The organism is Paenibacillus paridis (genome assembly GCF_006345825.1).
Classification (GTDB): Bacteria; Bacillota; Bacilli; order Paenibacillales; family Paenibacillaceae; genus Pristimantibacillus; species Pristimantibacillus paridis.
In genome coordinates this window covers 1-115343 of sequence record NZ_VCIX01000075.1, presented here as the reverse complement: position 1 = coordinate 115343, position 115343 = coordinate 1, and the positions used below count along the sequence as shown (strand labels likewise).

At 50.0% G+C, this 115343-nt stretch carries 89 protein-coding genes, 1 pseudogene and 2 riboswitches (1 of these 92 running past the window's edge); of the genes and pseudogenes, 66 read left to right on the top strand and 24 right to left on the bottom strand.

The annotated features are described in order from the left end of the window. The 4 genes in view from FJQ58_RS06725 to FJQ58_RS06710 are tightly spaced (at most 26 nt apart) and all read left to right on the top strand, a layout consistent with a single transcriptional unit that may run on beyond the window. A protein-coding gene (locus FJQ58_RS06725; RefSeq protein WP_139991655.1) for a spore germination protein crosses the window boundary here: on the top strand, nucleotides 1-1408 show its 3' portion. The gene continues 101 nt to the left of window position 1, outside the view; 1408 of the gene's 1509 nt are visible here — the last part of the coding sequence; its start codon lies off the left edge, out of view; its stop codon occupies nucleotides 1406-1408. A 26-nt stretch (nucleotides 1409-1434) separates the two neighbouring features. Further along, nucleotides 1435-2643, top strand: coding sequence for a Ger(x)C family spore germination protein (locus FJQ58_RS06720; RefSeq protein ID WP_139991654.1), 1209 nt, complete (start codon nucleotides 1435-1437; stop codon nucleotides 2641-2643). Nucleotides 2644-2648: 5 nt separating this feature from the next. Continuing rightward, complete coding sequence (locus FJQ58_RS06715; RefSeq protein ID WP_139991653.1) at nucleotides 2649-2873, top strand: hypothetical protein; 225 nt, start codon at nucleotides 2649-2651, stop codon at nucleotides 2871-2873. A 22-nt stretch (nucleotides 2874-2895) separates the two neighbouring features. Beyond that, on the top strand, nucleotides 2896-4005 hold the full coding sequence (locus FJQ58_RS06710) for a GerAB/ArcD/ProY family transporter (RefSeq protein ID WP_139991652.1): 1110 nt from the start codon (nucleotides 2896-2898) through the stop codon (nucleotides 4003-4005). A 178-nt stretch (nucleotides 4006-4183) separates the two neighbouring features. Here FJQ58_RS06710 and FJQ58_RS06705 read toward each other — a convergent pair whose 3' ends face one another. From FJQ58_RS06705 to trxB, 9 genes are all read right to left on the bottom strand, one after another. Further along, nucleotides 4184-4963 carry a response regulator transcription factor gene (locus FJQ58_RS06705; protein WP_139991651.1) on the bottom strand — a complete coding sequence of 260 codons (780 nt, stop codon included), beginning with the start codon at nucleotides 4961-4963 and terminating at the stop codon, nucleotides 4184-4186. After that, on the bottom strand, nucleotides 4956-6656 hold the full coding sequence (locus FJQ58_RS06700; protein ID WP_139991650.1) for a sensor histidine kinase: 1701 nt from the start codon (nucleotides 6654-6656) through the stop codon (nucleotides 4956-4958). Before FJQ58_RS06700 ends, FJQ58_RS06705 begins: the two co-directional genes overlap by 8 nt. A 115-nt stretch (nucleotides 6657-6771) precedes the next feature. Continuing rightward, complete coding sequence (locus tag FJQ58_RS06695) at nucleotides 6772-8424, bottom strand: ABC transporter permease (protein WP_139991649.1); 1653 nt, start codon at nucleotides 8422-8424, stop codon at nucleotides 6772-6774. Then, the gene (locus FJQ58_RS06690) at nucleotides 8421-9527 is read right to left on the bottom strand and encodes an ABC transporter ATP-binding protein (RefSeq protein WP_139991648.1); all 1107 of its coding nucleotides are present in this window, start codon (nucleotides 9525-9527) and stop codon (nucleotides 8421-8423) included. Before FJQ58_RS06690 ends, FJQ58_RS06695 begins: the two co-directional genes overlap by 4 nt. A 24-nt stretch (nucleotides 9528-9551) precedes the next feature. Beyond that, entirely contained in the window at nucleotides 9552-10586 is a 1035-nt protein-coding gene (locus FJQ58_RS06685; protein ID WP_139991647.1) for an ABC transporter substrate-binding protein, read from the bottom strand. A gap of 151 nt (nucleotides 10587-10737) precedes the next feature. Beyond that, nucleotides 10738-12015, bottom strand: a complete 1278-nt coding sequence (locus FJQ58_RS06680; protein WP_162341353.1) for an MFS transporter — start codon at nucleotides 12013-12015, stop codon at nucleotides 10738-10740. Nucleotides 12016-12203: 188 nt separating this feature from the next. Continuing rightward, entirely contained in the window at nucleotides 12204-13103 is a 900-nt protein-coding gene (locus FJQ58_RS06675) for a LacI family DNA-binding transcriptional regulator (protein ID WP_274382320.1), read from the bottom strand. Nucleotides 13104-13336: 233 nt separating this feature from the next. Then, nucleotides 13337-15313 carry a glycoside hydrolase family 13 protein gene (locus FJQ58_RS06670; RefSeq protein WP_139991644.1) on the bottom strand — a complete coding sequence of 659 codons (1977 nt, stop codon included), beginning with the start codon at nucleotides 15311-15313 and terminating at the stop codon, nucleotides 13337-13339. A gap of 247 nt (nucleotides 15314-15560) precedes the next feature. Beyond that, complete coding sequence (trxB, locus tag FJQ58_RS06665) at nucleotides 15561-16505, bottom strand: thioredoxin-disulfide reductase (protein ID WP_139991643.1); 945 nt, start codon at nucleotides 16503-16505, stop codon at nucleotides 15561-15563. A gap of 157 nt (nucleotides 16506-16662) precedes the next feature. Between trxB and FJQ58_RS06660 the strand changes: the two genes are divergently transcribed. From FJQ58_RS06660 to FJQ58_RS06620, 9 genes are all read left to right on the top strand, one after another. Then, the gene (locus FJQ58_RS06660; protein ID WP_139991642.1) at nucleotides 16663-17337 is read left to right on the top strand and encodes a response regulator transcription factor; all 675 of its coding nucleotides are present in this window, start codon (nucleotides 16663-16665) and stop codon (nucleotides 17335-17337) included. Beyond that, a complete protein-coding gene (locus FJQ58_RS06655; RefSeq protein WP_139991641.1) occupies nucleotides 17334-18725 on the top strand; it encodes a HAMP domain-containing sensor histidine kinase in 1392 nt (463 codons plus the stop codon). Before FJQ58_RS06660 ends, FJQ58_RS06655 begins: the two co-directional genes overlap by 4 nt. 128 nt (nucleotides 18726-18853) lie before the next feature. Continuing rightward, nucleotides 18854-19732: a UTP--glucose-1-phosphate uridylyltransferase GalU gene (gene galU, locus FJQ58_RS06650; protein ID WP_139991640.1), complete on the top strand. Its 879-nt coding sequence runs from the start codon at nucleotides 18854-18856 to the stop codon at nucleotides 19730-19732. Between the two features lie 267 nt (nucleotides 19733-19999). After that, a complete protein-coding gene (locus FJQ58_RS06645; protein WP_139991639.1) occupies nucleotides 20000-21112 on the top strand; it encodes a GntR family transcriptional regulator in 1113 nt (370 codons plus the stop codon). Between the two features lie 270 nt (nucleotides 21113-21382). Further along, nucleotides 21383-22078: an L-ribulose-5-phosphate 4-epimerase gene (gene araD / locus FJQ58_RS06640; protein WP_139991638.1), complete on the top strand. Its 696-nt coding sequence runs from the start codon at nucleotides 21383-21385 to the stop codon at nucleotides 22076-22078. Between the two features lie 15 nt (nucleotides 22079-22093). After that, nucleotides 22094-23764 carry a ribulokinase gene (locus tag FJQ58_RS06635; protein WP_139991637.1) on the top strand — a complete coding sequence of 557 codons (1671 nt, stop codon included), beginning with the start codon at nucleotides 22094-22096 and terminating at the stop codon, nucleotides 23762-23764. A 1479-nt stretch (nucleotides 23765-25243) separates the two neighbouring features. Then, nucleotides 25244-31369 (top strand): S-layer homology domain-containing protein, encoded by a 6126-nt coding sequence (locus tag FJQ58_RS06630; protein WP_139991636.1) that lies wholly within the window; start codon nucleotides 25244-25246, stop codon nucleotides 31367-31369. A gap of 372 nt (nucleotides 31370-31741) precedes the next feature. Continuing rightward, the gene (locus FJQ58_RS06625; protein WP_139991635.1) at nucleotides 31742-32995 is read left to right on the top strand and encodes an FxLYD domain-containing protein; all 1254 of its coding nucleotides are present in this window, start codon (nucleotides 31742-31744) and stop codon (nucleotides 32993-32995) included. Between the two features lie 12 nt (nucleotides 32996-33007). Next, entirely contained in the window at nucleotides 33008-34126 is a 1119-nt protein-coding gene (locus FJQ58_RS06620) for a S1C family serine protease (protein WP_139991634.1), read from the top strand. Between the two features lie 93 nt (nucleotides 34127-34219). Here FJQ58_RS06620 and FJQ58_RS32555 read toward each other — a convergent pair whose 3' ends face one another. Next, the gene (locus tag FJQ58_RS32555) at nucleotides 34220-35011 is read right to left on the bottom strand and encodes a hypothetical protein (RefSeq protein WP_202915226.1); all 792 of its coding nucleotides are present in this window, start codon (nucleotides 35009-35011) and stop codon (nucleotides 34220-34222) included. A gap of 375 nt (nucleotides 35012-35386) precedes the next feature. Here FJQ58_RS32555 and FJQ58_RS33160 point away from each other — a divergent pair, with 375 nt between their 5' ends. Then, nucleotides 35387-35509: a hypothetical protein gene (locus tag FJQ58_RS33160; RefSeq protein ID WP_274382318.1), complete on the top strand. Its 123-nt coding sequence runs from the start codon at nucleotides 35387-35389 to the stop codon at nucleotides 35507-35509. A 128-nt stretch (nucleotides 35510-35637) separates the two neighbouring features. Here the strand turns inward: FJQ58_RS33160 and FJQ58_RS06610 are convergent, their stop codons facing one another. Then, nucleotides 35638-36249, bottom strand: coding sequence for a superoxide dismutase (locus FJQ58_RS06610; protein WP_139991633.1), 612 nt, complete (start codon nucleotides 36247-36249; stop codon nucleotides 35638-35640). A 365-nt stretch (nucleotides 36250-36614) separates the two neighbouring features. On the opposite strand from FJQ58_RS06610, the gene FJQ58_RS06605 reads away from it, so the two are divergent. The 7 genes from FJQ58_RS06605 to folE all read left to right on the top strand — a co-directional run bounded on the left by FJQ58_RS06605 (nucleotide 36615) and on the right by folE (nucleotide 41112). Further along, nucleotides 36615-37037 (top strand): GNAT family N-acetyltransferase, encoded by a 423-nt coding sequence (locus FJQ58_RS06605; protein ID WP_139991632.1) that lies wholly within the window; start codon nucleotides 36615-36617, stop codon nucleotides 37035-37037. Between the two features lie 110 nt (nucleotides 37038-37147). Then, nucleotides 37148-37705: a DUF402 domain-containing protein gene (locus tag FJQ58_RS06600; protein WP_139991631.1), complete on the top strand. Its 558-nt coding sequence runs from the start codon at nucleotides 37148-37150 to the stop codon at nucleotides 37703-37705. Then, on the top strand, nucleotides 37702-38328 hold the full coding sequence (lepB, locus tag FJQ58_RS06595; protein ID WP_202915225.1) for a signal peptidase I: 627 nt from the start codon (nucleotides 37702-37704) through the stop codon (nucleotides 38326-38328). The genes FJQ58_RS06600 and lepB overlap by 4 nt, the downstream gene beginning before the upstream one ends. A 98-nt stretch (nucleotides 38329-38426) precedes the next feature. Next, nucleotides 38427-38861 (top strand): ribonuclease HI, encoded by a 435-nt coding sequence (gene rnhA / locus FJQ58_RS06590; protein WP_139991630.1) that lies wholly within the window; start codon nucleotides 38427-38429, stop codon nucleotides 38859-38861. Nucleotides 38862-38863: 2 nt separating this feature from the next. Next, nucleotides 38864-40048 carry a tRNA epoxyqueuosine(34) reductase QueG gene (gene queG, locus FJQ58_RS06585; RefSeq protein WP_139991629.1) on the top strand — a complete coding sequence of 395 codons (1185 nt, stop codon included), beginning with the start codon at nucleotides 38864-38866 and terminating at the stop codon, nucleotides 40046-40048. A gap of 212 nt (nucleotides 40049-40260) precedes the next feature. Further along, nucleotides 40261-40482, top strand: coding sequence for a YneF family protein (locus FJQ58_RS06580; protein ID WP_138755827.1), 222 nt, complete (start codon nucleotides 40261-40263; stop codon nucleotides 40480-40482). 36 nt (nucleotides 40483-40518) lie between these two features. After that, nucleotides 40519-41112, top strand: a complete 594-nt coding sequence (folE, locus tag FJQ58_RS06575) for a GTP cyclohydrolase I FolE (protein WP_139991628.1) — start codon at nucleotides 40519-40521, stop codon at nucleotides 41110-41112. 126 nt (nucleotides 41113-41238) lie between these two features. On the opposite strand, the gene FJQ58_RS06570 is transcribed toward folE, so the two are convergent. Continuing rightward, nucleotides 41239-42324, bottom strand: a complete 1086-nt coding sequence (locus tag FJQ58_RS06570) for a Fe-Mn family superoxide dismutase (RefSeq protein ID WP_139991627.1) — start codon at nucleotides 42322-42324, stop codon at nucleotides 41239-41241. A gap of 81 nt (nucleotides 42325-42405) precedes the next feature. Next, entirely contained in the window at nucleotides 42406-43461 is a 1056-nt protein-coding gene (locus FJQ58_RS06565) for an alpha/beta hydrolase (RefSeq protein WP_139991626.1), read from the bottom strand. 253 nt (nucleotides 43462-43714) lie between these two features. Between FJQ58_RS06565 and FJQ58_RS06560 the strand changes: the two genes are divergently transcribed. Beyond that, on the top strand, nucleotides 43715-44458 hold the full coding sequence (locus FJQ58_RS06560) for an IclR family transcriptional regulator (protein WP_139991625.1): 744 nt from the start codon (nucleotides 43715-43717) through the stop codon (nucleotides 44456-44458). A 243-nt stretch (nucleotides 44459-44701) separates the two neighbouring features. On the opposite strand, the gene acnA is transcribed toward FJQ58_RS06560, so the two are convergent. Further along, nucleotides 44702-47425: an aconitate hydratase AcnA gene (gene acnA, locus FJQ58_RS06555; RefSeq protein WP_139991624.1), complete on the bottom strand. Its 2724-nt coding sequence runs from the start codon at nucleotides 47423-47425 to the stop codon at nucleotides 44702-44704. Between the two features lie 287 nt (nucleotides 47426-47712). On the opposite strand from acnA, the gene FJQ58_RS06550 reads away from it, so the two are divergent. The 7 genes from FJQ58_RS06550 (at nucleotide 47713) to FJQ58_RS06520 (ending at nucleotide 56033) form a co-directional block, all read left to right on the top strand. After that, on the top strand, nucleotides 47713-49026 hold the full coding sequence (locus FJQ58_RS06550; RefSeq protein ID WP_139991623.1) for an amidase domain-containing protein: 1314 nt from the start codon (nucleotides 47713-47715) through the stop codon (nucleotides 49024-49026). Between the two features lie 23 nt (nucleotides 49027-49049). Further along, complete coding sequence (locus FJQ58_RS06545) at nucleotides 49050-50180, top strand: D-alanine--D-alanine ligase (protein WP_139991622.1); 1131 nt, start codon at nucleotides 49050-49052, stop codon at nucleotides 50178-50180. Nucleotides 50181-51543: 1363 nt separating this feature from the next. Then, nucleotides 51544-51861, top strand: coding sequence for a hypothetical protein (locus FJQ58_RS06540; RefSeq protein WP_139991621.1), 318 nt, complete (start codon nucleotides 51544-51546; stop codon nucleotides 51859-51861). A gap of 3 nt (nucleotides 51862-51864) precedes the next feature. Further along, the gene (gene uvsE / locus FJQ58_RS06535; protein ID WP_139991620.1) at nucleotides 51865-52890 is read left to right on the top strand and encodes a UV DNA damage repair endonuclease UvsE; all 1026 of its coding nucleotides are present in this window, start codon (nucleotides 51865-51867) and stop codon (nucleotides 52888-52890) included. A gap of 107 nt (nucleotides 52891-52997) precedes the next feature. Beyond that, nucleotides 52998-53816, top strand: a complete 819-nt coding sequence (locus FJQ58_RS06530; RefSeq protein ID WP_139991619.1) for a sulfite exporter TauE/SafE family protein — start codon at nucleotides 52998-53000, stop codon at nucleotides 53814-53816. Nucleotides 53817-53925: 109 nt separating this feature from the next. Further along, nucleotides 53926-54780 carry an inositol monophosphatase family protein gene (locus FJQ58_RS06525; RefSeq protein ID WP_139991618.1) on the top strand — a complete coding sequence of 285 codons (855 nt, stop codon included), beginning with the start codon at nucleotides 53926-53928 and terminating at the stop codon, nucleotides 54778-54780. Nucleotides 54781-54872: 92 nt separating this feature from the next. Beyond that, entirely contained in the window at nucleotides 54873-56033 is a 1161-nt protein-coding gene (locus tag FJQ58_RS06520; RefSeq protein WP_238403859.1) for a PQQ-dependent sugar dehydrogenase, read from the top strand. Between the two features lie 113 nt (nucleotides 56034-56146). On the opposite strand, the gene FJQ58_RS06515 is transcribed toward FJQ58_RS06520, so the two are convergent. Both FJQ58_RS06515 and FJQ58_RS06510 read right to left on the bottom strand, forming a co-directional pair. Then, complete coding sequence (locus FJQ58_RS06515) at nucleotides 56147-57460, bottom strand: glutamate-1-semialdehyde 2,1-aminomutase (RefSeq protein ID WP_139991617.1); 1314 nt, start codon at nucleotides 57458-57460, stop codon at nucleotides 56147-56149. Between the two features lie 83 nt (nucleotides 57461-57543). Further along, nucleotides 57544-58623, bottom strand: a complete 1080-nt coding sequence (locus FJQ58_RS06510; RefSeq protein WP_139991616.1) for an LCP family protein — start codon at nucleotides 58621-58623, stop codon at nucleotides 57544-57546. 557 nt (nucleotides 58624-59180) lie between these two features. Between FJQ58_RS06510 and FJQ58_RS06505 the strand changes: the two are divergent. The 15 genes and pseudogenes from FJQ58_RS06505 (at nucleotide 59181) to FJQ58_RS06435 (ending at nucleotide 80379) form a co-directional block, all read left to right on the top strand. Further along, nucleotides 59181-60206: pseudogene (locus FJQ58_RS06505) on the top strand (ABC transporter ATP-binding protein). Further along, complete coding sequence (locus tag FJQ58_RS06500) at nucleotides 60203-60997, top strand: ABC transporter permease (RefSeq protein ID WP_139991615.1); 795 nt, start codon at nucleotides 60203-60205, stop codon at nucleotides 60995-60997. Before FJQ58_RS06505 ends, FJQ58_RS06500 begins: the two are co-directional and overlap by 4 nt. A gap of 5 nt (nucleotides 60998-61002) precedes the next feature. Next, nucleotides 61003-61794 (top strand): ABC transporter permease, encoded by a 792-nt coding sequence (locus FJQ58_RS06495; protein ID WP_139991614.1) that lies wholly within the window; start codon nucleotides 61003-61005, stop codon nucleotides 61792-61794. A 61-nt stretch (nucleotides 61795-61855) separates the two neighbouring features. Next, nucleotides 61856-62323 carry a thioredoxin-dependent thiol peroxidase gene (gene bcp / locus FJQ58_RS06490; RefSeq protein ID WP_139991613.1) on the top strand — a complete coding sequence of 156 codons (468 nt, stop codon included), beginning with the start codon at nucleotides 61856-61858 and terminating at the stop codon, nucleotides 62321-62323. 240 nt (nucleotides 62324-62563) lie between these two features. Beyond that, nucleotides 62564-65596, top strand: a complete 3033-nt coding sequence (locus FJQ58_RS06485) for an efflux RND transporter permease subunit (RefSeq protein WP_139991612.1) — start codon at nucleotides 62564-62566, stop codon at nucleotides 65594-65596. A 97-nt stretch (nucleotides 65597-65693) separates the two neighbouring features. Then, on the top strand, nucleotides 65694-66140 hold the full coding sequence (locus FJQ58_RS06480; protein WP_238403858.1) for a hypothetical protein: 447 nt from the start codon (nucleotides 65694-65696) through the stop codon (nucleotides 66138-66140). A gap of 94 nt (nucleotides 66141-66234) precedes the next feature. Beyond that, a complete protein-coding gene (locus FJQ58_RS06475; RefSeq protein WP_139991611.1) occupies nucleotides 66235-67368 on the top strand; it encodes a stalk domain-containing protein in 1134 nt (377 codons plus the stop codon). A 13-nt stretch (nucleotides 67369-67381) separates the two neighbouring features. After that, complete coding sequence (locus tag FJQ58_RS06470; protein WP_139991610.1) at nucleotides 67382-67927, top strand: RNA 2'-phosphotransferase; 546 nt, start codon at nucleotides 67382-67384, stop codon at nucleotides 67925-67927. A 198-nt stretch (nucleotides 67928-68125) separates the two neighbouring features. Beyond that, nucleotides 68126-69439, top strand: coding sequence for a polysaccharide deacetylase family protein (locus tag FJQ58_RS06465; protein WP_162341351.1), 1314 nt, complete (start codon nucleotides 68126-68128; stop codon nucleotides 69437-69439). An 88-nt stretch (nucleotides 69440-69527) separates the two neighbouring features. Next, nucleotides 69528-70547 (top strand): AAA family ATPase, encoded by a 1020-nt coding sequence (locus FJQ58_RS06460; protein ID WP_139991608.1) that lies wholly within the window; start codon nucleotides 69528-69530, stop codon nucleotides 70545-70547. Then, complete coding sequence (locus FJQ58_RS06455; protein WP_162341349.1) at nucleotides 70544-72040, top strand: DUF58 domain-containing protein; 1497 nt, start codon at nucleotides 70544-70546, stop codon at nucleotides 72038-72040. Before FJQ58_RS06460 ends, FJQ58_RS06455 begins: the two co-directional genes overlap by 4 nt. Next, nucleotides 72027-75071 (top strand): transglutaminase domain-containing protein, encoded by a 3045-nt coding sequence (locus tag FJQ58_RS32865; RefSeq protein ID WP_238403853.1) that lies wholly within the window; start codon nucleotides 72027-72029, stop codon nucleotides 75069-75071. Before FJQ58_RS06455 ends, FJQ58_RS32865 begins: the two co-directional genes overlap by 14 nt. 760 nt (nucleotides 75072-75831) lie before the next feature. Beyond that, on the top strand, nucleotides 75832-77370 hold the full coding sequence (guaA, locus tag FJQ58_RS06445; protein WP_139991606.1) for a glutamine-hydrolyzing GMP synthase: 1539 nt from the start codon (nucleotides 75832-75834) through the stop codon (nucleotides 77368-77370). 282 nt (nucleotides 77371-77652) lie between these two features. Further along, complete coding sequence (locus tag FJQ58_RS06440) at nucleotides 77653-78663, top strand: ABC transporter substrate-binding protein (RefSeq protein WP_139991605.1); 1011 nt, start codon at nucleotides 77653-77655, stop codon at nucleotides 78661-78663. Nucleotides 78664-78765: 102 nt separating this feature from the next. Further along, a complete protein-coding gene (locus FJQ58_RS06435; protein WP_139991604.1) occupies nucleotides 78766-80379 on the top strand; it encodes a helix-turn-helix domain-containing protein in 1614 nt (537 codons plus the stop codon). A 191-nt stretch (nucleotides 80380-80570) separates the two neighbouring features. On the opposite strand, the gene FJQ58_RS06430 is transcribed toward FJQ58_RS06435, so the two are convergent. From FJQ58_RS06430 to FJQ58_RS06420, 3 genes are all read right to left on the bottom strand, one after another. After that, complete coding sequence (locus tag FJQ58_RS06430) at nucleotides 80571-81323, bottom strand: CPBP family intramembrane glutamic endopeptidase (protein ID WP_139991603.1); 753 nt, start codon at nucleotides 81321-81323, stop codon at nucleotides 80571-80573. Beyond that, nucleotides 81324-81848, bottom strand: a complete 525-nt coding sequence (locus FJQ58_RS06425; RefSeq protein ID WP_139991602.1) for a PadR family transcriptional regulator — start codon at nucleotides 81846-81848, stop codon at nucleotides 81324-81326. Between the two features lie 234 nt (nucleotides 81849-82082). Then, entirely contained in the window at nucleotides 82083-82775 is a 693-nt protein-coding gene (locus FJQ58_RS06420) for a TetR/AcrR family transcriptional regulator (protein ID WP_238403852.1), read from the bottom strand. Nucleotides 82776-82926: 151 nt separating this feature from the next. On the opposite strand from FJQ58_RS06420, the gene FJQ58_RS06415 reads away from it, so the two are divergent. The 9 genes from FJQ58_RS06415 (at nucleotide 82927) to FJQ58_RS06375 (ending at nucleotide 93907) form a co-directional block, all read left to right on the top strand. After that, nucleotides 82927-83778 (top strand): AraC family transcriptional regulator, encoded by an 852-nt coding sequence (locus tag FJQ58_RS06415; protein WP_139991601.1) that lies wholly within the window; start codon nucleotides 82927-82929, stop codon nucleotides 83776-83778. Between the two features lie 96 nt (nucleotides 83779-83874). Beyond that, complete coding sequence (locus FJQ58_RS06410) at nucleotides 83875-84846, top strand: N-acetylglucosamine kinase (RefSeq protein WP_238403851.1); 972 nt, start codon at nucleotides 83875-83877, stop codon at nucleotides 84844-84846. An 18-nt stretch (nucleotides 84847-84864) separates the two neighbouring features. Next, nucleotides 84865-86169: a 6-phospho-beta-glucosidase gene (locus FJQ58_RS06405; protein WP_139991600.1), complete on the top strand. Its 1305-nt coding sequence runs from the start codon at nucleotides 84865-84867 to the stop codon at nucleotides 86167-86169. Nucleotides 86170-86430: 261 nt separating this feature from the next. Then, nucleotides 86431-87453 (top strand): ABC transporter substrate-binding protein, encoded by a 1023-nt coding sequence (locus FJQ58_RS06400; protein WP_139991599.1) that lies wholly within the window; start codon nucleotides 86431-86433, stop codon nucleotides 87451-87453. A gap of 8 nt (nucleotides 87454-87461) precedes the next feature. Continuing rightward, nucleotides 87462-89513, top strand: a complete 2052-nt coding sequence (locus FJQ58_RS06395; protein WP_139991598.1) for an iron ABC transporter permease — start codon at nucleotides 87462-87464, stop codon at nucleotides 89511-89513. A 109-nt stretch (nucleotides 89514-89622) separates the two neighbouring features. Then, nucleotides 89623-89723, top strand: a riboswitch (purine riboswitch). Between the two features lie 121 nt (nucleotides 89724-89844). Further along, the gene (locus FJQ58_RS06390) at nucleotides 89845-91230 is read left to right on the top strand and encodes an NCS2 family permease (protein ID WP_139991597.1); all 1386 of its coding nucleotides are present in this window, start codon (nucleotides 89845-89847) and stop codon (nucleotides 91228-91230) included. Between the two features lie 153 nt (nucleotides 91231-91383). Then, nucleotides 91384-92145: a LamB/YcsF family protein gene (locus tag FJQ58_RS06385; protein WP_139991718.1), complete on the top strand. Its 762-nt coding sequence runs from the start codon at nucleotides 91384-91386 to the stop codon at nucleotides 92143-92145. Continuing rightward, the gene (gene pxpB / locus FJQ58_RS06380) at nucleotides 92142-92906 is read left to right on the top strand and encodes a 5-oxoprolinase subunit PxpB (protein WP_238403850.1); all 765 of its coding nucleotides are present in this window, start codon (nucleotides 92142-92144) and stop codon (nucleotides 92904-92906) included. The genes FJQ58_RS06385 and pxpB overlap by 4 nt, the downstream gene beginning before the upstream one ends. Further along, complete coding sequence (locus tag FJQ58_RS06375; protein WP_139991596.1) at nucleotides 92903-93907, top strand: 5-oxoprolinase subunit C family protein; 1005 nt, start codon at nucleotides 92903-92905, stop codon at nucleotides 93905-93907. The genes pxpB and FJQ58_RS06375 overlap by 4 nt, the downstream gene beginning before the upstream one ends. Before the next feature lie 574 nt (nucleotides 93908-94481). On the opposite strand, the gene FJQ58_RS06370 is transcribed toward FJQ58_RS06375, so the two are convergent. The 3 genes from FJQ58_RS06370 to FJQ58_RS06360 all read right to left on the bottom strand — a co-directional run bounded on the left by FJQ58_RS06370 (nucleotide 94482) and on the right by FJQ58_RS06360 (nucleotide 97019). Further along, a complete protein-coding gene (locus tag FJQ58_RS06370; protein ID WP_139991595.1) occupies nucleotides 94482-95414 on the bottom strand; it encodes a proline dehydrogenase family protein in 933 nt (310 codons plus the stop codon). A 100-nt stretch (nucleotides 95415-95514) separates the two neighbouring features. Next, the gene (locus tag FJQ58_RS06365; protein ID WP_139991594.1) at nucleotides 95515-96591 is read right to left on the bottom strand and encodes a phosphodiester glycosidase family protein; all 1077 of its coding nucleotides are present in this window, start codon (nucleotides 96589-96591) and stop codon (nucleotides 95515-95517) included. Beyond that, the gene (locus FJQ58_RS06360; protein ID WP_139991593.1) at nucleotides 96588-97019 is read right to left on the bottom strand and encodes a hypothetical protein; all 432 of its coding nucleotides are present in this window, start codon (nucleotides 97017-97019) and stop codon (nucleotides 96588-96590) included. Before FJQ58_RS06360 ends, FJQ58_RS06365 begins: the two co-directional genes overlap by 4 nt. Nucleotides 97020-97285: 266 nt before the next feature. On the opposite strand from FJQ58_RS06360, the gene FJQ58_RS06355 reads away from it, so the two are divergent. The 3 genes from FJQ58_RS06355 (at nucleotide 97286) to FJQ58_RS06345 (ending at nucleotide 100765) form a co-directional block, all read left to right on the top strand. Further along, complete coding sequence (locus FJQ58_RS06355) at nucleotides 97286-99040, top strand: stalk domain-containing protein (protein ID WP_139991592.1); 1755 nt, start codon at nucleotides 97286-97288, stop codon at nucleotides 99038-99040. 174 nt (nucleotides 99041-99214) lie between these two features. Beyond that, a complete protein-coding gene (gene msrB, locus FJQ58_RS06350; protein ID WP_139991716.1) occupies nucleotides 99215-100147 on the top strand; it encodes a peptide-methionine (R)-S-oxide reductase MsrB in 933 nt (310 codons plus the stop codon). Nucleotides 100148-100195: 48 nt separating this feature from the next. Continuing rightward, nucleotides 100196-100765, top strand: coding sequence for a nitroreductase family protein (locus tag FJQ58_RS06345; RefSeq protein ID WP_139991591.1), 570 nt, complete (start codon nucleotides 100196-100198; stop codon nucleotides 100763-100765). An 85-nt stretch (nucleotides 100766-100850) separates the two neighbouring features. Here FJQ58_RS06345 and FJQ58_RS06340 read toward each other — a convergent pair whose 3' ends face one another. Next, complete coding sequence (locus FJQ58_RS06340; RefSeq protein ID WP_139991590.1) at nucleotides 100851-102128, bottom strand: glycoside hydrolase family 18 protein; 1278 nt, start codon at nucleotides 102126-102128, stop codon at nucleotides 100851-100853. Nucleotides 102129-102813: 685 nt separating this feature from the next. Beyond that, nucleotides 102814-102913: riboswitch (purine riboswitch) on the top strand. A 352-nt stretch (nucleotides 102914-103265) separates the two neighbouring features. Here FJQ58_RS06340 and purE point away from each other — a divergent pair. From purE to purN, 10 genes are all read left to right on the top strand, one after another. After that, nucleotides 103266-103751, top strand: a complete 486-nt coding sequence (gene purE, locus FJQ58_RS06335) for a 5-(carboxyamino)imidazole ribonucleotide mutase (RefSeq protein WP_114378329.1) — start codon at nucleotides 103266-103268, stop codon at nucleotides 103749-103751. Continuing rightward, entirely contained in the window at nucleotides 103748-104923 is a 1176-nt protein-coding gene (gene purK / locus FJQ58_RS06330; RefSeq protein ID WP_139991589.1) for a 5-(carboxyamino)imidazole ribonucleotide synthase, read from the top strand. Before purE ends, purK begins: the two co-directional genes overlap by 4 nt. A gap of 7 nt (nucleotides 104924-104930) precedes the next feature. Then, on the top strand, nucleotides 104931-106226 hold the full coding sequence (gene purB / locus FJQ58_RS06325) for an adenylosuccinate lyase (RefSeq protein WP_139991588.1): 1296 nt from the start codon (nucleotides 104931-104933) through the stop codon (nucleotides 106224-106226). Between the two features lie 15 nt (nucleotides 106227-106241). Then, complete coding sequence (locus FJQ58_RS06320) at nucleotides 106242-107138, top strand: phosphoribosylaminoimidazolesuccinocarboxamide synthase (RefSeq protein ID WP_139991587.1); 897 nt, start codon at nucleotides 106242-106244, stop codon at nucleotides 107136-107138. 1373 nt (nucleotides 107139-108511) lie between these two features. After that, the gene (gene purS, locus FJQ58_RS06315; protein ID WP_175598164.1) at nucleotides 108512-108757 is read left to right on the top strand and encodes a phosphoribosylformylglycinamidine synthase subunit PurS; all 246 of its coding nucleotides are present in this window, start codon (nucleotides 108512-108514) and stop codon (nucleotides 108755-108757) included. Nucleotides 108758-108761: 4 nt separating this feature from the next. After that, the gene (gene purQ / locus FJQ58_RS06310; protein ID WP_139991586.1) at nucleotides 108762-109457 is read left to right on the top strand and encodes a phosphoribosylformylglycinamidine synthase subunit PurQ; all 696 of its coding nucleotides are present in this window, start codon (nucleotides 108762-108764) and stop codon (nucleotides 109455-109457) included. After that, on the top strand, nucleotides 109435-111681 hold the full coding sequence (gene purL / locus FJQ58_RS06305; protein ID WP_139991585.1) for a phosphoribosylformylglycinamidine synthase subunit PurL: 2247 nt from the start codon (nucleotides 109435-109437) through the stop codon (nucleotides 111679-111681). Before purQ ends, purL begins: the two co-directional genes overlap by 23 nt. After that, entirely contained in the window at nucleotides 111663-113147 is a 1485-nt protein-coding gene (gene purF, locus FJQ58_RS06300) for an amidophosphoribosyltransferase (protein WP_139991584.1), read from the top strand. The genes purL and purF overlap by 19 nt, the downstream gene beginning before the upstream one ends. 64 nt (nucleotides 113148-113211) lie before the next feature. Continuing rightward, nucleotides 113212-114255: a phosphoribosylformylglycinamidine cyclo-ligase gene (gene purM / locus FJQ58_RS06295; protein WP_139991583.1), complete on the top strand. Its 1044-nt coding sequence runs from the start codon at nucleotides 113212-113214 to the stop codon at nucleotides 114253-114255. Beyond that, on the top strand, nucleotides 114255-114866 hold the full coding sequence (gene purN / locus FJQ58_RS06290) for a phosphoribosylglycinamide formyltransferase (protein ID WP_139991582.1): 612 nt from the start codon (nucleotides 114255-114257) through the stop codon (nucleotides 114864-114866). Before purM ends, purN begins: the two co-directional genes overlap by 1 nt. 57 nt (nucleotides 114867-114923) lie before the next feature. Here the strand turns inward: purN and FJQ58_RS32860 are convergent. After that, nucleotides 114924-115343: hypothetical protein (locus FJQ58_RS32860; RefSeq protein ID WP_238403849.1), on the bottom strand; the 420-nt coding region annotated here is incomplete at its 5' end.

Sequence of the window (115343 nt, the reverse complement as noted above, 5' to 3'; positions counted from 1 at the left end):
GACAGGCCTGCAAGGCTGGCACGGAGTGCTTGTTTATATAGACGGCTTAACGGACTCTACGATTATTCATCATTCGATTCTCGATTTTCTGATGTCGGAGAACCAGGCATCAGCGCGGAATTCGGTCATGTCTGGCAGCGATACCCTTCATTATATTAAAGAAACGGTGCTTGCCGCCGGTGAAGTCACTATTATTGAGGACTATGACAAGCTGTTTCTGAATCTGCTGTCGGGCGTGGCTATTCTCTTGCTGGAGGATTGCGAGGAATGCCTAGCAATCGCTGCGGAGGGCTGGAAGGATCGAAATGTCAGCGAACCAACCTCACAGGGAGTCGTGAGGGGGCCGATGGAAGCATTCACGGAAAATATTCGGACCAATACGGCACTGATTCGCAGGAAAATCAAGGACCCGCAGCTTTGGCTGGTAGGAAGAAGCATTGGAAGTGTGACGCAAACGAATGTAGCGGTCATGTACCTGAATGAAATCGCGGAGAAAAGCCTAGTCGACGAGGTGTTCCGCCGCTTGGACAAAATTAATATCGACGGCATTCTAGAGAGCGGCTACATTGAAGAGTTTATACAGGAAAGCTCCTATTCACCCTTTCCGACAGTATATAACACGGAGCGGCCGGATACGATTGCTGCTGGTCTGCTGGAAGGGAAGGTCGCAATTCTGGTAGACGGAACGCCGTTTGCCCTTCTTGTGCCAGCACTGTTTGTTCAATTCTTTCAATCGGCAGAGGATTACTATCAGAGAGCGGACGTAAGCACGCTGCTCCGTTTGCTTCGTTATGTCAGTTTTCTGATTACGATGCTTGCACCGTCGGTCTATATTGCGATTACTACCTTCCATCAGGAGATGCTGCCAACGGGTTTGCTGATCAATCTGGCAGCGCAGCGGGAGGGCGTGCCCTTTCCTGCTTTCGTAGAGGCCTTGCTAATGGAGGTCACCTTTGAAATTTTGCGCGAGGCAGGCGTGCGGATGCCAAAAACAGTAGGCCAAGCCGTCTCGATTGTCGGTACGCTTGTTATCGGCCAAGCGGCCGTCGATGCAGGGATCGTATCGGCTGTTATGGTCATTATCGTGTCGATTACGGCGATTTCCAGCTTCGTCATCCCGGCCGTGAACATTTCTATTTCTGTTCGGATGATTCGTTTCGGATTGATGGGGCTTGCCGCTTCCTTCGGCCTGTTCGGCATTTTGATGGGCGTTATTCTACTTGTTCTCCACCTGAATACGTTGAAATCGTTTGGCGTGCCCTACATGCAGTCGCTCGCTCCGTTCGTATGGGAAGACCAGAAGGATACGCTATTTCGTTTCTCGTGGAAAAATATGAGGACAAGGCCGCTTGCGACGGGCGTGCGCAATCTAGTCCGTCAGAAAAAGGCGACTGATCTGACTAAATAAATCGAACTGCCGCGAGGTGATGAACAATGGCCTTTCTGAGAAAAAGCTTGCACATATGCCTTGCTCTTGGGCTCGCCTCGCTGCTGTTATCCGGCTGTTGGAACCGCCGGGAGCTCGATGATCTGGCCATTCAGCTGGGGACCTCAATTGATAAGATCGGTAATCAATACCGGGTCGCCGTGCAGGTCGTTATTCCGGGTGAGGTTTCCGTTCGAACGAGCAGCAGCGGCATTTCGCCCGTCACGTTATACCATGCAACCGCGCCTACCGTATTTGAGGCATTCCGGAAGCTGACCGAGACGAGCTCAAGGAAAATATACTCCGCGCATATTAGGGTTCTTGTGCTGGGGGAGTCGCTTGCCAAGGAAGGCATTGGCGAGGTGCTCGACATGTTCTCGCGCAATCCGGAAGCGCGGACCGATTTTTATTTAATGGTAGCTCGCAATACTACGGCTATGCAGGTATTGAAGACGATTACGTCGCTAGAGAAAATTCCGGCCGAAAATTTATTTTACGCATTGGATACATCAGCCAAAACATGGGCTCCAACCACAACGGTATCGATTGAGAAGCTGATTGAGCAGTTGGTAACGGAAGGGCTAAGCCCGGTGCTAACTGGCGTGAAAGTCGTTGGCAATGCGGAGCGGGGAGAGGAACTGACCAATATTCAGGAAATTGATCCGGCGGCTCGAACCCGATTTGTCGGTTTGGCCGTATTTCGCAAGGATAAGCTGGTGGGCTGGCTAAATGAGGAACAAAGTAGAGGTTACAACTACATTATGAATAATGTGAAAAGCTCTGCCGGGCATTTAAAATGCCCAAAAGGCGGGTTGATTACACTGGAAACGATTCGCAATACGACGCATATAAAAGCCGACATCAAAGGAGGCAAGCCTGTAATTACGGTTAAGCTGAAAAATGTCAGCTCGGTCTCGGACGTAGAGTGCAGAATCGATCTGACTAAACCCGAAACCATTAAGAGACTGGAGAAGGCGGCAGAGGAAAGGTTTGTTGAATTGATGAGCTCTGCCGTCAAGCATGTGAAAGAGACGTACGGCTTTGATATATTCGGCTTTGGCCATCAGCTCTTTCAAGCGCATCCCCGGGCTTGGGAGCAGAGGAAAGACAAATGGGATGAGCAATTTGAGCAGCTTGAGGTCAAGTATGAGGTTGATGTACAAATTCATAAGATCGGAACGACAAGGGATTCCTTTCTTAATTATATAAAGGAGTAATGGTGATGTCGGCAACTCTGCTAATTGCTTTCCTTACAGTGACGGCCTTCGTTTGGGAGTTGATGCCACTGTTTAAGAAAGGCTTTATAAAGGACGCTATGCTTTACTTAGTCTTGTTAATGGTGGGCGTTTACCTTAGCGTATGTACGATTCTGTTATTCGACTTGCCAAGCCCGATGGCGTTGTTGAACATTATTTTCAAACCGCTGCTGAAAGGGTTTGCCCCGTAAGGGAAAGGAGAGGTTGCGCACGATGCAGGCCGAGCAACGGGTTAGCGTAAGACAGATGAAAGTGCTTCTGATCTTCTTTATTGTCGGTGACTTAATGTGGTATCTGCCCTCGTATACGGCAGGCGTAGCGGATCAAGATGCATGGATGGCCGCCTTGCTTGGGGTAGGGCTTGGCATCGGCGTGTCTTCTTTTATTTACTGGTTTGGGTCCCGATTTCCGGGGATGACGATTATCGACATTCACCGCCACGTCTTAGGCAAATTTGCTGGCGGAATTTTGTCCTTGCTGTTTCTTATACATTTAATGAGCAACGGAAGCGCTCAAATTCGGGTTATCGGTGATTTTATGACGACGCAGATGATGACGGAAACGCCGCTGCGCGTCGTGCTATTTCTGTTTGCGGCGGTAGTTCTCATTTCGGTGCGAATGGGATTGACGGTCATTGCCCGAACGGGACAGGTGTTTTTCATGATGTTCATGCTTCTGTTCACGATTCTGATTCTGCTGCTAATTCCGGAGTCGGAGCCAAGCAAAATATTGCCTATTGCCAGCCACAGCGCAGCGGACATCATCAGAGGCGGACTCTTTGTGGTGGCGTTTCCTTATTGCCAGATGACTGTGTTTCTCATGCTATTTCCGTTATTGGAGGAGGAACGTTTGTCCCTGAAGCAGTATATGATTCCTTTGATCATCGGTGGTGCGGTTATCATTATCGTAGTTACCTTGTCGATTTTGGTCCTGGGTGCTTATATGACCCAGCACCAGCTGTATTCTACCTATACGATGGCCAAAAAAATTAGCATCGGAAATTTTCTCCAGCGGCTTGAGGCGATTCTGGTCATCAATTATTTGCTGTCGACCTATTTCAAATGCGTCATCACGTTGTATGCGTTCTGCCGCGGTCTGACGCAATTGTTTGGCCTTCGAGATTATCGGGTGCTGACACTGCCTATATTTCTTTTCATCTTCGGCTATTCGTATGTGATTTCGACCAACGTAGTTTTTTTTAATAGTCTGGGCCCGGCCTGGGCCTTGTGGGAGATGAGCAACGTCATCTTTTTGCTTGGATTTGTTTATGTTGTTCATCTTCTCAAAGGCTTGATAAAGGGAAAGCCTCTTCATTCGTCATGAAGCGGTTTTTTGCGTGCTTGCCCAGCGTATACGATGCGAGTGGAACTTGCTGGCTCGCATCGCTTTCCCACTTAGCACTTTCCATACCTTGCGGTTACGGCTGCATTCCTGTTCGTGATTGTATGAAATATCCGGCGACCGGCCAGATCGTTATAAGGCTAACTTTAGGCGGACGGGATTATTTTTTGAAATGGTCCTGAAACTGGCTGGGGGTGCAGTTGGCATATTTTTTGAAGATGCTGATAAAGTACTTATAATCTTTAAAACCGACCTCGGTTGCGATGTTGTATACTTTGCCCGTACCTGCTTGCAACTGCTCCATGGCCTTCTGAACGCGGTAGCGATTCAAAAAATCGTTGAACGTATAGGAGGTCTCCGCTTTGAACTTTTGGTTCAAGTAGGTGGAGCTGATGCCTATTCGGGTGACGAGATCCTGGATGCTGATCTTCTCGGCATAATGCTGCTGGATATAGGCGATCATTTGCGAGACGTATTTGGAGGTTTGATTTGTGTTCTCCAGAATGCTTGCGCTGATCGTCTCGTCGATCTGGTGAGGTTGCTTCTTAAGAAGCTCATATTTCCGCTTAAGCTCAATCTGATTTTTGGCGCGATCAAGCGCGGCGAGGAGCTGGTCCTGCTCAAGCGGCTTCAGCAAATATTCGCTGACTCCCAGGTGAATCGCTTTTTTGGCCAAATGAAACTCGTCGTAGCCTGAAATGATAATGTAGCTGCATATCGCCTCATCGAGACTTTTCTCAATCATCGTAATGCCGTCCATCAAAGGCATATTCACGTCGGCAATGACAATATCGGGCTGTAATTGCTTGATCTTGGCGAGCCCTTCTTCTCCGTTGCAAGCCTCATCGATAATGACGCAATCGGACGCTAACCAATCGAAGGTAAATCGCAGCCCCTTGCGAATCATTTCCTCATCTTCCACCAGCAGAACTTTAAACATGCACATCACCCTTCTCGTAAGGCAGTCTAATTGTTACACATGTTCCTTCTCCTAAACGGCTCAGAAGCTGAATGCCATAACCTGGGCCATAGAGCAGCAGAAGCCTTCGGTGCACATTGCTCAGGCCAATATGCTTTGTCGGAATATCGGGATCATTCAGCAGCTGCCGGATTTGCTCCAGCCGCTCTTCGCTCATGCCGCTTCCGTCGTCTTCTACTTCAAGAATCAAGTCCGTTTCGTCCAAATAACCGCGAATGGATATCAATAAAGACTCTTGATGAAGATAGCCATACCGAATCGAGTTTTCGATAATCGCCTGCAGGAGAAGCTTGGGAACTAACGCATGCCGGCTCTGTTCGGAGAGCTGCATGTCATAGCTCAGCCGCTCGTTAAAGCGGATTTGCTGCAGACGCAGGTAATCCGTCGTATGATTCAGATCGTCGCTCAGCAGAACGGTCTGTCCATCGTTGCTGATGCTGTAGCGGAGCAGCCGGGACAATATCATGACGATGTCCTGCGCTTGCTTACTGTCTACGACAATCGCGTATCGAAGCGTTTCCAATACATTGAATATAAAATGAGGATGGAACTGCGATTGCAGATGCTTGACCTCGATTAGCCGCCTGAGGTTCGAGAGCTCCTCGTTCTTATGGAGCAGCTCATTCAAGCGAATAAGCATGATATTGTATTGGTCTGCCAAGGTTTCGAATTCATCTCCGGTATGGATGTCGACATAGGAAAGCGTGTTTCCTTGCTGCAGCTGATTGACGGCAAACAGCAGCTTATCGATGGATTGCGTATTCCGGGTCGACATTTTATTCGCCAAAAATTGAATGAGAAACCAGAGCAGCAGGCTGGTCACGACGATGAAGACGATCAAGGATACATAGACATACCGCTGAAGCTGACTGGAATTAAGCGTGAATACATTGATTTCGGTTAACGGAATGCTGGCTTGGCTCATATAGTACGAGCCGCCGTTAAGCTTCACGTTGCCTTTGGAATCAAAAATGGGAGCGAATTTATTCATGAGGCCCTTCGTTATATTGTTGGTCGTCGCAATAATGGTGTGATGGCGGTCGGTAACGACCGAGATCTCGTTATTTTGCACAAAGATGAGCTTTTGAATATCCTCCTCATACAGCTGGTACAAAATATATCCGATGACCTGTTTATCCTTGATGATGGCTTTGCCATAGGTATATACGGTGTAACGGTCGTGAGAATAACGGATTTTGTTCGCCTCGACAAGCGTGGCCTCCGGTGCTTTGGCAATGCGAGGGACAATCGTTCTGTAGATCATCTCCTGAATATCCGAATCGGAAGGGGCGGTCGACGCCAAATAAATGCCTTTCGTATCGATGATATAGAACACGCTTTTCACCGATTGATGGGTATTGAACTCGTAAAATTCCTCATATACGTTTTGGCTCTCCAGCCTTGTCGCGGCAAAATCGGATACGAGCGGCAAAGAGGCCATGCGGTTAATTTCATTATAGTAGTTAAAATAGACGTCGGAGAGGGATGCGCTGATGGCTTTGTTCGCTTCCTGTGATTTATTGGCTACAATGATCTTGGCATTGAACCCGGTAAACAGGAGGAAGAAGACAAATAAGACGATGATCGGCATGAAGGTGTACCGAAGGAATAGCAGACGGATGGATTCTTTGAAGTTGCTCGTATTTTCGGCCATTTCGCACCCCGCATCATGGTTTTGTCTAAACTACTATCCTGCCTTATTTTCGGCGCCAGCACAATAAGAACAAGCCAGAGCTTGCGCGAAGCAAGCTCTAGCTTTGAATAACGGGTTACATCGTAATTTCTTTTTTGCCTGACAGCTTGAAGAATAACAGGAGCGATAGGACGGTAATGATGGTAAGAATGGTGGAGAGTGCGGCGGCTACGCCATAATTGCCGCGGATAACCTCCGTATAAATCGCGACGGTCATCGTCTTGGTATTGCCGGTGTACAAAATAATCGACGTGCTCAGCTCGGTTATAATGCTGATCCAGCTGAGTATGGCGCCGGCCACCACGCCGGTAATCATCATCGGCAGCGTAATTTTGAAGAAGGTGCGCATACTTGAAGCTCCGAGACTGATCGAGGCCTCTTCTATACTGTCGTTAACCTGATGCAGCACCGCGGCACTGGAACGAATCGTATAAGGCAGCCGCCGGATAACGAAGGCTGCAATGATGATAAAGATCGTGCCGCTAAGCACCAGAGGCTTCTGGTTAAAGGTGACCAGCAAGGCGATACCCAGAATGGAACCTGGCACAATATAAGGGAACATAGTGAAAACATCGAGAACATTCGCTATTGCGCCTTTACGCTTGACCGTAATATAAGCAATTAGAACGGCGACAAATACGATGATAACAATCGAAATAGCTGCAAGCACAAAAGTGTTATAAATCGAATCGCCAATTTTGGAGAAGGCCGATCGGTAGCTGTCAAAGGAATAGCCTGGCACGAAGATGCGTCCTGACGTTTTCAGGAAGGACGTATACATCACGTACAGCTGCGGCATCAAGGCGATTGCTGTGTACACATAAACGCAAGCATGAGCCACGAAGTTCCACAGTCCGTTTGCTTTCTTTGGCTCGATGGGATTAAGGGCGCTCATCGTAAAGGATTTACGGTTGGAAATATACTTTTGCAGCAGGAAGACGGAAGTCGCAAAGAGGACGACGAGTACGCTGATCGCGGCAGCAAATCCGTCATCGCCGCCAACCTCACTTATAAATTCCGTAAAGATAAGGACAGGAATTGTCTTGTAGCCCTCGCCGATCAGCATCGGCGTACCGAAGTCAGCAAGCGCGCGCATGAATACGAGCAGGGCGCCAGCCAAGATGGTCGGGGTTACAAGCGGCACCAGCACCTTCCACATTTTGCGGAGCCCTGTATAATTCATGCTCTCGGCAGCTTCTATTAAAGAATGGTCTACATTTTTTAATGCTCCGGATACATACATGAACACAAGGGGAGAGAGCTGCAAAGTCAGGACGAGCAGAATCCCGGTGAATCCATAAATATCGGGCATGGCAATGCCGAACACCTTGCTTACGAAGTTAGTAATGACGCCGTTTCTGCCAAGCAGCAAGATCCAGGAGTAAGCGCCGATGAAAGGCGCGGACATGGAAGAAATCAGGATTAGGATCTGGATCCACTTGCCGCCTTTGATTTTTACCGTAGACATGATATAAGCGAGCGGGCCTGCGATCAGAACAGACAGCACGGTAACGCCGACCGTTACTTTAATGCTGTTAACCAATGCGTTCAAATAATATTTTTTGCTAAAAAACTTCTCGAAGTAAGCAAGTGAAAAGTCGCCAGTAGTGCCGTCCACGAAGCTCTTGATGAGCAGCGTGAACAAGGGATAAGCGAGAAACAGAAGATAAGAAGCAAAGATCAGCAGCGTGATGACCATCCAGACATCGAACTTTTTGCGAGAAGTCATGAACGCACGCTCCCCGTATAATTGACCTCCCCTTGCTCGTCATAAACATTTGCCTTTGCCATATTCGCTTTAAGCCAGACCGTCGTGCCCGGCTGCAAAATCTGGTCGGTCGTAGACTCTTGGGTAATTTCTATGCGCGGGCCGGTCTCCAGATCGACATAATAATGCGTATTTAGGCCAAGGAACACGCTGCTCACGATTTTCGCCCGCAACCCTTGCTGATCTTCAGCAATATAAAATTCCTCGGGGCGAACAGATATTTTTATCGGTGCGTTGCCGTGAATGCCCATGGCATGCTCATTGATGCCTTGGATGCTCTCTTGATAGCCCGCGCCAAATGATACGCTGTATTTGCCGCTCGCATACGTTATGGTTCCGTCGATAATATTCGTGCGTCCGATGAAGGTGGCTACGAATATGTTGGCAGGGCGCTGGTAAATTTCCTGCGGCGTTCCGACGTGCTGAATAATCCCTGATTTCATGACGGCGATTCTGTCGGAGACGGCCATCGCTTCTTCTTGATCATGCGTGACATAGACGGTTGTAATTCCGACCTCTCTCTGAATGTCTTTAATGGCATTGCGCATTTCAACCCGGAGCTTGGCATCCAAATTGGATAACGGCTCATCCATCAGAAGCACATCCGGCCGAATGACGATGGCTCTTGCGAGTGCTACGCGCTGCTGCTGGCCGCCGGAGAGGTTTTTGGGCATTCTGTCTTTATATTCCTCAATTTGCACGACTTTTAGTATATCTTCTACTTTGCGATGAATGTCATCCTTGTTGTTCTTGCGATTTTGCAAGCCGAAGGCGACATTGCCTTTGACCGTCAAATGCGGGAAGATCGCATAGTTTTGAAAGACCATGCCAATGTTTCTTTTGCCCGGCGCCACTTGATTGATAACGCGTTCATTAAATTGAATCGTTCCGTCCTCGATGCTGTTAAAGCCGGCAATCATTCGGAGCAGCGTTGTTTTGCCGCAGCCTGATGGGCCAAGCAGGGTGAAAAACTCACCCTGCTTGATGTCTAAGGACAGCTCGGGAATGACCTTGGTCGCCCCGTATTTTTTGACAACATCCCGGAAAGATATCGTTACACTCATTCTCGTCACCTCATCTTGGTTGTATTAATTTTGCAGGCTGGTAAACAAATCGGTGTAACGCTCGATAATTTCCGATTTATGCTCACGTACGTAATCATCGTCTTCCTCTACGACCTGGATCTCGTTCATAGGCTTCATGTGGCTGCCAAGCTTCGCATCCTTGAGGAGCGGGCGGTTCGTCAGCTCCAAGCCGAAGGCATCTTGTGCATCCTGAGAAATGATGAAATCGATAAATTTCATGGCGTTGTCTTCGTTTTTAGAGCCTTTTACGATACCCGCGACAGCATCCAGGAACACGGCGCCTTCGCTTGGGTAGACGATTTTGACAGGAGCGCCGCTTTTGATATAGCTAGCAGCCGGATCTTCATAAGTGAGGGCGACAACATACTCGCCGTCGGCTACGCTTTTGTGTGCCGCGCTTGATCCGCTTGCGATTTTTCCGTCCAGGTTTTTGATTAGCTCTCCGACATAGGACCAGCCCTGCTCCGAGGTATAATCGCCGCCTTTGGCTTTCAGCATATTTGTTAACTGGGCAAAAGCGGAGCTTGAGCTTGCCGGGTCTGCCGTAGCGATTTTGCCTTTCAGCTGCGGATTAAGCAAATCCTCATAGCTGTCAATTTTGATGTCGCCAGCAAGATTCGTATTAACTAGGAGCACGCTTGCGTCTGAGATATAAGAGGTCATGAAGCCTGCTTCATTGTGATGGCCATCCAGCAGGTTTTTGTCATTGGGGGAAACATAGGGCTCGAACAGCTCTTCGTTGCTCATGAATAGGGCATGTGAGCCGCCGAACATAACATCGGCATAGGGTTTCTCTTTTTCCGATTGCAGCCGTTTCAGCAATTCGCCAGTGCCTGCCGATACGAGCTCGACGGTAATACCGGTTTGCTTCTCAAACATAGGAATCAAGGTATTGATGATGTCTTCGCTGTTCGGCGTATAGACGACCAGCTTCGTGCTCGCTTTGTTACCGCCTTCATCTTTGCTTGTGCTTCCGCATGCTGCCAACAATCCTACAATCAACACTAGAGATGTTATTAAACCTAACGTTTTCTTCAATAGTTTCGCCCCCTAAGTGGAATATACGTTAATATTATCAGGTTTAAAAATGATGAAAATCCTATAATTCATAAATAACGTCTAAAATACACAACAATAAGTTGGTTATATCATGGAAATCACGTTTAAAGTAAGAAAATATAACGTTAAGTTAATTAAAATCACGTATCGTCTTCATTTTTCGGTAAGCTAGCATCCCGATCGTGAACATGGCGATGCCGCTTAAAGTGATGATGAGTGCGGGTCCGTAAAGGTCAGATAGAGTTGAGAAGATCGCGAGGCCAATCGGTGGCGTGACGCTGGTCAACGCGCCTATCAGCCCAAATACTCTTCCTTGTAAAGCTGGTTCGATGGCCACACGAAGGGCAATGAAAATAATTGTCGTGCTAAAGGAGAAGAGGAATCCGACCAGCAGGATGAGCGGTAATGCGATGGCGGCCGAAGGCATCTGGGCGATGGCAACGAAAGCGGGACCCATGAGCAATACGCTGCCCAATATCCATTTGCCACGGTGCTTCAATCGTTGGTCGAGCCGCATGATGAGTATAGAACCTATGACGTAGCCCATCGGAATACAAGCCTCCATGAGGCCGAAAATGATGGGCTTCGCCTCCCATACCTGAACGACCATGACCTGAATGAGCATAAAGGTGGACAGGAAGAAGAACATGACAAGCGGCAGCAAAAGGACGGCAGCTTTGGCGAAGGGATTGTTCCAGACATAACGGAAGCCATCGGTCAGGTCATGTTTAAAGCTCGCTTGCGGCTTGCTCGTATCCTTTGCTGCTGCATAAGGGAATATACCTGCGAATAGCAGCAATAGAGCGGATACGAGAAACGCAGCGGCATCGATGGCGATTGCAAATGCTCCGCCGAGGAATGCTACGGCGATACCGCCGAGCGCATAGCCCATAATACGGGTCATATTATCTGAGATGCTGATAGCGCCGACCGCTTGGGTGAGCTGTTCCTTGCCGACGATTTCGATCAGCGAGGCTTGAAAGGCGGGGCTGCGAAATACGCCGACAAAAGCGACAAGCCCGGATAGGAGAACGATATAGAAAAATGGAATATCAGGCAAATAAATAAGGACCGCCATAGCGCCTACGAGGAAAAAACGGACGATATCGGTTACCCACATCAGCTTGCGGCGATCCACACGATCGGCAATCGTGCCCGCGAATGAGCCGAATACCATATTAATAATTAACTGCGTAATAAGTACGGCCGACATGAGCTTAGCGCTGCCGGTCGTTTGCAGTACCCATAGATTGATGGCGATGCTGTGAAAGGTGTTTCCGAGCAAGGAGAGGCTGTAGCTGGAGAAGACGGCGAGAAAAGCGCGGTTGCGCCAAATGGACAGGCTCTTTGACGGTTGCTGCGCGAGAGCTGCTTGCTCTTCATTTGTTTTGTTGGCTAATTCAAGCATGTTGGATTCCTCCTGATTTTGGTTTGCCATTAGGAATATGGAAGGGCATAAGCTCAATCCATGGCTTGTTTTAAAGAATGGTACTTAAACGTTTAAGTTATCGTGGAAAATAGCAGAGATCACTCTGCTCATGTGTAGGACGATTCGATTAGATAAAGGAAGTGGCAGGTTGAATTGCTATTACGGCGTTACGATTGAGAGGGTTTGACATGCAGGTATTTGTTTTCGGGCCCTTGCATCGGATTCACAAGCAGCTGCAGCATGAGCTTGAAAGCTTCCTCCGCTTTGCCGGTTTGAAAGGCTATCCGTGCTGCTGATGGTGGGAGGATCTCGGGGCAGTCCGCTGTACAAATAACAGTGAACGCAGCGGGATCTGTGAATTTAGCTGCGGCAAGCGCAGCGAACTCACCCAGAATAATGCCAGGTCTATGATCATTTCGGCTAAGGAAAGCTTGAAGCTGCGATTCATTGGTTAAGATATGAATGGAACGTTGATCGATCCCTGAGCTGCTGCAAATATAGTCTACAAGCTCGGAGTTATTGAAGCTGTCGACAATGAGGTAGCCGTGCTGCAGTTCTGCCCTAGTAAATGCGTGCGTGAATACGGCGGAATAATCATAATTAACCTTATAAAATAAAGGGTCATCGATGATGCTGTCGATCACGATCAGTGGAACGCCTGAAGAAAAGTAGCTGGAAATCAGATGGAAATATTCCGTTTTGACATCTACGACAAAGACGCCATCCAGCTTGCGCTCGGATATGATGTCCAGCTTTGGATCGGAAGCATCGAGGCTAAACAGCACAACATGGTAGCCCTTCGTTGACAACAGCTTCTCCAACCGGCTGACAAATTGCGCATAACGGAGCTGCTGCCAGATGCTGTCATCCTCGTTTTTGTTGATGAGGATGCCAATCAAGCCGGATTTTTGTTTGACGAGTGATCGGGCGGCCAGGTTGGGCACGTAATTCAATTGTTTCGCAGCCTCAAGCACCCGGCATTTGGTCTCTTCCGGGATCGTTTGATTCGTCACATTGTTGAGCACGTAGCTCACTGTTGCGACAGAAACCTCGGCGGACTTCGCAATGTCCTTAAGCGTTGCTTTTTTGATGTGAAATCAGCTCCTTAGCCGCAGGAATGGATTCGTATAATTGTCACTTAATCGTTTAAGTTATTATGGCATGAAAAATTAGTTATTGTCTAGTGGTTTCTGGACTGAATTTTGTAATGATTCTGTTGTGTGGAGCTACTGTGCGGATACATACATGCTGGCATTAAGAAAAGGCAGTCCCAGTAGGACTGCCTGGCGGCAAATACTCGTTATGCGGTTGTTTGCTCCAAAATAATAAAGCCGTAAGCAGGGAGGCTGAGCTGAAGCAAGCCGTCTGAATGGCTGGAGATTAAGGTGCCTTCCGTTTTGTCACTGGTACTCGAAAGCAATACGCGCCATGAGGATTCATGGCTGATTTCTGTCTGTACAGCCGTTGCAGCCGGAGAACCGTCAAACGCGGCTTCAGCGTTCAAATCTTCGGTTGATTCTTCAGTAAGCGTGCTGACGGGTGCTTTTAACGCCTCGTCCGTCGCAGCGGTTGCTTCTTGCTTGGTGGCGAAGCCGGTGAATTCGACAACATATGGCGTTAAACCGTTCTCGGACGCCGCCGCTTCAATGGCAAAGCGAAGGTCTGCTGCTTCGGCGCGCGCGTTCATGGCAACAAGGATACGCTGCTTGCCTTCGCGTCTTTCATAAGCTAGCGTTCCTCCTGCTTGTCCAATATGAACGAAGCGGATATCCGTGCTGCGGAGTGCGGAGTAGCGGTGGCGGAGATGGATAGCCGCCTGATAAAACTTGAGCAGCTCGGCATCTTGCTCGGCAGGGTCCCAGACCATGCATTTGCGACAGCCGGGATCACCGGAGCCGTTCATGCCTACCTCATCCCCATAATAAATACATGGCGTGCCCGGATAGGTTAGTTGGAATAAGGAGGAAAGCTTCATGGCCCCGATGTTATCTCCGCAAATCGTAAGCAGTCGCGGCGTATCATGGCTATCGAGCAGGTTGAATGCCGTCTCCGTTACTTGCTGCGGGTAAGCGGCAAGCTGGGCGCCGATCGCATCTGTGAATGCTGTAGCATCAATGGTTTGGTAAGCGAAAAAGTCGAGCACAGCGTTCGTAAGCGGATAGTTCATGACTGCATCGAATTGATCGCCCTGCAGCCACATCATCGAATCATGCCAAATTTCGCCCAAAATATAAGCTTCGGAATTAACGGCCTTAACGGTCTGACGGAACTCGCGCCAAAACTGGTGATCCACCTCGTTGGCAACGTCCAGCCGCCAGCCGTCGATGCCAATTTCCTCGATCCAGTAACGTGCAACGTCAAAGAGATACTTCTTCACCTCGGGATGCTCGGTATTCAGCTTGGGCATTAGCGGCTCGAAGGCGAACGTTTCGTAGGAAGGAACGCCATTCACCACCTGCAGCGGCCATTCGCGCACGTAGAACCAATCCGCATATTTCGATTGCTGGCCATGCAGCTGCGCATCGACAAATGGCGGGAAGGTTTTGCCGGAGTGGTTGAATACCGCATCCAGCAGGACACGGATACCGCGAGCGTGGCAAGCATCAACTAGCTCCTTAAGCTTCTCGTTGGTGCCAAAATGCGGATCGACCTTCATATAATCCTGCGTATCGTATTTGTGATTCGTTGTCGCTTCAAATAGCGGCGTAAAATAAACCGCGTTAATGCCGAGCTCGGAGATATGGTCTAAATGGTCCAGCACACCCTGCAAGTCCCCGCCAAAAAAGTTTTGGGGAGTCGGCTCGCCGCCCCATGGCAGCACATTCGCAGGATTAAGCGAGGGATCGCCATTGGCGAATCGCTCCGGGAAAATTTGATAGAAGACAGCATCCTTTACCCATGCCGGCGGTTCAAACACATCAATCGGATTAATATAAGGGAAATCAAAAAACGTATTCGAATTATCTGGCAGCTCCGCCTCAAAGCCTTTGTCCGTCAAAATAACCGTTTCAGTGCCGCTTATTAAGCGAAACGCATAACGCAGCCTGCGAAAAGGGGGGATCACCGCAGTTTCCCAATAATCGAAGCGTGCGTCAGAGGACATGATCCGCATCGGAACGGTCGTTAAGGTTTGCTCCCAGGCATATTTATCGCCGACAACTGCTTCCACAAGCGTGGCGTCGTTTTTTTTCGTTCGCACACGGAGGTGCAGCGTTTTGCCGTCATAGGCGTAAGCCCAGTTTTGTTTTGGCCGGTGATAGACTGCTTCTAATAACATCAAGATCGCTCCTTCAAAGTAAGGGATAATAAAATAGAAAATAGAGGATGAAAACGCGAAAAAAGGTACAACCTCTGCTTATAAAAGCCGAGGTTGTACCTTTTTCCATAACACGTTCAGGCGCCGCTCACGCGAAGCATCATGCGAACATATGGTTTCGGTAGCATTGCCTTTCTATTGTAACTCTCAACACATTTATTATACATAAATTGCACGTATTGTACTAGACCGTTTTTGAAAAAAAAGTTTACGCAAGCACCGTTTCATGAGCTTGGGATTCCAAGTAGCGCTCGCAATCCAGAGCGGCCATACAGCCGCTTCCTGCAGCCGTAATCGCCTGGCGGTAATTGCGGTCCTGCACATCGCCACAGGCGTAAACGCCAGGGATGTTTGTCTCCGAAGTACCAGGCTTAACGATGATATAACCTTGATCGTCCGTATCGATTTGTCCGCCAAGGAAGGCGGTATTAGGCGTGTGCCCGATGGTAATAAATAAGCCGTCTGACTCAAGCAGCTCTTCCTCGCCCGTTTCATTGTTACGGACTTTAAGGCCCTGCAAGCCCATGCCTGTAGCAGCAACCTCAAGCGGTGTGCGATTCAAGCTCCAAACGATTTTTTCGTTGGCGCGTGCGCGGTCCTGCATAATTTTTGATGCGCGCAGGTCTTCCCGGCGATGCACGAGTCTTACTTCGGAAGCAAAGCGTGTAAGGAATACCGCTTCCTCCATTGCGGAGTCGCCGCCACCGACGACGATGATTTTTTTGCCGCGGAAGAAGAAGCCGTCACAGGTTGCGCAAGTGCTCACGCCGCGGCCAATGTTTTCTTGCTCGCCCGGTATGCCGAGGTACTTGGCCGAAGCGCCTGTGGAGATGATAATCGACTCGGCTTGCAGCTCGCCGATGCCTTCGACGTCAAGCGTGTAAGGACGTTTGCTGAAGTCAACGCTTTTCACGGAGCCGGTTTTGAATTTTGCGCCAAAACGCTGAGCTTGCTTTCTCATATTGGACATCAGCTCGCTGCCGAGAATGCCGTCAGGGAAGCCAGGGAAGTTTTCAACCTCCGTCGTCGTTGTCAACTGGCCGCCTGGCTGCCAGCCCTCAATCACAAGTGGCTCCATGTTCGCTCGTGCAAGGTAGATCGCTGAGGTAAGTCCGGCAGGGCCGGTACCGATAATAATCGTTTTGTATGTCATCTATGTTCTCCTCCATTCACAAATTCACTGAGATAATAAATACTACTTTAAAATTATTACAATCTAGATATAAAGTCAATATCGTTCATGTAACGTTCATGTTGGTGAGGTATGCTGATTAAATCGACTACATAAGCCAAACTGGAGGAAGCAGATTATGCCAAAAATTGTCGTTGCCGATGATGATCCGAACATTCGTGAACTGGTCAGTCTTTTTTTGAAAAGAGAAGGCTACCAGGTCGTTGAAGCCATAGATGGGGTAGACGCGTTAAGCAAGCTGGAGGCGGTGCGCGCCGATCTGGCGATTATTGATGTGATGATGCCGCGGATGGACGGCTGGGCGCTTTGCGCTGCCATGCGGGCAAGCTATGATATTCCACTGCTCATGCTGACAGCCAAAGGAGAGACTACGCAGAAGTTGAAGGGCTTTGAGCTTGGCGCGGATGATTATATGGTCAAGCCGTTCGATCCGCCGGAGTTGGTAGCGAGGGTAAAGGCGCTGCTCAAAAGATACCGGATTACCGCGTCGCAAACCGTAGAGTTCGGCGCAGTCGTCATGAACCAAACCGATTTTCAAATGACTGCCGGAGGGGAGGGAACTACCCTGCCGCCGAAGGAATTCGAGCTGCTCTTTAAGCTGGCGAGCTACCCTGGCAAAACCTTTGCGCGCGACCAATTGATCGAGCAGATTTGGGGCATGGCTTACGAGGGGGACGAGCGAACGGTTGATGTGCATATCAAAAGGCTGCGTGACCGTTTTCCCGAGGAACAGTACCGGTTCCGTATCGTCACGATTCGCGGGCTAGGCTACCGGCTGGAGGAATGGGCATGATTCGCAGCTTGTACGTCAGGATCACCGCTACCTTTCTTATTATTGTTCTCATTAGTATCGGCGTAGCTTTTTTATTTACGAATCAAATGTTCAAAAGGGATGCAAGGGGGCAACTGCCCAATCAGATGGATAAGTCGATCGATCGGATCGAACAGCTATATGCCGTGTCCAAGCCGTCATCCATGCAGGAGTTTCTGAATGAAATGTCCGCGTTGCAAGGGCAGTCCATTATAGCGATTAACAGTGTCAACCGACTGGTCGCAGTTGGTGATCGCAGCGAGCTGATGGTGGAGAGACTCACTTATGATCAGCTGGCGAGGGTATTTAGCGGCAGTACGGTGAGACTGGAAGTATTCAATAGAGAAGAAGGCGGACCGCCACTGCCGCCTGCTTACGGCAGGCTGGTTCAGTTTGGCAATGAGAAATGGGCGCTATTCGTCCAGATGGATCGCTTTCCGCAAAACAGCAACTTCATATGGACCGCTGTCACGCTGCTCGTTACGCTGCTCTTGGTCGGCAGCGTTCTAATTCTCGTGGCAGCCCGCTACTTGGTGCGGCCGCTGAAGATGATGACGAATGCGGCTACCCGGATGTCGGAAGGGGATTTCTCTGTCCGTCTGCCCGCGAGGCGCGGAGACGAGCTTGGCGAGCTTGCCGAGGGCATGAACAAAATGGCGCTTAGCCTCTCCCAGCTCGAGATGATGCGGCAGGATTTTGTATCTAATGTATCCCATGAGATTCAATCGCCGCTCACCTCAATCGGCGGCTTTGCGGAAGCGCTGCGGAGCGAGGAAGTCACAGAAGCAGAGCGGGAAAGGTACATCAACATCATTAAGCAAGAGAGCATGAGGCTGTCCCGTTTAAGCGAGAATTTGCTTAATTTGGCGTCGCTGGACTCCCAGCAGCATCCGTTTCATCCGCAAACCTACCGGCTGGATCGCCAGCTGCGCGATGTAGTTTTGGCCTGCGAGCCGCACTGGCTGGCTAAGCGCCAGACACTGGAGCTTTATATGGAAGAAACGGTCATCGTGGCTGATCAGGACCAGCTCAATCAGGTGTGGATGAACCTATTTTCCAACAGCATGAAGTTTACGCCAGAGGGCGGGAAAATTTTCTGTTCCTTGACCGAGCAGGACGGCTTTGCGGTCGTTCGCCTGACAGATACGGGTATTGGCATTAGCGAAGAAGACCGCGAGCGCGTGTTTGAACGCTTTTATAAGGGAGACGTATCCAGAGACCGCAGCCAAGGGGGAAGCGGACTCGGGTTATCGATTGCACAAACAATTGTATCCATTCATGGCGGAAGCATTGTGTTGGACCCGGATGCGGACCAGCTTGCGGGAGCAAGCTTTGTCATCCGCCTTCCCCTTGCGCCTCCTGCGAGTTAAATTCGGAATGAACTGATTTGGGAGCATGGCCTGCCATGGAAATAAGGAAAGATTGGATAATCAAGACCAGGTTCGTTATGATGGAAGGAGATAAGCATTTCATGTGGTGAATGAGGGGAGAAGCATAAATGGGGAAACGCATACGGAAGGCCATTATTCCTGCGGGGGGACTCGGGACAAGGTTTTTGCCGGCTACGAAGGCGCAGCCGAAGGAAATGCTTCCGATCATCGATAAGCCTGCCATTCAATACATTGTAGAAGAGGCCGTTCAATCGGGCATCGAAAGCATCATTATCGTCAGCGGACGGAACAAGCGGGCAATTGAGGATCATTTTGATAAGTCGGCTGAGCTGGAAATGGAGCTGGAGGCACGCCATAACGAGGAAATGCTCGAGATGGTCCGTAAAATATCACAGCTTGCAGATATCTATTATGTTCGTCAGCGGGAGCCGCTAGGGCTTGGGCATGCGGTGCTGTGCGCACGCCGCTTCGTTGCTAACGAGCCGTTCGCCGTGCTGCTTGGGGATGATATTTTGAAATCGGACCCGCCTTGCCTGCGCCAAATGATGGATGTGTACGAGCAGCAGCATTCCTCCGTCGTCGCGGTTATGGAGGTGCCTTGGGATCAGACGCACAAATATGGCATCGTTGATATCGAGAGCGACAAGCAGGTCGCGCGCGTTCGCGATATTATTGAGAAGCCAGCTCCGGGGCAAGCGCCGTCCAACTACGCGGTAGTCGGACGCTACGTATTGGACCCTGCGATTTTCGATTTACTGGAGAAAGCGACGCCAGGAAAGGGCGGGGAAATTCAGCTCACGGACAGCTTGCAGCAATTGAACCGGATCGCTCCGCTGTCGGCCTATCGTTTTGACGGCCGCAGGCATGATGTGGGGGACAAGCTAGGCTTCGTTCAGGCTACGATTGATTTTGCGCTGGAGCGGGCAGACTTGGGTGAAGAGGTTCGAAGATATATGCTGGAGCGACTTAAGGAAACGCATAGGTAGAGGATCATGGTGGAGAGACTCAAGGAAGAATCGCATAGGTTGACCATAAAGATGGAAGAATCGCTTTGGAGCGGTTCTTTTTTTGTTTTATAGAAGATGAACGAAAGAGATGAAGGGTAAATAAGCGAGAAGCGAGCTCTTTTGGTGTAGCAGGTCTGTTGTGAGGATGGTTGTTTTCTTGTTCTGTGATTAGGACAAGATCATGTACGTACAAGTTTCGCATATGCTATACTACTAGGCATACAACTAACGGAGCTGAGGTGTGAAGTGAAGGAACAGCAAACGCCTAAATATATGCAATTAAAGCAGCAAATTTTATCCTGGATCGTCACGGCGCAATTCAAGCCGCATGAGAAGCTGCCTTCCGAGAACGAGATTGGCAAGCAGTTCGAAATGAGCCGACAAACCGTTCGCCAGGCTTTGGGCGATTTGGAGCAGGAAGGCTGGCTTTACCGCGCTCAAGGCAAAGGGACCTTCGTATCCGATCAGTCGGCGCCAGAGCGCAGGAATTCGCCGCAAGGCATAACGATTGGCATGATAACGACCCATATCTCCGACTATATTTTTCCTACGATTGTCAGAGGCGTGGAATCCAGTCTGCGCGCGGTTGGGGCACGGCTGCTGCTGGCAAGCACCGACAATGAGAAGGACAAAGAAAAGGACAGCTTGGAGTCAATGCTGCGCGAACCACTGACTGGACTTATAATCGAGCCAACGAAAAGCGCGGAGGGAAATCCGAATTTTAATTACTTTTTGGCGCTTGATGCGCTCAAAATTCCTTATGTCATGCTCAATGAGCGGTATAGCGACGTCGATGCGCCGTGCCTGCGCGTGGACGACGAGTTGGGCGGCTATCGCGCTGCCGAGCATTTAATTGCGCAGGGACATACGCGTATTGCGGGATTTTTTAAGACGGATGATTTCCAAGGCGTGCATCGGATGCGCGGTTTTCTCCGGGCTCATCGGGAGCAGGGATTAACGGTTCCGCCGGACTTTCTTCTACGCTACACAACGGAGGAGAAGCAGGAGAAGCCGGTGCAGGCGCTGTTCGCCATGCTTCAGCGGGAAGCGGAGCAGCGGCCAACGGCCATCATTTGCTACAATGACGAATTAGCGGTCCGCATGCTCGATATTGTGCGCCAGATCGGGCTGGCTGTGCCGGAGGATCTATCGATTATCGGCTTTGATGACGCGAATCTGGCAACGGCAACCGAGGTGAAGCTAACGACGGTAGCCCACCCGAAAACCGAGATGGGGGCAGACGCTGTCGAGCTGCTGCTCGGCATGGTAGAGAAGCAGCGCCGCCAGACCGTGGACAAAATCTACGATCCAAAGCTTGTCATCCGTGAATCAACGCAAGCGCCGACGATACCAAGCTAGTGCTGTTTTGAAGCAGCACGGCTAGACCATGGACAAAATCTACGATCCAAAGCATTGTCATACGTGAATCAACGCCAGCGCCAGCGACACAAAACTAGGCCTGTCTTAATGCGCGGATTCCCGAAAGGTGTGCCTGGCACAACCAAAAAAATACGTGACACACTTGTACGTACAACTTATAATAAAATTAGAAGTATTCGATGTTAATGTCCGTATAAGTCAAGACGGGCACACATTGGGATGCAAGCTTGAAGGGAGCGAACGATTCTCATGTTGGAAGCGTTGAAGCATGCGGTTTGGGAAGCGAATATGGACCTTCCGAAATACGGTTTGGTCACTTTTACTTGGGGTAATGTAAGCGGCATCGATAGGGAATCCGGCTATGCGGTTATTAAACCGAGCGGCGTTCCTTACGAGGAGTTGAAAGCGGAGCAGATGGTTGTTGTGGATCTGGACGGCAACGTTGTTGAGGGTAACCTGCGTCCTTCCTCGGATACCGCAACGCATGTGTTATTGTATAAAGCATTTCCGAATATCGGAGGAATCGTGCATACGCATTCGCCATGGGCGACAAGCTGGGCACAGGCCGGACGCGCGATACCCGCGCTGGGTACTACGCATGGCGACTATTTTTACGGTGAAGTTCCTTGCACAAGGGCGATGACAGAAGCGGAAATTACCGGTGCTTATGAGCTTGAAACCGGCAATGTCATCGTGGAAACCTTTACGTCGAACGATATCGATCCTAATCAAGTGCCTTCGGTGCTTGTGAACAGCCATGCTCCGTTCTGTTGGGGCAAGGACCCGCATAATGCGGTTCATAATGCGGTTGTGCTGGAAGAGGTAGCCAAAATGGCGCTGCACACGTTCCAGCTTAACCCGAACGTACAGCCGATGGACCAAGCGCTGCTTGATCGCCACTACTTGCGCAAGCATGGTGTGAATGCCTATTACGGTCAAAAATAAGGAGGACTCGGATAAATGAGCAAAAAATATGCAATTGGCGTAGACTACGGTACGCAATCGGGCCGTGCTGTTCTTGTTGACTTGACGAACGGCGCTGAGGTTGCCGAGCACGTTACCCCTTATACACACCATGTTATCGATGAGAAGCTGCCGGTATCCGGCATTAAGCTAGAGTATGACTGGGCGCTTCAGCATCCGCTTGATTATATTGAAGTGCTGGAATTATCTGTTCCTGCCGTTATGAAGGAATCCGGCATTGATCCTGCTGATGTCATTGGTCTAGGCATCGACTTTACGGCATGTACGATGCTGCCAATCGATGCAGAGGGTCAGCCTCTTTGTGTGCAGGATGCTTACAAGGACAATCCGCATAGCTGGGTGAAGCTGTGGAAGCATCATGCCGCACAGGACGAGGCTAACCTGATCAACGAGATGGCTGCGCAGCGCGGAGAGAAATGGGTACCGCGTTATGGCGGCAAAATCTCCTCCGAGTGGATGATGGCCAAAGCTTGGCAGATTTTGAACGAAGCGCCAGAGATCTACGAGACGGCAGATAAATTCGTAGAAGCAACCGATTGGGTCATCGGACAGCTGACAGGCAATATCGTTCGCAACAGCTGTACGGCTGGTTACAAAGGCATGTGGCACAAGCAAGAAGGTTACCCGAGCAAGGAGTTCTTCAAAGCGCTTGATCCGCGCCTAGAGAATCTGACCGAAACAAAGCTGCGCGGAGAAGTTGTTCCGCTTGGCTCGAAGGCTGGCGACCTGCTGCCGGACATCGCTGCCCGTATTGGCCTAGCGCCAGGCACGGCAATTGCTGTTGGCAACGTTGACGCGCATGCGGCAGTGCCGGGCGTTGGCGTAGTAACGCCAGGCAAGCTGGTTATGGCGATGGGAACATCGATTTGCCATATGCTCCTCGGCACCGAGGAGAAGGAAGTCGAAGGCATGTGCGGCGTCGTTGAGGACGGCATTATCCCGGGTTACTTCGGCTACGAAGCAGGCCAATCGGCGGTTGGCGATATTTTCGAATGGTTTGTGGAGGAATCGGTTCCAGCATACGTGCTGGAGGATGCGGAGAAGGCCGGCGAGAACGTGCATGTGTATTTGACACGCAAAGCTAATGAGCTAAACGTAGGCGAATCCGGCCTGCTTGCGCTGGACTGGTGGAACGGCAACCGCTCCGTATTGGTCGATACGGACTTGACTGGCACGATCTTAGGCTTAACCCTGCTCACGAAACCTTGGGAGGTATACCGTGCCCTGCTTGAAGCAACAGCTTTTGGCACGCGCAAAATCGTCGATGCATTCCACAGTAACGGCGTGGAAGTGAATGAGCTGTACGCTTGCGGCGGCTTGCCTCAGAAGAACGCGCTGCTTATGCAAATCTACGCAGACGTTACGAATCGCGAAATCAAGGTAGCGGCATCCAAGCAGACACCTGCGCTTGGCGCAGCGATGTTCGGAGCGGTAGCGGCTGGCGCAGCGAAAGGCGGCTTCGACAACATCGTGGATGCGGCTCAGAAGATGGCTCGCGTACGCGAAGAAACGTTTAAGCCCATTCCGGCAAACGTTGCAGTGTACGAGAAGCTGTATGCCGAGTACAATCTGCTTCATGATTACTACGGCCGCGGCTCTAACGATGTAATGAAGCGCCTTAAGACAATCAAGGAAGAACAAGCGTAAGCTTGTTTCACAGGTGGGATGATTTCACTCGTGGATGTTCAATATGCAACTCTATTAATGATTGGTGATCTGGTGTAATCAGACTGACTGAGCCATGAATGAATACTTATCAACGGAGGGGATTGATGATATCTTCCGGATGAGTATTTCCTTCATGGCTTGTTTAATAGAGTTCATTATTGTGGACAAAGATATGAATTTAGTCTGGGAACGGGCCGAAAGCGAAGGAGTAGGCTTAATTATAGATCTAATCCAGCATATGGGCTTCAAACGGCCAGTAACTAACTAGCTCTGCGAGACATAGATCTAAAAAATAGATCTATTCCATACAAACTGACCGAAAATGAGGAAATAGATCTAAAAAATAGATCTAATCCGGCAGAGTGGCTCCAAACGGCCAGTAACTAGCTAGCTTCGCGAGACATAGATCTAAAAAATAGATCTATTCCATACAAACTGACCGAAAATGAGGAAATAGATCTAAAAAATAGATCTAATCCGGCAGAGTGGCTCCAAACGGCCAGTAACTAGCTAGCTTCGCGAGACATAGATCTAAAAAGTAGATCTATTCCATACAAACTGACCGAAAGAAGGGAATAGATCTAAAAAATAGATCTAATCCGGCAGATTGGCTCCAAACGGCCAGTAACTAGCTAGCTTCGCGAGACATAGATCTAAAAAATAGATCTATTCCATACAAACTGACCGAAAATGAGGAAATAGATCTAAAAAATAGATCTAATCCGGCAGAGTGGCTCCAAACGGCCAGTAACTAGCTAGCTTCGCGAGACATAGATCTAAAAAGTAGATCTATTCCATACAAACTGACCGAAAGAAGGGAATAGATCTAAAAAATAGATCTAATCCGGCAGATTGGCTCCAAACGGCCAGTAACTAGCTAGCTTCGCGAGACATAGATCTAAAAAATAGATCTATTCCATACAAACTGACCGAAAATGAGGAAATAGATCTAAAAAATAGATCTAATCCGGCAGAGTGGCTCCAAATGAGCAGAAAAAGGTAGTCGAGGTGAGAGATAGATCTAAAAAATAGATCTATTTCATGCAAACTGACCGAAAATAAGGAAATAGATCTAATAAATAGATCTAATCCGGCAGATTGGCTCCAAACTTCCAGTAATTAGCTAGCTATGCGAGAAAAAAATCTAAAAGTAAATCTAATCCGCTCGTTCCCCCACTTTGACTAAAACAATCCCAGCCATAAGCAGCAGCAGCATCCTCGGAAAGAAAAAATAGCTTAGCATAGAAAAGAGGCTTTGCAAACCAAATTTGGTATGCAAAGCCTCTTTTTACGTTCATCTTCCATAAATATTTGAAAAATGACAGATTTGTACAGAAAATGTACAGAATCGCTTGATAAAATAGGGACGATTGTCCTATTACGAAAGGAGGAGGGAAATGCAACTGATCGGGCACCAGTTGCGGTTAATGGCATTACATAATCAAGGAGGAAACAAGCTTGAAACACACGGGTCTGAAGAATGAACAAGACAACAAAAAAAGACGATGGGGTAGGCGTGCAGTTGCGCTGCTGTTAGCGGTTAATTTGCTATCAGGGAGCTTCCTGACAAGCCTTCCACAGGCAGCAGCGGCGTCTGAATCTTCCGGAGGGACGTATTTTACGGATACGGATAATTGGGGTGGAGGACTCGCAGGCACGGCGGCGGATGGCGATCTCGATATCGGTATCAAAAACCAAAACAAACAAACCGCTGACAACTACAGCAAATATCCAGTTGAATTCAAGATTGCGAATGTAGCTGCCCTTCCGACTAAGAGCGCTCATTTGCTGATTCGCGCGCTGGATGTGGATGAGTATGATACGGCGACAAGTACGGTAGGAAACGGCGAATGGGATCGAGTCTATTTCTCGTCAAATCCAGCTGATATTGCTTTCGGCCCGTCTTATACGACTTGGCCTACGACGAGCGCTTGGACGAACGCCATTGCCGGATCAGGCATCCCCACTAGCGGACAAGGATATAAGAAAGAACTTAACGAAGGCGCTTATCTAGGTACCTTATCAGGCAAGGATAGCGTATGGAATACGTCAGTATTGTCCTTTAAGCCAGAGGATTTTGACCGCATCTCATTAGGCGATAACTATGTGGGCGTCACGATTCATCATTTTTACAAGGATTTACGGAGCCTCAGCACAACGCCAAACACAAACTGGCAGATGACTGTCGATTGGGGACAATTAATCATTGACGGCGGTTCAAAAAGAACGGGCGAAATAACGGATGCCAGTGTGAAGGTGGAAAATGGAAAGGTAACGATCGACACGAGTTTTCTTCCTAAGCTGCCCAATAAAAACTACTCCATCGAAGTTAACGTGATTGAGAAGCGAACGGTAGATGGAGAAGTGGTCGAAAAAAACTTGGGATTGGAACAGAAATTGTTCACCACACCAGGTAACGGCGTTAAGACAGATTGGAAAGCGATCACCATATCGGATTCCACAATTAACCCAAACAAGGAATACACAGTGAACATCATCCTGTTTGATGATCGCGGAGAGGGCCGCAGCCAGGAGAAGTATACGAATGCAGGAGAGGCGCAGCATATTTATTCCTTCTCCACGTTTGATCCTACGGTAAAAGATATTGCGAAGCCAGGGCTTCAATATGAGCCAACGAGCTTCGCGGTAACGGATTTCACTAGCCAATTTTATCGGTTAACCGGTCAAGCGCAGTCGGAGAATCTTCAAAAAGTGAAGATCGTCACGCTTCCAGCCGGAGGAACACTTCAACTGTCAGGCGTTGACGTTCAAGCCGGAGACGAAATTGTGAAGGCAGACCTTGGCAACCTGGCATTTGTTCCTGCCGCTTCGGGCTTTACAGGAACGGCTTCGTTCGATTGGAACGGCTATGACGGCACAAAATATGCAGCGCTAGATGCTGTGGTGACGATCACAGCCAATGCCGCTCCAATTGTAACGGCAATCGTGAAAACCATTAACCAAGGTGCAACGCTTGCTTTTACAGCAGCGGATTTTACGAGCCATTATACAGATACAACGAGTCCGGCAGAGAATTTAAGCAAAGTAAAAATTATTTCATTGCCTAATGCGGAACGGGGCAAGCTGTGGTTCAAAAACGGCAACAACCCTGCCGTTGAGGTAGCGGCGGGCAACGAGTTCAATGCGGCTGATCTTGGCAAGCTGAGCTTTGTCCCCGAAGGCGATGCACTTGGACAAGTCACGTTCGAGTGGAACGGTTCAGACGGCAAACAGTATGCCAAAAACAATAACAGGGTAAACATCAACATCAATGCCGCGCCGATCGTAAGCGATATTTCGTTTGCAGCGATTGCGGGTACGGCAGTAGAGCTTAAGGCAAGCGATTTTGCTAATGCCGATGCTTATACCGATGAGGATGAAGATGCATTGTCACAGGTGCGGATTCAATTGCCTGCGAACTTTGCCGATAAGGGCAAACTGCTGTACACCTCTGGTGGCGTAGGCAAGCAGATCGCGTCTGGAACGCCCGCTCTACTCAGCTTGACCGAGCTAAACAGCTTGCGCTTTGTGCCTGATGAGGAATTGGCTGATGACAGCACAGTCGTATTTGATTGGTACGGGCATGACGGGCGTCAATTTTCATTCAGCCCGGCCAAAGTAACCATTACGTATACAAATGCTCCTGTGGTCAGCAATATCGCGAAAGCAGGGCTGCAATACGAACCGATCAGCTTTACGGCTGACGATTTCAAAACCCACTATTCGAAAGAAAACGGAGCTTCCCATGCAGAGGGACTGACAGCCGTGAAAATCGTTACCCTACCGAATGTTGCGGAAGGCTCTTTGCAGCTCGATGGAACAGCGGTTGCCGCTGGCGATGAAATCGATGTCGATAGCTTGGCCAAGCTTGCTTTTGTTCCCGCACCAGGCGGCTTCACAGGCATGGCGAACTTTGATTGGAATGGCTATGACGGTGTGAAATATGCTGCGCTTGATGCAGCGGTCACCATTACAGCCAATGCTGCGCCAGTCGTTGGCCCGATTAACAAATCCAGCTTGAAAGGCGAGACAGTGCCATTCGCTACGGCTGAATTTAACAGTGTTTACAGTGATTCGGATAACGAGAGCTTGACTAAAGTTAAGCTTGTATTGCTCCCGGCAGCGGAGAAGGGCAAGCTTGTTCTTCGCAATGGCGACGGATCGGTAATCGAGATTTCGAATGCGGGCTTTGAGATAGCCGCAAGCGACCTCGGCAAGTTGGCTTTCGTACCAGCGCCAGGCGTTACAGGCAGTGTAACCTTTGACTGGAATGGTTCGGATGGCCAGCAATATGCTAAGGATAGCCAGCAGGTTACGATTACGATTAATACACCGCCTGTAGTTGGCGATATTAACAAAGCAGGGAATTCCGGAATTAGCATAGGTTTTAAAGAGACAGATTTTAAAGAATCACCAAGGTTTACCGATGCGGACGGTGATTCGCTCAAAGCGGTATCGATTACGCTTCCCGTTGATTTTGATGCAAAAGGTACACTTTGGTATTCATCTTCTGTAGGGGAATCGGTATATGTTGCGCCAGGAAATACAACTACTATAGCGGCGCAAAACCTGGACACTCTGAAATTCCAGCCTTCGGCTTCATTGCCGCAAGGCGATACCGTAACGTTTGATTGGAAGGGAAGCGACGGCAAGCAATGGTCCGAAGCGCCTGCCAAAGTAAACATTGCTTACAACGGCAAGCCGGTGGCAGAGACTATTACGGTTAACGTTACGGAAGGCACAACCGATATTATTATTATTTTCAAAGGCACGGATCAAGAGAGCGTTACGGAAATTGTATATGGACTGGAGAGCAATCCGTCCAAAGGAACCATTGAACCGGCTGACTATGATGTTTCAGGAGATACTTGGATCTATAAACCGAATCCGAACTTCATTTCAGGACAGGACAGCTTTACTTATAATGTCACGGATGGAGACGGTCAGACTGGCGATATACCAGCTACCGTAACCATTAATATTCACAGGTCGCTGGACGGCTGGGTGGGAGACAAAGCACAGGGTGATCCTACCGTGAAAATCATCCCAGGCGAGCAGCTCGGGCTTGCAGCTGTGAGCTCATGGCTCGCAGAGGGGGTAACCGCAAATGTGAATGGCGTGATCGTTCCGCTGACGCTTGCCAACCCGGATACATTTATCACGGATGGCTACAAGAAGTGGATCAATACGACGTATTTGCTCCCGGCAGATACTGTCGGCAATCTATACACGGTTACTTTTGCCGCGGTTGATGGAGAGGAAAGGCCGTTAACGGGAGAGCTTTCGAGCAGGCTAACGGATAACCATTTTGAAGTGGTAAAAGCGAATCTGTCGTTATCCGCTAATCCAGATAAAATCCTAGGCGATGGCAAATCGACAACGGACCTTTCAGCGGTGTTGACGAATGCAGACGGTACTCCAATTAAAGACGTTACGGTCGTATTTACCGCGCCAGCAGGCAAAGGGGATTTTGTAGGCGGGAATACAGCTGTCACGAACGAGCAAGGCATAGCTGTGGTGACGTATAAATCTCTGCAAATCACTGGCGTTAGCGAGCAGCAGATCCCTATTCAAGCTAATGTGTACAATAAAGAGCATGGGCTTAAGGCTCAGGATGAAGTCATCATTACATTCCTGCCGGCGGCAGTGAAAGGCTTCATTACCAAAGGCGATACTAACACGCCGGTTGCGGCAGCAAACGTTAGGGTAACGCTAGATCTCAATGGCGACGGGATCATTACGCCAGGTGTGGATTTTGATGAAACGGTCATCACGGATGCAAGCGGCGCTTATTATGTCGTTGTGCCTAAAGGCGATGTTTCCTACGATTTGGAAGTATCACAAACGGTTGACGTAGGAGGCGTACCGACGCCGGTTACCTACAAACAGAAGGCACAGGTTGGCGAGGTTACGGGTGCAGGCGAAGAAAACTTCGACTCCGAGAAGACGGTTACCGGCATTGTGCTGCTTAAACAGCCAACGGGAGCCAGCTCGCTGTTCAGCGGCGACCTGCTTGCCAAGACTCATATTTATGTCAAAAAAGCCGATGGCACTTATGTGCTTGAAGGCGGCTCTCCAAAAGCGTTTGAGCTTAATGGCCAAGGCGTATTCCACGCTGACGGACTCGCTATTGGCGAGTATGAGCTGGAGATCGGATATGAGATCGAGCCAGGGAAGACGATCACTTTTAGCCGCGCTGCGGTGAGTGTAACGGCATCAGGAGAATTAAATATTTCCGAAGCGCTTGTCGATCCCTACGGCACGATTACCGATGCGGTCACGAAAGCCGTGATCGAGGGTGCGGAGGTTGAACTCCGTTATGCGGATACGGCGCGGAATAAAGGCAAGGGAGTCACTCCGGACGAGAAGGTCGTTCTACCGGCATTGGTAGGCTTCGCGCCTAACGATAATGCAAGTCCGCTGCAGCTTAGCGACGCGCATGGCTTCTATGCTTATATGGTATATCCGGAAACGGACTACTACTTGCTCGTAACGAAAAATGGCTATCAAAGCTACAGAAGCCCAGTTCTTTCGGTAGAGTGGGAGATCGTGAGGCATGATTTGGAGCTGACTCCATTCACAGCGTCTGCCCCTGCTGCGAACCCGGCGTTAACTCTTTCTGTAGATAAAAACAAAGTCAAAGAAGGAACCAAGACCACAGTAACGGTCGAATACAAAAACACGTCAAGCAGCACACTTGCCGCAGGCGAGATTAAAGTAACGATTCCAGCAGACGCAGTCATTATCGATGCTGCAGGCGGTACGGTTACTGGACAGACTATCGTATGGAAAGTTGCGAATGTGGCTGGCGGTCAAGGCGGAAGCTACAAAATTACGCTTGAATGGCCTCTGATGAAGGCAGCCGATACGGCTTTTGATATTTCAGGCGAGCTTCTCGCTAACGGCGTAACCATTAAGTCATCGGTAAAAATCAACGTGTTCTCCGAACGCTTTGGCGAGCTTACGCATTACCGCTATATTCTTGGCTATCCTGACAAGGAATTCAAGCCTGAGGGCTCATTAACCCGGGCTGAGCTGGCGGCAATTGTTGCAAGGTTGACTGAGAATGTGACTATCGATTCCACTTTACCATTCAACGATATTCGCGAAGGGCACTGGGCAACGAATTACATTAAAATTGCTGTAAAACACAACTATTTTAGCGGTTATGAAGACGGTACGTTCCGTCCGGACGCAGCCGTAACAAGAGGCGAGCTCGCTTCGGTTATGGCGCGTTTCCTGAAGCTTGAGGTTAGCGAGCCGGCAACGGCGCACTTCAAGGATACGAACGGGCACTGGGCGGCGAACACGATTGAAGCCTTGTATAACGGCAAGTTTTTGAACGGTTATCCAGATGGCAGCTTCAAGCCGAAAAATGCGATTATCCGCGTTGAGGCTGTTACGATGATTAACCGCATGCTATACCGTGGACCATTGCAGGGATTAGCTCCGTTATTCCCGGATATGCCAGCGAACCATTGGGGCTTCGGCGATGTACAGGAAGCGACGCTTTCCCATAAAGCGGAGCGGAATGCAGACGGAAGTGAAAAATGGCTGGAAACGGTCAGCGATAGCGTGAAATAAAATAGATTTAAATAAACAGTGTGATAAAATACTTTGAAAAACAGCCTGTTTTGGTCGATGACCGGAACGGGCTGTTTTTTTGTAAATGTAAGAACTTATAGGCTGTATGCGAAAACGTTTTATTTCATTTCATCGAGTAACGGATACAGTCCTTTTGCTGCGGAAGGGAAGCCATTTCTTTTTTGACTGTCAGTCTAATGTCCTCAGAATATGGTTCTTGTCATCGAGGACGATGGCGGCCTTAATAATCGCTATATACCCAAGAATAATGATTAGAAATTTTCCACTAATTAAAAATGGAGATCATTTACTTTTTAATATAGAATAGATAAAAGTACATAGAGAGATTTAGGAGCTGGGGGATGAACGAAAGTGTATTGCCATCATTGCGGGAAGAAACGCACAGACGATGCCATTTATTGCAGCCAGTGCGGCAGGCGTCTTTCGGCTGATCAAGATGCCGAAACGGCAGCACAGGCAGAGCATGCAGCGGCTATAAAGGAAGCTGGTGCCGCTATGGAGATAGGATTAGAAAGTTTGCCATCCATTATACCAACGACTACACGAAGGAAGGCTGCGAGAGGCTCTGTATGGGCATGGCTGATTCCGATTATGCTGACTCTCCTGACCGCTGCTTCCGTGTTTTGCTACTATATATATCAAACGGGAATTAATGATAGAGTAATCAGGCTTCAAGGCAAGGCAAGGGAAGAGGCGCTTGCGGGAAATTATACTGGAGCCAAGGCGCTGCTCAAGGAAGCAAGTGATGCGCGCCCGGGCTTTGCGGCGATTCAGAAGGATGCAGAAATTGTTGACCACGTCGATGAAATTTCGCTTAACGTCGCAGCCGCCGGCAAACGGTTGGAAGAGCGGAATCTGGCAGAAGCCGAGCAGCTGCTGGAGCAGGCCAAAGAGGAGCTAAAGGGGCATACGGAGCCGATTTACGATAAGATGAAGGTTCAGCTTGGCGAATTGATGATGAAGCTTGGCGTAATGAAGCTGACGGATGAGCTGGCAGACCTGAACTCGGTCGATGAGCTTGCTGCCAAGCTTAACGCCGCTAATCATTTAGAGGGTGAAGAAGCTGCAGCAGTGAAGGAGCAGATTGTTGCAAAAATCGTGGAGATCAGCTATAAGGAAGCAGAAACGCTGATGAAGAACAAAAGCTATACTGCCGCGCTCGAGATAACGGGCAAAGCACTTTCGCTTGCTAAGGATAATGAGAAGCTATTGAAGCTTGAGAAGCAAATTAACCAAGCACAGATTGATTTTGAACAGGCTGAGCAGCAGCGGTTGGAGCATGCGATGCAGCAAGCGGCAGCAGAGGATTTGAAAAACCAGACGGCAGCCGTAGAGGTTGTAAAAATCGACTCCACGCTGGATGAGTTTGGCGACTTGAATATGGAGGCTGAGCTGAAGAATGCAGCTACCCGTCCGATTTATTCCATAACGGTGAAATTCACCGTTTTTGATGCGGCGGGCCATGAGATCGGAACCGGAACAGCACAGGACAAGGAGGCATATGTGCAGCCTGGCGAGACCCTGCGCATGACCAGTACCGTTTATGGGGTGAATGATGAAAATACGACCATCGTCGTTGACCATGCGACTTGGTATTTAGACTAGGGAGACAGTGAGATGAGTAAAAGAGTGTGGTTCAGCGCCATCGTTTCAACCCTTGTCGTATGCGGCGGGATGGCTGCTGCGCTGGCGGTTCATGCCGAGGTGCCAAGCCAGCTTGCTGGCAAACCGCTCCTTGCGGTCGCGGAAGAGAAGAAATCGAAGTCGCTGAAGGATATTATTTTTGAGACACAGAAGCTGGTTGTTATGATTGAGACGGATAAGGGCGAGCAGGGCTCAGGTTTTCTTTATAATTTGGAGGGAGACTTGATTACAAACGCGCATGTCGTAGCCGGGGCTCGCATGGTAAAAATTAAAACAGCAGACGCGCGTGAAATGGAAGGCGAAGTCATTGGCATCAGTACAGAGACGGATGTCGCGGTTGTGCGTGTACCAGAATTGTCGGGGACGGAGCCCTTGCAGGTTGTACGAGATGAGAAGGCGGAGGTAGGCGACGAGGTACTGGCTGTCGGCAGTCCGTTAGGCTTTCAAAATACGGTCACGACAGGCATCATAAGCGGCCTGGGCAGAAGCTTTGAGATTGAGCCGTATTTGTATTCCGATTTATATCAAATTTCGGCGCCCATTGCTCCCGGCAACAGCGGCGGTCCTCTTGTAGATCAGAAAACGGGGGCGGTGCTGGGCATTAATTCCGCTGGTTACGAGCAAGGTTCGATTGGGTTTAGTATTCCGATTGCGAACGTGATTGAACTTGCGGAGCAGTGGTCCAATGAGCCGATGCAGGAGCTGCCCGAGATTGAAACCTCGGATGATAAAGACGGGCCTGAAGAGAACGCTTCCGTAGAAGAGTTTGCGGGCTATCTCGTTACCCACTTCTATGACAGCCTGAACAATGCCGATTATGTGTATGCATACTCGCTGCTCGGCGGCAATTGGAAGGAAGGCACGAGCTATGAGAAGTTTAGGGAAGGCTACTTAGGCACGCTTAATGTAGTGATCGATAATATGCATGTTAAGAACGGTAAAAAGGATAAAGCGGTCGTTATTGCGGTTATTTCCGTAGATGAGCGGGTGGATGGCAAGTATGTATTAAGCAAGTATCAGGTCACCTATGAGGTGGGCTACGAAAATGATCAATTAAAGCTGCTCAGCGGCAAAGGGAAAGCTATAAAATGACGAAAAAAGCTCGAAAAGGCCATCTGGGGTGACGGCATTTTCGAGTTTTTTGTCTTTACTGGGGATTTCATTAAACCCCTCTAGTGCTCTTCATTAATCGCTGTCAGCACTAATTTGGGCTGTGTTAGGGTCTTCCTCTCGAAAAATAGGATTGAAAATCAGTTCGATAGCAACGGAATCGTTGCGCTGAACAGGGAAGCTAAGCAAGGTGGACGGTATAATGCGTCCATTTAAGAGCAGTCTGTAGCTCGTATTGCCGCGGATCGGCACATTGCTGACCGATACAATTTGCCCGTTGAAATTAAAGCGGACGACTCCCGTTTCAGCAAGCGCCTGATAGATGCTCAGGCCTGGCCGGAACGGCACGCGATAGGCTTGCGTGATGCCTGGGTAGGCTGCTCCTCCATTGATGACGACCGTTACCGATGGACGGGGGCCGGGTGGGAAAGGCACCGGAAACGGAATTGGAAACGGGAACGGCCCCGGTCCTGGAGGGAACGGCCCTGGTCCTGGAGGGAACGGCCCTGGTCCAGGAGGGAACGGCCCTGGTCCTGGAGGGAACGGCCCTGGTCCTGGAGGGAACGGCCCTGGTCCAGGAGGGAACGGCCCTGGTCCAGGAGGGAACGGCCCTGGTCCGGGAGGGAACGGCCCTGGTCCAGGAGGGAACGGCCCCGGTCCAGGAGGGAACGGCCCCGGTCCAGGAGGGAACGGCCCCGGTCCTGGAGGGAACGGCCCTGGTCCAGGAGGGAACGGCCCTGGTCCTGGTCCGAAGCCAGGCTGAGGCATAATCATGCGGCGCGGTCCGCCGCAGCCGCAATTTCTGCCGGTTCTGGCTGGAGCAGGCCTTACAAGATATTGTTGCTCGTTAGCGTAAGTATACTCCATACAAGCACTCAAACTCCTTCATGAAACAGTATAGGCATTTATCCTACTGTATCGTATGCGGCATTTGCCTAGGTGGTGTTCACGAGCATAGTTGCAGCAAGCTTAGGAAGGTTTTCGTTTAAGGGGATTATATGGCTTTGTCGTAAAACCAGACTGCTGATGAGGCTATATTGTACATTTGCAGCAGTCCTCCTCTTTAGAACGTAAAAGACAAGTCTATCCTGCACGTATGCAGCAGAATGAGCAGAAATGGTGTTCGAAGGCAGGTAAATGATGAGCTATGTTGTACGGAATGCAGGCTAGCAGCTGCATCGGGCGAAATAGGGGCATTTATCCTGCGTGTGTACAACATAGCCAAGGGAAGTTGGTCTGGAGATGGCTGAAAGTTTGTCTGAAGCGGATCGAACGGTGTTATTGGAGATGGAGGGAAGTTGGTCTGAAGAGGAGCTAAGCTGGTCTGACAAGATAGATGAGAGTCTGGAGATGGTGGTGAACTGATCAATTGGCATTTTTCGAGAGAGGTGTGAAGGTCTATCCTGAATTAGTGAAATATCGGCTTATATCCGAAAAAAGGCGGCCCGTCAGCAGATAATTCTGCTGGGGGCCGCCTTTGGGTAAAGACGATATTATTTTACAGCTGCTTCGTAACGTTTGCCAACTTCATCCCAGTTTACTACATTCCAGAATGCCGCGATGTAGTCAGGGCGTTTGTTTTGGTAGTTTAGGTAGTAAGCATGCTCCCAAACATCAAGGCCAAGGATTGGCGTTTCGCCTTCCATGATCGGGCTGTCTTGGTTTGGCAAGCTGTATACTTTCAATTTACCGTTAGCTACTGCTAGGAATGCCCAGCCGCTGCCGAAACGAGTCGTTGCTGCTTTAGCGAAATCAGCTTTGAAAGCTTCGAAGCCGCCAAGCTCGCTTTCGATTGCTGCTGCAAGAGCGCCAGTTGGAGCTCCGCCAGCGTTAGGAGCGATAGTTTCCCAGAACAAGCTGTGGTTAGCATGTCCGCCGCCGTTGTTGCGAACAGCAGTGCGAATAGCTTCAGGTACGCTTGCAAGGTCAGCGATTAGCTCGTCAATCGATTTGCTTTGCAATTCTGGAGCGGACTCCAAAGCTGCGTTAAGGTTAGTCACGTATGCGTTATGGTGACGGCCGTGGTGAATTTCCATTGTAGTCGCATCGATATGCGGCTCAAGTGCGTTGTGCGCGTAAGGCAAAGCAGGTAGTTGATGTGCCATTATTTTTACAGCCTCCTAAGTTTTATGTAGTTATCCAAGTCCATTATCCCTTATCCGATCGAATAAATCAACATTATTGTTTCAAAAGTCGGTAAAGCATAAAGGGAATAAAAATTTGAACACAACCTGCCTAGGGTATCACAGGCCTAGATAAATTATACAAATTAGGCATAGAGGACTGTATCGTTAACACAAAAAACGATTAAACCAGTGTAAGCGCTTAATATAAAGCGTTTTCAGGAGATAATCGATGATTTGTTTAATTTTTTTAAGGAATATTAAAGATACAAGCAGGATTTCGTTAAAATTTGTCGTAATATATTCTAAATGCAGTACTATGACATGGTATAGAAGGTGTAATTTTAATGAATGTTCGTTCCTTCCAGTTGTCCGATTACCGACCAATTACAGCACTGCTTGAGGATGTTCTTACCGAAGAGTGCTACGAACAAACGATGGAGGCTTTTGCCCGCCAATTGTCATGGGATAGTGATTTAGTTCTAGTCGCTGTCGAAAATTCCGAAATTGTGGGCATGATTATCGGTACGATAGATAATAACAAAGGTTATTACTATCGAATTGCTGTCTCTCCTCTCCACAGGCGGAAAGGAATCGGCAAGACGCTTATCCAGTCACTGCGCCAGCGCTTCGAACAGCGCAATGTCACAAAGATACTAATTACCGCGGACGAGCACAATGAGCCTGTTCTGCCGCTGTATGAGTCGATGGGCTATGTAGCCAACGATTTTATCCGGTCGTTTCAGAAGCTTAGCATTGTAGCCGGTTAACGCGAACTTTACTGCATGTATGTTGTACGCAGGGCATATCTGCATCGCCATTGCTTTTGGCGGTCAGATATGCTTTTCTTATTACTATATACTTTTACGAGGAGAACGGGATGGAACCCTATCGGCATTGTGTCATCAAAAGCTTCAAACATAACGGCCATATACACCGGACATGGCAGCAAAATTGGCTTGTCTCGAATGAGCTGCTTGCTGATGAGCACAAGGAAGAGTCGATGAAGGTGCTCATCAATCGTCAGACCCCTATACAAGAATCAGATGGTAAAATATGGGTGAGCCGAGTGCCGGCAGTCTCTTTTTTTATACCTGGGCAGTGGTTTAATGTTGTTGCCTTGCTCGAGGAGAGCGGCATTCGTTACTATTGTAATATCGCCTCGCCGCCTTATTTGCAAGGAGATGTTCTCACGTATATTGATTACGATCTGGACGTCATTCGTTCGGCGGACGGCAGCAGGCATGTAGTCGATCAGGATGAATATGACATGCACAAAGCGGCTTACCACTATCCCCAAATGGTAGAAGACAAAGTACAAGCCGGGTTAGAGGCGCTTCTGCACCGTATTGATCAGAAGCAATCCCCTTTCCAGGATCACTTTGTGACGCTTTATTATGAGGAATGGTTGAGGCGCAACAATGAGGTGGAATCATGAGCCTGTTAAACGGAAAACGCAGCAAACCGAAGAGTAATCAAGCCCATCCTTCTGTTGAAGGCAGCAGCCAGTCTCCGCTGCAGGCAGGAGCAAAGCCTTCTATGCTTGCGGAGCTGCTCGATTGGACCAAGACGCTGGTCATTGCTTTTGCGGTGGTCATGCTTCTGCATTTCTTTGTGTTTAACCTCTCAAAGGTCGAGGGACATTCAATGGAGCCAACGCTAACGCAGCACGAATGGCTGTTTGTTAATAAATTCGTATATTTGTTCGGTAAGCCGGGAATCGGCGATGTTGTTATATTGAAGGAACCGAACACAAGCGACAAAGAGAAAAAATATCTGGTGAAAAGAATTGTAGGGATTCCAGGCGACCGCATTGAGGTTCACGACCAGCGCTTGTACCGGAACGGCGAGCTGGTGGACGAGCCGTATACCGATTCATTGATTGAGGACATGAGCTATGGACCCGAAGTGATCCTTGCCGGACATTATTTTGTAATGGGAGATAATCGCCATTCGAGGGCAAGCTTGGACAGCAGATCGTTCCATGCGGTGCCGGAAGAGCTGGTTAGAGGCAAAGCTGAGTTTATTGTCTGGCCTTACAAAATGATCAGAGCGCTTTAACCGCATCGATTGTCATAGAGGCAGCGTTCGCTGACGCTCTCGTCCGAGCGGACAAAATGGTGGCAGATTAGCGATAACCTTTTAAGGAGGGTTCGACCATAAAAGACGTTATGATTTATACAGACGGTGCCTGCTCCGGCAACCCGGGTCCGGGCGGCTGGGGAGCGGTGCTGTTTTTTGGCGTTCATCAGAAGGAGATTTCCGGCGGGGAGAAGCATTCGACAAACAACCGGATGGAGATTCAAGCGGTTATTGAAGGCTTGAAGCTGCTGAAAGAGCCTTGTCGGGTAAAGGTGTACAGTGACTCTGCATATGTTGTGAACTGCTTCCAGAAGGGCTGGATCAAGGGCTGGCTGCGCAACGGCTGGAAGAACAGCAAGAAGGAGCCGGTAGAGAATCAAGAGCTGTGGAAGGCGCTTTGGGAGCTTATGCAGCGGCATGAGGTTGAATATATAAAAGTCAAAGGCCATAGCGATAACGAATGGAACAATCGCTGTGATGAGCTTGCTCGTGAAGCCATCCGAAGGTTATAGCGATGGATAAATGGGCCAAGCTCAAGGCAGAGATGAAGGAGGCAGCGCTTAGTCTAGGCATTGACAAGATCGGAGTCGCTTCAGCTGATCCTTTTGTGTCCTTGAAGCAAATCTTGCTCAGGCATAGGGAGCTGGGACGGGAATCCGGCTTTGAGGAGCCGGACATTGAGAAGCGAACAAATCCTGCGCTGCTCTTCGATAATCCGCAATCGATTATCGCCATCGCCATCGCCTATCCCTCCAAGCTGAAAGACCCTCCCAAATCGGAGCCTGGGGCACGGCGCGGCATCATGGCACGTTCGGCATGGGGCGATGATTATCATAAGGTGCTGAGGGACAGGCTCGCGAAGCTTGAAGCCTGGCTGAGAGAGCGTGTGCCGGACTTGCGCGTGGAGAGCATGGTCGATACGGGCGCTCTATCGGATCGTGCCGTTGCAGAGCGTGCCGGCCTTGGCTGGAGCGCTAAAAACTGCTCCATCATCTCGCCGGAGCTCGGATCATGGATCTATCTTGGCGAGATGATAACGAATCTTCCGCTAGCACCAGACGAGCCGGTAACGGAAAGCTGCGGCTCTTGCACCAAATGCATTGATGCCTGCCCAACGGACGCTTTGGTCGGACCGGGTCAGCTGAATTCGAGCCGTTGCATTTCTTTTGTTACGCAAACGAAAGGGATGCTTACGGATGAATTCATGCGCAAGATTGGCAATCGGCTGTACGGCTGCGATACCTGCCAGACCGTTTGTCCGGTAAACCGCGGGAAAAACTGGACGCATCAGCCGGAATTGCAGCCTGACCATGAGCTCGCGAAGCCGCTGCTCGTGCCATTGCTAACGATCGGAAACAAGGATTTCCAGAGAAGATACGGAAGCACCTCCTCCGCATGGCGCGGCAAGAAGCCGATTCAGCGAAATGCGGTGATCGCTCTAGGCAACTTCAAGGAAGCAAGCGCAGTACCGGATTTGATTCAGGTATTGGGGCAGGACCCGAGGCCTGTGCTGCGCGGTACCGCCGCATGGTCCCTTGCAAGAATCGGGGGAGAGCAGGCCGAAGAAGCATTGCTGATTGCTGCTGGCAAAGAGAGCGACGAGGAAGCCAAGCAAGCCATTCTGCAAGCGATTGACCAGCTTGGCAGCCTAATTAAAGATTCCGAGCGCCAGCAGCAGGATGATGGGTCTCAGGCTTGAGGAGCTAATTCTCAAAATTGCCGGCTACGGCGGTGGGCTGCCGATAAAAACTGCGCTGCTAAGCTTGGAGGCAAGAAGTTGATTTTCGCTTGTGCCAGCTAGGAATTAGAGCGGTTATCCATGAAAAGCTGTTCATTGCGAACGAGGGGCGAACATGCTATTATTGGGACATTATACACACCAGGAGAGTTAGAAAGGGTTAGGTGAAAGGCATGACATGGGTTAATATCGTAGTACCAATCGTTACTTTGCTTGCAGGAGCTGTAGGGGGCTTCTTTGTTGGCGTATTCTATCTGCGCAAGCAGCTTGAGAAAATGCAAAACGATCCGGAAATGATTCAGAAAATGGCTAAGCAAATGGGCTATAACCTGAACAAACAGCAAATGCAAAAAGCGCAGCACATGATGAAAAATCAAAAAATGCCTCGCAGATAAACAAGTTGACGAGGAGAACCGGAAGGAGGTTCAGAAATGGCGGGAAGGAAAGATTACGTCAATTCGAATGTATCGGGCAACCGGGAGCAGATTGAGCATCATATCAAAGAAATTTTGAAATTGATTGGTGAGGATGTTGAGCGCGAAGGGTTGCTGGAAACGCCTGCAAGGGTAACCCGGATGTACGAGGAGATTTTTGCCGGATATGAGGTGGATCCCCGCGAGGTGCTTGGCGTAACGTTCGATGAGCAGCATGAGGAGCTTGTGATCGTCAAGGACATCGTGTATTACAGCCAATGCGAGCATCATATGGCACCTTTCTTCGGCAAAGCGCATATCGGGTATTTGCCAAGCGGCAAAATTGCGGGACTTAGCAAGCTTGCGCGCCTTGTAGAGGCGGTTACGCGCCGTCTGCAGGTGCAAGAGAGAATTACATCGCAATTGGCCGACATTCTGGCCGAGGAGCTGCAGCCGAATGGGGTAATGGTCGTTGTCGAAGGCGAGCATTTGTGCATGTGCGCCCGCGGCGTCAAGAAGCCAGGCAGCATGACGGTTACTTCAGCCGTAAGAGGCGAATTCCGCAGCAATCCTGCACTTCGTTCCGAATTTCTTACTTTATTGAAGCGATAGGCTTTGCAACGAAGAGAGGCTGACTCCCAAAGGATATATCCTTTGGGGTCAGCCTCTCTTTCTGTCTTCTGAACGGTTTGCAAGCTGCCTGTTCCGAAGAGCAATCGATAGACAACAGGATGCTTGTCAGAATGGCGCCCATACCAGCTTGCGCGTCTCTTCGAAGCGATCTTGGATATAGGGCCAATTCACCACGTTCCACCAATCCTTCACATAATCCGGCCGCTTGCTCTGATGCTTTAGGTAATAAGCATGCTCCCACACATCCAAGGGCAGTAAGGGAATGGCATCCCATTGCGATAAATTCTGATGCTTCTCCGCAGTAAGAATCTCCAGGCGCCTACTGCGCGGGCTCCATATGAGGATAGCCCAGCCGCTGCCTTCTACCTTCGCGGCCGCTTCGCTGAATTGTTTCTTAAACGCAGTAAAGCTGCCAAAATCATTTCTAATCTGCAAGCTTAGCGTACTTGTCGGCTCCCCGCCGCCATAGGGCGACATGGCATTCCAAAACAGCGTATGCAAATAGTGGCCTGCACCGTTAAAGGCAAGCTCGCGTTCCCAATGCTTCACAAGCTCGAAGTTTCCCGTTTCGCGTGCGGTTTGCAATTGGAGCTCCGCTTTGTTTAAACCGTCAACGTAGGATTGATGGTGAATGTCATGATGGATGCGCATGGTAGGTTCATCGATATAGGGCTCTAGGGCTTGATAGGGATAGGGCAAAGTGGGAAGGATATGCCCTCCTATTGGTACCTGCTGCAGCGTGGTACGATGCTCGTTAGAACCGTGACTAACGACAGCTTGCCTATAATTGGCCATGAGTCCAATATAGTAGTTCGATTCGCGAATGGAGTGTGAGATGACCGTTTTGGTAATGGGCGAAGCTACCGCTGCCGTGCGCTCGGTTAGTTGCGTCAATTGATCCACGTAGGTTCGAGATTGTTCAAGCGCCGCATCGATAAGGGCATCGACGGATTCTTCTACGTGCTGAGGAAGGCGTGACGGAAAGGGCAGCCAATCATCGAGCCATTGGTTGGTGTATTGCGCCGTATGAGAGAAGACAGGCTCCCAGGATTGCAGGAGCTGTACGTATTGGGGTTCAAGCTCAGGTGCCGCTTGCAAAATGACGGCGGCATGCTCTTTCTCTTGCAGCTTCCAATGCCGTACAAATTCAATCACCCGAACGGGCATGAGCGTTCCATAAACAAAAAGCACGACCATCGCCTCCTCTGTCGCAACAAGTGCATCTATATTAGATGTATTCGCTGAGATAGGGGCATATGTCGTGCTTGCTGATTATGCGCGTTCTGCTTGCAGCTGCTGATCAACCTGACTAAGGAACAGCGCGGCTCTTTGAATATATTCGCTTGGATGCACCTGGAAGAGCAGCTCGTGCTTTCCGTCCGGGACGATCCATGAGCGGGAAAGAACGTTGCCTTGCCCCTCTGCAACGGCTTCGGCGGTCTGGAACGGAGCTTTCACATCATTCGTCCCATGTATAATAAATAGCGGAATATTATAGACGTTGGAGATGACCTCGCTTGCCGGAATCGATCCGAAGCTTGTGCCGGTCCAGAGCGGAATCATGGATTCAATGAGCGGCAACGAGAAGCGCGGCAGGGATACGAATTGATTCAGGTTATCAAACAAGGCCTCGGGGCTCGGAATAAAAAGGCTATCGAGAATCATGGCATCAATGTCCTCGGTCTGAAGAGCGGCCTGTAAAGCGGTTCCGGCGCCCATGGAGAAGCCCCATACCACAATATCCTCGGCTCCGCGGGACTTGACATAGTCTACGGCAGCCAGCAACTGCTGCGACTCCTCAAGGCCGCCCGTAGCGGGAGCTTTATACTCTTTAGAGGCATAACCGTAATCAAATAGCAATACATTATAGTTTAGGCCGTGCAGCAGCTTCGAGAGCTCATACATCGGCACCCAGGATTCTTCGCGGTTTGCGCCATAGCCATGGCTGAAAACGACCGTACGCGCAGATGGAGCAATTTCACTTGTATCCTCATTCGCAGGAATGAACCAGCCGCTAACGGTGGTGTCGCCACTTCTACTAGGAAAAATGACATCCTCGTAATCCAGGCCTATAGCCGCTTGCGGATTGGAGGAAAGCGGTGCTACATAAGGATAAGCAAGCATCCAAGCCACATAGCCATGAAAGATAAGGACGGCCAGCAGGCACATCGCCGTCAGAGAAGCAATCGAGGCAACGAGCAGATGCTTGCCGCGGCTCTTGGTTTTGCGAAGCTGGAACAAATTTTCGGCTTCTCCCATAGGAAAGGGCTGAAGAGTCTGCGGAAATCCGCCTTCAAGGGGCAATGGTGTCATCAAGGTCGTGCTCATGTCGTTGTCCTCCCTCTGTTAGCAACCGTCATTGGTTCGAAGTTGTCCTCAGCGCTGTAAGCGCTTTTTATTTCTAGTACTTTAATCGTAGTCCGGTCCTAGTAGCCTGTCAATTGGTGTCGAGGTAATGTTAATCATTTGTAATATTGCTGTAATGTAAACAACTCTTCTTTACGATAGTAGCGGCAATGAGTTATACTGAATGAGAATCGGTTTCATTGGATGAAACTTTTGTAGAGGGAGGTGCGGCGGCATGGAAGAAGGAAAATCGACGGTTCGGGCTGTGGATCGAGCGCTTGATATATTACTGTGCTTTACCTTGAAAACGGACTGGGCGATGACGGAAATTGCCGAGCATGTTGGCCTGCACAAAAGCACGGTTCACCGGATGCTCGCGACGCTTGAGGAGAAGGGCTTTATTGAACGGGACCGTTCAACCGACCGTTATCATTTGGGATTGAAAATGTGGGAACTCTCCGCCAATTTATCGCGCACCGACGACCAAGGCACCATTTGGCTGCCGGAGATGGAGCGCCTGCGTGATCAGCTGGGAGAAACCGTAAGCATATATGTAAGAGATGGCTCCGAACGGATTCGCATGCAAGCCGTACAGAGCAATCAGCCCGTGCGGCGGGTTGCCCCGGTAGGGGCCAGGCTTCCTCTTTACGCTGGAGCTTCCAGCAAGGTGCTGATCGCCTATTCGGACCTAATTGTGCAGGAGAGTATATTCGGAGACCCGGCTTGGCTATACTCAATCGATCTGGACCAATACAAGCAGCAGCTTGAGGAGATTTGCTTGCACGGCTACGCAACAAGCTTTGAAGAAAGGGAGCCCGGCGCTGCGGCGATCTCAGCTCCTATATTCAACCGGACAGGGAAGCTGGCGGCTGCCTTATCTGTATCTGGGCCCGCCAGCCGGATGACTATGGAAATCATGAGTCAATACGCACCCGTAGTGATGGAATCTGCAAAACGGATGGGTACGATGAGCTTATAAGGGAAGACCGGTTCTGAGGAGCGCCTTGGAACTGGTCTTTTTTTTGTTGAAAAGGACTAGGGTCATCATGCGGTTATTGACACTAAAAGAAGCTGAAAGCTCCCCGCATCTTAGATCAGTTGAAGAATATAGCAGGAGAGGAATTAGTTTAACGTACTAATTACAAGTGGGCCTATGGATATAAAAAAAGAACTTTGCCGGTTACGGCAAAGTTCTTTTTATGACAATCTGGGATCCTGCTTATTAAGCAGTAGTGTTCATGTTAGCGATCATTTGGCGAAGTACCGTTTGAAGGATACCGCCATTGCGGTAGTAATCAACGTCTACGACAGAGTCAAGACGAACGATTGCTGGGAAATCAAATGTTGTGCCGTCTTCGCGGGTAGCCGTAACGGTTACTTGCGAGCCTGGAGTTACGTCATTGGACAAGCCAACGATGTCGAATACTTCACGGCCAGTGATGTTAAGCGTCTTCCAGCCTTGGCCTTCTGGGAATTGCAGTGGCAATACGCCCATGCCAACCAAGTTGGAGCGGTGAATACGCTCGAAGCTTTCAGCGATAACTGCTTTTACGCCAAGAAGGAATGTACCTTTGGCAGCCCAGTCACGCGAGCTTCCTGTACCGTATTCTTTACCAGCCAGAACGACAAGGTTTTTGCCGTCTTTTTGGTATTTCATTGATGCATCGTAGATTGACATTACTTCGTCAGTAGGCAGGTAAGTCGTTACGCCACCCTCAGTGCCTGGAGCCACTTGGTTACGAATACGGATGTTGGCGAACGTACCGCGCATCATAACTTCATGGTTACCACGGCGTGAGCCGTAGGAGTTGAAGTCTTCGCGTTTAACGCCGTTATCGATCAAGTATTGGCCGCCTGGGCTGTTAACCGTAATGTTACCTGCAGGGGAGATATGGTCCGTCGTTACGGAATCGCCCATTAGCGCAAGCACGTTTGCCGAATGAATGTCCCCGATATCCGTAAGATCTGGACCAAGGTTTTCGAAGAACGGCGGGTTTTGGATGTACGTTGATTTGTTATCCCATTCGTAGCTTTCGCCTTTAGGAACGGAAATGGCATTCCAACGCTCATTTTGTGTAAATACGTTCTCGTATTTGTCGCGGAACATTTGCGGGTTAAGCGCAGCTGTCATCGCATCGTTGATTTCTTGTGAAGTCGGCCAAATATCTTTGAGGTACACCGGCTGGTTAGCTTCCGTGTAACCGATTGGATCCGTAGTCAGATCGATATTTGTTGTACCCGCAAGCGCATAGGCGATAACAAGCGGCGGCGAAGCCAGGTAGTTCGCTTTAACCTGCGCATGTACGCGGCCTTCAAAGTTACGGTTACCGGAAAGAACGGCTGAAACCGTCATATCGTTATCCGTGATTGCTTTGCTTACTTCATCCGGAAGCGGACCGGAGTTACCGATACACGTTGCACAGCCATAGCCGGCAACGTGGAAGCCAAGCGCTTCAAGCGGCTCAAGCAGGTTTGCTTTGGTCAAATATTCCGTTACAACGAGCGAGCCCGGTGTAAGGGAGCTTTTTACATAAGCAGGTTTCTTAAGTCCAAGCGCTACTGCTTTCTTGGCAACAAGGCCGGCACCGACCATTACGCTTGGGTTAGATGTATTTGTACAGCTTGTGATCGCAGCAATAACGACTGCGCCAGTGCCCATTTTGCTCACTTGGCCATCATTATGCTTAACCGTTACCACTTGATCGATTTTATCATCGCTCAGACCGTATCCGCCTTTGTCGATCGGCGTACGGATGATGCTGTTGAACGATTCTTTCATTGCAGTAAGCTCAACGCGGTCTTGTGGACGCTTTGGACCTGCAAGGGAAGGAACGATTGTGGAAAGATCCAGCTCAACGACATCCGTAAATACCGGATCTGGGGTCTCGTCCGTACGGAACATGTCTTGCGCTTTATAATATGAGCCTACTAGCTCGATTAGGTCTTCAGAACGGCCAGTTTGCTGCAGGTAGCTAAGCGTTTCGTTATCTACAGGGAAGAAGCCGATTGTAGCGCCGTATTCCGGTGCCATGTTGGCAACTGTTGCACGGTCAGCAAGGCTGATGTTCGAGAGGCCAGGGCCGAAGAACTCAACGAATTTGCCGACAACGCCTTTTTTACGCAAAATTTGAGTAACCGTAAGCGCAAGGTCAGTTGCTGTAGAGCCTTCTGCCAGCTTGCCTGTCAACTTGAAGCCGATAACCTCAGGCATAACGAAGTATAGCGGTTGGCCAAGCATACCAGCTTCTGCCTCGATACCGCCAACGCCCCATCCCACAACGCCTAGACCGTTGATCATCGTAGTATGCGAATCCGTACCTACGAGGGAATCAGGGAATACGACAGTTTCGCCATCGATGGTTTTTGTTGCTGCAACGGATGCCAAGTATTCAAGGTTAACTTGGTGAACGATACCTGTGCCCGGCGGAACCGCGCGGAAGTTATCGAATGCCGTTTGTGCCCAGCGAAGGAAACGGTAACGCTCTTCGTTACGCTCGAATTCAACTTTTGTGTTGTATTCAAGTGCTTCTGGTGAACCGAAAGCATCAACCATTACCGAGTGGTCAATAACAAGGTCTACGGGTACGAGCGGGTTGATTTTCTTAGGATCTCCGCCAGCTTTTTTCACGGTATCGCGCATAGCCGCAAGGTCTACGACAACCGGAACGCCTGTGAAATCCTGCAATACGATACGGGCAGGGATGAACGGTATTTCTTTATCTTCGCGTCCGTCAGCCCAAGTAGCAAGCTGCTTAACGTGTTCAGGTGTAATCGCGCGGCCGTCAAATTGACGGACAGCAGCCTCAAGCAATACTTTAATGGAAAAAGGCAGCTTCGAAATGTCGCCTAGTCCTTGTTCTTCAAGTCCGCCCAGACGGTAGTAAGCGTATGATTTGCCACCGGCGTCCAGCGTTGTGCGAACTGAATAATGATTTTGTGTAGCCATCGTCATTCTCCTCTGTGAATGGATTTCATGTTTCATTCTGTGAAACACAATTTCAAAATCTCTATATTCATAGTATATCGCTAAAATGGTCCTTCCGTAAAGTCCAATTATGACTTTGGGCGACTGAAAATGGCATGGAAATCGAACCTGACGAATATTACATGAAACGGAAGATGCCTTCATATAATGAAGCAGTTAATCTGTCTTGAGCGTAAAAATTTCATTAGCTGCGTTAGTGAAACAGCATGTACATTCGCATGTACGATAAGTTCAAGGAGGGGACAGCTATGACGCGAACAGGAAACCGGGGTCAGAATGTTCAAAGCCCAAAACGTCCTCAAGCAGCTTCGAAGCCGGCAGCATCACAAAGCAAGCCTCGGCTGAAAGCTTCTACGCATGTGCTTCACCAAAAATCTGCGGAGCTGCCAGTTGAACAGTCTTCGCCAGTAGATACCCCTAGCCTGCACAGCGCGGATAAAAAGAAGCAGCCAGCAGCGGCAGTGAGGCAGCAGTCCTCTAAGCTGAACTCTTTGCTGAGATCTTCGGATTACGATCAGCACAGGGAAGAAGGGAAGCAGCCAGGCTGGAAAGCTGCCGTTCATCGTTACGTGAGCCTGTACAATCATGCCGAAGCTAATCAGCAGGCTGCCGTGCTGACGGATTTCGTTACCGATGCTGACCATTGCGAAAGGCTCCGCGGCAGGCTGGATCGTCTTCGCGAGCGCGATTGGCACAGAGGCGCGCTCCCAGCAGGAAGCGAGACCAAAGCCGAGCTCATTCGTGTAAATGAATCGCCAAGCGAGGTCTCGGTGCTTATCCGGCTTCATATCAAAAGACGAATGGAGCAGACTGGCCGATTTTATATGGAGGAAAGATCCGAGTTCGAACGTCTCTGGTTAGGCCTGTCCGGCGGGGAATGGGAGGTCCTGCGGGTCGAGCCGATTATTGCGGAACGCAGGCCTCGCTTTGGCACGGCAACAGACAACTGGATGACCGTCGATGATTACTCGGAGCTATTTGGCGATCTATCGTCACCGTCAACACCATACTTAAATTATGACCTATTACAGCAATTCAAACACAGGCCTTCCGGCATTCGTTACAGGAGAGATTTGGTTGCGGCGTATGCGGATCGTTGGTGGAATGAAGGGAACCCGTCTTACGAGCTTTTTGAGGTGAATTGCACCAATTATGTGTCGCAGTGCATCTTTGCAGGCAATGCCCCGATGAACTATACTGGTAAGAGAGAAACGGGCTGGTGGTATAAAGGGCGAAATAAAGGCAGCGAATGGTGGAGCTACAGCTGGGCGGTATCCAATGCCATTACCAATTACTTGACCGCCTCTAGGTCATCGGGTCTTCGCGCGGAGGTTGTTCAATCTGCCGATGAGCTTCAGCTTGGCGATGTCATTACGTATGACTGGAACGGTGATCACCGTTTTCAGCATAGTACCATCGTCACGGCCTTCGATTCATTCGGCATGCCGCTGGTAAATGCCAACACCGTTTCCAGCAGACACCGATATTGGGATTATCGCGATTCCTATGCATGGACGGAACAAACGAAATATCGTTTTTTTCATATTGCTGATCTATTATAAATTATTGTACCGGAGGATATGCCATGGGGAGCAAGGTTCGAGTAGGTTTAATTTACGGGGGGAAATCGGGAGAGCATGAGGTCTCTCTGCAAACGGCTTACGCAGTTATGGGCGAATTTGACTATGCTAAATACGAAATTAAACCTTTCTATATTACAAAACAAGGCGAATGGAAAACGGGAGCCGTTTTGAATGCCCGTCCGGGCACGGCAGAGGAGCTCCGTTTTGAAGCAGGCGAGGCGCAGCAGACAGGCTCCGCGCTTGCTCCATTATTTGCCGGCTTGCAAGCAGGCGATTCTTCAGGTCAAGCTGATGCTAATGCTGATGCGCGCCTCGATGTCGTGTTCCCGCTATTGCATGGTACCTTTGGAGAGGATGGCACGATCCAAGGGCTTTTCGAAATGGCCAACATTCCTTACGTAGGTGCAGGCGTTCTCGCATCTGCCGTTGGGATGGACAAGATTTTGATGAAAAAAGTATTCGCTCAAGAAGGTTTGCCGCAATGCGTGTTCCGATATTTTAACCGCACGCAATGGGAAAAAGATTCTTCCTTCTTCATTATGGAATGCGAGGTTTCCCTCGGCTACCCATGCTTTATTAAGCCGGCTAATCTAGGTTCCAGCGTCGGAGTATCCAAAGCGAAAAACCGTGAAGAGCTGGTTGCGGCAGTTAACTATGCGTTCCGCTTTGACCGTAAGGTCATCGTCGAGGAATTTGTAGACGCTCGGGAAATCGAAGTCAGCGTACTCGGCAACGACGAAGCAAAAGCCTCCTTGCCGGGCGAAATTGCGCCATCTAATGAATTTTATGATTACAAGGCGAAGTACATCGATGGTAAATCAACGATGCAAATTCCGGCAATACTTTCTCCAGAGCTAACGGAATCCGTTAGGGAAATGGCGGTTCGTGCTTTCCAGTCCATTGACGGCTCAGGTTTGTCCCGCGTCGATTTTTTCCTTCGCAAAAACGACAATCAGCTGTTCATTAACGAAGTAAACACCTTGCCGGGTTTCACCCCTTTCAGCATGTATCCGCTCATGTGGAAAGAAACCGGCATTCCATATAAAGAATTGTTAGATACATTAATTAACCTAGCTTTAGCCCGCCACGCCGAAAAACAACGCATCGACTTTACTGGCGAGGCAGCCCAATAAGCGCGAAGCTTGGCAAGATACTTAGAAGAAATCGTTTTTGGATGTATATAAGTTGAACTTAATTTTTTTGTTTTGGTCGCTGCGCGAGTAGATCATTCCTACGATCGCGGTTGTGACCAGATTCTTTGATTGACTAAGACATTTTAAGGTAAGAATCCGGCCACAAAGGCGAACACTTCGTTTCTCCAGAACGATCTTCTCGCTTCGCTTAAACTGGGGTTCTTTAGTTCAAGTAAGGAGAAAGTTTGTTTTAATTTAAACGCAGCTGACGGAAACGACTTTTAAACTAATTAAATGTTTTATTTGTTCTTTACAATGCAAATGCCGATGAAGCGAGGAATCATTTCTTTTTCTCCCATCCTAGATGCTCGAAGCCTATGCTACTGCACATCTTATGTTCATTAATTTTATGATTGCTGCAGATATCCAGAGGACTCAGCCCTCTGGATATTTTATTTAGCTTGAGGACTAAGGGGGAAAAGGTGAAAATCTTTAAAAGTGAGTGATTAACGGGAGAAACTCCCGTTAATGATTTGATTGGTATACAGAGCGATCATTTAACAGGATTTTCTCCCGTTAAAGTCTCGGATTCAGAATGAAATGTGGAAAAAGCTCGATATTAACTGGAGATTTTCCAACTAAATGAGTAAACTAAGCAAAATGGAGTTAATTAGCAGGAGGAATTCCTGTTATTTAGCTGTAAGAGGAAATTAACGTAATTAAAGTTTATTCCTCCTCCCGCTTAACTCTGGCTACATAGAAAAAGCAACTTTACTGTTCAAATGTTACTCTAGCGCAAGTTGAATTGGTGCAGCTCATCGAGGGCAACCAAAATCTTTAAACCAACTAATCCTTGTTACTCTACCCAAACTAAAGCGTGTCCCGCAGGGACGAAAGCGAGCCATGTGCAAACGTAGAACTGAAGCTAACTGGTGACTACATCGCATCTTTAACCAAAGGTAAGCGTGTCCCACAGGGACGAAAGCGAGCCATGTGCAAACGTAGAACTGAAGCTGACTGGTGACTAGATCGCATCTTTAACCAAAGTATAAGCGTGTCCCGCAGGGACGAAAGCGATCCATAAGCAAACGTAGAATTGAGGCAACATTGTTGATGGAACGTTAGTTTAGTTGCGGGTGTCCAGAGGGTGCAACCCTTGGGGCCCTCCCTTGGAAGGGAGGGTTTGGGTGGGTTCGAAATGTTTTGAAGATTGGGTAGTGAAGCTTATAACGTTTGAAGTATTTAATGTTCAGTAGTAAAGCCTCATGTAATGAAGCCATACGCAGTAAAGCCTTTGAAGGCAGGGTAGAAACCTCCCCTTTGAAGGTTAGGGTAGAAATTCCACTGAAAGGAGGGGAAATATATGGGTTTTGCAACTGAGTTTAATTCTGTGTGCAAATTTAAGTCCGAACAAGAGCTTTATGAATTGTTGGAGTATGGTAAGGGCAAAATGGTGAAGAGCGGCTTTCGCGTATTTCCAACGGGCCAGAAGGTTATTGCTTACACGCCTGGCAACGAAGCAATCGCAATCGTCCGCATTTTAGCTTCAATCGCCGAGATTAACTTCCAAGGCGAAGAAGTGACACAAGTGGAGATGGAACTCGTGAGAAAGCTGACTGAAGAAGAAGCGAGAGTGCAGACGGCTCTTGCCTTTGAGATGTTTTTTGGAGAGAGGGCTTAATCCATGATTGTGAGATTAGGTTTTGTCGCCATGAGTTTGCTGCTTGAAAATGCTTCTCCATCGAGAACGATGACCTTTGCTAATTTTTCGAAGCTGGACGACCGCGAAGCGGGCATTCGGAGGCTGGAGAGAATTGCGGAGGAAAATTTGCACAGCACGCTGCGTATTTTAAAGCATTGCAAAGGCAGCGGCATCCAAATGTACCGTTTCTCATCCAAACTAATTCCGCTGGCTACCCACGAGGATTTGGCGGATTGGAATCCGTTCACCGCCCTCGCGCATGCATTTCGGGAGGTTGGTGAGTTCGCGCAAAAAAACGGCATCCGCGTTTCTTTTCATCCGGACCATTTTTGTGTGTTTAGTACACCCAGGGCAGAGGTACTAAGAAAGTCAGAGCTGGATCTGCTTACACATGTTCTAATGCTCGAAGCGATGGGGCTGGATGAAGCAACGAAGTGCAACATACATATGGGCGGAGCCTATGGCGATAAGGGAGTGGCGGGTGAGCGCTTTATCCGTCAGTTCAGTGCTTTAGCGCCTCGACTGAAGCACCGGGTTACGCTTGAGAATGACGATAAAACCTTTCATGCACGCGAAACGCTGGATGCGGCAGAGCAGGTTGGAATTCCCATGGTGCTGGATATCCACCATCATGCGGTCAATCCCGGCGATATCGACGATGATGAGCTGTACAACGGCTTATGGCCGCGTATCGAGCGCACATGGCAGAAGGAACGCGAGCGGTTGGGCTTGTCCGAGGCCAGTCAGCTGCCTCCCAAAATTCATGCATCCAGCCCGAAGAGCCCTTCCGACCCGCGAGGGCATGCGGATTTTGTGGAAGCGGAGCCGCTGCTGCAGTTTTTGCGCAAAGCAGCCCGCAGTACGGAATATTTGGACTGTATGCTGGAAGCGAAAAGTAAGGATGAGGCTTTAATAAAGCTGCTTGAGGATTTTAAGCAATTGGAAGCGAGCGGTAACGGCGTGAAAGTATTGGACGACGGGCGCATAGAAATAACCGCTGAGCATTAAACAGGCACATGCAAGCACCGTCAAGGCCTATCCTTGGCGGTGTTATTGCATGCAAGAGCCTCTGCGGAGCAAACAAAGTCCCATTAACTCAAAAAGGTGATCTCAACATGGAATGGATACTGCTTGTACTGCTAGGCGTTGTAGCAGCGATGTTCGGCAGCATTGTCGGTTTAGGCGGAGGCATTATTATTGTTCCGGTACTCATGCTGATTGGCCCGGTGCTTACCGGAGGCGAGATCGGACATGCTACAGCCGTTGGCATATCGCTGACCGTTCTTGTCGTGACGGCACTGGCCTCTACGCTAAGCTATGCTAAACGCAAAATCGTCGATTTTCGCAGCGGTTGGTTATTTTTTATCACGAGTGGTCCCGCCGCAATGGTAGGCTCAGCGCTAACGGGCCGGCTCCCTGCGGGTACGTTTCAGCTCGTATTTGGTATTTTTATGCTGGTGATGGCGTCCATTCTTATCGCTCGTGACTATATGAAACCGTTTTCGAAGCAGTGGCCGATCGTGCGTACAATGACGGATGCATCAGGTCAAGTTCACACCTATAGCTATGGCATTGTCCCAGCGCTTGCTATTGGGCTTGGCGTTGGATTAATGTCGGGGTTGTTTGGTATCGGCGGCGGCTCGCTGTTCGTGCCTTTAATGGTGCTGCTCTTTCGTTTTCCGCCACATATGGCGACGGCAACGTCGATGTTTGTTATTTTTCTGTCCTCCATACTAGGGAGCGGCATGCATGTGTACTTGGGGGAGACCGATTGGCTGCTGGTATTCGCGCTTGTTCCTGGCGCTTGGATTGGCGGCAAGCTGGGAGCGGCAATCTCCGTGAAGATGAGCGGCAAGGGGCTGCTTTGGCTGCTTAGGGTGACGCTGCTTCTACTCGCTGGGCAATTAATTATTGAAGGCTTGCGATCATTTTGATATTGTGAAAATATTCATATGCGAAACTTGATAGGTGCTTGAACCGTATTAGACGATAACAGAGAATTCAATCGTTCGTGAATTTACATAGAGGGAAGAGTGATGGATTGTGAATGACCAGAACAATGCTTCCGTCGTAGGCGGGAAAAGCTTTACTGCTGTCGCCATTAATTGTGCGTCCAAAGCAGGAGAATGGATTCAGACAAAACTAGGCAACTATGCCAGCCTTGATATAAAGTATTCCTCGCATGACCTAGTTACAGAAGTAGACAAAGGTTCGGAGCGATTAATCAAAAAGCTGATCATGACGCATTTTCCCCACCACTCGTTTTTGGGTGAAGAAGGAGTGGAGCCGGGGCCTGAGGCTTCAGCACGCGCGCTTGAGGATATAAGGGATGCCGAATATTTATGGATCGTGGACCCGATTGATGGGACGACCAACTTCGTTCACGGCTTTCCGTTCTTCTGCGTATCCATCGCGCTCGCGCATAACGGCGAGGTTATCGTTGGCGTCGTCTATGATCCGATGAAGGATGAGCTGTTTGTCGCGGAGAAGGGCAAGGGAGCCTACGTCCACGGCAAAAGAATGCAGGTATCCAAAGACGAGACGCTGCGCGCTAGCTTGGTCGCGACCGGTTTGCCGGCGGATCATCATTACGCGCTCCCGCTTAACCTAAAAGGAATTCAGGCTGTTGCCCCGCAGGTGCGCAACCTTCGGATTGCCGGCTCTGCGGCCCTGCATATGGCTTATGTTGCAGCAGGACGCTTAAGCGGCTTCTGGGAAATTGGGCTCAGCAGCTGGGATCTGGCAGCGGGCTCGCTGCTCGTACAGGAATCCGGCGGCATCGTCACAAGCGCATCGGGCCAGCCCTACGATTTGGGTGTTCGAAACGTAACCGCTACTAACGGACTTATTCAAGAAGAGCTTATTGCAGCCTTAGCGGAAGCGAAGGCGAACGATTAATAGAAGGAGGACAGCATTCTGGGAGATTGGCAGAATTGTTGTCCTTCTCTGTTTTAAGCGATATCGGATCGACTAAGAGGGGAGAGAATAAGATGAAGACAGCAGGAAAGAAGCTTGCCGCTATCCTTATGACAACGGTATGTCTGGGCATACTTTCAGCTTGCGAAGCAAATGAGTCCGCTGGGCCGCAGACGTCAACGAACGCGCCAACGAGCCTGGTAACAGAACAGCCCTCGGAAACAATGCCGGTCGAAGAAACGGCAGAGCCAGAAGAGGAGACGGCTGACTTTACGGTGCTTGCACAGGAGCTTCGTATCCCTTGGGTCATCGCCTTTGATCAAGATATCGTCTATATTAGCGAGCGTGAAGGCAATATCGTCAAAGTTGATGGAAGCAGCATGACGCGCCAAACGGTCAATTTGCAAAAAAACGTTAAACATGCAGGGGAAGGCGGCTTTCTTGGCTTCCTGCTAGCGCCGGATTTTGCTAAGACCCGCTTGGCCTATGCTTATCATACGTATGAGGAGAAAGGCCAGACGTTGAACCGAGTGGTGCTCCTGAAGCAAAACGGGGAGCAATGGGATGAGGTACGCCCGTTGCTGGAAGGCATTCCAGGCGCGTCGAATCACGATGGAGGGCGCATGGCGATTGGTCCAGACGAGCAGCTCTACGTGACGACCGGCGATGCGCAGCAGCGTGAGCTGGCACAGGATAAGGGAAGTCTGGCCGGCAAAATTTTAAGAATGACGCTGGATGGCAAGGTTCCTGAAGATAATCCGTTTCCGGGTTCTTTCGTATATTCCTATGGTCACCGGAATCCGCAGGGGCTGGTATGGAACCATGAGGACATTATGTTTAATACCGAGCATGGCCCATCGGGCAATCCTGGCGGGCATGACGAGATCAATATTATCGAAGCGGGCGGCAATTATGGCTGGCCCGACATTTATGGAGGTACCGAGAAGGAGGGGATGATTACGCCAATTTTTCATACCGGCGAGAAGGCAATCGCCCCTTCAGGAGCGGCCATGGATGAAAATAATCGGATGCTGATCGCCACCTTAGTGGGAGGGGCGCTTTACCGCTATGATCCGGCGACAAAGGATATGTCTGTTATTTTCGAGGGAGAGGGCAGGCTGCGTGATGTGAAAATGAAAGATGGCCGCATCTACGTCATCACGAACAATACCGATGGTCGGGGCACGCCGTCCCAAAACGATGACCGATTGCTGCGGCTAAAGATTATTGAGTAACATGCTCAGGCATCGCCTCATCAAAAATAGACCTATTCCCTCTGCTTCTGATGAAGCGGATGGAATAGGTCTATTTAATCGTTGTCGGATTTGTTGAACGCGCGCTTCCTCGCTTATTTCAATTGAGAGAATGCGAAGTTGATCGCTTCAATGGTCTCATCGATATCGGCCTCAGTGTGCGCGGTGGTGAAAAACCAAGCTTCGTATTTAGAAGGAGCCAGGTTAATGCCTTGATCCAGCATAAGCTTGAAGAAACGGCCGAACAGCTCCCCATCCGTGTCCTGTGCTTCATCGTAATTCGTAATCGGATGATCGCAGAAATGCGCCGAGAATGAGCCGCGAATTTGATTGATGGTAAGCGGGATGCCATATTGCCTTGCAGCGGCATGCAAGCCGATTGCCAGCTTGGTAGCGAGCGCGTTCATCCGGTCATAGATGCCCGGCTCCTGCAGCAGCTCCAGGCAGGCGATGCCTGCGGAGATCGAGGCTGGATTGCCCGCCATTGTCCCAGCCTGGTAGGCGGGACCCAGCGGAGCGACCTGTTCCATAATTTCGCGCCGGCCGCCATAAGCGCCGATGGGCAGTCCGCCGCCGATAATTTTGCCAAGTGCGGTCAGGTCGGGCTCAATCGCTTGATGGTCAGGGAAAGCGACGTAAGTTTGCGCAGCTCCGTAATGGAAACGGAAGGCGCTGATTACCTCATCGTAGATGACAAGCGCGCCTGCATCGCGGGTGAGCTTGCAGAGACCCTCCAGGAAGCCCTCGTGCGGCATAACCATGCCAAAGTTGCCGACAATAGGCTCGACCATCACAGCGGCTGTCTCGTGCCCCCAGCGCTCCAGTGCGGCTTTCAGAGCAGGCAGATCGTTAAACGGAACGGTAATGACCTCGCTGGCAATGCTCGCTGGTACGCCGGCGCTATCAGGAATGCCGAGCGTAGACGGACCTGAACCGGCGGCAACGAGCACAAGATCAGAGTGTCCATGGTAACAGCCGGCAAATTTAATGATTTTCGATTTTTTCGTATAGGCGCGAGCGACGCGAATCGTCGTCATGACGGCCTCCGTTCCTGAATTGACGAATCGAACCTTATCGAGCGAAGGAATCGCTTCTTTCAGCATGCGGGCTAGCTTGATTTCAAGCTCAGTCGGCGTACCGTACAGCGTACCGTCCTGAGCAGCGCGAACAATCGCTTCCGTAATATGCGGATGGGCATGTCCCGTAATAATGGGGCCATAGGCTGCCAAGTAATCGATGTACTTGTTATCGTCGACGTCCCAGAAATAGGCGCCTTCTCCTTTTTTCATAAATACAGGCGCTCCGCCGCCTACCGCTTTGTAGGAGCGGGAAGGACTATTGACGCCGCCTACAATGTGCTGCAGCGCTTCCTCATATAGCTTTTCGGAATTTGGTCGTTTTATCGTCATGATCATAAGCCTCCCAAGAATAAGTAGATGATAAGGAAACAAAATACACGCAACCCTAAATAACTGTTGCGTGTATTTGCCGTTTATTGTTTTGTGCTTGAATTACCTGCTGCACCACTGCCAGCGCCAGAGTCGTCGGAAGGCACAGGCGTTTCCGTTGGTACAGGGATGGTATCGTCCTGCTCCAGCGTCATTTGAACATAAGCGCGCAGCTCATCCTCATCCTTGATCCCGATAACGGATGCACCGCCGACGCGATCCTCTGCGATCAGTTCCATTGGCGGGATTTGAGTTGTGCTGGCTACGTGGCTTTTGACGCCGAGCTGGCCAAGCTTGAGCATATCAGGTACGCTGATGTTCATTTTGACGTAAGGCTGCACGCTGTCTAATATCTTCTTCATCCGAATAATGTTCCAAGTGGACTGAAGCTCCTTGGAGACCGCCTGCAGGAAGTTGCGCTGACGCTCCGTACGCGTAAAGTCGCTCATCGCATCATGGCGGAAACGAACGTATTGGAGCGCTTTGTCCCCATCAAGCAGCTGATAGCCCTGCTTGAGATCGATATCGTAGCGGTTTCCGTCTGCGTTATCGGTGTAATGCATATCCTTCTCGACATCGAAGTAGATGCCGCCGATTGTATCGATGAGCTGCTTAAAGCCCTCAAAATCGGTATAAACATAATATTGAATGTCGAGTCCCAGCAGGTCCCCAACCGTTTGCATGGCAAGCGGGTATTCGCCTAATGCGAGTGCCGTATTGATGCGGCCCTTGCCATGTCCTTCAATGCTGACATAAGTATCGCGCAGCACAGAGAACAAATGGGCCTTTTTGGTTACGGGATCGAACGAAGCGACTAATATGGAATCTGAACGGGCGACCTGGCCTTCATCAACGCCGCGGGCATCACCGCCAAGCAGCAAAATATTGACGCGCTCGGTACCTTCCCATTCCGGAATCGGTACGGGCGTTTCTTGCGCTTCCTCCGTGGGAGGCTTGGTCGCTTCGGGATCGCTAAAGTTGTCCAGCGCGTTATATACGCCTACCGACCAGTAAATCGCAAAGGCTATCGCCGCACCCAGGATAACCGATAGGCTGATGAAAAACCATTTCCATTTTTTTTTGTTTTTTGGTGCTTTCGGTGTCTCGTTCGTCTCGTTAGGCATTTCGTTAGACGTGCTCCTTTCAGATGCTGCTGAATCTTTTTGTCTCAACGATAAGAATGGAATTCTTATCGATCACCGCGCAAAGAGCTTTTTTCCGCAAAAGGAAGAAAACAGCCGTTTACGCTTGCAAAGCTGGTGGATTTCAATGTAAGCATGAGCAAGGATGGCATAGCGAAAGGTCCGCTTCTCAACTAAAACAAGAGGGCGGAGCCGGTTACGCTAAAAATATAAGAACGCATAAGACGATGCTTATTTCAAAATATAAGAAGAAATAAGTTTGGATGCTTACTCGATTTCTTATATTTCAAGCGAAGCGAGCTTTTACCGCCCTAGGACGGTTACAGCCGGATACGCTTGTAACTTATATTTATGAGCAAACGAAAGCTGAGGCAAAATAGGTAAGCTCAACCGTTTACGCTAGGCGTGAACTAATGTATGATTACATATCATAAAATTATAAAGCTGAACGACATGCAGAAGCAAGTTTTATCGTTTTAGGTAAATAAAGATCGCTATTTCCTAGGAAATGTCGATGCGAGAGGGGCTATAAGAACCACATGCTAGCTATTGATGTAAAGGATCTACGCAAGCAATTCAGCGTACAGAAAAACCGCGAAGGCTTATCCGGCGCACTCAAGGACTTGTTTAAACGCGAGTACAATGAGGTAACGGCGGTTAAAGATATTTCCTTTCAAATTCCGCAGGGCGAAATATGCGGCTATATTGGAGAGAATGGCGCCGGCAAGTCGACAACGATCAAAATGCTGACCGGCATTTTGGTTCCGACCTCGGGCGAACTGAAAGTGAACGGCTACGTGCCATTCAAAGACCGCGAGAAATTCGTCAACGGCATTGGCGTTGTATTTGGGCAGCGATCCCAGCTTTGGTGGGATATCGGCGTAATTGAATCCTTCCAACTGCTGCGCAAGGTATACCGTGTATCAGAGGCAGACTTCCGCAAACGGCTGAATGAACTGGTGGAGCGCCTGCAGCTTGGCGATTTGCTTAACAGGCCCGTTCGCAAGCTTAGCCTGGGCCAGCGGATGCGCTGCGAGCTGGTTGCTTCCTTGCTGCACAACCCGTCCATTTTGTTTCTCGATGAGCCGACCATTGGCCTCGACATTGTCGTCAAGACGGAAATTCGCGATTTCCTGCTGCAGATGAATAAGGAGCAGGGGACGACGATTTTGCTGACGACGCATGACTTGCAGGATATCGAAGCGCTTTGCTAACGGGTCATCATGCTCGATGACGGACGGATTATCTATGACGGAGGGCTGGACGATCTCAAGAATCGCTGGAGCAAGGGGCGCGAGATTCAGTTCCAATTCGCAGGCCATACACAGCTTGCGAAGCTGCGCGAGCTTACCGCTAGCCTGGATGTCTCATGGACGATGGAAAATGAAGTTACAGCAAAAATGTGGCTGCCGCATACCGTTAACGTATCGGACGCGCTGGCTTCCGTAGTAGGCGGTGTCGAAATTCGCGACATTAAAATTATTGAAACGAACACCGACGATATTGTCCGCAGCATTTATTCCTCAGGCTCCGCTTCCACCTCCAAGGAGACGACCGTATCATGATGAGTGCTTATATTGATTTTATTCGGATACGGTTCATTATGATGCTGGCTTACCGCGTTAATTATTATAGCGGCATCATTATTTATGCCATTAATATCGGCGCCTATTACTTTCTATGGCAAGCGATTTATGGCGACAAGGAGACGCTGGCCGGCTTCACCGTCACTCAGATGACGACTTACGTAGCCGTATCCTGGATGGCTCGGGCGTTTTATTTCAACAACCTCGACCGCGAAATTGCCAATGAGATTCGTGATGGCAGCGTATCGGTCCAGCTCATAAGGCCGTACTCCTATCTGTTTGTGAAAATGATGCAAGGCTTCGGCGAGGGCTTGTTCCGGATGCTGCTGTTCATGGTTCCCGGCATGATTATTGTCTGCCTGATCTTCCCGGTGACGCTGCCAACAGATCCGGCAACGTGGCTTATTTATCTGGTCATGCTATTCTTCAGCTTTCTTATTAATTCGCAAATCAACATTTTGACTGGCTTGTTCGCCTTTTTCGTAGAGAACAACGAAGGCATGATGCGGATGAAGCGGGTTATGGTTGATTTGTTCTCGGGCGTGGTCGTGCCGATCGCTTTTTTCCCGGGCTGGCTGTCCGCGATCATGCAGTGGCTGCCTTTCCAAGCGATTACTTACTTGCCAAGCTCCGTGTTTACAGGCCGTACGCCTAGCAGCGAAGTATTGCATGTGTTCGGTATACAACTGCTTTGGTTTGTGGGACTATTAATTCCGATCTGGCTGACGTGGCGTTCCGCGCGCAAGCGGCTGTTCGTGCAAGGGGGCTGATCCAGATGAGATACGCATCATTATTTTGGGAATATATTAAAAACTATGCGAAAACAAGGCTGACCTATCGGGCGGATTTCTGGATTGAGGTGCTCTCGGATTTATTGTTCCAAGGGATGAACCTTATCTTTATTTTAATCGTATTCCAGCACACGCCGTCGCTTGGCGGCTGGTCGGAAGCTGAGGTTGTGTTCGTGTATGGCTTCTTCATGATTCCGTATGGCGTGTTCAGCACTTTCTTCAGCATCTGGAATTTCAGCGAGCGTTATATTGTCAAAGGCGAGATGGACCGGGTGCTGACGCGTCCGGCGCACAGTTTGTACCAGGTGCTGCTCGAAAACGTAGATCCGCCATCCTTGATCGGCTCCTTCGTTGGCGCCATCATCATGGTCCTCTGCTGGACGCAGCTTGGCCTGCCCTTCGAAGTATGGGACCTGCTTATTTTGCTGCTGCTCATCCTGGGCGCCGTGCTCATTTATGCAGGCCTTTATACGGCGCTTAGCGCGATATCGTTTTATTCGGATGCACCGACCGGCATCGTTCCGCTCATGTACAATATTCAGAACTATGGTCGTTACCCGGTGAACATTTATAACAAAATGATCCGCTTTGTGCTGACCTGGCTGCTGCCATTCGCCTTCGTTGGGGTTATACCGGCATCCTACTTTCTTGAGAAAAAAACGGATGATCTCTCGCAGCTTGCGCTCTTTACGCCTGTCATGGGCATTATCGTCTTCTCGTTAGGGCTATGGCTATGGAACCATGGCGTAAAACGTTACCGCGGGGCAGGCTCATAACCGACATGCAGGGATAGCTATGCTTAGACGCAAAAATGATTAGTTTCTGGAGGATTTAGAAATGACACAGCTGCCTATCGGAGAGCCTGTACCGGATTTTACGCTGCCGGCCTCAAATGGTGAACAAGTTACGCTTAGCGATTACCGCGGCAAAAACGTCGTTCTTTACTTTTATCCCAAAGATATGACGACAGCCTGCATTCAAGAGTCCTGTGACTTTCGAGACGCGAACCAGGAGATGCTGAGCCTGAATACGGTTATTTTGGGCATAAGCCTCGACACGGTCAAATCGCATCAAAATTTTATAGCCAAAAAAGAGCTGCCCTTTCTGCTGTTAGCCGATACAGAACACGCCGTGTGCGAGCTGTACGGGGTTTGGCAGCTGAAAAAGCTGTATGGAAGAGAATATATGGGGCTTGTCCGCTCGACCTTCCTAATAGACACAGCTGGCAAGCTGGTGCAGGAATGGCGAAAGGTACGCGTGAAGGGTCATACGCAGCAGGTACTGGAGGCCGTTCAGCAGCTTTAATCTTAAGAAATAGAGGTCAAATCAATCGTATACCAACCCAAATTCCGCTGACAGCTGTTGGCGGTTTTTTTGTCGTTCGCCTGTCTAAAGTCGCGCTGTATGTGCGACAAAGGTCTAGGCGAGGATACATTCTCCAGACCATTATGCGGCTCATCTGCAACCCTTACAATAAAACTCGTAGGTTTAACTTGGAAAAAATAAACAAGTCAGTCATTTGAAAGCGGAAATGGAGAGGGAAACATGAAATTTTTTACGAGCTTTTCATTAAGGAATCCGGTCGCGATTATTCTGTTGGTGATTTTAATCGCTGCTGGGGGAGTGTACGCTACCCTAGGTTTCAAGCAGGAGCAGCAGCCAGAGGTTACTTTTCCGGGCATCATGGTGTCTGCGGTTTACCCAGGAGCTGCGCCTAATGAAGTGATGAATCAGGTCACACTTCCGCTAGAGAAGGTGCTGCGCAACATGGAAGGCGTTAAGAGTGTAACGTCCCAATCAGCGAACAGCATATCGATGCTTCAGCTGGAATTTGGCTACAACGATGATATGAAGGAGAAGCAGGCCGAAGTTATTCAGGCGATTGGGGAGGCTGACTTGCCAGAGGGAGTCGCTAAGCCGAAGGTGCAGTATTTCTCGACAACCAATCAACCCATTATGTATACAAGCGTGGCTGCCAAGGAAGGCGTGACGGAAGAGCAGCTCACTGCATTCGTCAAAAACTCGCTGCTTACCGATTTGCAAGCCATCGAAGGCGTAAGCGATGTTCAACTTGTCGGACTGAAGGATGACGGCGTGTATATAAGCTTGGATGCTAAGAAAATGGCTGATAAAGGCATTACATACGATCAAATTATGGCTGGCTTGCAAGCAAACAATCTCAGTGTGCCTCTCGGAGAGGCTACGATTGGCAAGACGAAGCTGCCTGTATTCGTCCAAGGAGATCTGCGCTCGATCGAGCAGTTGAAGGCATGGCGTCTTTCGCCGACTGGCGACGTCAAGTTGACCGATATCGCAGACATTACGCAGGGCAAGGAGCTTAGCGTGATCAACCGGACAAATGGGAGCCCAAGCGTGTCGCTGAACATTGTAAAATCCGGCGATGCCAATACGGTGGAAGTGGCTGACAAGGTTCTTAAAGTATATGAAAACGCCGAGAAGGACGGTCAAGTGAAATCGCTTATTATGTATAACCGTGCAACGGATGTAAAGGAGTCGGTAAATACATTGGCTCGGGAGGGAGCGCTTGGAGCGCTGTTCGCGTCGATCCTGATTTTGTTCTTCCTGCGTAACTTCCGGGCTACGCTGATTGCGATCGTATCGATCCCGCTATCGATGCTGATCGCGATGATTTGTTTGAAATATTTTACGGACGTGACACTCAATATTATGACGCTTGGCGGCTTAGCCGTGGCAACCGGGCGGGTGGTGGACGACAGTATCGTCGTCATTGAGAACATTGTGCGCCGCATGCGGGGCGAGAAGATTACGAAGGATTTAATCCTATCGGCAACCGAAGAAGTTGGCCGGGCAATCACCTCCTCTACGATTACGACCGTGGCGGTATTTGCGCCGCTTGGGCTGCTGCAAGGCATGATCGGGGGCTACTTCCGTCCCTTCGCATGGACCGTTGGATTCGCGCTGCTGTCGTCGCTCCTAGTGGCGCTGACGGTTGTGCCGCTTATGGCATGGGCACTCATGAGAAACGCCAAGCTGGCGGAACCGAAAGAATCGGCGATGAGTCGCGGCTACAAGCGTGTGCTGCAATGGTCGCTAGGCCACAAAACCATTGTGCTGGTCATCTCGTTTATGTTGTTCATCGGCAGCCTTGTGCCGATCTTTGCCGGTAAGGTTGGCGTGATCCTACTGCCCGAGACGGAATATAAATACATGTTCGCAACGCTTGAAATGCCAAAGGGAACAAGTCTAGCGGCTCTGGAGGCAGAGGCTGGCCGATTGGATGGAATGATTCGGGAGCATAAGGATGTAGAGAATACGAATGTAACCATTGGCGGCAGCTTTGGCGGCGGCGAGGGTGCGGACAATAAGGTAGATTGGTTCATCGGGTTTGATTCCGAAGCCGATATGGATGCGTTTATCGACGATATGGGTACTCAGGCGAGCGTGTCTGAAGGCAGCGAATTCAGCCTGATGAAGGATGATATGAGCGGCGGAGGAATGATCGCCGTAACGGTAACCGGTTCGACGACGGCAAGCGTTCGAGAGGCAACGGAGCAAATCACGGAGGCTGTCCGTCAACTGAACGGAATTGACAAGGTTAGCAACAACCTGCAGGATGGGACGAAAGGGATCGCCATTGAGATCAGGCAGGAGGATGCGAATAAATATGGGCTTTCAGCCGCCCAGGCATCGTTCATGCTCCGCCCATTCTTATCCGAAGCGATAGCGGGACGGATTGGTGACGGATCAAGCACAAGCGATCTTTACCTCGCATTAAGCGGTGAATCCATGGCTTCGACGACCGATATCGGCAATCTCAAGCTGCAATCGCCGCTCGGTGACACGCTTGCGGTCAAGGATATTGCCGATGTTCAAGAGGTACAGCTTCCGAACACGCTGCAATACAAGAACGGAGCGGAATTTGCTACGGTGTCGGCACAGATTACGGATAAGAATGTGAACAAAGTGAATCAGTCGCTGGAGAAGGCACTAGAGCAGCTCACGCTGCCGACAGGCGTCGACTATTCCCTTGGAGGCAGCAATGAGGATGTACAGACGATGATGCAGGATATGCTTATGGCGATGCTTGTCGCCGTTGGCATGGTCTATATCGTGATGGTCATTGCATTTAGAGAAGGCAGAGCGCCGCTCGCCGTATTGTTCTCCCTGCCGTTTGCCCTTATCGGCGGCTTGGTGGGAACGATGATTGCCGGCGAGCCGATCTCGGTATCCAGCATGATTGGCTTCCTGATGCTGATCGGGATTGTCGTTACGAATGCTATCGTTCTGATTGAACGAGTCCAGCAGCAAACCGAGCATGGCATGAGCATCCGCGATGCACTCATTGAAGCGGGGGGCACGCGATTGCGTCCGATCTTAATGACCGCAATAGCGACCATTTGCGCACTAATGCCGCTTGCGATCGGCTTAGGGGGCGGAAGCATTATTTCCAGCGGGCTTGCGATTGTCGTGATTGGCGGTCTAGCCAGCTCGACATTGCTCACTCTGGTCGTCGTGCCTGTCATGTATGAGCTGCTTTATTACAAACGCTCGCGTAAGCAGCGGATGAGCAGCGGCACAATGGATGCGGCTGCTTAGGAATCGCTTTTCATTTGGGAATATTTATGGCGTAAATCCGATCTTCCGTGCAACATTATGGCATTCGCAGAAGTCCATTCTGTAAGGGGGTGGGGATTTGAACAAAATCATCGGCGGCATGTTCGTTCTGCTCATCGGATTTACGCTTTTCTTGACACCGGCCTATGCGGACTGGGCAAAGTCATTTGTTGTTTTTGACGGAGGAAGCTATGCGATTTCCGATATTGAGCTTGAAGCTAGCCAAGTAGGCTCTGTTATTGGCAAGGTTACAAAATATTCCGATACAGAAGGCACCTACTCAGGTAACTTCTCAAACCGGTTTCCTAAAGGTACATCCTATTACAAAATCAATGATTTGGCGGTTGGCGAGGCCATAGCCGTCGGAAACGGCGAAGGCAAATGGGTAAAAGCGTTGTACGATGGAGAATATGCGGGCAAGGGACTCAGTTGGAAACAAGTGCTGACCTATGTTTTCGGAGGTTTTTTATTGCTCATGGTGTTTTTATTTTTTCAAAATACGTTAAGAAAAAAGAACAGAAGATAATTTGTACAGCTTCCCCCTGCAACTTTTACAAAAAATGGACGTTAGTATAGCTGAATACTTCCATTTATTTGTAAGATGAAGGGATTGATTTGAATTGAATAGAAAATGGATGTTTACCGTATTTCTTATGGCATTCGCACTGATCCTGCCTCATTCTGTAAGTGCAGCAGCGCCGCCTGCCTATGAATTTGTATGGAACGAGAATGATGAACGGTTGATTGGGGGGCCTGCTCTGATCAAAAATGGCGTTACCTTTGTTCCTATGGAGCTTGTGACGAAGACAGCGGGACTTGATTTAAGCTGGGATGCCACCGGGAAGCGTGCGCAGTTCAGCGGCTGGCAAAAGTCGTTTGCGGTTCGAATCGGCAGTCTTACCGCTATGCTGGATGGCAAAAGCGTTAAGCTGGCTGGAGCTCCGTTTGTTAATCAAAAAGAGCTCTATTTGCCTGCTCGTTTCGTAGTTCAAGCGCTTAACGGAAAAAACGTTACGAAGGACTCCAAAACAAACACAATCAAGGCCGATCATTTGCAATCGTTTAAGCAATATGTAAAGGTCTATGACAATCTGAAATACACCGTTGTGGGCAAAACCGGCACACTTTATGTGACGGACAGCAAGGGAACGCAGCATGAGCTTGCCAAGTTAGGAGCTCCCATTAAAGAGCAACTATCATTCCGCTTTGAGAAAACGGAGGGTGGGCTGCTATTGCTCAGCCTATCGGATCATTTTGGTTCGGGGGTGCTTTTTAGTCAACAATTCACACTCGTTATAAAAGATGGTGCGGTTTTGCAGCAGGCCAGCGTGCTCTATTGGAATCGAATGGATACCAATGCTACACAAGGGAACGGCCAATTGCTGTTAAACGAAGGCAAGACGCTGAGAGTGCTGGAGGATGGGACAGGCAAAGCGCTGGAGACGATTAATTTGGAGGAGCTTGGCGGGGAGAAAGATCATTATTACGTCGAATATTTTGCTAAGGACGTCCTATTGCTGCGCGCCAGCCAAAAAGGGATATTAATGTTGGTAGACAGAGAATCCGGAAATAGCACTTTTTTATACAAAACTTTTTTTGACAAGAAGCAGCAGGAATTGGTGGAAAAGAATCAGGCATCGTTTCCCGGTGACTTTCTGAAGTTTGTGCAGCGGGAAGGCAATACCCTCTATTTCAAAAATGAGGATTCAACCACTAATGATCAAACAAGCTATAGTATAAATATTGTTCAGTAAAGAGGAGTTTAGAATGGATTATCAGAAGCTAAGCAAGGAGTTGTCTTACATCCTCAGGCATGCGCCTTGGAGTTTGGGACTGGAATTGGATGAAGAGGGCTGGGTTCGAATTGACCATTTAATAGAGGCGATGCAAGAGCGCAAGCCTTGGGAACAGCTGCAGGAAAGCGATTTGGTGGCTATGATCGATGCCATCCCGAAAAAACGGCATGAGCTGGCAGCAGGAAAAATAAGAGCGATCTATGGCCATTCCGTGCCGGAGATTATCGTACGGGAACGAAAAAAGCCCCCGGAGGTTCTTTATCACGGAACATCACGCGAGCTTCAGGGACAAATTATGACCAACGGGCTGCGGCCGATGGCGCGGCAAAATGTCCATCTGTCGATCGAAACCGCAACAGCGATGAATGTCGGCAGACGAAAGGATCGGCAGCCGCTTCTGCTGCGGATCGATGCGGAGCGCGCATGGCAGGCGGGCATTGCCTTTTACCAGGGGGATGAAGTAGTTTGGCTGGCGGATCATATTCCGGCTGAATATATAAGGGTTGACGGAGTTTAGAGCTAATGATGGTTGAGCAAAGCCATGATTGGCTTTTTTTTAGGGCGGATGGAATCTTTCGATCGGAAAAAGCATTGTCCTGTCATTTACTAGATTAGCTGTTCATATAATCTATCAGAATGAATGTAGTGGTTTATTCAAAGGTAGAGAAGGGTGGCAGAGATGATGCGGCGTATGATGAAGGCGGGAGTATGCACGTTGGTAGTATGGTTTGGTTTGTTTGGGCTTGGAGGCCCTGCCTTATATAGCGGGGATGCCGCTAGTGAACGTGAGGTCGTTCAGGCAAGCGCGGGCATGGGTCCAATTGCCGAATCCGGAGCCAAGCCGGTTCTTATCGAGCAGATATCCTATGAACCAGGTAAACCATCGGAGGGGGACGCGTTTCCTGAAGCTGCGAGCCTCTCTGAAAATAATAAAGCTGCAGCTGCACCGCAAGAGCAGGAGCAGAAACAAAATCAGAAACAGAACGAGAAGCTGCTGTACTTGACCTTCGATGACGGGCCTAGCGAAAACACGAAGCAAGTGCTGGATATTTTGAAGCGGGAAGGGATTGCTGCGACGTTTTTTGTTTTGGGTGAACAGGTGCTGAAGCAGCCGGAAATAGCTAAGCGAATTGTAGCGGAGGGGCACGCCATAGGCAATCATACCTTTAATCATAAATATGACCGTTTGTACGGCAGCTTTGCAGAGTTTGCTGGTCAAGTTATGAAAACGGATGAGGCTATTTATAAAACGCTGGGCATAAGGACGACGTTGTTTCGAGCGCCGGGCGGTACCTATAGCAATTTTGACCAAGGCTACTTTGATGCGATGGCAGAGGCTGGCTATCAGGTGCATGATTGGAATGTGGACAGCGGCGATTCCAAGCGGGTAGGCGTGCCAGCGGCCGAGATTTTATCCACGATAAAAAAATCAAAGCTTGCTGCCACATTAAATGTGCTGCTCCATGACGGCAAGGGGCATGCGGAGTCCGTTAAGGCTTTGCCTGCGATTCTGAAATATTACAAGAGCAAAGGCTACACCTTCGTCCCACTTACAGATCAAGTGAAGCCTATCCAATTTAACGTTGCGAAGCAATTGAAGTGGGACAGAGCCAAAGTATCCAAGCCGGAGAAACAAAGCCTTATCGCGTTCTCGGAGAAGCTTGGCAGGAACAGCTTGTTAGGGCAAGCGGAGCCAAATGCGCCGAGCTTGATTTTGCATCGCGGGGAACAACGCTTGGAGCTTAGCAAGGAGGAATACCGTCTAAGAAACGGCTCGATTGAGGTTCCCTTGCTCAAGTTATCGGAGTGGGTAGGCGGCATTACGAAGCTCGATTTGGAGCATGGAATCATAGAGGCTTATTACGATGGCAATCAGGTACTGAAGTTATCAAGCCAGACGGGTAAAATGACGGTCGAGCAGTCGGAGCGAATGGCTGTGCCTGTGCGCGCGACGCTAGAAAAGTTCGGAATCATCATCACAAGTGTTGTCTATAACGATCAGCAACGGGAAATTTGGTTGTCAGCGTAAAGCTGGCACCTCTAGCAGGTCTAAATTGAGAGAAAGCTGGGGACACTGAAAAATAGATAGATTTATTTTTCAGGAGGCGATTTATTCGATGATTACTCCCCAATTTTCAGAGGATGCCAAAGAGGAGCGCTATAGTCACTGGCCGGAAGCCCCGCAGGTGCTGCTTCACAGGCTGTTAGTAAAGGTAGAGAGCGTATTGCTAGGGAAGCAGCAGGTCATAAGAAATACGTTAACAGCGCTGCTCGCGGGCGGACATGTTTTGCTTGAGGATGTGCCGGGCGTTGGGAAGACACTGCTGGCACAGGCTTTTGCAAGGGCGGTGGGCGGCGATTTCAAAAGAATCCAGTTTACGTCCGATATGCTGCCTGCGGATATTGTTGGCGGGGTTGTGCTTGATCCAAGGACGAGCGAGCTGGTGTACCGCCCTGGCCCGATTATGGGCAATGTGGTGTTGGCCGATGAGATCAACCGCACATCGCCGCGCACGCAGTCTGCGCTGCTTGAAGCAATGGAGGAGAGGCGGGTCACGGTAGAAGGGAAAACGCGCAAGCTGCCCGTTCCGTTCATGCTGATCGCTACGCAAAATCCGCTTAGCTTCGAGGGGACGAACACGCTGCCGGAAGCCCAGCTGGATCGTTTCATGATGCGGCTAACCATCGGATATCCTGGATCGATGGAAGAGAAGAGAATGCTGGAGCAATATGCGGATGGCAACCGAATCGAGCCGGAGCGCTTGCGTCCAGTCATTGCCACGGAAGAATGGCTGCAGATGCAGGCGGAGGCACGCCAGACGCATATGCATCCCGCTCTGCTGGAATATATGGTGCAGGTGGCGGATGCGACCCGACGCGCGCCGGAGGTCATGCTTGGGCTGAGCCCAAGGGCGCTTAGGGATTGGCTGTGCGCATCCCAGGCCAATGCTTACATGGAAGGCCGCGGTTATGCGGTTCCCGATGATTTGCTGGCAACAGCCGAAGCGGTGCTGCCGCATCGTTTGTCGCTGCGCTTCAGCGCAGCAGCAAGCGGAGCGGATGCCGCATCTGTGATGAAACGCACGATTCGCGAATGCCCTATGCCGGCGGCTGCAGGAAGCGGGAAGCGCCGATGAATGCATCTTATGAAAATGGGCTTCCGAAAGAAGGGGCCGAGGCGGGAAACGAAGGACGCTATTATGCTGTCGAGGGGCAACTCCCAGACAATCAAGCGGATGAGAGCTGGATACGTGACAGGCAGGGGACGACTGAGCCGGTAAATGAGAGAAAGACAGCCTATGCCGGGCAAGATGGTGGCCATGGCATTTATCGTACCCGGTGGCTGGCTTGGGGCTTGCTGGGGGCAGGCTGGGCCGGAAGCGTGGCAGCCGTACTGCTTAGGGGCGGTGCAGTGGAATGGTTTATGGCAGCCGTACTCAGTATGATCGTGATCGTAAGCTGTGCTGCGCCTATGCTAGCAGCGGTAGGCCTTACAGCTGTCCGCGAGCTTTCGCATGAGACGACACGCGAGGGAGGCACGATCGCGGTACGTTTAACGCTTAGGCGATCGCTGCTTATACCCTTTGTGTGGATTGCATTAAGCGATGAAACAGTAAATCAGAGCTCGCCCGCCCGTCAAGGCTTGAGCTTGCAATATGTGTTTATGCCGATCTTTCGCAAAGAGATGACCGTTCAGTATGCTTTCTATCAGTTGCAGCGCGGGCTGCATCCCTTCGAGCATGTGTCGGTTACGGTTGGCGATTGGCTGGGCCTAACCGCCATTCGCAAACAGCTGTCATGCAAGGCGGAGTTTGTTGTTTTGCCCGGCTTGCCTCAGGCCGATCAGATCAAGCCGGAACAGTTAGGCGGCTCAGCACCGCATGCGGTCCGTTCGCGTGCGATAGGTGAAGCTCGCGATCCGCGCGGTGAAGCGGGAAGAGAAGAAATCGAGGCAGCGGTGAGAGCTGCCGGTTGGGGCCCGGAACTTCGGCCGTACCGTGAGGGGGATTCGCTCCGTCATCTGGATTGGAGGAGCGCGGCTAAGGGACGAGGTCTTCAAACCAAATGGCATGCGCTTGCGCAGCCGGTTCGAACGTATATCGCTGTCGATACGCTGGCATCCGCATATGATCAGGACAACCGGCTCTTTGACGCTTGCATAGGATGGGCAGCTATGGCGCTTGCGCAGGCAGCTTCACTTGGCCATGGAGTAACGCTTTTGCTCGGTCAGGAGCAAGCCGCGCTGGAGTCGACGGAGGCAGAGTCAGCATCCCGTTTGCCTGGGATGCTTCACGCGATGGCTTTGCTCCGACCGGAAGGAAGGGGCTCGCTTTCAGGCAGCCTCTCCAAAAGCTCAGGAGCCTTTAGCCGCGGCTCCACGATCCTCGTATTTACCGCCGATTGGCGGGGCGGCAGGAGCTGGGGCGAGCTGGCAGGTTATGCAGCCGAGCAAGGCTGCAGGCTAGAGCTCTTCATTGTTACGCGAAGCAGCATGCCTACTTTCGCCATGCGCGAGCAGCAGAAATGGCTGGAGAGCGGCGGCGTCAAATTGACGTGGCTGCATGTCCCTGCGAGCATGGATGCTCTTCCTTATGCTGAGGAAGGAGGCGACTTCCATGAGCTTGCATAAAAGCGATATAGCAGGAAGAGACGCCAAAAGGCTGCAAACCGGTAACCAACGGCTGCACAGCGGCGCTGCCGAAGATTCTTTCGGTTATCGCCTGCTTACCACGCTGCTGCTATTTGGCTTGCTCGCCGAATGGCTGCTTCCCTGGGTGAATGCAGGTGCGTGGTCGGTCATTTATAATCCGGAGCCGCTGCTTATGGTTATTGGCTTTGTGTTGCTGGCGGGATTGTTTCGCCTGCCGCTCGGCGTTACTCTTCCGATGAATGTCATCCTTTGTATTTTAAGCCTGATGTGGCTCTATAAGGGGACTGACCAAGGCGGTTTGCAATGGCTAATCGGCTTTCCGGTTATGCTGAAGGAGCACTTCCTGCTGCTAGCGGATAACGGCTTATGGGCCATGTCGGGGGAGCTTAGAACGCTGCTGCTCTTTATTGGCTGGGCGATGCTGGCTCCCGCGCTGCAGGCGCTGCTCTGGATGCGCCAGACGGCTCTTGGGCTTGCATGCATAACGTTAGTTTATTTAATTACGCTTCATGTATGGCTTGGATTCGACGTGATGGGCGGCTTGATGCGCACGGTGGCAGAGGGGCTGCTGCTTGGCGCTGTAGTGACGGTGCCGCGAGTACAGCGAATGATAGAAACGGGTTTAGGCAAGCTAAAGGGCGTGGATATGCGCTGGCTTTCGGGCTCCGCCTTTGTCGTGCTGACGATTATCGGCTGCGGTTTGCTGTTTGCTGCTGGCCGTGAAGCTTCGCTGCCGCCCGCGAACTGGACAACGACATTTAATGATCGGCTAGAGCAGGCGGTCAGCTCGCTTGGGCAGCAGAGCCAAACAAGCGTAAACGGAACAAACGGATACAGTATTTCGGGCAGCTCCTTTACGGGATATGGATTCGATGACAGCAAGCTGGGTGCGCCGGTAAGGAAAGACGACAGCATTCTCTTTACGGGCAGCTCACCAGTAAAAGGATATTGGCGCGGGGAAACAAAGCGCCTCTATGATGGGCATGGGTGGAGCGATACGGCAGGCAGCTCGGTTCTTCTCCCTGTTCGTAGCACAGATATGGAGGCATCCGCCAAAGCCGCAGATGAAGCAGGAACCCATGAGCAAGGGCCAATCATTCAGCAAACCGTCATTTGGGCGCAGCCTACAGCCGGAATGCCTCTGTTTGCCTCCGGCTTATACGGCAGGGTTACCGAGCTTTCGGCGGCAGATCCAAGGCGCAAGCTGGAGAGCTATATATTTAATGGGGATAGCAGCGCGTTATATGCCCAATCCAATAAGGCCAAAGTGGAAAGCTATACGGTCAACAGCGTTCTTGCCGTAACGGATGAAGCGCAATTGCGTGCGTTAGACAACGGGTCTGACGGAGCATTCACGGCAGACGAAGGCTCAGTGGCTTCAGGCACTTCAGCCGGTGCAAGAGAGGAACTGGCTTTGGCGCCTTATTTGCAGCTGCCGTCCTCGCTTCCAAGCCGGGTAGTGGCTTTGGCTGCCGAGGTTGCAGGCGGTGGCGTTACGAGCCGTTACGACCAGGTGAAGGCGATTGAGGATTTTTTGAAAGAGAGCTATACGTATACGCTGGATGGCAGCTCTGTGCCCCCGGAAGGCAGTGACTTCGTGGACAATTTTCTCTTCGAGCAGCGCCAAGGCTACTGCGTACATTTTTCTACCGCAATGGTGGTGCTGCTGCGCGCGCAAGGCATTCCTGCCCGTTGGGTAAAAGGCTTCACCACAGGAACTCCTGGGGGAGAGAGCGCTACAGGAAATTCCCTGGGATCGGGAAGTGCTGAAGCGGAAGCTCAGAGCTTAGGTAGAGCTGGAGTAGAGAGCGGTAGTAGAGCGCTGAGCTCGGGAAGTGCCAAAGTAGAGAGTGGAAGCGATAGAGCGATTGGTGCTGGTGGTACTGGAGCAGAGAGCGGTAGTGATACGGCGAGCTCTAGAATTGCCAGTGTAGAGAGTGGGAGCGATAGAGCGATTTATACTGGTAGCGTTGAAGTAGAGAATGGCAGTGGAGCGCTGAACTCGGGAAGTGCCAAAGTAGAGAGTGGAAGCGATAGAGCGATTAGTGCTGGCAGTGGAGCGCTAATCGATGGAACGGGGAGAAAGAGCAGCAGTTCGCAAGCCGCTGAGGGGGATAGCTTGCAATCGGTGGATTATGAGGTGAGAGGCTCCGATGCGCATGCCTGGGTTGAGGTGTATTTCCCAGGCGCAGGCTGGGTGCCCTTCGATCCGACGCCGGGATTCAGCGGCGTCGTGAGCGTTGCGGCCGCTGGTTCAGTAGGCGGCATGCTCGCTGCTCCCGCAATGGGAGCAGCAGTGGCGAGCGGCGTCAGCAGCGGATTTGGCGAGGCGAGCTTAGCGAATCTCGCCGCATGGTTTGAGGCGGCTGCCGCGCGAGGGGCAGATGCCCTCGCGCGCGCAGCCAAAAGCGCAGCGGCGGCTTCGCCCGCCGCTGTAGCTGCCGCAGGCGCGGCCGCGCTAGCGCTTGCGGGCGCGGCCATTGCTGCGGCGCAGCACCAGCGGCTTCGCCTTTCGCTGGCGCTGCGCCGTTATGGCGCGGTCCACGCCGGCATCGCGAAGCTTGCCGGCACAGCCGCGCCTTATCCGTCACGCGAACCTGTGACGGAAGAATGGGCTGCGCAAGCGGGGGGGACCCGCTTGCGGAAAGCTCCGCGCGGCGCGGAAAGCCGCCTGCGCGACAGCTTTATCGGCGTCGCAAGTGCGCATGCGCCGCTGCTGTACCGCCGGTTCGGCGGGCACGCGCGCGGACAAACCGCACGTGAGTACGCGAGCGCTACCGAACCTGCGCTCGCGGCAGATCAGCAGGACGCGCTCCGCCAGCTCACCAGCTGGATCGAGGAAGCGCAGTTCGCCGCGCCGGGTCCATGGCCTGGCGCTCCGACTCCGGCTGCGCTTCGCACGGTTCTGCATGTGCTGAACAAACGGCCGGCACATAAGTCTGCTGCTTCCTCTGCCAAGCAGAAAGAAGAGTCTAAAAAACGGCCATTAGCAGTTAAAACGCCGAAGTAACTTCGTAGTCCCATGCATGGCACGAAGCCGCGAAGTAGGTTAATTGATAAATAGTCATTTAGTAACTTAACAATCAATTCATTCTCTTCCTCGACGCTGACGATCATTTGATTTCGAAATTACACACGGTTTGGTAAACTCAGTTAATCATATTCGGTACAGCAAGGCTGATGAATGGCCAACTAGCTGTACCGAATTTTTTGCACTAACTAACTGTTACTGCCCCTCAAAGTGTCACATTCGGTACAACGTGGCAGATGGATTACAACAAAACTACACCGGTTTTTAGAGTAACTATTTCGTATCATACAATTGCTAAGGCAGAGCAGCCATTTTTGTCCGTTCAATTTAATTCCAAAACCGGATTAACAGGAAAAAATCCTGTTATTTATGGCCATTTTGTTATATTTAATGAATTAGTGGGAAATCCTCCTGTTAAATAGCTAGTTTTCGGCAGATTGAACTAACATGGAGAATATTAGCAGGAGTTTTTCCCGTTAATGCGCTCAAGCATCATTAGTGTCGAAATTAGCGGGAGTTTTTCCCACTATTCTATTTTTGCGATGCGCATTGTACCGAATCTTGGGCCATTCCGCTCAAAATCAACTTTTAACTGCTTTCCGCCAACCATATAATCGTCAGTAGAAAGCGGCTCGAACAGCTGCAACATACCCGTTCACGGAAAGGACATGCCGATTCGCCTTGACTCGTTCAAAGCGCCTTATATATAATTACTACATAATTTGAGGGAGGCTCGGTCATGACTAAGCAAAATGAAATTATCGTTGTTCTCGATTTTGGAGGCCAATACAATCAACTAATCGCACGCCGTATTCGTGATTTGGGCGTATACAGCGAGCTGTTGCCTTATAATACGCCGGCAGAACGGATCCGCGAACTAAAGCCGAAAGGTATCGTATTCTCGGGAGGACCGGCTAGCGTTTACGAAGAAAATTCACCAATGGTAGATCCGGCTGTGTATGATTTGAACATTCCAATTTTCGGCATTTGCTACGGCATGCAGTTGATGTCACATCAGCTCGGCGGCAAGGTTGAGCGTGCGGGCAAGCGTGAGTACGGCAAAGCTGAGGTTGAATTTGCAGAAGGTACACGCATCGGCTTCGGTCTGGATAAAGTACAAACCGTATGGATGAGCCACGGAGACCACGTTGTTGAGCTGCCGGAAGGCTTCCAGATAGATGCTTTTACAGACCATGCGCCTGTCGCTGCGATGAGCAATCCTGATCGTCATTTCTTCGGTGTGCAATTTCACCCAGAGGTTCGTCATTCCGAGTTCGGTAATGAGATGATACGCAATTTCCTTTACAATATTTGTGACTGCGATGGCAACTGGACGATGGAGTCGTTTATCGAGGACGCTATCCGTGATATCCGCAATGAGGTTGGCGACAAAAAAGTGCTATGCGCGCTTTCAGGCGGCGTAGATTCTTCTGTTGTAGCTATTCTTCTTCACAAGGCGATTGGCGATCAATTGACTTGTATGTTCATCGACCATGGCATGCTGCGCAAAGGCGAAGCGGAAGGCGTCATGGAAACCTTCGTTGGCAAATTTGATATGAAGGTTCTCAAAATCGATGCGCAAGAGCGTTTCCTAGGCAAGCTGAAAGGCGTAGAAGATCCTGAGCAAAAACGTAAAATTATCGGTAACGAATTTATTTACGTATTCCAAGAGGAATCGGATAAACTCGATGATTTTGAATTTTTGGCACAAGGCACGCTGTACACGGATATCGTAGAGAGTGGTACGGCTACGGCTCAAACGATTAAATCTCACCACAATGTAGGCGGATTGCCTGAGGACATCAAGTTCAAATTGATCGAGCCTCTTAAAGCGCTGTTCAAGGATGAGGTTCGTAAAGTCGGTGAGGAGTGCGGGCTTCCGGAAGCGATCGTTTGGCGTCAGCCATTCCCAGGACCGGGCCTTGCTATCCGGGTGCTTGGCGAAGTGACAGAGGACAAGCTTCATATCGTACGCGAATCCGATGCGATTCTTCGCGATGAAATCGCTAAAGCAGGTCTTGACCGCGAAATTTGGCAATACTTTACCGCGCTTCCAAACATGAAGAGCGTTGGTGTCATGGGCGATGCCCGTACCTATTCCTATACAGTAGGTATCCGCGCGGTTACTTCAATCGACGGCATGACAGCTGACTGGGCACGTATCCCTTGGGACGTGCTTGAGAAGATTTCGGTACGTATTGTAAACGAAGTAGACAACGTCAACCGTATCGTCTATGATGTTACATCGAAACCGCCAGCAACGATTGAGTGGGAATAGGTTTTATTGGAATTAGCCTGCCACAATAGAGTGAAAATATAGAGTGCAAAAAATTACTCTCTTTTATTTGCGTTTTTCAGCAAATAAAAGGGAGTATTTTTTGTCCAACTTAGCGTATCCATTCCATCTCAAGCGATGATTATATTGAAAATGTACAATAGGGGCATGACTTTAATAATGGACGTTTGTACACAAAAGTCCATTGAATTAATCACTTCCGGTATTTATGATAAGCAAGGTAAACAAATGAGAATAAGTATCAGTTGAGGGAGTGAAAAGGTTATGGTTTATCGTAAAAAGGGCTGGTCCCTATTTTGCACAATCATTGTGCTTGTCTTGGTGCTTGCAGCCTGCGGCGGGGGAGAGGGAAAGGAAGATGCTGGTGCGGTACAAACAGAGCAAGCATCGGCATCGCCTGAAATCCAATCCACAGATACGCGAATCGTTGAGCATGTCCTTGGCAAAATTGAAATACCTGCACAGCCAAAGAACGTAATTGGATTATTTGTCGAAGATGAGATGAGCGCGCTAGGCGTCAAACCCATTATGCAATATTCAAGCGGAGCCTATTATCAGACCTATCTGGAGGATTACTTAAAAGATGTACCGAAGCTGGACACTGCCGCTTTTAATTTTGAGGCGATCATGGCGGCGCAGCCGGATCTCATTATTCTCGGCTTCCAGGGCTGGGCAGAGGAAGGCACCTATGAAAAATTGTCGAAAATTGCTCCTACCTATGTATTTACCGGCAGTGAAATTCAATATCCGCAGAACTGGAAAAAAAACCTGCTTATTGTAGCTGATTTGCTCGGAAAGACAGAACAGGCGGAACTCGTTATTAAAAAGCGCGAAGCGGAAACGAAGCTGGCCAAAGAGCAATTGCAGGTTGCAGCTAAAGGAAAAACAGCTGCTATGATTCGTATCCATGCCAGTAAGGAACTGAGATTATACGGAGGCCCAGGAGGTCAAGTAGGGACGGCATTGTATGGTGATTTTGGGCTGGAGCCAGCTCCGATTATACGCAAGCTGGCATGGGGAGAGGATATGGATATCCAAACCATATCTATGGAGATTATTCCACAAATCGATGCGGATTATATTTTCCTCGCTGTAGATGAAGGTAGAGAGAATCAGGCTGAGGAGCTTAAAGAAAGCAGCATGTGGAAGAACATTCCTGCTGTCCAACAAGGCCATGTCTTTGAAGTTCGCGGCGATGTATGGATCACGAACGGTCCACTTGCCTACGAAAAAAAGCTGGAAAACGTGATGAGTGCGATTATTCCTAATAAATAACAAAGAAGAAGCTAGTGAACCTCATGGGTTGACTGGCTTCTTCTTTTTCAATTAAAATAGTGATAATGATTCTCAACAAATGTAGGAGGAGTCCATGACTCGATGACTAGCAGCGTTTCAAATAGGAATTACCAACCGGCTCCTTTTCATTCATATTTTTTTAGGTTGCTTGATATTGTATCGGTAGAAGACAACAATATTCTCCAGACACCCTCTGTAGTCAGTTTGAGCTACAGGCTGATTGTTATATCTAGCGGCTCAGGCTGCTTATATATAAACGACAACCGTTATGACGTTACCATTGGAAGCGGTTATGCCATAGCGCCTGATGCCAAACTTGTCATCGCATCAATCGGAGAAGCGGAGAAGGACATGCATTATATGTGCATGACCTTTGATATCATTGAGGCTCAGCCTAACAGTAACCGGCCGCTTCAGTTTTTAAATCGCGAAATCATAATGGATTCTTTCGATCGTACGCTTGGCGTAATGCGCAAGCTGATGGCTATAAAAAATCCTGAAAGCGAGGAAGATCAGCTTCATTATTATTTTCGATTCCAGAAGCTAATGCATGCATTGCTAAAGCAAAATACGGCTGTATCTGAAACGATTACCTCCATGCAAGCCGTGGAACGGACCGTTTCTTTTTTAAATGACCATTACAATCAGGAAATAAGCACGCAACAGCTAGCTGAGCGGGCCGGGATCGGCGTCAAGCAATATAATGTTTTATTTAAAAAAATGACAGGCGTAACGCCTCACGATTATATATCCGCGCTGCGTATACGCAAGGCCAAGGAACTGCTGATTGTTTCCAGGCAGTCGCTTGCTGAAATTGCAGAGCAGGTTGGGTACCGCGACAGCTATTATTTTAATCGCCGTTTCAAACAGATAGCAGGCGTACCGCCGCGAGTATATGTAAACACGCGCCAGTATAAAATTATGTCCATGAGTTATGTATGTACGCTGCTGGCGCTCGGCATAAAACCGATAGGTGCGCCTGCCTATCATTTGGGTTATTATGCTCAACGGTTAGGCGGAAACATTACGAGTATCGGGGATAAATCCACTCTTTACTATGACAAAATGAATGCGCTAAAACCTGATCTCATTATTAGTTGCGACACATTAGAGCATGAAATACAACAACAGTTGGAACGCATAGCTCCGATTGCAACGATACCATGGATGGGATTGCATGCGACGGAGCATTTGCAAGCAATCGGAGATTTACTTGGGATGCGGAAGCAAGCACAGAGCTGGGTTGACGGCTACGAGTTGCAGCGAGAGGTGGCGTATCGGCGGATCAAGCCCTATATCAATACAAATGAGACCGTTGGCCTTATCTTGATCGAAGGGAAAGAGATATTTGTGCTAGGGGACCGCAATGTGGGTGAGGTTATGTATCGTTCGTTCGGTTTACAGCCACCTCCGCTTGTGCAAAATTTGCTAGTGGAACATCCTAACCAGTACGGTAGGAGGGTAACGGTCGAGCAGCTCCGTCAATATGAAGCTGACCGGTTATTTATTATTGTATATGGGGCGGAAGCTGCTTTAACGTATCAGCAATTGCAGAAAAATCCAGTATGGAGGCAGTTGGCAGCTGTACGTCAAGGCAAGGTGCAAAACATGGATCCTGAAAAATGGATTTTTTATGATGTATTATCGCTTTCCGGACAATTGGATGAAGGGATCAACCTATATTTCGAACAATGAAACGTATAGAAACGTATTCTTTGAAAAAATAAGGCGCCGTCAAATGGGGTTGAATAAGCGATTGAATATAGTACAAGGCTTACAGTGCAAACTGAGTGTAATTTCAAAAAACTGCGGCACCGTTCATTCGGTCCGCAGTTTTTTGGCATTCTTTTGAAATGGATAATTGGTTTACATGAACAACTCTCGTTCTACGCGTAGATCCCATCCGAAGCCGCAGAGCTTTTTTTCGAAGAGGAGAGCAGCCATAGCAATTGCGCAAGAAGAATCGCCAGCACGAGATAGTCATAGAGGTGTGTGCTCGGCGTATTGCCGGTAAAGTTCAGGAAGTTATGCAAGCCGTGGAACAGAATGGTCAGCAAAATGGCACGGTTTCGTACGACCAGCATCGTCAGAACAAATCCGAGAATAAACGCGTACACGATTTGCAAAATGGTGTCCTCTAGGGACTGGCCGCTAAGTGCCTGTAAGGCATGCGTGACGCCGAACAAAGCGCTGGACACCACAATGGCAAAAGCTTTCCCTTTTGGCATCAGAATCCGCAGTATCATTCCCCGGAATAATGTTTCTTCCACAAAACCGACCAAGAAAATTTGAGAAAGCAGCAAATAAGCAAAAAAGGAGAAGGACTCAAGCTGAAAGCCCTTGTTGCCGATAACCAAAACGATCAAGACCAGAAGCAGAGGCAGGTACTCGAGCCATTGCCGCTTCGTTAGTTTGGATAGGCTGCTGAAATAGAAGGTGCTCCAACGTTTTTTGACCGAAAGGTAGACGAGCAGGAACAGGGCAATCGGGATAAATCCGAGAAATGGCGCAAGCGGATGGGTGAGCTCGGCAATGGATACATAGGCGCTGCCTCCAGCGACAAAAATCATGAGCATCAGCTCGATCAGGATAATGGCGATTAGCGGTCTTTTTACGGTAAAGCTGTCGGGTTTAATCATTTATAGTTCCTCTTTTTCGATTATTTTTTTTAGCCATTCATTTTCCATTTTGAAAAAATCCAATCCGTAATGCATGACGGATACGCGGTAGTAGTATTGATCCTTATTTTCGAGCTGCTCGAGCTCCTTGGAAACGATGCCCTGCACAACTTCCATTTGGGCAATATGGCGTGCGATGTTTTGCTGATAGGCCATTAAATTCTGTTTTTTGGTTGGTTCATCCAAATAATCATAAAAAAATATTTTGATGAGATATTCCCGTTTATTCGCTTGAAGCGGCTCGCCAAGCCATTGCATGAAATGGGCGCGGCCTCGGTCGGTGATGCTGTATATTTTTTTGTTCTTGCTGTCGTTGGTCTCCTCTTCAGTTACGAAGGCGCTTTGTACGAGCCGCTTCAGCGCGGGATACAGGCTGCCATAGCTCATTTTGTAGAAAATGCCCACCGATTGTTCGGTAATTTTTTTGATATCGTACCCACTCATCTTTCCTTGCATCAACATGCCTAACGTAACAAGCTCAATCATATAAAATCCCTCTCATGTATCAAGTTGATATATCTATTTGATGTATATAATGTATTTGATTTGGAATGTTATGTCAAGAGATAAATTCCGCAGCATTCAACCAGTGAAGTTGCCAAAATAAAAAAAGCCCTCCCGTCAGCATAGCAGCTGCAACGAAGGGGCTTTTTGGGCTTCGCCAGAAAAGCATCTTATTTAAAGGGGAAAATAATCGGATACGAAGCACAGGCTGAAAGCTTATCGCTCATTTTTTCTTTCCTGTAGCTGTATGCCAAACCCCAGCATCAACGCCTCGAAGGCGTGGTCGAATGCGGTAGACAGGCGTCCCATAATCGATTCAACGCTCTCCTCCGAATTGGAATACGTTCCTACGATGCCGCGCAGCATGTAGAAATAAATGCGAGAGCAATTAAGCAGCTGTTCTCCCTCAGGAAGGTTCAATTGTGTTCCCAGCAACTGATCAATAATGTTGAACATTTGATTGCGCAGCCGGTGGATCGGAAGCTCAGGATTTTCTTCACTGGCCCTAACGGCATTGGATTCAAAAAAGATCGCATACATGCTCTTGTTATCCAAACAAAACTGGATGAATTGGGCGTTTAAGCGCAGCAGCTTCTGATCGGAGGACAGGAAGGCATCAGCCACAAGGGCCTCAAGTGTGCCTATAAGCTGCTGCAGAGGCGCCATAGACAAGGCGTGAAGCAAAGCTTCTTTATCCTGGAAATAGATATAGATCGTCGTATGGGAGCAGCCCGCCTCCTTGGCAATCTCTCTAATTGTAACAGAACCGTAGCCTCGTTCATGGAACAGCTTCTCTGCCGCAGCAATAATCGACCGTTTCGTTTCCTCGGACCGCATTTCTTTTTTAGTAACGATGGGGACGCCTCCTAATAGAATATTACCATTGGTTAGTAACCGTTGGTTACACATTAGCGCGGGTCTACAGATATTGTCAATGAACACAGCTCTGCTATAATTTGAGGAGGCATATCTACGCATGTGAGGCCAAGTTTGCATACGCAAACTTAAGAGTACGCTTACGAAGCCAAGTTTGCATGCGCAAACTTTTGAGGAGGTCACCATGAAGCTGCATCCTTCCATTAGCAAAGATGAAATCGTGCTGCCGCAGGCTTTTCCGATGGTGATATCAGAGTCGAAGGGGGTCACGCCTACCTTTCAGAGACTGCACTGGCATACGGCGCTCGAAATTAACTATATTCAAAAAGGCAGCGGCTACTATTTAATCAATGGGAACCGTTATGAATTTCAGCAAGGCGATTTGGTACTCATTCATTCCAATGATTTGCACCGTGCTTTTGAGGCTGAGGAGCTGGTCATGAGCATTGTAATGTTCGATCCGGGCTATCTGGCTTTGGAGCAGCGCTACGCACCCGAGCTTCTGGTCCCGTTCCGCGAGACTGGGAACCGCTTCGATAATGTGCTTGATCGAGATAATCCCATGCACAGGCGCGTTGTGAGCATGCTATCTGGCATGGAGGAGGAGTACGCACGCAAGGAACCCTATTTCGAGGTTGTGGTGAGAGCGCAGCTTATTCAATTTCTGGCACTCGTTAACCGTTACTTTTCCAAGAAAGATACGATTAAAGCTCAGCATACAAGAGGCATGGACGTCATTCGTGCTGTTCTGCACCAAATGGAGGAAGATATCTCGTATCCTTGGACGCTGGGAGAGCTGGCCGAAGGCGCTCATTTAAGCGCTTCTAGGTTCAGCTCGTTATTTACACAGGTAGTGGGCACCTCTCCTATGGACTATCTAATCCAGCTCAGGCTATCGCAGGCAGCCCATCTCTTGGAAGCTACGGATAAAAAGATAATAGAAGTAGCGGAAGAATGCGGCTTTCGCAACTTGTCTAATTTCAATCGGCTGTTCAAGCAGCATGTAGGCAAGCTGCCTTCGGAGCTCAGAACCTAAAAAACAGTAAGATAGTATCAGAACATCGTTCTTTTTCATTAGAAGAACGATGTTTTTTATTTTATGATTAGCTTATGGATCATTTGAACAAGGAGCGTGAGCGATATTATTTTTCTTGGTATAGATGCGGGAGGCAGCAAGACGCATGCTTTGCTTGTCGATGAGGCAGGACATGTGCTGGGCCGGGGGCATAGCGGCAACGGCAATCACCAGACCGCTTTCGAGAAAGCAAAACTTAATATAGACGAAGCATGCCAGCAAGCGCTGCAAGAGGCGGGAGTTGTGAAGGATCAAGTTGATTTTGCTTATTTTGGGCTGGCCGGAGCGGACCGGGAACCCGATTACGCGATATTGCGCCCGATGATCGCATCGCTTGATTACCCGAAGCATGCCATTGCCTGCGATACGATGATCGGGATGCGCGCAGGGACGAATCAATCCTTTGGCGCGGTTATCATCAGTGGAACTGGCTTTAATGCGGCGGCTCGAAGCCGAGAGGGGAAAGAGCTGCAGTACGGCGGTTTTGGTTACTTGTTCGGAGACGGGCGGGGTTCGGGAAGCGATTTGGCGGTTCATGCTTTTCGCAGCGCGATTCGGGCATGGGAAGGACGCGAACAGGCGACGCTGCTAAGCGAGCTGGTTCCTGAGCATCTTGGTTATATGACCGTTCAAGAGATGTATGACGATGCGCTGGACAATAGCAAGCAGCCTCCGAAAGACCTTGCGAAGGTGATGTTTGAGGCAGCCGGGCAGGGGGATGCGGTAGCGATCCGTATTTTGCGGGAGGCTGGGCGTGAGCATGCGAATGCGGCAAATGCGCTCATCAAGCGTTTAGGCATGGAGCAGGAACGATTTGATGTCGTGCTGACAGGCAGTGTTCTCGCACGGGGCAGCTCTCCTCATATGATTGAGGCCATCCGCGAAGAGCTGCTCACGGTTGCGCCGTATGCGAGAACGGTAAAACTAACGGTTGATCCGGTTGTCGGCGCTGTCATGAGTGCCATGGATAGCAGTGGTCTAACGATCAGCGATGCCGTTGACGCGACATTGAGAAAAATAACATTTTAACTATAGGAGGCTAATCATATGTCCAAAAAATCATTGAAGGTAGCTGTCATTGGCGGCGGCTCCTCATACACGCCTGAAATCGTAGAGGGTTTCATAAAAAAATATGATGAAATGCCGATCCGTGAGCTTTGGCTCGTCGATATTGAAGCGGGACGGCACAAGCTTGCCATCGTAGGCGAGCTCGCGAGGCGCATGGTTGAGAAGGCTGGGGTTCCGATTGAAGTGAAGCTCACGCTTGACCGCCGAGAAGCGATTGCAGGGGCTGACTTCGTCACTACGCAAATGCGGGTGGGCTTGCTTGAAGCGCGCCGCCGCGATGAGCATATTCCGATCTCCCATGGCGTGATCGGTCAGGAAACCACAGGACCGGGAGGCATGTTCAAGGCGCTGCGGACGGTGCCCGTTATTTTGGACATCTGCAAAGACATCGAAGAGCTTGCTCCGGATGCTTGGATGCTTAATTTTACGAACCCTGCAGGCATTGTTACGGAAGCCGTGCAAAAGCATAGCCGCGTCAAAACCGTAGGCCTTTGCAACTCGCCGATTAATTTCCAGAAGTTTCTCGCCAAGGAATACGGCGTAAGCGAGAGCGAGGTTTTGCCGGAATTTGTAGGCATTAATCATTTGCACTGGGTGACGGCAGCTTATGTCAAAGGTGAAGACAAGCTTCAGGAAATGATTGGCGGAGGGCGCGATTATTCGGCTACGAACGTAACGGCGTTTGACTGGGATGCCGATTTTCTAAGCTCGCTCGGTGCGCTTCCGACGTATTATCTTCGTTATTTCTACATGACCGATGCGATGCTTGCGGATATGAAGGACTCGTTTGAGAAGAACGGCACGCGCGCGGAGGTCGTCAGCCGCGTAGAAGAGGAGCTGTTCGAGCTTTACAAGGACGTGAACTTGAACGAAAAGCCCAAACAGCTTGAAAAGCGCGGAGGCGCGTATTATTCCGAGGCGGCGGTAAATCTCATGCACGCGCTCTATACGGACAAACGCGATATTCAGACGTTGAACGTAAGAAACGGAAAAATCCTTCCTTTCTTACCCGAGGACGCGAGCATAGAGGTGAATTGCGTCGTTGCAGCCCAGGGACCGATTCCACTTCCGCTGCAGCGTGTTCCCGAGCAGATCAAAGGGCTTATGCACGCCGTGAAGACCTACGAATCGCTTACGATTGAAGCGGCGATCACTGGTGACCGGGGCATCGCACTGCAGGCGCTCGTCCATCATCCGCTCGTGCCGAGCGTAGCGGTTGCGAAGCTGCTGCTCGAAGAGATGCTGGAGGCGAATAAAGAATATTTGCCTAACTTCTTCAAATAAGAAAAGTTACTAATTACATTCGTTTTCTTTATAGCCATGCAGAAAGGCGGGAGCGCAGCTCCCGACCTTTTTTTTTGCGTGAATGCTGGTTTGGACTTTGAAAAATGAAACAAAAATATAAAAAATTTGACATTGACTTTAAGGTCAAACGATTATATGATAGCTAATGTTCTTGAACATGATAATCATTATCATAACAAAGAGAATCTTTATCATTCCATTAATGAAGTTTGGGTTTACAAAAATAGGGGGTAAGTGAAAATGAACAAACGGTTAATGAGCTTAATTATGGTTATTGTCGTCATGCTGGTTGCTGCGGGCTGCGGCGCGAATAATACGGCTAATAACTCGGCAAGCAACGAGAAAAGCAGCAACGAGGCAGCGACGAATGCTCCAAGTGCGGAAACGACTGGACCGATTGTCATTAAAGATGCCAAAGGCGAAGTCACGCTAGAGAAGCCTGCACAAAAAGTCGTTGTGCTCGAGTGGACATTCACGGAGGACGTGATTGCGCTTGGCGTGCAGCCAGTGGGCAATGCGGACAATGAGGGCTATAAGGTATGGGTTACAGGAGAAGCTCCGCTTGACGCAGGCGTGACTGATGTTGGTTTCCGCCACGAGCCTAACCTTGAGACAATCGCATCATTGAAGCCTGACTTGATTATTGCGAATACAGACAGCCATGAAGCGATTTACGAACAATTGAAAGGCATTGCTCCAACTGTGATATTCGGTCTTTATCCGCCTGAAGGCCAAGGCGACCAATACACCGAGATGGTTAATATGTTCAAATCGATTGCGGCAGCGGTAGGCAAAACAGCGGAAGGCGATAAAGTGCTTGCCGATCTTGACCAGCATTATGCAGATGCCAAAACAAAGCTGGCTGCAGCGGGCAAAGAAGGCTTGAACTATGTACTTACGCAAGCGTTCAGTTACCAGAATGCAGCAACCATGCGTTTGTTCACGGATAACTCGCTGGCGGTACAAACACTGGACCGCATTGGCCTTAAAAATGATTGGAAACCGGAAAACTTCGAAATGTATGGCTTTAGCACATCGACAGTTGAAGCTTTGCCGGCTGTACAAGATACGAATTTGCTCTATATCGTTCAGAAGGACGATGATATCTTCTCAGGTACGCTGAAAGACAATTCCGTATGGAATGGCCTTAACTTCGTAAAAGAAAAACGTACATTTGCACTGGACAGCGCAACTTGGGTATTCGGCGGTCCGATCTCCTCCAAAGTGATCGTTGATCAAGTCGTAACCGCATTGACGAAATGAGTGAGCTTATGAGCACACCCAAAAATGAAGCCTCAAAGGGCATGATCGGTCGAATTATCGGCATATTTGGGGGCGGCCTTGCCGCCCTTTTCGTTCTGTCTATCCTTAGTCTGTGCTTCGGGGAAGCCAAGATTCCGTTTGCAACCGTGTTTGACGGCTTGCTGCACCGCACCGACATCATGGAGCATAATCTGCTCTGGGATATTCGTATGCCGCGTACCGTCATCGGCATCATTGCCGGTGCTGCGCTTGCGGCGGCAGGGGCGCTGCTGCAGACGATCACGAGAAATCCGCTTGCGGCGTCAGACACGCTCGGCATTAACGCTGGCGCATACTTTATGGTCGTACTCGGGATGGTCGCTTTTCCCGCGCTGCAGCACGAGGCGCCCTTTGTCCTAGCTGCTGCCGGAGGCTTCTTGGCTGCGCTAGCTGCCTACTTCCTAGGAGGAGGACGAGGAGCAACGCCGGTCAGACTAGCGTTATCGGGCATGATCGTTTCGATGGTACTTGGCGCATTCACTTCGGCGATTCATATTTTTAAAGCAACAGAAACGCAATCGTTATTTCTTTGGGGAGGAGGCACGCTGATTCAGCTCGATTGGAGCGGTGTCGAGTTTGCCTGGCCGTTCGTGGCGATTATGCTTGCCGCTGCGATATTCGCCGGTCGCCAATTCGATGCGCTGGAGCTTGACGAATCGACTGCTCGCTCACTGGGACAGCGTGTGGGCTTAACCCGTGCGGGCGGACTCGTGCTTTCGGTGTTTTTGGCCGCAATCGTTGTGAGCGTTGTCGGGCCGATCGGCTTTGTTGGGCTTGTAGCTCCGCATCTGGTCAGGCTCTCCGGTATTCGCAAGCACCGTCTGCTCATTCCGGCGAGCGCGCTTTGGGGCGCGCTGCTCATAACGGCTGCGGATTTGCTTGCACGGATGGTGAGAAGCAGCCTCGGCGAGATGCCGGTTGGCGCAGTCATGGCGATAATTGGGGCACCATGGCTGATTTGGCTGGTACTCACCAAGATGAAAAACATTTCCTCAGGCTCGGGTCAAGCTTCCATGAGCATTGGAGGGGCGCCTCTGCGGATGCGCTTCGCGCCAACGGCTATTGTGATGACGGTTTTGCTTGTTGCACTCGTTTTCGTCAGCCTTTCGCTCGGCGGCACACGCATTCCGATCATGGAATTGCTCCGAAGCGTTGTAGGCGCCGGGGACGACTCATACTCTGTGCTTCTTAATCTGCGACTTCCGCGCACGCTCGTTGCAGCAGGCGGAGGCATCGCGCTTGCGATCAGCGGCGTACTTATTCAAAGCGCAGTACGAAACCCGCTGGCAGATGCCTCGATTATCGGGGTTACCTCCGGGGCGGGCTTTGGCGCTTTGACCGTTCTTGTCATTTGGCCGACTCTGCCGATCTTTGCGCTTCCGATAGCCGCCATAGCTGGCGGAATTATTGCTGCTGCGTTTGTATTTTTCTTAGCATGGCGCAAATCGCTTAACCCATCGGTACTTATTTTGCTGGGCATTGCGATTTCCGCTATTGGCTCTGCGGGCATACAGGCGATGATCGTCAAAGCGAGCCTTTGGAGCAGTACGGCATTTGTCTGGCTTACCGGCACGACCTACGGACGCGGTTGGAACCAGTTCAACAGCATTTTGATATTCTTACTCGTTCTCATTCCAGCCGCTTATTATTTGGGCAGAAAATTCGACTTGCTCGCTTTTGGTGATGAAAGCTCAACCGGCCTCGGCTTGCCCGTGAAAGGCACACGGCTATGGGCCATGATCGTAGGTGTGCTGCTTGCCGCCGGAGCGGTAGCGAGCGTGGGAACCATTGGTTTCCTTGGTCTTATGGCGCCGCATGCAGTCAGAATGATGGTCGGACACCACACAAGACGCTCAATTGTTTTGTCGGGCTTGCTTGGAGGAATGCTGCTAGTGCTGGCGGATACGATCGGCCGGACGGTAATGGCGCCAAAGGAAATTCCGTCAGGGTTGATCATTATGCTGATCGGCGCGCCTTACTTTCTGTTTCTGATGTACCGCTCACTCGTAAGAAAAAAGTGATCTAATGCCAAATCCAAGAAAAAGCGAATAATGAGCTTATTTTTTGTCATTAATGTTCGTAAAAGTTGTTGACAAATTGGACACATTTTCATTAGAATTGAAAACGGAAAACAACAACAGCATATTTTTTCGTATAATCTCAAGAATCGGCTTGAGAGTCTCTACTCGGTCACCGTAAATGATCAGGCTACGAAAATGGCGGAAAAGCTCGCATCGGTCCAGCGGGTATACTTTTCCCCTTTTTGCAGAGCCTAGGAGAAATGCGATATTTGCATTTTTTTCTAGGCTTCTTTGTTTGTTCCACCACAATTTTGGGAGGTTAGTAATCAAAATGGAACGTTTCTTTCGCTTAAAGGAACACGGAACAAATGTCAGAACAGAGATTATGGCGGGGCTGACGACTTTCATGACGATGGCATACATATTGGCCGTCAATCCAATCATACTTACGCCAGCGGGTTTAGACTGGACAGCTGTCTTTCTGGCTACGGCGCTTGCCGCCGGTATTTTTACCATTGCAATGGGCTTGTTCGTGAACTTCCCCGTTGCTCTAGCTCCAGGCATGGGGCTTAACGCTTATTTTGCCTCCGTTGTCATCGCTTCAGCTTCAACGGACACCCCGATATCGCCTGCGATGGGATTAACGGCGGTCTTTATTTCAGGAATTATCTTTATCATTCTAACGCTGACGCAAATTCGCCAAATGCTGATCACCGCTGTTCCTGACAGCCTGAAGCATGCGATTACAGTCGGTATTGGTTTGTTCATTACCATTATTGGTTTGAAGAACAGCGGCATTATGACGATTGCCGTTTCAAGCTTCACCGACATTAAGGCTGGCGTGTTCACGCCGGTTGGCGGTTCCGAAACCGTTATCCAACTGGGCAGCTTCCACAATGAAACGGTTGTACTTACCGTTATTGCTTTGCTGCTGATCGGCGTGCTGATGGTGCTTCGCGTACCGGGCGCGATCTTGTTCGGTATTCTAGGCACAACGGTTATAGCGATTCTTATTGGCCATGTAGACGTCAAAGCAGCATTCAGCGGCCAAACATGGGTGCCTGATTTCACCAAAATGAACTTCTGGGATTTTGACTTTGCGGGTGTGTTCGAGGTTGGTCTCGTAACCGTCATCCTGACGTTTACGTTTGTAGAGATGTTCGATACATTCGGTACGCTGGTTGGTACGGCTAACCGTGCAGGTTACATGAAGGATGCGGAAAAAGGTAAGAAGCGCGTCGGTAAAGCGATGTTTGTAGACGCCATTGGCGTCAGCGGCGGCGCGGTGCTTGGAACGAGTACGGTTACGGCCTTCGTCGAAAGCTCCGCTGGTATTGCGCAGGGCGGACGTACAGGCCTTACAGCCGTAACAACAGGAATCTGCTTCCTGCTTGCGATCTTCCTGTCTCCGATTGTTGCCCTCGTTCCGGGCGCGGCAACGGCTGCAGCACTTATTATCGTAGGCGTGTTGATGATGCAATCGGTGAAAGACATTGATTTCTCGGATATGGTTTACGCGATTCCGTCATTCTTGACGCTTGCGTTCATGCCTCTAACCTACAACATCGCGAACGGAATTTCGTTCGGTATCGTATCGTACGTACTGCTTGCATCGGTTGCAAATGCGACAGGCAAAGGCAAATATAAGGTCCACTGGCTCATGTGGATCTTGGCGGCTCTAATTATTGGCCGCTACGTGTTTATGGGCGGGGAATAAACCGTTGGGAAGAAGCAGCGCTGGACCGGCGCTGCTTCTTTTTTTTGTAGTCATAGGAGTTCTATTGGGATATATGTGATTGACGGCTCGTTCATCGCGGCTCTAATTTGATATACTTTGGAGTAGAATTCGATGGATCATAGGGGGAACCACATGCTGCGCGTTGATTTGAATTGCGATATGGGCGAAGGTTTTGGGGTTTATCAGGCTAATGAAGATCGCGAGCTGATGAAATATATTACATCGGCGAATATTGCCTGCGGATTCCACGCGGGCGATGCGGCGACGATTCGGAGAACGGTTAAGCTGGCGTTAGAGCATGAGGTGGCCATTGGCGCGCACCCGGGCTTGCAGGACCTTGCAGGCTTCGGCCGACGCGTGATGGCGATTTCGCCAGAGGAAGCCTATGAGCTGGTGGTCTACCAGATTGGCGCGGTTCATGCCTTTGCAAAATCAGAAGGCGGTAGGTTAGCGCATGTTAAGCCGCACGGAGCTCTTTATAATATGGCTGCAAAGAACCGTTTGCTAGCAGAAGCCATCGCAGAGGCCATCTACAAAGTTGAGCCGCGGCTGCTGCTGTTTGGGCTGGCGGGCAGCGAGCTTATACTGGCTGGGCAGGCGATTGGCCTTCATACTGTCAGTGAAGTGTTTGCAGACCGTTCTTATGAAGACGATGGCTCGCTTACGCCGCGTGGAACGGAGGGGGCTGTTATCGAGGACGGGGCTCGCGCTTTGGCACAAGCCCTTGATTTGATAAAGAAAGGCGAGGTTCTTACGCACCAACGCAACCGGATGATTTTAAGAGCGGATTCGGTTTGTGTTCATGGGGATACGCCTGGGGCAATAGAACATGTGAGGCTGTTACGAACATCCTTGGAGGCGGAGGGCGTCTCGGTGAGGAGTGCAGGAGAATGAGTGGGAATCATGTGAACGATCGTCGGCGAATGGCATGCGAGCTGCTGGCGCTCGGCGATTCTGCGGTTCTTGTTCGTTTGGGTGACTGTATCGAGCTGGAAACGAATCGGAAAGTGATGAAGCTTAGCCAACGCTTGGAAGCCCAGCCTTTTGCGGGATGGATCGAGTGCGTGCCTGCCTTTGCATCGGTTGCCGTACATTATGACCCGGTGCTCGTTTTGAAGAGCCGCACATGGGAGGAAGACGGGCATGCTACGCTGTTTGAGACGGTATGCTTTCGGTTAGAGCGTTATCTTAGCAACGATCAGCAGCTGCATTTGAATGAGCAAGCAAGTCGTACGGTTGAAATTCCCGTCTGTTATGGCGGAGACGAAGGGCCAGATCTCAGCTTTGTAGCCAGTTACAACGGGCTAACGGAAGAGGAAGTGGTTGCGATTCATACTAGCAGCGATTACCGTGTTTATATGCTGGGATTTGCGCCTGGCTTTCCTTATTTAGGGGGCCTATCGGAACGTATTGCAGCGCCAAGGCATCAAACCCCAAGGACAACCATTCCGCATGGAAGTGTTGGAATTGCAGGCAAACAGACGGGCGTATATCCGCTTGCTACGCCTGGGGGCTGGCAGCTGATTGGCCAGACGCCGCTTGCTCTATTCCGGCCGCAGGACGAAATTCCAAGCTTGCTCAGAGCAGGTGATACGGTACGTTTTATTCCCATAACCAGGCAGCAATATGACCTGTATAAAGAAGGTGCGTTATGAGTATAACCGTGATTCGTTCCGGCTTGCTCGCTACGATTCAGGATCTAGGCAGATACGGCTATCAAAGATACGGCGTGGTGCCTGGCGGAGCTATGGACACAGGTGCGGCGCGGGTCGCTAATTTTCTAGTCGGGAACGCGGGAGATGAGGCTGTACTGGAAGTAACGCTTGCGGGGGCGAAGCTGCTAATTGAACAGGATATGCTGATTGCCATTTGCGGAGCAGAGATGAAGGTAACTGCTTCCGGTGAACGGCTGCCATTATGGCGTCCGGCACTGGTGAATGCCGGGACAACGATTCATTTCGAAGCTTGTCAATCGGGATGCCGCTCGTACTTGGCCGTTGCAGGCGGATTGGACGTGCCGAAGATCATGGGCAGCAGAAGCACTTATTTGCGTGCTGCAATTGGAGGCTTCATGGGAAGAGGAGTTAAGGCAGGGGATAAGCTATCTGCGGGGCCGGCTAGTCCTCTGTCTATGCGAATGCTTCAGAATTTGGTTAAGAAGCGAATCAGCAGTGTGACTGTGCCGTCCTGGCATGCAAGCCATTTCGCGGTAGCCGATGAATTAGCGGAGCCCATGATTCGCGCAATGCCGGGTACTGATTATGAGCGCTTCCAGGCTTCTAGCCAAGCGGCTTTGTTTAGCGAGACCTTCCGAATTGCACCACAATCCGACCGAATGGGCTATCGCCTAAATGGAGCTGAAAAGTTAATGCTGGCCGCTCCGATCGAGGCTATCTCGGAAGCTGTAGCGAACGGAACCGTTCAAGTGCCCTCGGACGGTAGTCCGATTGTCTTGCTTGCCGATCGGCAGACGACAGGCGGTTACCCGCGAATCGCCCAGGTGGCAACGGTAGACCTTCCGGTATTCGCCCAGTTAAAGCCTGGTGACCGATTTCGATTCGAGGCGATCACGCAGCTGCAGGCGGAGCGGCTTTATCTGGACAGCGAACGAGATATGGCAATATTAAAGGCCGCCATTGCGCTAAAATTTAATTAGGAAAATGATAAATATGGCTAATTATCGATGTGGCAGATACGGCGAATTGGAGCTGTAAGAACGTCAGTGTGCTTACAGGCGAGAAACAGAGGCTACTATTGCGCTGTAAGAGCATATTTGCTCTTACGGCTGTGTTTTAGATGTGGCAGTTACGCCGAAATGGAGCTGTAAGAACGCCAGTGTGCTTACAGGCGAGAAACAGAGGTTACTTTTGCGCTGTAAGAGCATATATGCTCTTACGGCTGTTTTTCGAGGTGGCAGATACGGCGAAATGGAGCTGTAAGGCCGTCAGTGTGCTTACAGGCGAGAAACAGAGGTTACTTTTACGCTGTAAGAGCATATATGCTCTTACGGCTGTTTTTCGAGGTGGCAGATACGCCGAAATGGAGCTGTAAGAACGCGGGTGTGCTTACAGTCGAGAAACAGAGGTTACTTTTGCGCTGTAAGAGCATATATGCTCTTACGGCTGTTTTTCGATGTGGCAGATACGGCGAAATGGAGCTGTAAGAGCGCCAGTGTGCTTACAGGCGACAATTCAAATGAAGAGAAAAAGCGCTGAAGCTGCAAGGGCAGCTCAGCGCTTTAGGTTGGACATGTTTTTGAGAACGAGCATGAGATTGGCTGGTTTCTCGGCTAAGCGTCGGGTGAAGTAGGGGTACCACATCTCGCCATAGGGAACATAGCAGCGTATGCGATAGCCGTCCTTGGCTAGCCGGGCTTGTTCGTTCATACGGAGACCATAAAGCATCTGGAACTCAAAAGCATGCTTGGGTATGTGGTGTGTGCGTACATATGCCTTCACCCAGCTAATAATGGCGTCGTCATGCGAAGCGATCGCTGTGTATACGCCTTGCTCCAAATGAAGCTTAATCATGCTTTTGAAGCTCTCCAGAACCTCGGCAGGCTTCTGAAAAGCGACCTCCGCCGATTCTTTATAAGCTCCTTTCACAAGCCGTAGGCTTATCCGCGCCTGCAGCATATCCTGCACGTCCTGATCTGTGCGAAACAAATAAGCCTGCAGCACGGTTCCTACATTGGTTAATCCCTCGGCATGAAGCCGTTTCACGATATCGATCGTTGCCTGTGTGTAAGGCGTATCTTCCATGTCGATGCGGACGAAGTTACGGTGACGCCTCGCATGCTTGACAACTGCCCGAATGTTCTCATAGCAAGCGGCCCGGTCCAGAGCGAGTCCCATTTGAGTCGGCTTTAAGGATACGTTAGAGCTTGCCTTGCTGGCGGCAATGCCTTCAATTAGCTTGATATATTGGTCTTTGTAGGCAGCAGCCTCGCTTAAATCGTGAATTCCCTCGCCCAGATGATCCAGCGTAGCCATAATGCCAAGCTTGCCAAGCGCTTCAACTTCGTCAAGCGCGTCTTTAAGCGTTTCTCCGGCAATAAATCTGCTTGCGAGCTTTTTGCCATAAGTGGTGGAAAGCTTCTCTACGAGCGGTATGCCCGTAATCGTTAATAAGGTTTTGCGGTACCATATTGATCCGATGCCCATCCGTACTGCTCCTTTCCGCAAAGCATGAGTAGGAGTCCGTTTCAGGGAGTTCGGTATTAGTATATTCAGTTCAGTTCGATATCGCTCCATGTTAGCCTAATTATTTGAAGAACAAAAAGTGCGTCGGAAGCTTGCGAAGCGAGCCATCGGACGGATTATTAATGACGCGCCCATTAAAAATGAGCGAGGATGAGCCGCCGCCGTCCAAGTTGTAGCCATCGACAGCGCCATAACGCTGCAGCAGCAGCTGCATCTCGCTAAGCGTGGCCCCGGAGCTGCCTGCTTCATTGTATCCATCCGCGACAAGAAAGAGCAGCTGGTCATCTTTGTAATTGGCAATAATGGTGCGTGGAGCACGTTTCGGACTCGTTTGCCATTTAGCTGGTATCGGCTGCGGAGCTCCGCCGCGCAGCAAGACAGGGACGAAGGAGGCGCCGAATTTCGGTTTTTTCGCATCGAGCTGCTCCTTGGTCGCAAACTTTCCGCCAATCAGCTCGTTTTGTTCGTTCAAGCCGACAAAAAACAAATCCGCGTGAGGCGGCTCAAAGCCTGTGGCGTAATAGCCGTCCACGATTGTAGTGCTTAGCGGATAACGCTTGCCTCGGCCATCAGCGAAGCCGCCCGCATTAACACCGGCGACGGCGCCATGCCGATTAACTGCGGCAAGCGTGCTCTCGGCTTTGCCGAGCTCATCCCCGCCTAGTGTCATAGTCATGGCATCGGAGCTTTTGAGCTTCACCTTCAGCGCATAAGCGGAGAAGTTCTCGGCTTTTATGTAAAATAGCTGTGCTCTCAGCTTGTCCGATTCGATCGTTGCGGAGGCTTTGCCGAGCTTGGCGGTAATATTTCGGTCATAAATTTCGAGCGGCCGCATCGCCTGCGAGGCGGCTATTGAAGAGATTTGCGCCATATCCGCGTTCGTTTCGTTATAGAGCTTCAATTGCTTTTGAATCGACTCATGGGTTAACGAAGCGGTTTCCTGCGCAAGGTCAAGGCCGGAGGAAGCGTGCTTAATGTCGGCTTCAGCCGGTCTTGCTTGCTGGGTCACGGGCTGCGGAAAAGCCTCCGTAGACAATTGGATGACCATGTCGGATAACAGCAGCCAAATCATGATTCCGAGAAAAGGCGCGCAAGCGAGCAGGGCAGTGCGATTAAGTGCTTTGACAGTCAAATTCATTTCAGCACATCCAAGCTTTTCTTCAGCTCATTCAGCTGTTTTTTTACTTCGTTCAGCTGCGTATAGAGCTTATTGCTGTTATCGGTTTTGGAATCCGCGTTGTCCTTCGTGAAGAGAAGCAGTTCATTTAGCGCGTCAACCTTGGTCTTCAGTTCAGCTAGATCCTCCGTGTAATTGGTTTCCAACTGCAGCATGCGTGCCTCGTAAGCCTGCTGCATGGCCGTTATTTGACTGGCGGTCTGGCGCTCCAAATCAGCGGATAACGTCTGTTGAATCCTATCCGTATACCATTTGGCGCCTAGTATCCCGGAGCATATAATAATGATCCACACGCAGACGAAAAGGAAGAAGGTACGGTTCCCTCTCTTTTTACGCGTTTTCTTGTCGGTTTGGCTGGCAGTGCGTTGTTCCAAAATTAAATCACTCATGTTATTCATTCACCTCTCATGTTGGTCACTTGCACAAGGATCGGATGAACGAACTGCAAGCATTATCTTATTCATAGAATTAGACTTCACGTACCGGTAAATAGTTGCGTATGTCATCTTATTGTAACAAAGTGAATACAAGATGTCCTCCGCGTCATGTGGGAATTTATTGTAAATTTTAATTTTTAGCGGAACATTCTCCCTACTACCTGCGTCTAACCATACGGGATGCGGCAGCCGATGCCGCAAATCGGAAGGAGATTAGGATGAAGAGAGATAATGTATTTAGCCGAATTGCGAAGCGGGTTATCGTTGCTAGCTTGCTAGTTTCGCTTGTAGGCGCAGGTATTGGAGCGAGAGAGCAAGTAGATGCAGCAGAGCGCCAGCCGGCTAAGCTGGTATTCGTACATGGGTCGAAGCAGATGACGGTCAATGGCAAAACGCAGCAAATGACGACGCCATTGCCGGTAGTTAAAGGGGTCACGATGATTCCGGTTCGTACGATTGCGAACTCAGTGGGAGCAAGCGTATATAACGATAGCAAGGGAACTCATATTGATACTTATCTTAATAAAGTAACGTTAAACGTCAACATGCGCGGCGCGAACCGCAATGGCAGTTATGTCCTGATGCCAAACGCTGCCGCTATTATTAATGGCACCATGCATGTGCCTCTGTCTGCGGTGAAGCTGCTTTGGAACGCGGACTATGTGTTTAATGCACAGTTGAAACAAATTAGTATAACGGTACAGCCAGAACCTAATGTGGCCCCTGTTGCAGGTTTCAAAGCTCCGCTTGAAGTGAAGCTGGGTGAGCCAATCGAATACGAGGACATTAGCTATGACCCCGATGGAAAAATCGTCAAGACAGATTGGACGGGACGCAAAAGCACCTACTTTGAGCCCGGCGTTTATACGGTTACGCAAACGGTATACGATAATGAAGGATTAAGCAGTCAAGTTTTCTCTCAAGATATTAATGTGCTTGATGAAGTTATGTATACTCCATATGAATATTACATGCGTTATGGTAATCCAGGTGACAAATTTGTTGTTGATGGTGCTTTAATGAACACCTTCAAGGAAGTGGACACTCTGGAATCCAAAAGCGGGCGTACCTTGTACATGTCCAATGCGCCAGAACGTTTCTTTGATGAAGGTCTGCTCTATGAGGATACCTTGAACGATGCGAGCCGGCTCTTCATTCATCACCGCAATGGTTCGCCAGATCGTCAAAAGCTTGCAGTCGTTGTGACCAATAACGAAAATAGGAGCGTAAAGCTAACGCTTGGAAACCGTGGTCTTGCAGGCCCAAGCACTAGCGCGATGCAATTCGGATCAGCGGCAATAACAAGATATTTAGCTAATTCAACACCACGTGAGCTTATCATTGAGCCAGGAACTTCAGCGTTACTTCTTCCTGAATTGGAGAAAATTATAATGAATCCAGATGAAGGCTTTTCCGGCTTGATGGATGTTGACATGGACGGCGAGTTAACGTTCTCAACTCTTGCACTTAAGGAGTATACAGATCCAATCAGCGCAGTTTTTACACTTCCTGAGCTTGAGAAGGTTGGGAATCGCGGAAAGTTTTTTGATACGGATCAGTACATTGAAGTAAATGAGAAGATTGGTGTTACAAAAAGCAAGCTGCGCCTTGGCCAGCGTGGTCCTGCTATGGCAGGGGTTGATGCTTTGACTGGCGGAATGACGGTTAACGGCGGAGAATACGGTGCTCTGACGACGATTAAGTTCAAAAATGTAGCTTATGGCACTCGTATTATTTTGAACCCAAGAGCAGGTATCTTCCAAGGAGCGGTTAAGGTTAATGATAAAGTGGTTTCAGTGCCGTCAGGCGGGCATGTGAAAGTAGGCGAGGGTGCACTGATTTATACACAAATCAGACCTGAGGGTGCAGCGGGGCTGCAAGCCCCACCAGAGGTAACGATTCAATATTCTTCACCAGGCGCAAGTTCATTGCCGATATTATTCGTATTTTTTCCAGGCTCGGATTTTCAATAATGGTTGAAGGGAGGATGCGCCACATATGAGCGGCGCATCCTCCCTTTTTTTGTGATTAGCACACTTAGTCATGTATAATAAAGAGGCAAGTTATGAATTGAACCATTCAGGAGGGTGATCAGTGTGGATCAACCAATCACAAATATCGGCGCAAGCCGAACCGAGGCGAAGGCCATGTTCGCAGGAGGATGCTTCTGGTGCATGGTTTCACCTTTCGAAGAAATGCCTGGCATTATTTCTGTCGTATCCGGCTATACGGGAGGACATACCGTAAACCCGACCTACCAGGAGGTATGCTCGGAGACGACAGGCCATGCGGAAGCCGTACAAATTACGTATGATCCGCAAATTTTTCCATACGAGAAGCTGCTTGATATTTTCTGGCGGCAAATCGATCCGACCGATGCAGGCGGACAGTTCCATGACCGCGGTGAATCTTACCGTACCGGCATTTATTATTATGATGAAACGCAGCGCGAGCTTGCCGAGAAATCGAAGCAGGAGCTGCAGGCGAGCGGCCGCTTTGATCGTCCGATCGTTACGGAAATCGAACCGGCTGCGGCATTTTATCCAGCGGAGGATTACCATCAGGGTTACCACAAAACGAATCCTTACCGATATAAAATGTACAGAAAAGGATCAGGCCGCGATGCGTTTATCTCGGATAACTGGGCGATGCAGAAGGATCAGGCCGAGCTCAAGCAGCGACTGACGCCGATTCAGTATGAAGTTACGCAAAATAGCGGCACCGAGCGCCCGTTTACCGGGGAATACTGGGATCACACCGAGGACGGCATATATGTCGACATCGTCTCGGGAGAACCGCTGTTTAGTTCTCTTGATAAATACGATGCGGGCTGCGGTTGGCCTAGCTTCACGAAGCCTTTGCAGGCGGCAGCGGTTTCCGAGCATACCGACAGCTCTCACTTTATGGTAAGGGTTGAAGTTCGCAGCAAAGAAGGCGATTCACATCTGGGGCATGTGTTTGACGATGGCCCTCAGCCAACCGGATTGCGCTATTGCATTAATTCTGCTTCATTGCGGTTTATTGGCAAGGATAAGCTGGAGCAGGAAGGCTACGGTGAATATTTGTATTTGTTTGAGTAAGCCACCGGAGACGGCGATTGAAAATTGAACTGATCGGAGGAACGAAAGATGAATATCGAAGAAGCCATTCGGACACGCAGGACGATTGGGAGAGTGAAGCAGGACCCGGTAGATCGTGCTCTTATTGAGCGTCTGCTGGATGCGGCTGTTTGGGCTCCTAGCCATTTCAATACGCAGCCGTGGTCCTTTATTGTTATGAGCGGCGAGGGTAGGGCAAGACTGGGCGAAGGTTATGCACGGGTTGCTGCCTCGCTTGTACCTGAACTCAGCGGACAGGAGCTTGAGGATCGGCTGGCCAAGGAACGCACGAAAGCGTATCGGTCGCCGGTTGTCATTGCAGCTGTATGCTCGCCGTCGGACGATCCGCGCGCTGTACTGTCGGAAGAGCTCGCAGCCGCACAAGCAGCTGTGCAAAACCTGCTTCTCGCTGCACATGCAAACGGACTAGGCGCAATTTGGCGCTCGGGAGATCCGATGTATAATCCTATTATGAATGAAACGTTTGGACTTGCTCCGCAGGACCAGATCGTAGGTTTAATTTATTTAGGCTATCCCGATATGACCCCGCCGGAGCCGAAGCGCATTCCGGCGACAGCGAAGACGGTATGGCTCGTATAAACGCAAAGCTCTCATGAAAGAGGCCGAAGCATTCGTAATCGTCGAATGCTTTGGCCTTTTTTTATAAAAGGGCATACTCGTATACTCAGACAAGCTTCTTGACGTTAAAATTGGCTCCTAGCACATACCAGTTTTGTGGGAACGGCACGCCGAGCACCCAGTAACTAACTCCTCGGAGCCGGTACGTTTTAACCATATTGAACTTTGCCTGAACGCTGCGGGCATCCTCATACCACACGATATGCTCTTGGCCATTTTCATCATAATAGTTGTAGTACGGCGATTGGCTCTCATCATCGTATTTAATTTCCGCACCGTATTTTCCCGCGCGGTTAACGGCCTCCTTCGGGCTGACGGTAGGAGCCCATTTGCCGCCTTGTACATAAGGGAGGGTCCAATCGTAGCCGTACAACGGCATGCCCATGACGATTTTTTCCGCCGGGATAACGCTAAGTGCATAGCTTACGACTTTATTGACTTCGTTCAGAGGGGCGACTGCGCGCGGAGGGCCGCCCGACCAACCCCACTCATACGTCATCAAAATGACGAAATCGACAATGCGCCCATGTGCCGGATAGTCATGTGCTTCATATAAGGTTCCGGCCTGATTGGCGCTTAGTTTGGGTGCCAGGCAAGTGGACACGAGATAATTTTGCGGATGCAGGCTGTCGACAAGCTTTTGCAAGAAAGCATTGTACAGCTCACGGTCTGCCGGGGGCACGTATTCGAAATCCACATTGAGTGCCAGGTACCCCTTCTGCTTCATCGTCTCCAAAATACCTGCGATCAGCTTCTGCTGAAGAGCGGGGTCGCTAAGAACAGCATGTGCGATATCCGGACTGAAGGTACCATTTTCAAAATTGGTAATGACCATCATGGGCGCTGCTTGATGGCTGTAAGCTGCATTTATAATCGCTGAATCGTCTAAGGAGGTAAAGGAGCCGTCTGCTTGTACACGGTAGCTGAACGGACTTAAGTAGGTTAAATATTGGCCAATTTCATTCACAATTTCTACTCCGGCGGCTCCGAGCTTCTCCGTGTAGGCATTGACCTCAATGGTTGGCTTTGCAGCCTGAGGAATAACAAGCGTTTGCCCAGGGTAAATAAGCGCGGGATTGGCGATCTGATTCACCTTGGCCAGTTCCTCTAGCGTCACGCCGTATCTGCGGGCAATGAGCCAAAGCGTTTCGCCTACAAGAACTTTGTGAGTGCTTGCTTCGGTTGGAATAATAAGTGACTGGCCGATAACGAGTAGATTTTGATCAGCAAGTCCATTGGCCTTTGCTATTTCATCCGCGGAAACATCGTATTTTTGGGCCAGCTTGTATAGCGTATCTCCCTTTTGCACCACTTGAATTTGCACCTTCGCCTGACCTCCGTTTTCGATTTTTTTTCCGGATGTTCCTGCTTTGCTGTCCTGTCCTATACGCTTTATGCATTGACCCCATCAATCAAACAATCTGGTTACAACCGCGACCTTAATAAATGATCTAGTCACGCAGCGACCACCACGAAAGATTTTATTTCAACTTATATATTTAACTGTATTCAGAAGCAGCCGTTGTTAGTCTGTTGCAGCGGGACTGAGATGTTTTAGAATCGCAAAATTAAAGGATAGATGAGAGGGCAGCAGAATGTTAGATGAATAGCCGTGGAATGGGAATAATAAGACATCAGGCACGGCTCGCATGCGAGGAAAATGTCGTTTATTCCGTGGCCCATTCATCTTTCCACAGGCAAAGGCTTAGCGGAATGAGGATTAGAGCCGTGAGAGTAGACTAATCCAAAAATAGAGGAGGGCGATACACCTTATTTTGGTTATTCATGTTTGATTTTCCGATTGTTTTATTCAAAAAAACGAACCTTTATAAAACTTTCTCTTTTAATGTTCGTATTTCATTGACAGTAGTTTGGGGATTAGATAAACTAGAATAGGTTTGAGGCAAAGCATGCTGCCTGCGTGTAAAAAACGGTCGAATTTCCTCGATAAAAAGCAGCTATGCAGCGCATAAATTTATAACGTGAATATGAGGATGGATACTCCTTCCTTTATGATTAAATGTTACCCTCGTATATATTTGGGATAAGGCCTGAATGTTTCTACCCGGAAACCTTAATTTTCGGACTACGAGCAAGATGAATCGACAAGCGGGAGCGGGTTGTGAGCTGGCTGAGAGCAGTCACTTACAGGTTCTTAAACGCCATAAAGCAAGTTTGCAGCATATAGATGCCCTATTCATTGGACATAGGTTGCCTCTCTGACGGGGCAGCCTTCTGTTGTCTCTCCGGCTATGCTGCACTGCTTTCGTCGCATTCATTGAAGTGAAGCAGAAGTTGCACCGTGCATTCCCTTGAAGGGCGGTCGTTCCATCTGCTTTGCGCTTGAGTCCTGCGGCATTCCCATTTTGAATGGTTGCTGGCGGGCTATTTTTGTTTTTGCAGCATTGGACCATGAGATTTAATGATTTATCATCTTATAAATGAAAGTGGGTTTGATCGCATGTCTGCGAAGGTAGGCGTCATCATGGGCAGCAAATCGGATTGGGACACAATGAAATTAGCCTGCGATGTTCTGGAGGAATTGCAAATTCCTTATGAGAAAAAGGTAGTTTCGGCGCATCGGACGCCGGATTTAATGTTTGAATACGCGGAAACGGCAGTAGAGCGTGGACTCAAGGTGATTATCGCCGGAGCTGGCGGAGCCGCACATTTGCCCGGCATGGTCGCTGCTAAGACGATTCTGCCGGTTATTGGCGTTCCCGTGAAATCATCGAATCTGAGTGGGCTTGATTCCTTGCTATCCATCGTCCAGATGCCTGGCGGCATTCCGGTCGCTACGGTTGCGATTGGCAACGCGGGCGGCACCAACGCAGGTTTGCTTGCGGCACAAATGCTCGGAGCATTCGATCCTGAGGTGCAAGCGCGCGTAGAAGCGCGTCGCGAGCGCGTGAAGCAGGAAGTGCTCGAAAGCAGTGAGACGCTATGAGCCGTGAAGCGGACAAGCAGCAGGTGAAGACACTGCTGCCGGGCAGCACGATCGGGATTTTGGGCGGCGGCCAGCTGGGCCGCATGATGGCTAATGCAGGGAGTGCGATGGGCTACCGGTTCATCACGCTTGATCCCACGCCGGATAGTCCCACTGGACAAGTAGCCGAGCAAATTATTGCCGCTTACGATGATCGTGAGGCGGCGATGGAGCTCGCAGGTCGTTCGGATGTCATTACTTACGAATTCGAGAATGTGGATGCGGAAGTAGCAGCGATGCTCATGAAGGAATCGTATGTGCCGCAGGGCAGCGAGCTCCTTTATACGACGCAGCATCGGCTTCGCGAGAAGCGTGCCATTGAAGCAGCTGGCGTGCGGGTTGCGCCTTATCGCGAGGTAGGCAGCGTAGATGAGCTGCGCGAGGCTGTTGCGGCCTTGGGCACGCCTTGTGTGTTGAAGACCGCTATGGGCGGCTATGACGGCAAAGGGCAGTGGGTCATACGCAGCGAAAACGAGATCGAAGATGCGTATGAGATGCTCTCTCGTGCTAAGGTTCAGCTGGTGCTGGAGCAATTCATTCGTTTTGACAAGGAAATATCGGTTATAGCGGCGAGAAGCCCGCAGGGGGAGATCAAGACCTTCCCTGTAGCGGAGAACATACACGTCGATAATATATTGCATCTGTCGATCGTTCCCGCAAGAATCAGCGAGGAGCTGCAGCGCGAGGCAGAGAGTCTGGCATCGCGGATTGCGGAGGGCCTTGGGGCAGTGGGATTAATCGCAGTGGAGTTATTCGTGACCGCGGAAGGCGAGCTGTTCGTAAACGAGCTTGCCCCGCGTCCGCATAACAGCGGCCACTATACGATGGAGGCCTGCCGGACATCGCAGTTCGAGCAGCATGTTCGTGCGGTGTGCAATTTGCCGCTAGGCGATACGAAGCTAATGAGCCCAGTCGTGATGGTCAATGTGCTAGGCCAGCATGTTGCTCCACTCCTTGAGCTGATGGCTGGCCATGATGAGGCGGCAGATCGGTTGAAGGCTGCGCCAAAGGTTCATTTGTACGGCAAGAAAGATGCGGTTACGAAACGTAAAATGGGACATGTCAACGTACTGGCCGAGAGCACGGACGCTGCTCTAAGCTGGATTGAAGAAACAACTATTTGGAAGGTGTGAGCATTTCATGTTAGAGCGTTACAGCAGACCGGAAATGAGAGCGATTTGGACAGAGGAAAATAAATTCAGAGCTTGGCTGGAAGTTGAGCTTTGCGCATGCGAGGCTTGGTCCGAGCTAGGCGTTATCCCTAAGGAAGATGTAGTCGCGCTTCGCGCTTCGGCAGATTTCGATATTGACCGTATCTATGAAATCGAGCAGGACACCCGTCATGACGTCATCGCGTTCACGCGGGCTGTATCCGAGAAAGCCGGCCCGGAAGGCAAATGGGTGCATTACGGACTGACTTCCACAGACGTCGTTGATACCGCGATTGGTTACTTGCTTCTGCAAGCCAATGAAATTCTCGTAAAAGATATCGAGCGATTCATTGAAATTTTGAAAAACAAAGCACTTCAATATAAAGACACGCCAATGATGGGCCGTACGCACGGCGTGCATGCACAGCCAACGACTTTCGGTTTGAAAATGGCGCTTTGGTACGAGGAAATGAAACGTAACCTCGAGCGTTTCCACCATGCGGCTAACGGCGTTCAATTCGGCAAAATGTCCGGTGCTGTAGGCACGTTCGCAGACATCGATCCGTTCGTGGAAGAATTCGTCTGCAACAAGCTTGGCATTACGGCTGCTCCGATCTCGACGCAAACGCTGCAGCGCGACCGTCACGCTGAATACATGGCAACTCTTGCGCTTGTCGCTTCTTCGCTCGATAAATTTGCAACGGAAATTCGTGCATTGCAAAAGAGTGAATTCCGCGAAGTCGAAGAGCCGTTCGCTAAAGGCCAAAAAGGTTCATCGGCGATGCCGCATAAACGTAATCCAATCGGCTGCGAGAACATCTCCGGCTTGTCCCGCGTGATTCGCGGACATATGGTTACGGCATACGAGAACATTGCGCTTTGGCATGAACGCGATATTAGCCATTCATCGGTTGAGCGTATTATTTTGCCGGATGCTACGATGCTTCTGAACTACATGCTGAACCGTCTGGGCAACATCATCAACAATCTTCAAGTGTTCCCGGAAAACATGAAACGCAACATGCAGGCGACTTACGGCGTGCCGTTCTCAGGCCGCGTATTGACAAAGCTGATTGACAAAGGCTTCAGCCGCGAGAAAGCTTACGACACCGTACAGCCGCGCGCGATGCAAGCATGGGAAACCCAGCGCCAGTTCCGCGATATCATCGGCGAAACCGAGGAGATCACAAGCGTGCTTTCAACGGAAGAAATCGACGATTGCTTCAACCCGGCTTGGCATTTGAAGCATGTGGATACGATTTTCACGCGTTTGGGATTGATCTAAAGGGAGGTTGGCCTGATGAGCGCAACATCGCAAGCACTATCAACGGCAGTCGATTATATCAAAGCTCCGCTTATATACAAAGGCAAGGTTCGTGAGCTCTACGATTTGGGCGAGCATTTCCTGATCGTCGTCACCGACCGGATCTCGGCATTTGACTACGTGCTTGACCCAGCCGTACCGGACAAAGGCAATGTGCTTAACCGCCTGTCGGCCTACTGGTTCGAGCAAACGGCAGATATTCAAGTGAACCATGTCGTTCATACCGACGTAACGAAACTTGGCGAACTGGTTACTGAGCCTGAGCTGCTCAAAAACCGCATCATGGTCACCCGCAAAGCGGAACGCATCGATATCGAGTGCGTCGTGCGCGGCTATATCACAGGCGGCGGTTGGAGACAATATCAGCAAACATCAGCGATCAACGGCATCGAGCTTCCGGCGGGACTTCGCAAAAACGAGCGTTTTCCGGCACCGATCTTTACGCCTGCTGCGAAGAACGACGTCGGCCATGACGAGGACATTCCGTTTGAGAAAATGGCTGATATGGTCGGCGCAGAGCTTGCCGAAGAGCTTCGCGACCGCAGCATCAAGCTGTACGAGTTCGCTCACGGCTATTGCGCTGAGCATGGTATCATCCTTGCGGATTGCAAGTTCGAATTCGGCCTGATCGACGGCAAAGTCGTGTTGATCGACGAGATCTTCACGCCGGATTCCTCGCGTTTCTGGGCGGAAGGCAACTATGCGTTCGATATCGAAATCGACAGCATGGACAAAGAGCCCGTGCGCACATACCTGCTCGGCTCGAATTGGGACCGCGACAGCAAGCCAGCTCCTTTGCCGGACGAGGTTGTCGCAGAAACCACAGCCCGCTACCGCGACATCTACCGCCGCTTGACTGGCGTTGAGCTTTAGGGCAATTAATAGATGAGTTTCCGCTAATCGCAGCAAACTAGCTAATTTGGTTGAAATAGTAGGAAAAATTCCTGTTAATTCACTCGCAGCTTGCAGGCTGATTGAATTAACGATAAAAACTGGCGTTAAATGCGGCTAAATTGGGCTAGGACGCCGAAAGTGACGCAATTAACGCCGAAAATTCCCGCTAATCGCAGCAAACTAGCTAATTTGGTTGAATTAGCAGGAGAAATTCCTGTTAATTCATTCGCAGCTTGTAGGCTGAGTAAATTAACGGTAAAAACTGGCGTTAAATGTGGTTAAATCGAGCTAGGACGCCGAAAGTGACGCAATTAACGCCATAAATTCCTGCTAATCGCAGTAAACCAGCTAATTTGGTTGAATTAGCAGGAGAAATTTCTGTTAATTCACTCGCAGCATGCAGGCTGATTGAATTAACGGTAAAACTGGCGTTAAATGTGGCTAAATCGAGCTAGGACGCCGGAAGTGACGCAACTAACGCCATAAATTCCTGCTAATCGCAGCAAACTAGCTAATATGGTTGAATTAGCAGGAAAAATTCCTGTTAATTCACTCGTAGCTTGCAGGCTGATTGAATTAACGGTAAAAACTGGCGTTAAATGCGGCTAAATTGGGCTAGGACGCCGAAACAGCCGCAATTAACGCCGAAAATTCCTGCTAATCGCAGCAAACTAGCTAATATGGTTGAATTAGCAGGAAAAATTCCTGTTAATTCACTCGCAGCATGCAGGCTGATTGAATTAACGGTAAAAACTGGCGTTAAATACGGCTAAATTGGGCTAGGACGCCGAAAGTGACGCAATTAACGCCATAAATTCCCGCTAATCGCAGGAAACTAGCTATTTAAGATGAATTAACGGGCGTAAATCCCGTTAATTCAAACATCCGCCGATGAAGGCCGGATGAAGTGACTAAAACAACGTCGAGCGCAAGCGATGACGCTGACATAGGGGCGCGGATGCGTATGTCTTTAAACGGCAGGCAGTCAGCGAGAGCGCTGCTGCACCCCATCAACACCAGCCCGAGCACGAAGGTGCACGGCTGCAGCAACAATGCTGACTGGCAGCACAAGCACAGGCCAGCCGCAATACTAAAGGTGGCCAGCGACAGCGCGGCCACCGCCCTTGCTTCACCGACCACCCTCGCAAAGGTTTGATTGAAAAGGTGCTCACGCGAAGAGTGGGGAGTTGTTGTCGTAGAGCGATAGCGATCGCTTCTTGAAGACCGGGAAATATCCGCTAGGCGGTGTAATCAGATTTCCCGGCTTCGAAAGCGACGTAGACAACAACCCCCGCTCCCGCGCAGTACAGTCAATCTGCCCTTGCGACAAAAACCCACATTTTCAGGAGGCTATTATGAAGGCAACCGTCTACGTCACCATCAAGCAAAACGTTTTGGATCCACAAGGAACCGCTGTACAAGGCGCGCTTCACACACTGGGCTTCTCCGAAGTCGAAAAAGTACGCATCGGCAAATATTTGGAGCTTGAGCTTGATACGACTGACCGCGCTGAAGCGGAAGTACGCATCAAAGCGATGTGCGAAAAGCTGTTCGCAAACACGGTTGTAGAAGATTTCCGTTTTGAACTGGAGGGTTAAGACGATGAAGTTTGCGGTACTCGTATTTCCTGGCTCCAACTGTGACATCGATTGCTACAAAGCCGTCGAAGACACCATCGGCCAGTCGGTTGACTATGTATGGCATACAGCTACGGACTTGTCCGCGTATGATGCAATTCTAGTGCCAGGAGGCTTCTCCTACGGCGACTACCTGCGCTGCGGCGCGATTGCACAATTCGCTGCTGTCATGAGCGAAGTGCAAAAAGCAGCCGAAGCAGGCAAGTTTATTTTGGGCATTTGCAACGGGTTCCAAATTTTGACGGAAGCTGGCCTTCTGCCAGGCGCTTTGATCCGCAACAACGGACTGAAGTTCCGCTGCCATCAAGCACCTCTTGAAGTGGTAAACAGCAGCACAGCATTCACCAACCAATACTCGCAAGGCGAGATTATTAATATTCCGATCGCACACGGCGAAGGCAACTACTATTGCGACGACGCAACGCTTGCCGAGCTCAAAGCGAACGACCAAATCGTATTCCGCTATGCAGGCGACACGAACCCGAACGGTTCGGTTGAGAACATTGCCGGAATCAGCAACAAAGCAGGAAACGTAGTAGGAATGATGCCTCACCCAGAGCGTGCGATTGACCAATTGCTTGGCTCGGAAGACGGCAAACGGATGTTTACATCGATTTTGAATGCATGGAGGGAACAACATGGCGCAGCAGTTAACAGCTAAGGAACCGACAGCGGAGCAAATTGCCGAGCAAAAGATTTACAGCCAGTTTGGCGTATCCGATTATGAGTTTGAGCTGATTTGCGGTTTTCTAGGCCGTCAGCCTAACTACACAGAGATCGGCGTATTCAGCGTCATGTGGTCAGAGCACTGCTCTTACAAAAACTCCAAGCCGATTCTCAAAAAGTTCCCGATCACAGGACCGCGAGTTCTAATGGGACCGGGCGAGGGCGCGGGCATCGTCGATATCGGCGACAACCAAGCGGTCGTATTCAAAATCGAATCGCATAACCATCCATCTGCGGTTGAGCCTTTCCAAGGCGCGGCTACAGGCGTTGGCGGCATTATCCGCGACATTTTCTCAATGGGCGCACGTCCGATCGCATTGCTGAACAGCCTGCGTTTTGGCCGCCTAGAGAATGAGCGCGTTAAATATTTGTTCGAGCATGTCGTAAGTGGCATCGCAGGTTATGGTAACTGTATCGGAATTCCGACGGTTGCAGGCGAAGTCATGTTTGACGAGAGCTACGAAGGCAATCCACTCGTTAACGCAATGTGCGTGGGTCTAATCGATCATGATAAAATTCAGCGCGGCGTGGCTAAAGGGGTAGGCAACCCGGTATTCTACGTAGGTCCTGCAACTGGCCGCGACGGTATCCACGGTGCAACGTTTGCATCCGTTGAGCTTTCCGAAGAGTCCGAAGAGAAGCGTACCGCTGTACAAGTCGGCGATCCATTTATGGAGAAGCTGGTTATGGAAGCAACGCTTGAGCTGATCGATTCCGGTATCGTGCTCGGGATTCAAGATATGGGAGCAGCGGGTCTGACTTGCTCCAGCGCGGAGATGGCTTCCAAAGCGGGTAACGGCCTTGAGCTTTACCTTGATGAGGTTCCGCAACGTGAAACAGGCATGACGCCTTATGAAATGATGCTTTCCGAGTCGCAAGAGCGTATGCTCTTCGTTGTTGAGCCTCAGCATGAAGCGCAAGCGAAAGAAATTTTTGAACGTTGGGGTATTATTTGCGCCAAAGTAGGGAAAGTAACGGATGACGGACGTCTTCGTTTGTTCCACCAAGGCCAAGAGGTTGCCGATATGCCGGTAAAAGCGCTCGTTGACGAGTGCCCTGTATACGACAAGCCTTCGAAAGAGCCAGCTTACTTCAGCGAAAATGCTGCAGTAGACACTTCGGCTTACGAAGAAGTAACCGACCTAACTGGCGCGCTGGAGAAGGTTCTTGCTTCCCCAACGGTTGCGAGCAAAGAGTGGGTTTACAACCAATATGACTACATGGTTCGTACATCGACAGCCGTTCAACCAGGCTCCGATGCGGCAGTTGTGACGATTCGCGGCACGCGCAAGGCGCTTGCGATGACGACAGACTGTAACGGACGTTACGTATATCTAGATCCAGAAGTAGGCGGACGCATCGCGGTTGCTGAAGCAGCACGCAACATTGTTTGCTCGGGCGCTGAGCCGCTTGCGGTTACGGACAACCTGAACTTCGGTAACCCGGAGAAACCGGAAGTATTCTGGCAGCTTGAGAAATCGGCTGACGGCATGTCCGAAGCTTGCGTCATCTTGAACACGCCTGTTATCGGCGGTAACGTGAGCTTGTACAACGAGAACGCTAAGGGTGCGATTTACCCGACACCGGTTATCGGTATGGTTGGCCTCGTACATGACATCGATCATATTACAACGCAAGGCTTCAAAGCGGAAGGCGACGTTATCATTCTCGTAGGCGAGACGAAAGCGGAGCTAGGCGGAAGCGAGCTGCAATACGTATTGCAAGGCGCGGCTGCTGGCCGTCCTCCTGAAATTGATCTGGCAACGGAGAAAAAGGTTCTGGATGCGGTGCTTGGCGCCATCCAAGGCGGACTAGTTGCTTCGGCGCATGACTTGTCTGAAGGCGGCATTGCTGTAGCTGTAGCTGAATCTTGTATCAGCGGTCGCCTGGGTGCGGAAGTTGCATTGACTTCTGACCTGCGTGCTGACCACCTGTTGTTCAGTGAATCGCAATCCCGTATTCTTCTTTCGGCTAAGCCGGAAAATGCTGCGGCATTGCAAGCGAAGCTCTCGGAGCAAGGCGTTGTTCACACTCAAATCGGTACTGTTAAAGGCAGCAGCCTGACCATAAACGTAAATGGAAAAGCCGGCATTCAGGCGCCGGTAACACAACTGGAGAAGGTCTGGAAGGATGCGATTCCATGTCTGATGAGCAAATAAGACAGGAGCCTTTGTTATGGACGGGCGACCATTATAACGAAGGCATTGGCCGTGACGATATTTTTGATAAATTGCGTGAGGAATGTGGCGTCTTCGGGGTATTTAATCTCCCTGAAGCGTCCAACCTATCTTATTACGGGCTTCATGCGCTTCAGCACCGCGGCGAGGAAAGCGCGGGAATCTGCACAGTCGATACGAAAAACGGCAATAAGTTCGCGTATCACCGCGGCATGGGCCTTGTCAAAGAAGTATTCAATAAGGATAACCTTGATCTTCTAGCAGGCGACCGTTCCATCGGACATGTCCGTTACTCGACAGCGGGAGAGAGCAAGCTGGCCAATGCGCAGCCGCTTATTTTTCGCTACCGTGACGGTGATCTAGCGGTTGCAACGAACGGCAATATCGTAAATGCGCCGGAAATTCGCAAAGAGCTGGAGATGTCGGGCTCGATTTTCCAAACGTCAAGCGACACGGAAGTTATTGCCCATCTTATCGCCCGTTCCTCGAAGGATTTCGAGACGGCGGCTAAAGAAGCTTTGCAGCGTATTGTCGGAGGCTTTGCGTTCCTGATCATGACGAATGACAAGCTGCTTGTTGCGTCTGATCCGCACGGCTTGCGTCCGCTCGTGATGGGCCGTATCGGCGATGGCTACGTGTTCTCGTCAGAGTCATGTGCTTTCGAAACGATTGGTGCAGTGTATGAGCGTGATGTTCAGCCAGGCGAGCTTCTGATTCTGGATGCGGACGGCATGCGCGAGACGCGTTATGCCGAGGTTGAACGCCGTGCGACGTGTGCGATGGAGTACATTTATTTTGCCCGTCCGGACAGTGATATTAACGGCATTAACATCCATATGGCGCGCAAACGGATGGGACGCCAGCTCGCTTCGGAGTCTTTTGTCGATGCGGATATCGTAACGGGCGTGCCTGATTCGAGTATTTCGGCGGCCATTGGCTATGCAGAGCAAACGGGCATTCCATACGAGCTTGGCCTCATCAAAAATAAATATACCGGCCGGACCTTCATCCAGCCGTCCCAAGAGCTTCGTGAGAAGGGTGTCAAAATGAAGCTGTCCGCCGTTCGTAAAGTGGTCGAAGGCAAGCGCGTCGTTATGATCGACGACTCGATCGTCCGCGGTACTACATCGCTTCGCATTGTTAACTTGCTTCGTGAAGCAGGGGCGACCGAGGTGCATGTACGGATTACGTCACCTCCTTTCAAAAACCCTTGCTATTACGGCATCGATACGCCGGATCGCAAGGAGCTTATCGCTTCGTACCGTACGGTGGAGGAAATTCGCAAGCAGATCAATGCGGATTCATTATCCTTTTTGACCGATCAGGGCTTTGTGGATTCCGTTGGCGGCAATGACGGTGCTTACAATCGCGGCATGTGTCTCGCATGCTTCGACAATGACTATCCAACCGTGGTTGATGAAGAATCGGATAAAAGCTGCAGCTGTTAATCGCATAAATGTTTAACCCATGGAGTGATTATGCTCCTAAAAATAGTTAAGGAGTTGACCGAGAGTGTCAGAAGCGTACAAAAAAGCCGGCGTCGATATCGCGGCAGGCAACGAAGCGGTAGAACGGATGAAAAAGCACGTAAAGCGGACGTACCGTCCAGAAGTGCTGGCGGAGCTAGGCGGCTTTGGCGGTCTGTTCAGCCTGAACAAGGACAAGTATGATGAGCCTGTGCTCGTGTCTGGAACGGATGGCGTCGGAACGAAGCTGAAGCTTGCTTTTGCTATGGACAAGCATGACACGATCGGCATTGATGCCGTTGCGATGTGCGTGAACGATATTATCGTACAAGGCGCGGAGCCTTTGTTCTTCCTTGATTACCTGGCATGCGACAAAGTCGTGCCCGAGAAAATCGAAGCCATCGTTAAAGGAATCGCGGAAGGCTGCGTGCAAGCGGGCTGTTCCTTGATCGGCGGCGAAACGGCTGAAATGCCGGGCATGTATCAAGGCGGCGAATATGATATCGCTGGTTTTACCGTAGGTATCGTGGACAAGAAAAAAATGATCGACGGCTCTACGATTGCTGCAGGCGACGCGGTTATCGGTTTTGCTTCCAGTGGCATTCACAGCAACGGCTTCTCGCTCGTTCGCCGTTTGCTGCTTGAAGATGCTGGCTACAAGCTGGATCAAGAGCTTGAAGAGCTTGGCGGCGCTAAGCTTGGCGACGTATTGATCGAGCCAACCCGCATCTATGTGAAATCGGCGCTTAAGCTTGTGGAGCAAGTAGAAGTGAAAGGCATGGCGCATATTACGGGCGGCGGCTTTATCGAGAACATTCCGCGGGTGCTGCCGGATGGCGTGAACGTGGATGTAGAATTCGGCTCATGGCCGATTCTGCCAATCTTCGACTTGATGCAAAATAAAGGCGGCATTACGAATCGTGATATGTTCACGACTTTTAATATGGGTATCGGCCTGGTTGTTGTTGTACCGGCTGATCAGGCAAACGAAGCTCTTCGCATTTCGAATGAGCTTGGTGAGCAGGCTTACCGTATCGGAACGGTTACGGAAGGAAGCCGCATCGTGACGTTTACGGGAGCGGAAGTATAATGGGAGCACTTCGCATCGCTGTTTTCGCTTCGGGACAAGGCTCCAACTTCCAAGCGATTGTAGATGCGGTGCAGGAGGGGAAGCTCGATGTAACCATCGAGCTTCTTGTTTGTGACAAGCCAGCCGCTCCCGTTGTGGAGCGCGCAAGGAAGGCTGGCGTGGACACGTTCCTGTTCACGCCGAAGGAGTACACGTCTCGTGAAGCCTACGAGTCGGAAATTATCGCCGAGCTGGAACGCCGCGGCGTTGAGCTGATCGTGCTGGCGGGTTATATGCGCATTATCACGTCAGTGCTCGTTGAGCCGTTCTACGGGCGGATGATTAATATTCATCCGGCGCTGCTGCCGGCATTCCCCGGCGTGAACGGTATTGGACAGGCGCTCGCATACGGCGTTAAGGTGACTGGCGTTACCGTCCACTATGTGGACGGGGGCATGGACAGCGGGCCGATTATCGCGCAGCGCGTGGTTGAGGTGGCGGACGAGGATACGGAAGACTCGCTCGCCGTACGTATTCATGCAGCGGAGCAGTCGCTGCTGCCGGGCGTGATCCAGCAGATCGCGCAGGGGCGTGTGACGCTGGATGGCCGGCATGTGCGCGTCCAGAGCTAAGGGACGAGCATAGTGCTAGTTTGTTTAAATTATGCGAATGCGTCGATTCGATGGTGCTTAGGATACATGGTTTAAATGCTGATATGAGCTCAAATGAGCTTCGGAGAGCAGAATAGATCTAAAAAGTAGCTCTAATTGGTTCGGATACGGTGGATATGGGCTCAAATGAGCGTTGGACAGCAGAATAGATCTAAAAAGCAGCTCTATTCCACCAACTTCGGCGATTTCGAGCGAAATAGGTCTAAAAAGTAGATCTAATTGGTTCGAAAACGGCGGATATGAGCTCAAATGAGCTTCGGAGAGCAGAATAGATCTAAAAAGTAGCTCTATTTCCTCAACTTCGGCGATTTCGAGTGAAATAGGTCTAAAAAGTAGATCTAATTGGTTCGGAGACGGCGGATATGGGCTCAAATGAGCTTCGGAGAGCAGAATAGATCTAAAAAGTAGCTCTATTTCACCAACTTCGGCGATTTCGAG

Bases quoted from the DNA above. Each gene is read 5' to 3' on its own strand.
- FJQ58_RS06720 (WP_139991654.1), top strand. From the start codon at position 1,435: ATGGCCTTTCTGAGAAAAAGCTTGCACATATGCCTTGCTCTTGGGCTC.
- FJQ58_RS06715 (WP_139991653.1), top strand. From the start codon at position 2,649: ATGTCGGCAACTCTGCTAATTGCTTTCCTTACAGTGACGGCCTTCGTT.
- FJQ58_RS06710 (WP_139991652.1), top strand. From the start codon at position 2,896: ATGCAGGCCGAGCAACGGGTTAGCGTAAGACAGATGAAAGTGCTTCTG.
- FJQ58_RS06705 (WP_139991651.1), bottom strand. From the start codon at position 4,963: ATGTTTAAAGTTCTGCTGGTGGAAGATGAGGAAATGATTCGCAAGGGG.
- FJQ58_RS06700 (WP_139991650.1), bottom strand. From the start codon at position 6,656: ATGGCCGAAAATACGAGCAACTTCAAAGAATCCATCCGTCTGCTATTC.
- FJQ58_RS06695 (WP_139991649.1), bottom strand. From the start codon at position 8,424: ATGACTTCTCGCAAAAAGTTCGATGTCTGGATGGTCATCACGCTGCTG.
- FJQ58_RS06690 (WP_139991648.1), bottom strand. From the start codon at position 9,527: ATGAGTGTAACGATATCTTTCCGGGATGTTGTCAAAAAATACGGGGCG.
- FJQ58_RS06680 (WP_162341353.1), bottom strand. From the start codon at position 12,015: ATGCTTGAATTAGCCAACAAAACAAATGAAGAGCAAGCAGCTCTCGCG.
- FJQ58_RS06670 (WP_139991644.1), bottom strand. From the start codon at position 15,313: ATGTTATTAGAAGCAGTCTATCACCGGCCAAAACAAAACTGGGCTTAC.
- trxB (WP_139991643.1), bottom strand. From the start codon at position 16,505: ATGACATACAAAACGATTATTATCGGTACCGGCCCTGCCGGACTTACC.
- FJQ58_RS06660 (WP_139991642.1), top strand. From the start codon at position 16,663: ATGCCAAAAATTGTCGTTGCCGATGATGATCCGAACATTCGTGAACTG.
- FJQ58_RS06655 (WP_139991641.1), top strand. From the start codon at position 17,334: ATGATTCGCAGCTTGTACGTCAGGATCACCGCTACCTTTCTTATTATT.
- galU (WP_139991640.1), top strand. From the start codon at position 18,854: ATGGGGAAACGCATACGGAAGGCCATTATTCCTGCGGGGGGACTCGGG.
- araD (WP_139991638.1), top strand. From the start codon at position 21,383: ATGTTGGAAGCGTTGAAGCATGCGGTTTGGGAAGCGAATATGGACCTT.
- FJQ58_RS06635 (WP_139991637.1), top strand. From the start codon at position 22,094: ATGAGCAAAAAATATGCAATTGGCGTAGACTACGGTACGCAATCGGGC.
- FJQ58_RS06620 (WP_139991634.1), top strand. From the start codon at position 33,008: ATGAGTAAAAGAGTGTGGTTCAGCGCCATCGTTTCAACCCTTGTCGTA.
- FJQ58_RS32555 (WP_202915226.1), bottom strand. From the start codon at position 35,011: ATGGAGTATACTTACGCTAACGAGCAACAATATCTTGTAAGGCCTGCT.
- FJQ58_RS33160 (WP_274382318.1), top strand. From the start codon at position 35,387: ATGGCTGAAAGTTTGTCTGAAGCGGATCGAACGGTGTTATTGGAGATG.
- FJQ58_RS06610 (WP_139991633.1), bottom strand. From the start codon at position 36,249: ATGGCACATCAACTACCTGCTTTGCCTTACGCGCACAACGCACTTGAG.
- FJQ58_RS06605 (WP_139991632.1), top strand. From the start codon at position 36,615: ATGAATGTTCGTTCCTTCCAGTTGTCCGATTACCGACCAATTACAGCA.
- FJQ58_RS06600 (WP_139991631.1), top strand. From the start codon at position 37,148: ATGGAACCCTATCGGCATTGTGTCATCAAAAGCTTCAAACATAACGGC.
- lepB (WP_202915225.1), top strand. From the start codon at position 37,702: ATGAGCCTGTTAAACGGAAAACGCAGCAAACCGAAGAGTAATCAAGCC.
- queG (WP_139991629.1), top strand. From the start codon at position 38,864: ATGGATAAATGGGCCAAGCTCAAGGCAGAGATGAAGGAGGCAGCGCTT.
- FJQ58_RS06580 (WP_138755827.1), top strand. From the start codon at position 40,261: ATGACATGGGTTAATATCGTAGTACCAATCGTTACTTTGCTTGCAGGA.
- folE (WP_139991628.1), top strand. From the start codon at position 40,519: ATGGCGGGAAGGAAAGATTACGTCAATTCGAATGTATCGGGCAACCGG.
- FJQ58_RS06565 (WP_139991626.1), bottom strand. From the start codon at position 43,461: ATGAGCACGACCTTGATGACACCATTGCCCCTTGAAGGCGGATTTCCG.
- FJQ58_RS06560 (WP_139991625.1), top strand. From the start codon at position 43,715: ATGGAAGAAGGAAAATCGACGGTTCGGGCTGTGGATCGAGCGCTTGAT.
- acnA (WP_139991624.1), bottom strand. From the start codon at position 47,425: ATGGCTACACAAAATCATTATTCAGTTCGCACAACGCTGGACGCCGGT.
- FJQ58_RS06550 (WP_139991623.1), top strand. From the start codon at position 47,713: ATGACGCGAACAGGAAACCGGGGTCAGAATGTTCAAAGCCCAAAACGT.
- FJQ58_RS06545 (WP_139991622.1), top strand. From the start codon at position 49,050: ATGGGGAGCAAGGTTCGAGTAGGTTTAATTTACGGGGGGAAATCGGGA.
- FJQ58_RS06540 (WP_139991621.1), top strand. From the start codon at position 51,544: ATGGGTTTTGCAACTGAGTTTAATTCTGTGTGCAAATTTAAGTCCGAA.
- uvsE (WP_139991620.1), top strand. From the start codon at position 51,865: ATGATTGTGAGATTAGGTTTTGTCGCCATGAGTTTGCTGCTTGAAAAT.
- FJQ58_RS06530 (WP_139991619.1), top strand. From the start codon at position 52,998: ATGGAATGGATACTGCTTGTACTGCTAGGCGTTGTAGCAGCGATGTTC.
- FJQ58_RS06520 (WP_238403859.1), top strand. From the start codon at position 54,873: ATGAAGACAGCAGGAAAGAAGCTTGCCGCTATCCTTATGACAACGGTA.
- FJQ58_RS06515 (WP_139991617.1), bottom strand. From the start codon at position 57,460: ATGACGATAAAACGACCAAATTCCGAAAAGCTATATGAGGAAGCGCTG.
- FJQ58_RS06510 (WP_139991616.1), bottom strand. From the start codon at position 58,623: ATGCCTAACGAGACGAACGAGACACCGAAAGCACCAAAAAACAAAAAA.
- FJQ58_RS06500 (WP_139991615.1), top strand. From the start codon at position 60,203: ATGATGAGTGCTTATATTGATTTTATTCGGATACGGTTCATTATGATG.
- FJQ58_RS06495 (WP_139991614.1), top strand. From the start codon at position 61,003: ATGAGATACGCATCATTATTTTGGGAATATATTAAAAACTATGCGAAA.
- bcp (WP_139991613.1), top strand. From the start codon at position 61,856: ATGACACAGCTGCCTATCGGAGAGCCTGTACCGGATTTTACGCTGCCG.
- FJQ58_RS06485 (WP_139991612.1), top strand. From the start codon at position 62,564: ATGAAATTTTTTACGAGCTTTTCATTAAGGAATCCGGTCGCGATTATT.
- FJQ58_RS06470 (WP_139991610.1), top strand. From the start codon at position 67,382: ATGGATTATCAGAAGCTAAGCAAGGAGTTGTCTTACATCCTCAGGCAT.
- FJQ58_RS06460 (WP_139991608.1), top strand. From the start codon at position 69,528: ATGATTACTCCCCAATTTTCAGAGGATGCCAAAGAGGAGCGCTATAGT.
- FJQ58_RS06455 (WP_162341349.1), top strand. From the start codon at position 70,544: ATGAATGCATCTTATGAAAATGGGCTTCCGAAAGAAGGGGCCGAGGCG.
- FJQ58_RS32865 (WP_238403853.1), top strand. From the start codon at position 72,027: ATGAGCTTGCATAAAAGCGATATAGCAGGAAGAGACGCCAAAAGGCTG.
- guaA (WP_139991606.1), top strand. From the start codon at position 75,832: ATGACTAAGCAAAATGAAATTATCGTTGTTCTCGATTTTGGAGGCCAA.
- FJQ58_RS06440 (WP_139991605.1), top strand. From the start codon at position 77,653: ATGGTTTATCGTAAAAAGGGCTGGTCCCTATTTTGCACAATCATTGTG.
- FJQ58_RS06435 (WP_139991604.1), top strand. From the start codon at position 78,766: ATGACTAGCAGCGTTTCAAATAGGAATTACCAACCGGCTCCTTTTCAT.
- FJQ58_RS06430 (WP_139991603.1), bottom strand. From the start codon at position 81,323: ATGATTAAACCCGACAGCTTTACCGTAAAAAGACCGCTAATCGCCATT.
- FJQ58_RS06425 (WP_139991602.1), bottom strand. From the start codon at position 81,848: ATGATTGAGCTTGTTACGTTAGGCATGTTGATGCAAGGAAAGATGAGT.
- FJQ58_RS06420 (WP_238403852.1), bottom strand. From the start codon at position 82,775: ATGTGTAACCAACGGTTACTAACCAATGGTAATATTCTATTAGGAGGC.
- FJQ58_RS06415 (WP_139991601.1), top strand. From the start codon at position 82,927: ATGAAGCTGCATCCTTCCATTAGCAAAGATGAAATCGTGCTGCCGCAG.
- FJQ58_RS06405 (WP_139991600.1), top strand. From the start codon at position 84,865: ATGTCCAAAAAATCATTGAAGGTAGCTGTCATTGGCGGCGGCTCCTCA.
- FJQ58_RS06400 (WP_139991599.1), top strand. From the start codon at position 86,431: ATGAACAAACGGTTAATGAGCTTAATTATGGTTATTGTCGTCATGCTG.
- FJQ58_RS06395 (WP_139991598.1), top strand. From the start codon at position 87,462: ATGAGCACACCCAAAAATGAAGCCTCAAAGGGCATGATCGGTCGAATT.
- FJQ58_RS06390 (WP_139991597.1), top strand. From the start codon at position 89,845: ATGGAACGTTTCTTTCGCTTAAAGGAACACGGAACAAATGTCAGAACA.
- FJQ58_RS06385 (WP_139991718.1), top strand. From the start codon at position 91,384: ATGCTGCGCGTTGATTTGAATTGCGATATGGGCGAAGGTTTTGGGGTT.
- pxpB (WP_238403850.1), top strand. From the start codon at position 92,142: ATGAGTGGGAATCATGTGAACGATCGTCGGCGAATGGCATGCGAGCTG.
- FJQ58_RS06375 (WP_139991596.1), top strand. From the start codon at position 92,903: ATGAGTATAACCGTGATTCGTTCCGGCTTGCTCGCTACGATTCAGGAT.
- FJQ58_RS06370 (WP_139991595.1), bottom strand. From the start codon at position 95,414: ATGGGCATCGGATCAATATGGTACCGCAAAACCTTATTAACGATTACG.
- FJQ58_RS06365 (WP_139991594.1), bottom strand. From the start codon at position 96,591: ATGAATTTGACTGTCAAAGCACTTAATCGCACTGCCCTGCTCGCTTGC.
- FJQ58_RS06360 (WP_139991593.1), bottom strand. From the start codon at position 97,019: ATGAGTGATTTAATTTTGGAACAACGCACTGCCAGCCAAACCGACAAG.
- FJQ58_RS06355 (WP_139991592.1), top strand. From the start codon at position 97,286: ATGAAGAGAGATAATGTATTTAGCCGAATTGCGAAGCGGGTTATCGTT.
- msrB (WP_139991716.1), top strand. From the start codon at position 99,215: ATGTTCGCAGGAGGATGCTTCTGGTGCATGGTTTCACCTTTCGAAGAA.
- FJQ58_RS06345 (WP_139991591.1), top strand. From the start codon at position 100,196: ATGAATATCGAAGAAGCCATTCGGACACGCAGGACGATTGGGAGAGTG.
- purE (WP_114378329.1), top strand. From the start codon at position 103,266: ATGTCTGCGAAGGTAGGCGTCATCATGGGCAGCAAATCGGATTGGGAC.
- purK (WP_139991589.1), top strand. From the start codon at position 103,748: ATGAGCCGTGAAGCGGACAAGCAGCAGGTGAAGACACTGCTGCCGGGC.
- purB (WP_139991588.1), top strand. From the start codon at position 104,931: ATGTTAGAGCGTTACAGCAGACCGGAAATGAGAGCGATTTGGACAGAG.
- FJQ58_RS06320 (WP_139991587.1), top strand. From the start codon at position 106,242: ATGAGCGCAACATCGCAAGCACTATCAACGGCAGTCGATTATATCAAA.
- purQ (WP_139991586.1), top strand. From the start codon at position 108,762: ATGAAGTTTGCGGTACTCGTATTTCCTGGCTCCAACTGTGACATCGAT.
- purL (WP_139991585.1), top strand. From the start codon at position 109,435: ATGGCGCAGCAGTTAACAGCTAAGGAACCGACAGCGGAGCAAATTGCC.
- purF (WP_139991584.1), top strand. From the start codon at position 111,663: ATGTCTGATGAGCAAATAAGACAGGAGCCTTTGTTATGGACGGGCGAC.
- purN (WP_139991582.1), top strand. From the start codon at position 114,255: ATGGGAGCACTTCGCATCGCTGTTTTCGCTTCGGGACAAGGCTCCAAC.